Source organism: Kaistia soli DSM 19436 (assembly GCF_900129325.1).
In the GTDB taxonomy this organism is placed as follows: Bacteria; Pseudomonadota; Alphaproteobacteria; order Rhizobiales; family Kaistiaceae; genus Kaistia; species Kaistia soli.
Window position 1 is genome coordinate 586489 of sequence record NZ_FQUP01000002.1, and the last position, 114522, is coordinate 701010.

The 114522-nt window shown below is 63.5% G+C and carries 103 protein-coding genes and 2 tRNA genes (2 of these 105 cut by a window edge); 65 read left to right on the forward strand and 40 right to left on the reverse strand.

Translation table 11 applies throughout. From position 1 onward, the window contains the following. The 5 genes from BUB39_RS12245 to BUB39_RS12265 form a co-directional block, all read right to left on the reverse strand. Positions 1-71: the start of an acyl carrier protein gene (locus BUB39_RS12245; protein WP_073053560.1), read on the reverse strand. Its footprint begins 211 nt before the window's first position; 71 of the gene's 282 nt are visible here — the first part of the coding sequence; its start codon is at positions 69-71; its stop codon lies beyond the left edge, outside the window. Between the two features lie 201 nt (positions 72-272). Beyond that, entirely contained in the window at positions 273-1154 is an 882-nt protein-coding gene (locus BUB39_RS12250; RefSeq protein ID WP_073053562.1) for a transglutaminase family protein, read from the reverse strand. Between the two features lie 2 nt (positions 1155-1156). After that, positions 1157-3664 carry a circularly permuted type 2 ATP-grasp protein gene (locus BUB39_RS12255; RefSeq protein WP_342169003.1) on the reverse strand — a complete coding sequence of 836 codons (2508 nt, stop codon included), beginning with the start codon at positions 3662-3664 and terminating at the stop codon, positions 1157-1159. Between the two features lie 4 nt (positions 3665-3668). After that, positions 3669-6992, reverse strand: a complete 3324-nt coding sequence (locus tag BUB39_RS12260) for a transglutaminase family protein (RefSeq protein ID WP_073053566.1) — start codon at positions 6990-6992, stop codon at positions 3669-3671. A gap of 110 nt (positions 6993-7102) precedes the next feature. Then, positions 7103-8077, reverse strand: a complete 975-nt coding sequence (locus tag BUB39_RS12265) for an isopenicillin N synthase family dioxygenase (protein ID WP_073053569.1) — start codon at positions 8075-8077, stop codon at positions 7103-7105. 86 nt (positions 8078-8163) lie between these two features. Between BUB39_RS12265 and BUB39_RS12270 the strand changes: the two genes are divergently transcribed. Beyond that, the gene (locus tag BUB39_RS12270) at positions 8164-9162 is read left to right on the forward strand and encodes an acetyltransferase domain-containing protein (protein WP_175561840.1); all 999 of its coding nucleotides are present in this window, start codon (positions 8164-8166) and stop codon (positions 9160-9162) included. A gap of 21 nt (positions 9163-9183) precedes the next feature. On the opposite strand, the gene BUB39_RS12275 is transcribed toward BUB39_RS12270, so the two are convergent. Then, complete coding sequence (locus BUB39_RS12275; RefSeq protein ID WP_073053573.1) at positions 9184-9615, reverse strand: RbsD/FucU family protein; 432 nt, start codon at positions 9613-9615, stop codon at positions 9184-9186. Between the two features lie 87 nt (positions 9616-9702). Further along, positions 9703-10677 carry an NAD-dependent epimerase/dehydratase family protein gene (locus tag BUB39_RS12280; protein ID WP_073053575.1) on the reverse strand — a complete coding sequence of 325 codons (975 nt, stop codon included), beginning with the start codon at positions 10675-10677 and terminating at the stop codon, positions 9703-9705. A gap of 133 nt (positions 10678-10810) precedes the next feature. Here BUB39_RS12280 and BUB39_RS12285 point away from each other — a divergent pair, with 133 nt between their 5' ends. From BUB39_RS12285 to BUB39_RS12315, 7 genes are all read left to right on the forward strand, one after another. After that, entirely contained in the window at positions 10811-11281 is a 471-nt protein-coding gene (locus tag BUB39_RS12285) for an RrF2 family transcriptional regulator (RefSeq protein WP_073053578.1), read from the forward strand. Between the two features lie 102 nt (positions 11282-11383). Next, positions 11384-12430: a sulfate ABC transporter substrate-binding protein gene (locus tag BUB39_RS12290; protein ID WP_084527288.1), complete on the forward strand. Its 1047-nt coding sequence runs from the start codon at positions 11384-11386 to the stop codon at positions 12428-12430. A gap of 33 nt (positions 12431-12463) precedes the next feature. Continuing rightward, complete coding sequence (gene cysT / locus BUB39_RS12295; protein WP_073053580.1) at positions 12464-13312, forward strand: sulfate ABC transporter permease subunit CysT; 849 nt, start codon at positions 12464-12466, stop codon at positions 13310-13312. Beyond that, entirely contained in the window at positions 13305-14177 is an 873-nt protein-coding gene (gene cysW, locus BUB39_RS12300; protein WP_073053583.1) for a sulfate ABC transporter permease subunit CysW, read from the forward strand. Before cysT ends, cysW begins: the two co-directional genes overlap by 8 nt. A 19-nt stretch (positions 14178-14196) precedes the next feature. Further along, complete coding sequence (locus BUB39_RS12305) at positions 14197-15279, forward strand: sulfate/molybdate ABC transporter ATP-binding protein (RefSeq protein WP_073054226.1); 1083 nt, start codon at positions 14197-14199, stop codon at positions 15277-15279. 192 nt (positions 15280-15471) lie between these two features. Continuing rightward, positions 15472-16161, forward strand: coding sequence for a D-lyxose/D-mannose family sugar isomerase (locus tag BUB39_RS12310; RefSeq protein ID WP_073053585.1), 690 nt, complete (start codon positions 15472-15474; stop codon positions 16159-16161). Positions 16162-16186: 25 nt separating this feature from the next. Continuing rightward, positions 16187-16504, forward strand: coding sequence for a putative quinol monooxygenase (locus tag BUB39_RS12315; RefSeq protein ID WP_073053587.1), 318 nt, complete (start codon positions 16187-16189; stop codon positions 16502-16504). A 3-nt stretch (positions 16505-16507) separates the two neighbouring features. On the opposite strand, the gene BUB39_RS12320 is transcribed toward BUB39_RS12315, so the two are convergent. The 4 genes from BUB39_RS12320 to BUB39_RS12335 all read right to left on the reverse strand — a co-directional run bounded on the left by BUB39_RS12320 (position 16508) and on the right by BUB39_RS12335 (position 22044). Beyond that, positions 16508-17284 (reverse strand): siderophore-interacting protein, encoded by a 777-nt coding sequence (locus tag BUB39_RS12320; RefSeq protein ID WP_175561843.1) that lies wholly within the window; start codon positions 17282-17284, stop codon positions 16508-16510. Between the two features lie 84 nt (positions 17285-17368). Next, positions 17369-19126: an MFS transporter gene (locus BUB39_RS12325; protein WP_073053589.1), complete on the reverse strand. Its 1758-nt coding sequence runs from the start codon at positions 19124-19126 to the stop codon at positions 17369-17371. Positions 19127-19309: 183 nt separating this feature from the next. Continuing rightward, positions 19310-19618 carry a heme-degrading protein HmuQ gene (gene hmuQ / locus BUB39_RS12330; RefSeq protein ID WP_073053591.1) on the reverse strand — a complete coding sequence of 103 codons (309 nt, stop codon included), beginning with the start codon at positions 19616-19618 and terminating at the stop codon, positions 19310-19312. 152 nt (positions 19619-19770) lie between these two features. Beyond that, positions 19771-22044 carry a TonB-dependent hemoglobin/transferrin/lactoferrin family receptor gene (locus BUB39_RS12335; RefSeq protein ID WP_084527290.1) on the reverse strand — a complete coding sequence of 758 codons (2274 nt, stop codon included), beginning with the start codon at positions 22042-22044 and terminating at the stop codon, positions 19771-19773. 251 nt (positions 22045-22295) lie between these two features. Here BUB39_RS12335 and hemP point away from each other — a divergent pair, with 251 nt between their 5' ends. From hemP to BUB39_RS12380, 9 genes are all read left to right on the forward strand, one after another. Further along, positions 22296-22466 (forward strand): hemin uptake protein HemP, encoded by a 171-nt coding sequence (gene hemP / locus BUB39_RS12340; protein WP_073053594.1) that lies wholly within the window; start codon positions 22296-22298, stop codon positions 22464-22466. Between the two features lie 27 nt (positions 22467-22493). After that, the gene (locus BUB39_RS12345; protein WP_084527292.1) at positions 22494-23471 is read left to right on the forward strand and encodes a heme/hemin ABC transporter substrate-binding protein; all 978 of its coding nucleotides are present in this window, start codon (positions 22494-22496) and stop codon (positions 23469-23471) included. Between the two features lie 8 nt (positions 23472-23479). Beyond that, on the forward strand, positions 23480-24550 hold the full coding sequence (locus tag BUB39_RS12350) for a FecCD family ABC transporter permease (protein ID WP_244540232.1): 1071 nt from the start codon (positions 23480-23482) through the stop codon (positions 24548-24550). Between the two features lie 7 nt (positions 24551-24557). Continuing rightward, positions 24558-25343: a heme ABC transporter ATP-binding protein gene (locus tag BUB39_RS12355; RefSeq protein ID WP_073053598.1), complete on the forward strand. Its 786-nt coding sequence runs from the start codon at positions 24558-24560 to the stop codon at positions 25341-25343. Positions 25344-25420: 77 nt separating this feature from the next. Continuing rightward, complete coding sequence (locus BUB39_RS12360) at positions 25421-26866, forward strand: FGGY family carbohydrate kinase (RefSeq protein WP_073053600.1); 1446 nt, start codon at positions 25421-25423, stop codon at positions 26864-26866. A gap of 83 nt (positions 26867-26949) precedes the next feature. Further along, complete coding sequence (locus tag BUB39_RS12365) at positions 26950-27864, forward strand: sugar ABC transporter substrate-binding protein (RefSeq protein ID WP_073053603.1); 915 nt, start codon at positions 26950-26952, stop codon at positions 27862-27864. Continuing rightward, positions 27861-29423, forward strand: coding sequence for a sugar ABC transporter ATP-binding protein (locus tag BUB39_RS12370; RefSeq protein ID WP_073053606.1), 1563 nt, complete (start codon positions 27861-27863; stop codon positions 29421-29423). The genes BUB39_RS12365 and BUB39_RS12370 overlap by 4 nt, the downstream gene beginning before the upstream one ends. Next, positions 29420-30349 carry an ABC transporter permease gene (locus BUB39_RS12375; RefSeq protein ID WP_073053608.1) on the forward strand — a complete coding sequence of 310 codons (930 nt, stop codon included), beginning with the start codon at positions 29420-29422 and terminating at the stop codon, positions 30347-30349. The genes BUB39_RS12370 and BUB39_RS12375 overlap by 4 nt, the downstream gene beginning before the upstream one ends. Positions 30350-30425: 76 nt before the next feature. Continuing rightward, on the forward strand, positions 30426-31151 hold the full coding sequence (locus BUB39_RS12380; RefSeq protein ID WP_073053610.1) for a dienelactone hydrolase family protein: 726 nt from the start codon (positions 30426-30428) through the stop codon (positions 31149-31151). Here BUB39_RS12380 and BUB39_RS12385 read toward each other — a convergent pair. Beyond that, positions 31148-32059 (reverse strand): DMT family transporter, encoded by a 912-nt coding sequence (locus tag BUB39_RS12385; RefSeq protein ID WP_073053612.1) that lies wholly within the window; start codon positions 32057-32059, stop codon positions 31148-31150. The genes BUB39_RS12380 and BUB39_RS12385 overlap by 4 nt on opposite strands. A 5-nt stretch (positions 32060-32064) precedes the next feature. Then, entirely contained in the window at positions 32065-32778 is a 714-nt protein-coding gene (mtnC, locus tag BUB39_RS12390) for an acireductone synthase (protein ID WP_073053614.1), read from the reverse strand. Positions 32779-32930: 152 nt separating this feature from the next. Here mtnC and mtnA point away from each other — a divergent pair, with 152 nt between their 5' ends. After that, a complete protein-coding gene (gene mtnA, locus BUB39_RS12395; protein WP_073053616.1) occupies positions 32931-34028 on the forward strand; it encodes an S-methyl-5-thioribose-1-phosphate isomerase in 1098 nt (365 codons plus the stop codon). Here mtnA and BUB39_RS12400 read toward each other — a convergent pair whose 3' ends face one another. Beyond that, positions 34029-35249, reverse strand: a complete 1221-nt coding sequence (locus BUB39_RS12400) for an MFS transporter (RefSeq protein ID WP_073053618.1) — start codon at positions 35247-35249, stop codon at positions 34029-34031. 110 nt (positions 35250-35359) lie between these two features. Here BUB39_RS12400 and BUB39_RS12405 point away from each other — a divergent pair, with 110 nt between their 5' ends. After that, positions 35360-35680, forward strand: coding sequence for an ArsR/SmtB family transcription factor (locus tag BUB39_RS12405; protein ID WP_073053620.1), 321 nt, complete (start codon positions 35360-35362; stop codon positions 35678-35680). 13 nt (positions 35681-35693) lie between these two features. On the opposite strand, the gene BUB39_RS12410 is transcribed toward BUB39_RS12405, so the two are convergent. After that, complete coding sequence (locus BUB39_RS12410; RefSeq protein ID WP_073053622.1) at positions 35694-36017, reverse strand: hypothetical protein; 324 nt, start codon at positions 36015-36017, stop codon at positions 35694-35696. 223 nt (positions 36018-36240) lie between these two features. Between BUB39_RS12410 and fabA the strand changes: the two genes are divergently transcribed. Genes fabA through hrpB form a run of 4 tightly spaced genes read left to right on the forward strand, consistent with a single transcriptional unit; the run spans position 36241 to position 41386 of the window. Next, entirely contained in the window at positions 36241-36768 is a 528-nt protein-coding gene (gene fabA, locus BUB39_RS12415) for a 3-hydroxyacyl-[acyl-carrier-protein] dehydratase FabA (protein WP_073053624.1), read from the forward strand. Positions 36769-36821: 53 nt separating this feature from the next. Next, on the forward strand, positions 36822-38045 hold the full coding sequence (gene fabB / locus BUB39_RS12420) for a beta-ketoacyl-ACP synthase I (protein ID WP_073053626.1): 1224 nt from the start codon (positions 36822-36824) through the stop codon (positions 38043-38045). Between the two features lie 18 nt (positions 38046-38063). Further along, positions 38064-38906 (forward strand): enoyl-ACP reductase FabI, encoded by an 843-nt coding sequence (fabI, locus tag BUB39_RS12425; protein ID WP_073053628.1) that lies wholly within the window; start codon positions 38064-38066, stop codon positions 38904-38906. Positions 38907-38923: 17 nt separating this feature from the next. Next, a complete protein-coding gene (gene hrpB, locus BUB39_RS12430; RefSeq protein ID WP_073053630.1) occupies positions 38924-41386 on the forward strand; it encodes an ATP-dependent helicase HrpB in 2463 nt (820 codons plus the stop codon). A gap of 18 nt (positions 41387-41404) precedes the next feature. On the opposite strand, the gene glk is transcribed toward hrpB, so the two are convergent. Next, complete coding sequence (gene glk, locus BUB39_RS12435) at positions 41405-42439, reverse strand: glucokinase (RefSeq protein ID WP_073053632.1); 1035 nt, start codon at positions 42437-42439, stop codon at positions 41405-41407. A gap of 29 nt (positions 42440-42468) precedes the next feature. Next, positions 42469-42873 carry a methylglyoxal synthase gene (locus BUB39_RS12440; protein ID WP_073053634.1) on the reverse strand — a complete coding sequence of 135 codons (405 nt, stop codon included), beginning with the start codon at positions 42871-42873 and terminating at the stop codon, positions 42469-42471. A 225-nt stretch (positions 42874-43098) separates the two neighbouring features. On the opposite strand from BUB39_RS12440, the gene cdd reads away from it, so the two are divergent. Beyond that, positions 43099-43512 (forward strand): cytidine deaminase, encoded by a 414-nt coding sequence (gene cdd, locus BUB39_RS12445; RefSeq protein ID WP_073053636.1) that lies wholly within the window; start codon positions 43099-43101, stop codon positions 43510-43512. A gap of 13 nt (positions 43513-43525) precedes the next feature. Here the strand turns inward: cdd and BUB39_RS12450 are convergent, their stop codons facing one another. Together BUB39_RS12450 and BUB39_RS12455 are read right to left on the reverse strand one after the other, a co-directional pair. Then, a complete protein-coding gene (locus BUB39_RS12450; RefSeq protein ID WP_073053638.1) occupies positions 43526-44287 on the reverse strand; it encodes an SDR family NAD(P)-dependent oxidoreductase in 762 nt (253 codons plus the stop codon). 127 nt (positions 44288-44414) lie between these two features. Then, on the reverse strand, positions 44415-45461 hold the full coding sequence (locus BUB39_RS12455) for a Gfo/Idh/MocA family protein (RefSeq protein WP_073053640.1): 1047 nt from the start codon (positions 45459-45461) through the stop codon (positions 44415-44417). A gap of 216 nt (positions 45462-45677) precedes the next feature. Between BUB39_RS12455 and BUB39_RS12460 the strand changes: the two genes are divergently transcribed. After that, positions 45678-46532, forward strand: coding sequence for an SMP-30/gluconolactonase/LRE family protein (locus BUB39_RS12460; protein ID WP_073053650.1), 855 nt, complete (start codon positions 45678-45680; stop codon positions 46530-46532). A 3-nt stretch (positions 46533-46535) separates the two neighbouring features. Here BUB39_RS12460 and BUB39_RS12465 read toward each other — a convergent pair whose 3' ends face one another. Genes BUB39_RS12465 through ubiE form a run of 7 tightly spaced genes read right to left on the reverse strand, consistent with a single transcriptional unit; the run spans position 46536 to position 53141 of the window. Further along, positions 46536-46928, reverse strand: coding sequence for a VOC family protein (locus BUB39_RS12465; protein WP_073053652.1), 393 nt, complete (start codon positions 46926-46928; stop codon positions 46536-46538). A gap of 4 nt (positions 46929-46932) precedes the next feature. Beyond that, on the reverse strand, positions 46933-47907 hold the full coding sequence (cysK, locus tag BUB39_RS12470) for a cysteine synthase A (RefSeq protein ID WP_073053653.1): 975 nt from the start codon (positions 47905-47907) through the stop codon (positions 46933-46935). Positions 47908-47955: 48 nt separating this feature from the next. Then, positions 47956-48435, reverse strand: a complete 480-nt coding sequence (gene dut / locus BUB39_RS12475) for a dUTP diphosphatase (protein WP_073053655.1) — start codon at positions 48433-48435, stop codon at positions 47956-47958. 13 nt (positions 48436-48448) lie between these two features. After that, the gene (locus BUB39_RS12480; protein WP_073053657.1) at positions 48449-49477 is read right to left on the reverse strand and encodes an Lnb N-terminal periplasmic domain-containing protein; all 1029 of its coding nucleotides are present in this window, start codon (positions 49475-49477) and stop codon (positions 48449-48451) included. Then, the gene (gene coaBC, locus BUB39_RS12485; RefSeq protein WP_073053659.1) at positions 49474-50703 is read right to left on the reverse strand and encodes a bifunctional phosphopantothenoylcysteine decarboxylase/phosphopantothenate--cysteine ligase CoaBC; all 1230 of its coding nucleotides are present in this window, start codon (positions 50701-50703) and stop codon (positions 49474-49476) included. The genes BUB39_RS12480 and coaBC overlap by 4 nt, the downstream gene beginning before the upstream one ends. A gap of 19 nt (positions 50704-50722) precedes the next feature. Continuing rightward, positions 50723-52297, reverse strand: a complete 1575-nt coding sequence (gene ubiB / locus BUB39_RS12490; RefSeq protein WP_073053661.1) for a 2-polyprenylphenol 6-hydroxylase — start codon at positions 52295-52297, stop codon at positions 50723-50725. Positions 52298-52310: 13 nt separating this feature from the next. After that, positions 52311-53141, reverse strand: coding sequence for a bifunctional demethylmenaquinone methyltransferase/2-methoxy-6-polyprenyl-1,4-benzoquinol methylase UbiE (ubiE, locus tag BUB39_RS12495; RefSeq protein ID WP_073053663.1), 831 nt, complete (start codon positions 53139-53141; stop codon positions 52311-52313). A gap of 98 nt (positions 53142-53239) precedes the next feature. Between ubiE and mutM the strand changes: the two genes are divergently transcribed. The 10 genes from mutM to BUB39_RS12545 all read left to right on the forward strand — a co-directional run bounded on the left by mutM (position 53240) and on the right by BUB39_RS12545 (position 63421). Then, a complete protein-coding gene (mutM, locus tag BUB39_RS12500; protein ID WP_073054234.1) occupies positions 53240-54103 on the forward strand; it encodes a bifunctional DNA-formamidopyrimidine glycosylase/DNA-(apurinic or apyrimidinic site) lyase in 864 nt (287 codons plus the stop codon). Between the two features lie 58 nt (positions 54104-54161). Further along, on the forward strand, positions 54162-54935 hold the full coding sequence (locus BUB39_RS12505) for an enoyl-CoA hydratase (protein ID WP_073053665.1): 774 nt from the start codon (positions 54162-54164) through the stop codon (positions 54933-54935). A gap of 152 nt (positions 54936-55087) precedes the next feature. Then, positions 55088-55354 carry a 30S ribosomal protein S20 gene (gene rpsT / locus BUB39_RS12510; RefSeq protein WP_073053666.1) on the forward strand — a complete coding sequence of 89 codons (267 nt, stop codon included), beginning with the start codon at positions 55088-55090 and terminating at the stop codon, positions 55352-55354. Positions 55355-56006: 652 nt separating this feature from the next. Further along, complete coding sequence (locus BUB39_RS12515) at positions 56007-56453, forward strand: rhodanese-like domain-containing protein (protein ID WP_073053668.1); 447 nt, start codon at positions 56007-56009, stop codon at positions 56451-56453. 29 nt (positions 56454-56482) lie between these two features. Next, positions 56483-58006: a chromosomal replication initiator protein DnaA gene (dnaA, locus tag BUB39_RS12520; RefSeq protein ID WP_084527296.1), complete on the forward strand. Its 1524-nt coding sequence runs from the start codon at positions 56483-56485 to the stop codon at positions 58004-58006. A 186-nt stretch (positions 58007-58192) separates the two neighbouring features. Further along, positions 58193-59320, forward strand: a complete 1128-nt coding sequence (gene dnaN, locus BUB39_RS12525) for a DNA polymerase III subunit beta (RefSeq protein ID WP_073054238.1) — start codon at positions 58193-58195, stop codon at positions 59318-59320. Next, on the forward strand, positions 59317-60489 hold the full coding sequence (recF, locus tag BUB39_RS12530) for a DNA replication/repair protein RecF (RefSeq protein WP_073053670.1): 1173 nt from the start codon (positions 59317-59319) through the stop codon (positions 60487-60489). The genes dnaN and recF overlap by 4 nt, the downstream gene beginning before the upstream one ends. Further along, positions 60486-61109, forward strand: coding sequence for a LysE family translocator (locus tag BUB39_RS12535; RefSeq protein WP_210187063.1), 624 nt, complete (start codon positions 60486-60488; stop codon positions 61107-61109). The genes recF and BUB39_RS12535 overlap by 4 nt, the downstream gene beginning before the upstream one ends. A gap of 79 nt (positions 61110-61188) precedes the next feature. Beyond that, entirely contained in the window at positions 61189-62994 is a 1806-nt protein-coding gene (gene recQ / locus BUB39_RS12540; protein ID WP_073053672.1) for a DNA helicase RecQ, read from the forward strand. 1 nt (position 62995) lies between these two features. Beyond that, a complete protein-coding gene (locus tag BUB39_RS12545; protein ID WP_073053674.1) occupies positions 62996-63421 on the forward strand; it encodes a hypothetical protein in 426 nt (141 codons plus the stop codon). Here BUB39_RS12545 and BUB39_RS12550 read toward each other — a convergent pair. Further along, on the reverse strand, positions 63399-64040 hold the full coding sequence (locus tag BUB39_RS12550) for a LysE family translocator (protein ID WP_073054242.1): 642 nt from the start codon (positions 64038-64040) through the stop codon (positions 63399-63401). The genes BUB39_RS12545 and BUB39_RS12550 overlap by 23 nt on opposite strands. 115 nt (positions 64041-64155) lie before the next feature. Here BUB39_RS12550 and BUB39_RS12555 point away from each other — a divergent pair, with 115 nt between their 5' ends. The 5 genes from BUB39_RS12555 to BUB39_RS12575 all read left to right on the forward strand — a co-directional run bounded on the left by BUB39_RS12555 (position 64156) and on the right by BUB39_RS12575 (position 67822). Then, positions 64156-65241, forward strand: coding sequence for an AbrB family transcriptional regulator (locus BUB39_RS12555; RefSeq protein ID WP_073053677.1), 1086 nt, complete (start codon positions 64156-64158; stop codon positions 65239-65241). 131 nt (positions 65242-65372) lie between these two features. Continuing rightward, a complete protein-coding gene (locus tag BUB39_RS12560; RefSeq protein WP_073053679.1) occupies positions 65373-66221 on the forward strand; it encodes a sugar phosphate isomerase/epimerase family protein in 849 nt (282 codons plus the stop codon). A gap of 135 nt (positions 66222-66356) precedes the next feature. Then, positions 66357-66433: transfer RNA gene (locus BUB39_RS12565), tRNA-Arg, on the forward strand. Positions 66434-66661: 228 nt separating this feature from the next. Next, complete coding sequence (locus BUB39_RS12570) at positions 66662-67585, forward strand: site-specific integrase (protein WP_244540233.1); 924 nt, start codon at positions 66662-66664, stop codon at positions 67583-67585. Between the two features lie 3 nt (positions 67586-67588). Further along, the gene (locus tag BUB39_RS12575; protein ID WP_073053683.1) at positions 67589-67822 is read left to right on the forward strand and encodes a hypothetical protein; all 234 of its coding nucleotides are present in this window, start codon (positions 67589-67591) and stop codon (positions 67820-67822) included. Positions 67823-68313: 491 nt separating this feature from the next. Here BUB39_RS12575 and BUB39_RS12580 read toward each other — a convergent pair whose 3' ends face one another. The 3 genes from BUB39_RS12580 to BUB39_RS12590 form a co-directional block, all read right to left on the reverse strand. Beyond that, a complete protein-coding gene (locus BUB39_RS12580; RefSeq protein WP_139251448.1) occupies positions 68314-70743 on the reverse strand; it encodes a DEAD/DEAH box helicase family protein in 2430 nt (809 codons plus the stop codon). Positions 70744-70896: 153 nt separating this feature from the next. Next, positions 70897-71190: a hypothetical protein gene (locus tag BUB39_RS25220; protein WP_139251449.1), complete on the reverse strand. Its 294-nt coding sequence runs from the start codon at positions 71188-71190 to the stop codon at positions 70897-70899. Positions 71191-71841: 651 nt separating this feature from the next. Then, positions 71842-72159, reverse strand: a complete 318-nt coding sequence (locus BUB39_RS12590; RefSeq protein ID WP_073053689.1) for a hypothetical protein — start codon at positions 72157-72159, stop codon at positions 71842-71844. 468 nt (positions 72160-72627) lie between these two features. Between BUB39_RS12590 and BUB39_RS12595 the strand changes: the two genes are divergently transcribed. Continuing rightward, positions 72628-75513 carry an SIR2 family protein gene (locus BUB39_RS12595; protein ID WP_139251450.1) on the forward strand — a complete coding sequence of 962 codons (2886 nt, stop codon included), beginning with the start codon at positions 72628-72630 and terminating at the stop codon, positions 75511-75513. A gap of 69 nt (positions 75514-75582) precedes the next feature. On the opposite strand, the gene BUB39_RS12600 is transcribed toward BUB39_RS12595, so the two are convergent. Continuing rightward, a complete protein-coding gene (locus BUB39_RS12600; RefSeq protein ID WP_073053693.1) occupies positions 75583-76155 on the reverse strand; it encodes a recombinase family protein in 573 nt (190 codons plus the stop codon). A 246-nt stretch (positions 76156-76401) separates the two neighbouring features. On the opposite strand from BUB39_RS12600, the gene BUB39_RS12605 reads away from it, so the two are divergent. From BUB39_RS12605 to BUB39_RS12625, 5 genes are all read left to right on the forward strand, one after another. Further along, the gene (locus BUB39_RS12605) at positions 76402-77367 is read left to right on the forward strand and encodes a DUF2971 domain-containing protein (RefSeq protein ID WP_073053695.1); all 966 of its coding nucleotides are present in this window, start codon (positions 76402-76404) and stop codon (positions 77365-77367) included. A gap of 139 nt (positions 77368-77506) precedes the next feature. Next, positions 77507-79342, forward strand: a complete 1836-nt coding sequence (locus BUB39_RS12610; RefSeq protein WP_073053697.1) for a type I restriction-modification system subunit M — start codon at positions 77507-77509, stop codon at positions 79340-79342. Next, positions 79339-80691, forward strand: a complete 1353-nt coding sequence (locus BUB39_RS12615) for a restriction endonuclease subunit S (protein ID WP_073053699.1) — start codon at positions 79339-79341, stop codon at positions 80689-80691. The genes BUB39_RS12610 and BUB39_RS12615 overlap by 4 nt, the downstream gene beginning before the upstream one ends. Further along, positions 80688-83801 carry a type I restriction endonuclease subunit R gene (locus BUB39_RS12620; protein ID WP_073053701.1) on the forward strand — a complete coding sequence of 1038 codons (3114 nt, stop codon included), beginning with the start codon at positions 80688-80690 and terminating at the stop codon, positions 83799-83801. The genes BUB39_RS12615 and BUB39_RS12620 overlap by 4 nt, the downstream gene beginning before the upstream one ends. 317 nt (positions 83802-84118) lie before the next feature. Then, a tRNA-Arg gene (locus BUB39_RS12625) sits at positions 84119-84195 on the forward strand. A gap of 510 nt (positions 84196-84705) precedes the next feature. Here BUB39_RS12625 and BUB39_RS12630 read toward each other — a convergent pair. Beyond that, positions 84706-85323 (reverse strand): TetR/AcrR family transcriptional regulator, encoded by a 618-nt coding sequence (locus BUB39_RS12630; RefSeq protein WP_073053703.1) that lies wholly within the window; start codon positions 85321-85323, stop codon positions 84706-84708. 90 nt (positions 85324-85413) lie between these two features. Between BUB39_RS12630 and BUB39_RS12635 the strand changes: the two genes are divergently transcribed. Next, a complete protein-coding gene (locus BUB39_RS12635; protein ID WP_210187064.1) occupies positions 85414-86589 on the forward strand; it encodes a 4-hydroxybenzoate 3-monooxygenase in 1176 nt (391 codons plus the stop codon). Between the two features lie 237 nt (positions 86590-86826). Here BUB39_RS12635 and BUB39_RS12640 read toward each other — a convergent pair whose 3' ends face one another. The 3 genes from BUB39_RS12640 to BUB39_RS12650 form a co-directional block, all read right to left on the reverse strand. Then, entirely contained in the window at positions 86827-87834 is a 1008-nt protein-coding gene (locus BUB39_RS12640; RefSeq protein WP_073053708.1) for an AraC family transcriptional regulator, read from the reverse strand. Beyond that, positions 87834-88658, reverse strand: coding sequence for an oxidoreductase (locus BUB39_RS12645; protein ID WP_342169021.1), 825 nt, complete (start codon positions 88656-88658; stop codon positions 87834-87836). The genes BUB39_RS12640 and BUB39_RS12645 overlap by 1 nt, the downstream gene beginning before the upstream one ends. A gap of 488 nt (positions 88659-89146) precedes the next feature. Beyond that, positions 89147-89818 carry a TetR/AcrR family transcriptional regulator C-terminal domain-containing protein gene (locus BUB39_RS12650; protein ID WP_073053713.1) on the reverse strand — a complete coding sequence of 224 codons (672 nt, stop codon included), beginning with the start codon at positions 89816-89818 and terminating at the stop codon, positions 89147-89149. Between the two features lie 78 nt (positions 89819-89896). Between BUB39_RS12650 and BUB39_RS12655 the strand changes: the two genes are divergently transcribed. Both BUB39_RS12655 and pdxR read left to right on the forward strand, forming a co-directional pair. Then, positions 89897-91042: an FAD-dependent oxidoreductase gene (locus tag BUB39_RS12655; RefSeq protein WP_073054244.1), complete on the forward strand. Its 1146-nt coding sequence runs from the start codon at positions 89897-89899 to the stop codon at positions 91040-91042. Positions 91043-91464: 422 nt separating this feature from the next. Next, positions 91465-92934: a MocR-like pyridoxine biosynthesis transcription factor PdxR gene (gene pdxR / locus BUB39_RS12660; RefSeq protein WP_175561845.1), complete on the forward strand. Its 1470-nt coding sequence runs from the start codon at positions 91465-91467 to the stop codon at positions 92932-92934. A gap of 419 nt (positions 92935-93353) precedes the next feature. On the opposite strand, the gene BUB39_RS25225 is transcribed toward pdxR, so the two are convergent. After that, positions 93354-93767 (reverse strand): hypothetical protein, encoded by a 414-nt coding sequence (locus BUB39_RS25225; RefSeq protein WP_139251451.1) that lies wholly within the window; start codon positions 93765-93767, stop codon positions 93354-93356. Between BUB39_RS25225 and BUB39_RS12665 the strand changes: the two genes are divergently transcribed. The 12 genes from BUB39_RS12665 (at position 93766) to BUB39_RS25885 (ending at position 107232) form a co-directional block, all read left to right on the forward strand. Further along, the gene (locus tag BUB39_RS12665) at positions 93766-95193 is read left to right on the forward strand and encodes an FAD-dependent oxidoreductase (protein ID WP_073054246.1); all 1428 of its coding nucleotides are present in this window, start codon (positions 93766-93768) and stop codon (positions 95191-95193) included. The genes BUB39_RS25225 and BUB39_RS12665 overlap by 2 nt on opposite strands. 170 nt (positions 95194-95363) lie before the next feature. Next, positions 95364-96989, forward strand: a complete 1626-nt coding sequence (locus BUB39_RS12670; protein WP_073053718.1) for an ABC transporter substrate-binding protein — start codon at positions 95364-95366, stop codon at positions 96987-96989. 65 nt (positions 96990-97054) lie between these two features. Continuing rightward, entirely contained in the window at positions 97055-97909 is an 855-nt protein-coding gene (locus BUB39_RS12675; RefSeq protein ID WP_073053720.1) for a carbohydrate ABC transporter permease, read from the forward strand. Further along, positions 97906-98856 (forward strand): carbohydrate ABC transporter permease, encoded by a 951-nt coding sequence (locus tag BUB39_RS12680; protein WP_073053722.1) that lies wholly within the window; start codon positions 97906-97908, stop codon positions 98854-98856. The genes BUB39_RS12675 and BUB39_RS12680 overlap by 4 nt, the downstream gene beginning before the upstream one ends. Positions 98857-98859: 3 nt before the next feature. Then, positions 98860-99969 carry an ABC transporter ATP-binding protein gene (locus BUB39_RS12685; RefSeq protein ID WP_073053724.1) on the forward strand — a complete coding sequence of 370 codons (1110 nt, stop codon included), beginning with the start codon at positions 98860-98862 and terminating at the stop codon, positions 99967-99969. Next, complete coding sequence (locus BUB39_RS12690) at positions 99966-101027, forward strand: ABC transporter ATP-binding protein (protein WP_073053726.1); 1062 nt, start codon at positions 99966-99968, stop codon at positions 101025-101027. Before BUB39_RS12685 ends, BUB39_RS12690 begins: the two co-directional genes overlap by 4 nt. A gap of 76 nt (positions 101028-101103) precedes the next feature. After that, positions 101104-101493, forward strand: a complete 390-nt coding sequence (locus BUB39_RS12695) for a nuclear transport factor 2 family protein (RefSeq protein WP_073053728.1) — start codon at positions 101104-101106, stop codon at positions 101491-101493. Between the two features lie 46 nt (positions 101494-101539). Further along, positions 101540-103672: a molybdopterin-containing oxidoreductase family protein gene (locus tag BUB39_RS12700; protein ID WP_073053730.1), complete on the forward strand. Its 2133-nt coding sequence runs from the start codon at positions 101540-101542 to the stop codon at positions 103670-103672. A 54-nt stretch (positions 103673-103726) separates the two neighbouring features. Next, on the forward strand, positions 103727-104035 hold the full coding sequence (locus tag BUB39_RS12705) for a ferredoxin family protein (RefSeq protein WP_073053732.1): 309 nt from the start codon (positions 103727-103729) through the stop codon (positions 104033-104035). A 263-nt stretch (positions 104036-104298) separates the two neighbouring features. Continuing rightward, the gene (locus tag BUB39_RS12710) at positions 104299-105555 is read left to right on the forward strand and encodes a molybdopterin molybdotransferase MoeA (protein WP_073053734.1); all 1257 of its coding nucleotides are present in this window, start codon (positions 104299-104301) and stop codon (positions 105553-105555) included. Positions 105556-105576: 21 nt separating this feature from the next. After that, positions 105577-106623 (forward strand): GTP 3',8-cyclase MoaA, encoded by a 1047-nt coding sequence (gene moaA, locus BUB39_RS12715; RefSeq protein ID WP_073053736.1) that lies wholly within the window; start codon positions 105577-105579, stop codon positions 106621-106623. Between the two features lie 483 nt (positions 106624-107106). Beyond that, positions 107107-107232, forward strand: coding sequence for an SDR family oxidoreductase (locus BUB39_RS25885; RefSeq protein ID WP_425292913.1), 126 nt, complete (start codon positions 107107-107109; stop codon positions 107230-107232). 34 nt (positions 107233-107266) lie between these two features. Here BUB39_RS25885 and BUB39_RS12725 read toward each other — a convergent pair whose 3' ends face one another. After that, positions 107267-108196 carry a LysR family transcriptional regulator gene (locus tag BUB39_RS12725; RefSeq protein ID WP_073053747.1) on the reverse strand — a complete coding sequence of 310 codons (930 nt, stop codon included), beginning with the start codon at positions 108194-108196 and terminating at the stop codon, positions 107267-107269. 156 nt (positions 108197-108352) lie between these two features. Here BUB39_RS12725 and BUB39_RS12730 point away from each other — a divergent pair, with 156 nt between their 5' ends. Together BUB39_RS12730 and BUB39_RS12735 are read left to right on the forward strand one after the other, a co-directional pair. Next, entirely contained in the window at positions 108353-109000 is a 648-nt protein-coding gene (locus tag BUB39_RS12730; protein ID WP_073053748.1) for an NADPH-dependent F420 reductase, read from the forward strand. A 113-nt stretch (positions 109001-109113) separates the two neighbouring features. Beyond that, positions 109114-109503 (forward strand): limonene-1,2-epoxide hydrolase family protein, encoded by a 390-nt coding sequence (locus BUB39_RS12735; protein ID WP_073053750.1) that lies wholly within the window; start codon positions 109114-109116, stop codon positions 109501-109503. A gap of 73 nt (positions 109504-109576) precedes the next feature. Here BUB39_RS12735 and BUB39_RS12740 read toward each other — a convergent pair whose 3' ends face one another. Next, positions 109577-110206, reverse strand: a complete 630-nt coding sequence (locus BUB39_RS12740) for a DsbA family protein (protein WP_073053752.1) — start codon at positions 110204-110206, stop codon at positions 109577-109579. Between the two features lie 39 nt (positions 110207-110245). After that, positions 110246-112042 carry a protein-disulfide reductase DsbD gene (gene dsbD / locus BUB39_RS12745; RefSeq protein ID WP_073053754.1) on the reverse strand — a complete coding sequence of 599 codons (1797 nt, stop codon included), beginning with the start codon at positions 112040-112042 and terminating at the stop codon, positions 110246-110248. Positions 112043-112177: 135 nt separating this feature from the next. Between dsbD and BUB39_RS12750 the strand changes: the two genes are divergently transcribed. Then, positions 112178-112840, forward strand: a complete 663-nt coding sequence (locus BUB39_RS12750; RefSeq protein ID WP_073053756.1) for a response regulator — start codon at positions 112178-112180, stop codon at positions 112838-112840. After that, positions 112837-114213, forward strand: coding sequence for an ATP-binding protein (locus tag BUB39_RS12755; RefSeq protein ID WP_073053759.1), 1377 nt, complete (start codon positions 112837-112839; stop codon positions 114211-114213). Before BUB39_RS12750 ends, BUB39_RS12755 begins: the two co-directional genes overlap by 4 nt. On the opposite strand, the gene BUB39_RS12760 is transcribed toward BUB39_RS12755, so the two are convergent. Then, on the reverse strand, positions 114208-114522 hold the end of the coding sequence (locus BUB39_RS12760) for a sulfite exporter TauE/SafE family protein (protein ID WP_073053761.1). It continues 498 nt past the right edge of the window; the window shows 315 of its 813 coding nt (coding positions 499-813); its start codon lies off the right edge, out of view — the gene reads right to left on this strand; its stop codon occupies positions 114208-114210. The genes BUB39_RS12755 and BUB39_RS12760 overlap by 6 nt on opposite strands.

Sequence of the window (114522 nt, forward strand, 5' to 3'; positions counted from 1 at the left end):
GTGATCTTCTCGCGCGGGATTTCGCTCGTCTCGGAGATCACATCGGCAACGATGTCGAACGTGGATGACATGACGGTCAGTGGTCCTATGTTCTCGCGGGCTTCCGGGTGGCGACGCCGGCAGCGTCGGAGCGGCACGGGGGCCGCGGGCGCTGCCATCGAACCAGTCCGGCAGGCCGGATAGCGAAGCAATTGCTGCCGTCCTGATACCGTGTGCGGGCGCGAAATACCAGCCTGTCGCCGTGCCGCACCCTCAAGCAGGTCGCATGTCGCCTATGCACCCACCGGGATGACGTCCACGGCGACATCGATCGTGTGGTCGCCGGAGATCACGATGACGCCGCCCGAGGGCGCCGCGTCGGAATAATCGCGACCGATCGCGAGCACGACATGGTCCTCCGCCGCAGCGACGCCATTGGTCGGATCGAGGCCGATCCAGCCTGCCTCGCGGCCGCACCAGACGGCGACCCAGGCATGTGTGGCGTCGGCGCCTTCGAGGCGCGGCTTGCCGGGCGGCGGCTCGGTGCGCAAGAAACCGCTGACATAGGCCGCCGGCAGGCCGATCGTCCGAAGCCCCGCGATCATCACATGTGCGAAATCCTGACAGACGCCGGCGCGCTTGGCGAAGGCGTCGGCCGGCAGCGTGCTGACATCCGTCGCCTCCGGATCATATTTGAACTCGGCCTTGATCCGCTTGGTGAGCTCGAACGCGCCTTCGAGGATCGTCTTCCCCGGCGGGAAGCTCTTTTGCGCATAGTCGCCGATCGCCTCGTCGAGGGCGATGAGGCGGCTGGCAAACAGGAAATGCACAGGAGACTTTGGCCCGAGATCCGTCTCGGCGACGGCGCTGCGCCGGATCTGCTCGAAGGGCGGCGTCTTCTGCGTCGTCCGCGCTTCGGTCTTTTCGACAAGCACGCGAGCCCGTGTCTCCAGGCGCAATTCGCTGTGTGGGAACGAGAAGGCCACGGTCGTGATGCGGTTGCCGAAGAAATCGAGGCTGTCCGTGCGCTCGGTCGGCGCAGGGCTGATGGAGAGATCGGTCGCGATGACGCGCTGGCCCGGCCGCTCGACCGGCAACAGCCGCAGCACCTGCCGCGCGAACGGAACCGGGCTCGCATAGCGATACTCGGTCACCAGCTTGATGTCGTAGAGCACGATCAGTCTCCGCCCTCGAGCGGCTGAAGCGGCCGTCGGTGGGTGAAATAGGCCAGCGCGATCTCGTCCGAAATGCGCATCAGCGTCTGCTCGTAGCTGACGATCGTTTCGGCATCGAGCGCCGATGCGTCCGCCGTTTCGAGTTCCGAGGCGAGGCGCGAAGCGAGTCGGTCGGCCGGGGCGAGCAGTCCGGCCGGGGCGTGGGCCGGGAGATTGGCGAGAGACTGGCGGATGCGGTCGGCCTGGAAGGCGAGCGAACGCGGATTGCCGCCGTCGAGCAGCACCAGATCGATCACCGGCACGCGCGCCGCCTGCATGACGTAGCGGATGCGATAGGTGATCTGGCTGTCGGCGATTTCGAGAAGGGCGTCCAGCTCGGCGCTCGTCCCGGCAAGGCCGCAGAAGCGTGTCGCGCGGGCGACGCCGAGGCCGCGATCGATGCGGCGGCCCATTTCAAGGAAACGCCAGCCATTGTGGCGCACCATGTTTTCCTGTGCGAGCCCGGAGAAGGCGGCGACGATGCGCAGCGCCTCGCTGGCCCGCTCGTGCATGTCGCTGCCGGTATAGGCGGCGAGCGGCCGGTTGAGCAGGATTTCAAGATCGGCCACGGCGCGCCAGGCATCGGGCGACAGGCGGTCGCGGATGACGGAGGCGGCGCGCCGGGAGGATTCGGCGAGCCGCGGAATGGTGTTGAAGGCCCGCCGGTCGGTGAGGGCGGCCAGCGCAAGGCGCGCGGGCTGCATCGGCCCACGTTCGGATTCGGCCGCGCCTGCAGCCACCAGAATGCCGACGAGCCGCGCCACCGCGCCGCCATTCGCCTCGGCGTCGACGAGCCGCCCGGAGACGGCGCGCACGAGACGCAGCGCCTGTTCGGTGCGCTCGACATAGCGGCCAAGCCAGAACAGGTTTTCGGCGGCGCGGCTTGGCAGCGTCGAGGTGGCACGGCGGAGCGGCACCTTGTCGGGCGAGCCGAGCAGCGTCGTCTCGGCCACCGGACCGTCGGACAGCACCCAGACATCTGCCGAGGCGCCGCCCTGCTGCAGCGTCACGGCGCGAGCGTCGGCACGCTCGGAGATGCGGCAGAAGCCGCCGGGCATCGCCTTCCAGCCGTCGGCCGTGCGCGCGACATAGAGGCGCAGGATAGAGGGTCGCGGCTCCAGCCGGGCATCGTCGCCTTCGCCGCGCCAGACGGGCGTCGTCGAGAGCTTCACCGCTTCTTGGCCGACATAATCCTGCCCGCGTCGGCCAATCGCATCGACGAGCCGCGCCTTCTCCTCAGGCGAGAGGTCGGCGCCGAACACGGGTCCGCGGGCGAGAACGCCCGGCAGCGTCGCGCCGAGCGCCGGCGCGATCACCATGCTTTCGAACGCCTCGACGACATGATCGCGCTCGAGCGTCTGGCCGCACCACCAGGTCGCGACATTCGGCAGGATCAGCTTCTCGCCGAGGATGCGTTCCGCAAGGCCGGGCAGGAAGCCCATCATGGCGCGCGCCTCGGCGACGCCAGACCCCAGCGCATTGGCGATCGCGACATTGCGGTGACGGACGGCGCCGGCAAGGCCGGGCACGCCAAGCCGCGAGGCGGGATTGAGTTCGAGCGGATCGGCGAAGTCTGCATCGAGGCGGCGCAGCAGCACGTCGGCGCGCTTCAGCCCGGAGATCGTCCGCATATAGACCGTGTCGTCGCGCACCGTGAGGTCCTCGCCCTCGACGAGGACGAAGCCGAGATAGCGGGCGAGATAGGCGTGCTCGAAATAGGTCTCGTTGAGCGGGCCGGGCGTCAGCAGCGCGACGCGCGTTTCCTCATGGCGGTTGAGCGCATTGAGGCCGGCGCGAAACTCCTGGAAGAAGCCGGCGAGCCGCTCGACCTTGAACGAGCGGTAGATATCGGGCAGCGCCTGCGACAGCGCGATACGGTTTTCAAGCGCATATCCGGCGCCGGAGGGGGCTTGGGTGCGGTCCGAGATCACCCACCAATCGCCATCCGGTCCGCGGCCGACATCGACGGCATAGAGGCGCAGGTGATGGCCGCCGACCGGCTGCGAGCCGACAAGCGGGCGCAGGAATTCCGGGCTGCCGGCGAGGATCGCTGCCGGCAGGGCGCCGTCGGCCGCCAGCGTGCCTTCGCCATAGGTGTCGCCGAGGATCGCGTCGAGCAGCTTGGCGCGCTGGATCAGTCCGGCCTCGAGATGCTTCCACTCTTCCGGTTCGATCAGGAACGGCACATGCGCCAGCGGCCATGGCCGCTCGTCCCCGGTCTCGCCGCCATAGACGCGCATCACGACGCCCGATTCGGCGAGATGCCGGTCGGCGAGCGCAAAGCGATGCGCCACCTCGCGGCTGCCGAGTTCGGCCATCGTGTCGACGAAGCGCTGCCAATGCGGGCGGATGCGGCCGTCCTTGCCGATCAGCTCGTCGGCGACGCCCGGCATTGGCTTGTAGTGCCTGACGAGCCGCGCGGCCCTTTCGGCGACAGTGCGGCTCTTGCGCGTGGTTTCCCGGCGAGGCACCAACTCAGATCCCGGCCGGCCGACGGAGGTCGAGCGTCAGCGGGAATTCGGCCGAGATCGGTTCGACCGGCGGCATGAACGAGCCGCCGGTATGCCCGATCGATTCGAAGCGGGCGAGACGCCGCGCCTCCGCCTCATAGGAATTGACCGGGAAGGTCTCATAGTTGCGGCCGCCGGGATGCGCGACGTGGTAGACGCAGCCGCCGAGCGACCGGCCCGACCAGCTGTCGACGATGTCGAACAGCAGCGGCGCATGCACCGGAATGGTCGGATGCAGGCCGGACGCCGGCTGCCAGGCCTTGAAGCGGACGCCGGCAACGAAGCTGCCGGCCGTGCCGGCCGAGGTCATTGGCAGGCGGCGGCCATTGCAGGCGATGACATGGCGACGCGGATCGAGTCCGTCCGCCTTGACCTGCAGCCGCTCGACCGACGAATCGACATAGCGCACGGTGCCGCCGATCGCGCCCTCTTCGCCCAGCACATGCCAGGGCTCCAGCGCCTGCCGGAGTTCCAGCCGCACGCCCTGCTGCTCGACGACGCCGGAGAATGGAAAGCGGAACTCGCGCTGCGCCTCGAACCAGACGGGATCGAACGGATAGCCGGCATTGCGCAGGTCGCCGAGCACGTCGAGGAAATCGGCCCAGACAAAATGCGGCAGCATAAAGCGGTCATGCAACTGCGTGCCCCAGCGCACCAGCGAACCCTGCTGCGGCTGCTTCCAGAACCAGGAGATGAGCGCGCGCACCAGCAATTGCTGCGCAAGGCTCATCCGGTAGTCCGGGGGCATCTCGAAGGAGCGGAACTCGACAAGGCCGAGCCGGCCGGTCGGGCCGTCGGGCGAATAGAGCTTGTCGATGCAGATCTCGGCGCGATGCGTATTGCCGGTGACGTCGACAAGCAGGTTGCGGAACAGGCGGTCGACCAGCCAGGGCGGCGGCGGCGCGCCCCAGCCGGGCGGCGACACCTTCGACATCGCGATTTCGAGCTCATAGAGCGAATCGTTGCGCGCTTCGTCGATGCGCGGCGCCTGGCTCGTCGGCCCGATGAACAGGCCCGAGAACAGGAAGGACAGCGAGGGATGGCGCTGCCAGTAGGTGACGAGGCTCTTCAGGAGGTCCGGACGGCGCAGGAACGGGCTGTCCGCCGGATGCGCACCGCCGACCACGACATGGTTGCCGCCGCCGGTGCCGGTGTGGCGGCCGTCGGTCATGAACTTCTCGGTGCCGAGCCGGGCCTGCCGCGCATCTTCATAGAGATCGCGCGTGGTCGCGACGCATTGCGTCCAGTCGCCCGAGGGATGGATGTTGACCTCGATCACGCCAGGGTCCGGCGTCACCTTGATCACGTTGAGGCGCGGATCGATCGGCGGCGGATAGCCCTCGACATGTACGGGAAGTTCGAGTTCGCGCGCCGTCGCCTCGACCGAGGCCAGCAGTTCGAGATAGTCCTCGAGCCGCTCCGTTGGCGGCATGAACACGCAGAGCCGGCCGTCGCGCGGCTCGATGCTGATCGCCGTGCGCACCGCGCCGGTGCCGGTGAAATACTGAGCGATCTGTTCGGCGCGTTCCGCGTCGCGCTCGGTGCCGGGGCGCGACAGCTGCGCCGCGATTTCTTCCGGATCGGGCAGCGGCGTGTTGATCGAGCCGGGATCGGCCTGGACGATGAACGGATAGGACGAGGCCGGGACATAAGGCAGCGAGGACAGTGGCAGGCGGTAGCCGACCGGGCTGTCGCCAGGCACGAGGAAAATCCGCCCGCGGCGCAGCGGCCAACGCTCGGACGCCCAGCGGCGCTTGGCACGCGCCTGAGACTGCCAGCGCTGCACAGGCAGAACGTAGCCCGACGGATTGGACAGGCCGCGTTCGAAGACGCGGGCGATTCGGGCACGCGCCTCGGCGTCCTCCAGCTTCGAATCCGATGTCGTGACGTTGTCCGGCAGCTCGGCTTCCTTGAGGATCCAGTGGGCGGGATCCTCATAGGCGGGAATGACGAAGGTCGGCGGAATGCCGAGCCGCTCGGAGAGGTTCTCGAGCAGGGCCTTGGCGTCATCGGCCGACGCGCGTTCGGGCCGGCCCTCGGCCGCAATCCAGCGCGGATCCTGCCAGATCGGCTTGCCGTCCTTGCGCCAGTAAAGGGCGAAGGTCCAGCGCGGCAGGCTCTCGCCCGGATACCATTTGCCCTGGCCGTAATGCAGGAAGCCGCCGGGCGCGAAACGGTCGCGCAGGCGGCGGATGAGGTCGTCGGCGCGCGTCCGCTTGGTCGGGCCGACTGCGGCGGTGTTCCATTCGGCCGACTGGTAATCGTCGATCGAAACGAAGGTCGGCTCGCCGCCCATGGTCAGGCGGACATCATTGGCCTTCAAATCCTCGTCGACCTGATGGCCGAGCGCGTCCAGCGCCGCCCAGCTCTCGTCCGAGAAGGGCAGGGTGACGCGCGGCTGCTCCGCGATGCGGTCGATCCGCATCTCGAAGTCGAATTCGGTCCGCGTGTCTGGCTCGGCAACGAAGGAGCCGGTGATCGGCGCGGCCGAACGGTAATGCGGGGTCGCCGAGAGCGGCAAATGGCCTTCGCCGGTGAAAAGGCCGGATGTCGGATCCATGCCGACCCAGCCGGCGCCGGGAATATAGACCTCCGCCCAGGCATGCAGGTCGGTGAAATCGACTTCCGTGCCCGAGGGGCCGTCGAGCGCCGGCACGTCAGGCTTCAGCTGGATCAGATAGCCCGAGACGAAGCGGGCGGCGAGGCCGAGCTGGCGCAGCGCCTGGACCAGCAGCCATCCAGTGTCGCGGCACGAGCCGGACGCATTGCCGAGCGTTTCCTCGGGCGTCTGCACGCCGGGTTCCATGCGGATCAGATATTGGATGTCGCCCTGCAGGCGCTGGTTGATCGCGACCAGAAAGTCGACGATCTGCATCTTCTCGCGCGGAATGCTGGCGACGAAGGCGTCGAGCAGCGGCCCCGACGGCTCCGGCTTCAGATAGGCGGCGAGTTCCTCGGCGAGCGCCGGCTCATAGGTGAAGGGGAAGGTCTCGGCATAGGGTTCGACGAAGAAGTCGAACGGATTGTAGACCTCGAGCTCCGCGACGAGATCGATCGCGATCTCGAATTCCTGGGTCTTTTCGGGAAAGACGAAGCGCGCCTGCCAGTTGCCGTGCGGATCCTGCTGCCAGTTCACAAAGTGATTGGCCGGCTTCACCGAGAGCGAATAGCTCGGCACCTTCGTCCGGCAATGCGGCGCCGGACGCAGGCGGATGACCTGAGGCCCCAGCGCGACCGGCTTGTCGTAGCGGTAGCGGGTGACGTGGCGAAGCGCGGCGAGGATGGACATTGTTCAGCGGAACTCTCTTGGGCGGCGGCGATCGTCGCCGGACGATACACGAAGACGCAACAAACGCGCCAAAGTTGACGCGGCGCATCGGCGCGCCGCCTGAAACGGCCTCACGCCTTCACGACCGTCGAACGGAACTTGGCAGCAAGATACTCACCTGAGCCGATCGGCGGATATTTCGGGCTCTCGCCCGGCGCCAGGCAGGTCTCGATACAGGCAATGGAAGCGTCCCAGTTCGGCTGGTGGAAGAAGGCGATCGACTGACGCCGGGTCGGACGGCCAGGGTGCGGCGGCGGCACGGCAACCCTGTGCAGCGTCGACTTCCAGCGGTCATTCGTCCAGCGCTGCATCAGATCGCCGATATTGATGACGAAACTGTCGGGAATCGCCGGAACCTTGATCCAGGTGCCATCGGTGCCCATCACCTCCAGCCCGCCGGGCGAATCCTCCTGGCGGAGGATCGTCAGCGAGCCGTAGTCCGAATGGGCCCCCGCGCGAAGCTGGCCCTCGGCTGGCGGTTCGTCGACCTCCGGATAGTTGAGAAGCCGCAGCGCGCTCGCCTCCTGATCGATGAAGTGGTCGAAATAGCTTTCGGGCAGGTCGAGCGCGAGGGCAAAGAGCCGCATGATTCGGCCAGCGAGTTCCGACATCGCCTCATAGTAGCCCATCGCCGCGCGGCGGAAGCCATCGCCCTCGAACGGCCAGGGATTGGCGGAAAACACAAAGGCCTCGGCATCGTCGGCTGGCTTGTGGTCAAGCCGGCGGAAGGCTGAGGGTCCGAGCGAGAACGTCTCCTTGAGATCGGCCGGCCGCGCATTGCCGAGGGAAGCGGCCAGCGTCTCGCCCTTGACGGGGCTGTAGCCGTAGGGATAGCCGGGATAGGGCATCGCCGCGGCGAGCTTCTCCGCGAGCGGGCGATCGAAAAAGGCGCGCGCCGCCTGCCATCCGGTTTCGATCGCCTGGGAGTCGGCGCCATGCCCGGTCACGAGGAAGAATCCGGTATCCGTGCAGGTCTGTCCGATCGCGGCAGCGACGGCGTGCTTGCCGCGGGGATCGGCGAGGTCGATGAGGGGTATCGCAGACATGGATGGTTCCGGAGTGATCTTGATCAGCGAGACAAGATTATGGGCGCAGGCGGCGCTTGGGAACTGCCAATCGACGGGGCATGCACATGAATGAGGCAGTGTTGCCGCGGCGCATTGCCCTGATCGATGTCTGGCGTGGCGTCGCGCTGATCGCGATGATGACCTATCACGGCGCCTGGGACGTTGCTTATCTGCGTCTGCTACGCTTCGATCCAGGCGGTTCGCCACCTTGGCGCATCTATGCTCACATCATCGCCGGCAGCTTCCTGTTTCTCGCCGGGGTCAGCCTGGTTCTTGCGACACGGAATGGATTTCGCGCCGGGCCCTATCTCCGCCGCCTCGCCGTCATCATCGCCGCCGCGGCGCTCGTTTCGATCGCGACCTATTTCGTCATGCCGGAGGGCTGGGTCTATTTCGGCATCCTGCACCAGATAGCGCTGGCGAGCCTGATCGCCCTGCCGTTCCTGCGCCTGCCGCCGCTCTTCACCGCGGTGGTGGCGGCGCTGGTGATCGCGCTGCCGCAATTCGTGCGCTCGGATGTCTTCGCGGCGCCCTGGTTCTGGTGGGTCGGGCTGGCGCCGATCGCGAAAACTTCGTTCGACTATGTCCCGGTCTTCCCGTGGACGGGCGTCGTCCTGGCAGGCGTCGCCGCGGCGAAATTCGGCGTTGCCGCCGGCCTCGACATTCGCCTTCAGCGCTGGCAGCCGGCAAACCGACTGACGCGGCTGCTCGCCTTCGGCGGCCGGCACAGCCTCGCCGTCTATCTGATTCACCAGCCGATCATCTATGGCGTGCTGTTTCTCGCCGCGCAGCTTCTCGTGCCCAATGCGGCGATCGATGGCGCGCGGGCCGATTGCGCTGATCGCTGCATCGAGCAGCGCGGCGACACGGTCGGCTGCCATGCCTATTGCCGCTGCGTCTTTGACGATCTTGCCGAGGCCGGACTGACCCAGTCGCTGCTGAAAGGCACCATGAGCGAGGCCGACAACCAGCGCCTGCGCGGCATGGCGATGACCTGCACGGCCATAACCCTGCCAAACCCGGCGCCATCTTCGCCGGAGTCCGTCCCCGCCGATGGCGGCTGACGGAATCTCCGCCGGAAAGGCCTACGGGTCGATGACGCCCATCTTGAGGATCACGTTGCCATAGAGGCGCCGCTCGCCGGTTGCGATGATGGCGAAGCTCTGCTTGGCGCGTTCATAGAAGGCGAAGCGTTCGAGCTTGGCCAGCTTGTAGCCGGGATCGCGATGGTCGATCACGTCCTGGAAAAGGGTGCAGACCGCCGGCACGGCGTCCGGCTCGCCGACCACTTCCATGCGGATAGCGGTCTCATCCGGCGCAAAACGGTCGAGCGGCATCAGCGAGAGGACGGCATCGGTAACGCGCACGGCATCGTGGCCATCCATGCGGATGAGCCGCTTCGCCATGGCGAGCGCTGGGAAATTGGCGTCGACGATGGCGATCTCGTCGCCATGGCCCATCGCACGGAGCGTGAAGAGAAGGTCCGGTCCGATGATCGGATCGATGCCGCGCAGCATGTGTTTCCCCCGGGATTGGTTGCCGGTATCGACCGACTCTGATCGTAGGCTGTGATGATCGGGCGGCGGGCGTCCGGCGTCAACCGCTCAGCGAGGGGTGCCGTTATAACCGCGATACCAGTCGACAAAGCGCGCCATCCCGGTCTCGATATCCGTTGTCGGCCGATAGCCGAACGCCGCGGCGCTGGCGCTGACATCGGCGAAGGTTTCCGCGACATCGGTGAGGCGCTGTGGACCGAGCTGGATCTCGGCGCTGCGCCCCGTCGCCTTTTCGATCGCGGCGATGAAAGCCCGCAGCGGCACCGGGTCGCTGTTGCCGAGATTGAACAGCCGCGTCTCCGCCGGGGCCGGCATGCGGTCGATCGCTCCGAGCGTCCCGGCCACGATATCGTCGATATAGGTGAAGTCGCGCTTCATCGCGCCGCCATTAAAGAGCGTGATTGGCTGTCCCTCGAGGATCGCGCGGGTAAATAGCCACGGCGCCATGTCGGGCCGGCCGAATGGGCCATAGACGGTGAAGAAGCGCAGCCCCGTCGAGGCGATGGCATGCAGATGGGCATAAGTGTGGGCGATGAGCTCGCCGGCTCGCTTGGTCGCCGCATAGAGCGAACTCGGCCGGTCGACCGCGTCAGTCTCGCGGAAGGGCAGCTCCTCGTTGAGCCCATAGACGGACGAGGACGATGCATAGACGACATGGCGCAGCTTCGGCAGCCTGCGCGCCGCCTCGAACATCACCACCTGCCCGGTGACATTGGTCTCGGTATAGGCGAGCGGGTTTTCCAGCGAATAGGCGACGCCCGCCTGCGCGGCGAGATGGACGACGACATCGATATCCGCATGGGTCGTCGCCAGCCGCTCCATCGCCGTCATATCGGCGACGCTGGCCTCGACAAAGTCGAAGCCGTGCCGGGCCTTCAATCTGTCGAGCCGCGCGTGCTTCAACTGCGGGTCGTAATAGGCGTTGAGGTTGTCGACGCCGATCACGCTGTCGCCGCGCGAAAGCAGCGCCTCCGAAACGTGATATCCGATGAATCCGGCGGCGCCGGTGACAAGCAGCTTCATGATGTCCCGCCTTTAGCCGATTTCCGCCGCGGCACAAAGCCATGCCGCGTCCGGCCGGCGCCGTTTGCATCGGCGCCGGCATCCGCTATGACGGAATCCTCAAGACAGAGCCGCTCCCGCAGTTGGACGACGCATGATTTCGCAAAAGGCCAAATACGCGTTCAAGGCGCTGATCCATCTGGCGCGCCAGCCGAAGGGCGAGACAATCCAGATCGACGACATCGCGCGCCAGGCCGGCGTGCCGCGAAAGTTTCTCGAACACATCCTGCTCGATCTGAAGCATCGCGGCATGATCGCCAGCAGGCGCGGCCGGGCTGGCGGCTATGCGCTGATCAAGCTGCCGTCCGAGATCACGATCGGTCAGGTCCTGCGCGCCATCGACGGGCCGATCGCGCCGCTTTCCTGCATTTCCCGCACCGCCTACCAGCCCTGCGCCGATTGTCCGGACGAAGCGAGTTGCGGCGTGCGGCGCATGTTCGCGGCGCCCTATGCTGCGCAACTGGTCCTCTTCGACGCGACGACGCTGGCCGATGCGATGGATGGAGACGAGGAGGCCGGGGCTCTCGCTGATTCCGAGCCGATTTCCACCCGAGAGGGTTTTTAGGAACGATTTTCCAATCGCGGCCTCCCAAACGGCTCAGCCTTGGTTTGAAATTGTCGAGTTCCTATGTCGAGATAGGATCCTCATTGATCGAGGGAGCCACTGATGGTGCCTATCACGACCCATCTCGCGCGGCCGGTGCGCCGTCTTGCCGCCGCCGCCATTTTCGGGCTCGCGGCTGCGCTTTCGGGCGCGCCCGCCTTCGCAGACGTCACGATCCTCAATGTGAGCTACGATCCGACGCGCGAACTCTACAAGGCCTATGACGAGGCTTTCGCGGCCTACTGGAAGGAAAAGACCGGCGAGACGGTGATCGTCGACCAGTCGCATGGCGGCTCCGGCGCGCAAGCGCGGGCTGTGATCGACGGCCTCAATGCCGATGTCGTGACGCTGGCCCTCGCCGCGGATATCGATGCCGTCGTCAGCAAGAGCGGCAAAATCCCGGCCAATTGGGCGACGCTCCTGCCGGCCAATTCGACGCCTTATACCTCCACGATCGTGTTCCTGGTTCGCAAAGGCAACCCGAAGGGCATCAAGGACTGGGACGACCTCGTCAAGGACGGCATCCAGGTGGTGACGCCGAACCCGAAGACCTCGGGCGGCGCACGCTGGAACTATCTGGCAGCCTGGGCCTATGCCAATGCCAAGTTCGGCGGCGACGAGGCCAAGACGCGGGAGTTCGTCGGTAAGCTCTACAAGAACGTGCCGGTGCTCGATTCGGGGGCGCGCGGTTCGACGACGACCTTTGCCCAGCGCGGCATCGGCGACGTGCTGCTCGCCTGGGAGAACGAGGCGTTCCTCGCCATCAACGAGCTTGGTCCGGACCAGTTCGAGATCGTGACGCCGTCGCTCTCCATCAAGGCCGAACCGCCGGTCGCCCTCGTCAAGGGCAACACCGACGCCAAGGGCACCACCAAGGTCGCCGAGGCCTATCTCGAATATCTCTATAGCGACCCCGCGCAGAAGATCATCGCCAAGAACTATTATCGTCCCGAAAAGCCCGAGGCGGCCGATCCCGAGGACCTGAAGCGCTTCGCAGATCTGAAGCTCGTCACGATCGATGATCCGCAGTTCGGTGGCTGGGCCAAGGTGCAGCCGGCTCACTTCGCCGATGGCGGCATCTTCGACCAGATCTATAAACCCGGCCAGTAACGGATCGGGATCGGACCTCCAGATCGGACATTCATGACCGCAACGGCCATCTCCGCCTGGCGCAAGCCGAGCGTCATCCCGGGCTTCGGGTTGGCGCTCGGTTTCACATTGGCATATCTGTCGCTGATCGTGCTGATCCCGCTCGGCGGCCTCGTGCTCCGCACGGTCGGCATGGGCTGGCCGCAGTTCCTGGCGATCGCGCTCGATCCGCGCACGCTCGCAGCCCTCCGGCTTTCCTTCGGCGCCTCCGCGATTGCTGCGGCGGTCAATACGGTCTTCGGGCTGATCGTCGCCTGGGTGCTCGTCCGGTATGATTTTCCCGGCCGCAAGATCGTCGATGCCGTCGTCGACCTGCCATTCGCCTTGCCGACCGCGGTCGCAGGCATTGCTCTGACCGCGATCTACGCGCCGAATGGCTGGGTCGGGCAGTATGCGTCCGCCTTCGGCATCAAGATCGCCTACACCCCGGTCGGCGTCTTCATCGCGCTCGTCTTCATCGGCCTTCCTTTCGTTGTCCGGACGGTTCAGCCGGTGCTGGAAGACATGGATCGCGAAGTCGAGGAAATGGCGGCGACCCTCGGCGCGCAGCGTTGGACCACAGTCCGCCGCGTGGTGCTGCCGACGCTGGTTCCCGCGCTCTTGACCGGTTTCGCGCTCGCCTTCGCCCGGGCGGTCGGCGAATATGGCTCGGTGATCTTCATCGCCGGTAACATCCCCTATGTCTCGGAGATCGCGCCGCTGCTCATCGTCATCCGCCTGACCGAATTCAACTATGCGGCGGCGACCGCGGTGGCGAGCATCATGCTGGCGCTCTCCTTCGTGCTGCTCTTCGCCATCAACCTGCTGCAGGCCTGGAGCCGCCGGAGGCTGTCGCATGGCTGATGTCGCCGTTCCCAGCGGCGCCGTCTTCACCGGCGCCGCGACAGAGAAACGCGCCGTGCGCATCGCGCTGACAACGGTCGCGCTCGTCTTTCTCGCCATCTTCCTGCTGCTGCCGCTCGTCAGCGTCTTCTATGAGGCGTTCCGCTCGGGCTTCGGCGTGTTCCTGAAGGCGATCAGCGATCGCGACACGCTCGCCGCAGTCCGCTTGACGGTGCTGGTCGCCGCGGTGTCGGTCCCGGCCAATCTCATCTTCGGCCTCGCCGCGTCCTGGGCGATCGCCAAATACGAGTTCCGCGGCAAGAGCTTCCTGATCACGTTGATCGACCTGCCCTTCTCCGTCTCGCCGGTGACGTCCGGGCTTATCTATGTGCTGCTGTTCGGAGCGCATGGCTATCTCGGGCCGTTCCTGCAGAGCCACGGCATCCAGGTCATCTTCGCAGTGCCTGGCATCGTGCTGGCGACGATCTTCGTCACGTTCCCGTTCATCGCCCGCGAGCTGATCCCGATCATGCAGGCGCAGGGGACGCAGGACGAGGAAGCGGCGCTGTCGCTGGGTGCCAGCGGCTGGCGGGTGTTCTTCCGCGTGACACTGCCCAACGTCAAATGGGCGCTGCTCTATGGCGTCCTGCTCTGCAATGCCCGCGCCATGGGCGAGTTCGGCGCCGTCTCGGTGGTGTCGGGCCATATTCGCGGCAAGACCAACACCATGCCGCTGCAGGTCGAAATCCTTTACAACGAATATAGCTACCAGGCGGCGTTCGGCGTCGCATCGCTGCTGGCGCTGCTGGCGCTCGTGACGCTCATCATCAAGACGGTCTTGGAGTGGCGCTATGCCGAAGAGATCGCTGCCACGCGCCGCCACTGAGGTGATATCCATGAACGCGATGACAGAGTTCGCGGACGACCAGTCGATTGCGCTCGGCGCACCCGTTGGCGTGACGATCGAGAACGTCGCCAAGGATTTCGGTGATTCGCCGGCCCTGCACGGCGTCTCGCTCGACGTCCATGCCGGCGAGCTCGTGGCGCTGCTCGGCCCATCGGGCTCCGGCAAGACGACGCTGCTGCGTATCCTTGCCGGGCTCGAGGCGCCGTCGTCCGGCCGCGTGTTGTTCGGCGGCGAGGACACGCTCGGCCTGCCGGTCCAGGATCGCAATATCGGCTTCGTGTTCCAGCATTACGCGCTGTTCCGCCATATGACGGTGTTCGACAACATCGCCTTCGGGCTCACCGTGCGCCGGCGTCGCGACCGGCCGGCTTCGGCCGAGATCCGGCGGCGCGTGCTGCATCTGCTCGATCTCGTCCAGCTGTCGGGGTTCGAAAAGCGCTATCCGGCCCAGCTTTCAGGCGGTCAGCGCCAGCGCGTTGCGCTCGCGCGGGCTCTTGCCATCGAGCCGCGTCTTCTGCTGCTCGACGAGCCCTTCGGTGCGCTCGACGCGCAAGTGCGCCGCGATCTGCGCCGCTGGCTGCGCGAAATCCACGATCGCACCGGCCATACGACCTTCTTCGTCACGCACGACCAGGAAGAGGCGCTGGAACTCGCCGACCGCATCGTCGTGATGTCGAAGGGGCGCATCGAGCAGGTCGGCTCCGCCGACGACATCTATGACCGTCCGGCAAGCCCGTTCGTGTTCTCCTTCATCGGCGAATCCTCGCTTCTGCCGGTCGAGATCACCGATGGCACGGTGCTGGTCGATGGGGCGCCGTCGGGCCTTTCCTTCGGTGAAACCGGCACGCGCCCGGCAACGCTCGGCTTCCGTCCGCACGACGTCACGCTCGTCTCGGATGACGGCCCGGCGATCCGCGGCCGCGTCGTCGCGGAGCGCCGCCATGGTGCGCGCCGCCGCTTGGAACTGCAGGTCGGTCCAAAGCAGCTTCGGGCCGAGATCGATGTCGAGGTCGAGGCCAGCCGGGCGATCGGCAGCCTCGTGGCCTTCCAGCCCGAGCGCTGGCGAATCTTCCCGGCCTGACGGATTCTGCCTTCACCTCAAAGAACGTCTGCGCTCTAAAGCATCGGACCGAAAAGTGGGATCCGATTTTCGGAATAATCTGATGCGAAAGCAAACAACTGGATCGCCACTTGTGCGTCCGATAGGACGCTTGGCGATCGAGTTGCGCCGCCGGCGCAGAATGCTGGCAGAGGCTTGGGAGGAGACGTTCAAATGAAGCGTTCGCGGGTCAACGAGATCATGGAGCAGGCGGACGAGTTCATCCGCTCGTTCGGCTTTCTGCTCCCGCCCTTTGCCTATTGGAGCCCCGAGCAATTCAAGGTCAATCAGGCCAAGGCCAGGGGCATCATCGACGCGCGCCTCGGCTGGGACATAACGGATTTCGGTCAGCAGAAGTTCGACGAACTCGGTCTCTTCCTGTTCACCGTGCGCAACGGCAATCAGGCCGATCTCGCGACTGGTCGCGGCATGCTCTATGCCGAGAAGATCATGATCTCGCGCCAGGATCAGGTAACGCCGATGCACCGGCACCATCTGAAGGCCGAGGACATCATCAATCGCGGCGGCGGCACGCTGACGCTCGAACTGTTCATGCCGGACGCCGAAGGCAATATCGACCGCAAGGCCGACGTGCATGTGCCGACCGACGGCGTCGCCCGGACCATGCCGGCCGGCAGCAAGCTTCGTCTCGAACCGGGCGAAAGCGTCACGCTGCTGCCCGGCGTCTGGCATGCCTTCTGGGGTGAGGGCGCCGACGTGCTGATCGGCGAGGTCTCGACGGTCAATGACGACCTGACCGATAATGTCTTCGCCGAGCCGATCGGCCGTTTCGCCGCTATCGAGGAAGACGAGCCGCCGACCCATCTCCTCGTCGCCGACTACGGCATCTGGCTGAAGGATTGAGCCAGACTATCTGGAGGAGTCGGCGATGATCGTGCGAATAGCTGAACTGGAGATCGAGCCGGTCCATCTCGACCGGTACCGGATCCTGCTCGCCGAGGAGATCGAGCTATCCATCGCTCGCGAGGCAGGGGTGCTTGCCCTTCAGGCGGTATCCCTGAAGGGCGAGCCCGCCCAGATCCGCATCCTCGAAGTCTATGCGGACCAGCAGGCTTATGAGGATCATCTGCGGTCGCCGCATTTTCTCAGCTACAAGGCGGAGACCGCCGGCATGGTCCGCGCCCTGCATCTCGTCGAGACGGATCCGATCCGCCTGGCCGTGAAAGGCCAGTTGCCGGACAAATAGCGGTTAATCCTCGATGCGCTCATGGGCGTCGGCCTCGCCGCGCTTCCAATAGCCGGCGGCCTTGATGGAGGCCTTGGGATGGCCGCGCTCGGCGATACGTGCCTTGAGTGCGCGGGCGACGGTCGATTCGGCGGCGATGAAGACGAAGCCGTCGCCCGTCGGCAGCGCCTGCGAGTCGAGCAGCCTAAGCAGCGTCGCCGCGTCGTCGCCACCATCGACATCGCGTTCCGCCCAGAGGCCGGTCCAGAGGGCGCTGGTCGCAAAGGCCTGACGTTCCGCCCGGCTCCCGATGGCAACCGCCGTGAGAACCGGGACACCGGCGCGCAGGCCTTCGACCCAGCGGCCGATGGCTGGCAATGCGGTTTCGTCGCCGATCAGCCAGTACCAATCAAAGTCATCTGGCACGACCGCCGAGCCGCGCGGGCCGCCGATCTCGAGCGTCGCGCCCGGCTCCGCGATGGCTGCCCAACTCGTCGCCGGTCCCGCCTCGTGCAGCGCAAAGTCGATGACGATCGTTCCGGCCGCGACGTTGAAGGCGCGCGGCGTGAAATCGCGCATCGCCGTGCCGCCCGCTGTGTCGGCGAAGAACAGCTTGATGTGATCGTCGGCGCCGAGGCTCGCGAAGCCTTCCATATCTCCGGCAAGATGGACGCGCTTCATGCGCGGCGTCAGCATCTTTGTCGCGGTGACAGTCAGCGCGCGGCGCCGGGTCTCGTGCCGCACGCGACGGATCGTATGCGGCAGAACAGTCTCTTCAGGGCGGGCAGTCGTTTCAGTCATTCCATCATCCGTGTCTTACGATATGTCGTAAGATACATATGACATTGACTGGCTGCAATCCCGTCCGTTTCATGGGCCCGCGTATCAACGTGCCGCGATCGAAGCCTCCGCGTCGCCTGCCGGGCGCGGCACATGGCCGTGCACATGCAGCGGCACCTGATGCTCATGCACATATTTCCCGCCGGCGAGCCATGATGCGGCGGCAGCCAGGAGATTGAGGATCATCGAAAATGAGAAGGCGAACACCAGTCCGTGCATGAAGGGGCCGGCCAGGAGATGCGGGAAGAAGGTCTTTCCAGTGATCTCGGCGGCGTTGGGCAGGCTCGCCAGCATGCCCGGCGGCAGCAACTCGCCCATCGGGTTATAGCCGAGGAAGGCCGCGAAGAGGCTCGCCACCGCCGGCGCCGAAGCGACGTGATGCGCAACCGCCTCCGGGACGTTCTGTGCGATCAGTGCCGCCTCCATCGAGGCGGGAAGCTGCTCGGTCAGCCCGACGATCATCAGGCTGAAGAAGATGCCGATCGAAAGGACCTGCCCGGCATTGAGCGTCGTCGCACGCATGCCCGCTGCCTGGCCGCGTTCGGCGGGCGGCACGGAGTTCATGATCGCCGTCGAATTGGGCGCGACGAAGAGACCCGAGCCGAGGCCGTTCAGGAACAGGAGGAAGGCGAAGACCGGATAGTTGAAGTCCGGCGGGAGTTCCATCAAGGCGGCAAAGCTTGCCGCGCCAATCAGCATGCCGCCGACTGCGAAGGGCCGGGCGCCGTGATGATCGGAGAGCCAGCCCGAGACCGGCGTCGCCACGAGGAATCCGAGGGTCAGAGGCAGCATGAAGATGCCAGCCCAGAGCGGTGTCTCCTCGAAGGAATAGCCATGCAGCGGCAGCCAGATGCCTTGCAGCCAGATGATCAGCATGAATTGCAGGCCGCCGCGGCCGACGGCGGCGAAGAGGCTGGCGAGATTGCCGGCCGTGAAGGGGCGGATGCGGAACAGCGCCAGATCGAACATCGGGAAGGCGGTTCGGCTCTCGATGACGAGGAAGGCGACGATCAGTGCGAGGCCGACGCCGATCAGCGTCATGACCTCCGGACTGGTCCAGGCCATGGCGTGGCTGCCATAGGGCTGAATGCCCTCGGTGATGCCGATCAGGATCAGGATGAGGCCGATGCCGAAGGTGAAATTGCCGGCCCAGTCGATAGGACGATGGCGCGGGGCGGCACGATCCTTGAGTTTCCAGTAGGCCCAGGCCGTTCCGACGACACCGAAGGGGACGTTGATCCAGAAGACGAGCCGCCAGTCGATATCGGCGAGCAGGCCGCCGATCAGCAGACCGATGAATGAGCCGCCGATCGCCGCAATGGTGTTGATGCCGAGCGCGAGGCCGCGCTGCTCGGTCGGGAAGGCATCCGTGAGGATGGCGGTCGAATTGGCCATCAGCATGGCGCCGCCGATGCCCTGCAGGATGCGCACGGTGATCAGATACCATGCGGCGAAGCTGCCATTGTCCGGCATCAGGCTGAGCGCGATCGCTGCGATCGTGAAGATCAGGAAGCCGAGATTGTAGATCCGCGCGCGGCCGAGGCTGTCGCCGAGGCGGCCGAAGGTGACGACCAGCACCGACGTCGCCACCATGTAGCCCATGATCGACCAGAGCAGGATGTTGACGTTGCCAGGCTCCAGCGGCTTCAGCCCGATACCGCGGAAGATCGCCGGCAGGCTGATCAGGAGGATCGAGCCGTTGATCGACGCGGCGAGCATGCCGAGCGTCGTGTTGCTGAGCGCGACCCACTTGTAGTGCGGGTCGCGCGCTGCTGCTTGCGGGCTGGAATTTGTGGTGGCCATGGCGCTGATCCTGCCGGAGCGCAGGCCGCGCCGGGGTGGGGGCGGGCCGCGCGTCCGGAATTTGATATGTAACGCTTATCATAAGTAAAGCGTTGCATCAGGATATAGCCGGGCTAAGCAGCCTGGCAAGCGCGACAAAGCGCGCCGGACGACCGCGCTTCGGCCGCCGGCGCCGGGTGAGGCTCAGGCCCCGATCACCGCCTCGAAGCCCTCGAAGACGGGGTGGCCGAGGAACATCGGCTTGCGGTCGCCGGCGCCCTGATGCGCCTTGCGGAACTGCTCCGATTTCGTCCAAGCGACGAAGTGGTCGCGCGTCTGCCAGATCGTGTGCGAGGCGTAGAGCGTGTGGTCGTCGCCCTCGGGGCCCTTCAGGAGGTGGAAGTCGACAAAGCCTTCGAGTTCATCGAGATGACGGTCGCGATTGCGCCAGACCTCCTCGAATGCGGCCTCGGAGCCCTTGCTGACCTTGAAGCGGTTCATGGCGATGAACATGGACGGTGACCTTCTTTTGCGTGCCGTTCGGGTACGTGGGCGTGATGCGCCGGGATTTGGGAAAAGATGAGGAGGGAGGCTCCGGGGAGCACTCCCTCCTCGCGCCGGGCGGCGTCACCACACCGCCGACCGGCGTTCTCGTGCGGGAAGGATCAGAACTGGTAGGTGAGGTTCACCTGGTAGTTCCGGCCCGGCTCGGAATAGAAATCGAGATTGCTGCTCGACGCCGTGACCGAGGTCGGGATGTCGAGATTGTTGAAGTAGGTCTCGTCGAAGAGATTGAAGACGCCGGCCTGGATGCGCACGCCCGGCAGCTTTGCCGGCTGCCACCACGCGGTCCAGTCGACGACGGCATAGGCCGGGGCCTGGAAGGAGGCCGAGGTCTGGGCGTTGTCGACGGCGGCGGTGACCAGCAGGTCGGTGCCCCACTCGACGTCGGCATAGCCGATACCGATGACGCCCTTCAGCGGCGGAACCGAGTCGAGATAGGTGTTGTCGTCGAGATTCTGGCCGACCATCCAGGCAAGCGAGCCCGACAGCTTCCAGTTCGGCGCGAACTTCCAGGCGCCGCGGGCCTCGATGCCGTAGATGTTGACGCTGTTGATGTTCACATATTCGCTGACGCCGAAGGGATATTCGGAGAGGTCGTAGCCGCGCTCCGCGGCTTCAGCCTTTGTGAGCTGCTGGCTGTCGATGAAGTTCTTGTAGAAGTTCGTGAAGGCCGAGATGCCGCCGCCGAGATGGTCGTCACCGAACTTGGTGCCGATCTCGTAGCCGGAGCCGGACTGGGCCTCGAGGTCCGGATTGCCGATCGAGAGATAGGCGCCCGGCCCGCCATAGGTGAGGTAGAGCTGGCCGGGCGTCGGCGCGGTATAGGCCTGCGCCCACTGCGCATAGAAGGACAGCTTGTCGGTCGCCTTCCAGGTGCCGAGCAGGCTCGGCGAGAACTTGGAGCCCGACGAGGTCTCCGGCAGGCCAATATAGGCCTCGTTGCCATTGCCATAGCCGGCCGTGGCCTGCGGCACCTGCTGGTACCAGTCGAAGCGCATTCCCGGCGTCAGGAAGAGGTTGTTGCCGAGCGCGATTTCGTCGCGGCCATAGATACCGAAGCTGGCGCCCTGAGCGTCAGGCATGTCGGCCTGGTTGGTGTGCAGCATCGAGCAGGGCGAGGTGGTGGCGTTCGGTGGGCAATTGTCCTTGCCGGCCGAATACTGGCTGGTGTCGGTCATGTAGAATTCGCCGCCCCAGGTGAAGCGGTTCTCGAAGCCACCGAGCGTCAGCGCCTTCTCGGCGAAGCCGTTGAGGCCGTATTCCTGCACCTGGTTGCTGTTCTGGCGCTGGTAGGGGCCGATGACGCTGGTCGAGCGATAGGCGTCGGTCGTGTTGTCGAGCTCGACATTCTGCCAGTAGAGGATCACCTGCGCCTTGTCGGCAAAGCCGCCGGGCTCGGGCGCCAGATAGTCATAAGTCAGCGAGAAGCGCTGGCGACGGGCTTCCTCTCCGGCCGTGTTGTTGCCCGGGCGATAATTGCCGGTCAGCGACTGGCTCGACATCATGTCGGTGGTGGAGTTCGCATGGAACATCTCACCCGTCAGCGTGAAGGTGTGACCGCCATCGACCCGCTGCGTCAGCTTGCCGAGCAGGCTGTACTGGTCGAAGTCCTCGGGATTGGCCTCGGTGCGCGTCGTGCCGTAGCCGCCGACATCGCCCATCGTCTCGGTCTCGTGGCCGGTCGTGTAGGAGCCTTGCACCAGCATGGAGGTGTCGCCGAAGCGGGCGGCGACGGCATCGCTGGTGGTGAAGGAGTTGTTGGCGCTGGAATAGAGGTTCTTCGTGATGAAGCCCCAGTTGCGGCCCTCGCGAATGACGTCGTCGGCTGAAAGCGTCGTCAGTGCGACGAGGCCGCCCATGGCGCCCGAACCGCCGATGCTCGAATCCGCGCCGCGCACGATGTCGATCGCGCTGAGCGCGTTGAAATCAAAGGTCGAGAGGCCACCGGTCACGCCGCGGGCATCGCCCGATCCAAGCCAGGGCAGGCGGATGCCGTCGATGGTGGTCAGGACGTTGTTCTCGTCAAGGCCGCGCACATTGATCGAATTGTTGTCTGTCGAGAATCCGACGCCCGGCTCCGCGCGCTGACCGAAGGCCTGCCACGAATCGATCATCCGGTTGGTGAGTTCCTGCTGCGTCGTCGTGGTGACGAGGGCCGTTCCGGCCTTGGCGGTGACGGCCGGCGACTGGTCGCCCGTCGTCGTGCCGGTGCCAGAGCCGCCTTGGACAACCACCGCGTCGAGCTGCACCGCGCCATCCTCGGTAGCTTGCTGAGCCTTGGCCTGCTGGGCCATGGCGCCGCCGGATGTCATGGCCAGGCAGGCGAGGAAGGTCGAACCGGCCAGTAGCCGGACGTTCAGTCGCGCGATGCTCATCAGAGCCCCCAATACGGAAGACGGGAAGCGCCTGGCTGGCTGTCGCGGTCGCGGCTCGGGGCTGCGGACGAACTGGCGGGCTCGGCATGACCGCCCGCCGCGCAGAAGCGGCAGACGGCGGATTCGAAATTTGATCGTTGCGATCCATAGAAAAGGTGATTATGGCAGTCAAGTAATTAGTTGCGAATGGTTCGCAAGTTTAGAAGTCCTCAAGACTGCCGCCTGGCGCGGCCGACCCGGTGGAGTAACCGATGCAGGAGCAGAGCGGAGCAAACGGCGAGGCGGAGGCGGCCCGGCCGCAACCGCGGATCGTTTCCAGCGAGAGCCTCCTGCAGGGGGCCCGCGAGCTAATTATCCGCCATGGCAGCGAAGACTACCGGCTGCGGCTGACCCGGGTCGGCAAGCTCATCCTCAACAAGTGACCGTCAACGCGTGACCGGAGGCTCCTGATGCGCGCCCTGTCCCCTTTGCCCTTTTCCTTCATCCCGCATGCGCCGGGCCGCCATGTCCGCCTCGCCATCGGCTTCGCGGCGGCGCTCGTGATTACCGTCTTCGCGATCCAGCAATCCATCGCGGCTCCCCGTTCGGTGACCGATGCGCGCGGGCGCACGGTCGAGATCGCCAGCGCGGACCGCATCGTCTCGATCGGCGGCGCCGTGACCGAAATCCTCTATGCGCTTGGCGCCGGCGACCGCGTCATCGCCCGCGACCAGACCAGCCTCTATCCCCCCGAGGCGCTGGAAAAGCCGGATGTCGGCTATATGCGGGCGCTCTCGGCCGAGAGCGTGCTGTCGGTGAAGCCGGATCTGATCCTCGCCGTCGAGGGTTCCGGACCGAAGGAGGCGCTCGACCTGCTGCTCGCAGCGTCCGTGCCGATCGTGATTCTGCCCGAGCCCTACAGTGCCAAGGGCATCGCCGAGAAGATCACGATGATTGCCGACGTGATCGGCGAGCCTGAGAAGGGCAAAGTTCTTGCCGACGGTGTCGAGGCGCGCGCCGATGCGCTGGCCGCCGCCATCGCCAGCATTCCCGAGGACAAGCGCCGTCGCGCCATCTTCCTGATGAGCAGCGCGGGCGATCGCCTGATGGCAGCCGGCCACCATACCGCCGCCGATGCGATGCTCACGGCCGCTGGCGCGGTCAATCCGTTCGGCTCGGTCGAGGGCTACAAGCCGGCCTCGGCCGAGGCGATGGTCGCCGCGCAGCCGGCGAGCATTGTGATGATGAAGCGTCCCGGTTCCCCCGACCCCGACCCGGCGACGATCTTCGCGCTGCCGTCTCTCTCGGCGACGCCGGCCGCCGCCGACAAGTCGCTGATCGTCATGGACGGCCTCTATCTGCTCGGCTTCGGCCCGCGCATGCCGGATGCCGCGCGCGATCTCGCCGCCGCCTTCTATCCGCAGCTGGCGCTTCCGGCGGGGAATTGATGACGGCCATGTCCGCCCCCGCCGTGCCCGCGGGCGATCGTCGCGGCCGCGCGCAACTCGCGATCATGCTGCTCGGTCTGCTCCTGGCGGCGGTAATGGCTGCCGCGCTCGCGATCGGGCCGTTCGGCCTGCCCGTCGGGCGGGCTCTGGCGATTCTCGGCGACTGGATCGCCGGCAGGCCGGCTGCGGACGTGACCGAGCGGATCGTGCTGATCGATATCCGCCTGCCGCGCATGCTGCTCGGCGGCCTCGTCGGCGCAGCGCTCGCCATCGCCGGAGCCATGCTGCAGGGGCTGTTTCGCAATCCGCTCGCCGATCCGGGTCTGGTCGGCGTTTCCTCGGGTGCCGCGCTGGGCGCTGTCCTTGTCATCGTCACCGGCGGCGCGCTGCTCGGCCCGCTGGCGGCGTCAGTCTCGATCGGCGCGCTGCCGGTCGCGGCCTTTCTCGGCGGTTTTGCCACGACGCTGGTCCTCTACGCGATTGCGACGCGGCGCGGGCGAACCTCGGTGGCCACGATGCTGCTCGCCGGCATTGCGCTCGGCGCCTTCGCCGGCGCTGTGACCTCTTTCCTCGTCTATCGCGCCAATGACGCGCAATTGCGCGAGCTGACCTTCTGGACCATGGGCAGCCTCGCCGGCTCCACCTGGCTGAAGCTTGCCATCGCTGCTCCGCCGATCCTCGGCGTGCTGGCGCTGACGCCGTTTATCGCCCGCGGCCTCGACGCGCTGGTGCTCGGCGAATCGGAGGCTCGACATCTCGGCATCGATGTCGAGCGGCTGAAATCGGTCATTGTCTTCGCCGTCGCGGTGGTGGTCGGCGTTTCCGTCGCGTTCACCGGCGTCATCGGCTTTGTCGGCATCGTCGTGCCGCATCTGCTGCGCCTCGCCATCGGCCCCGAGCATCGCACGTTGCTGCCGGCTTCGGCGCTGCTCGGCGCGGGCCTCCTGATCGGCGCCGATATCGTCTGCCGCATGGTGGTCGCTCCGGCCGAACTGCCGATCGGCATCGTGACGGCAATCATCGGCGCGCCGTTCTTCGTCTCGATCCTGCTGCGCCGCCGCGGCATCGTCGACTTGTGAGGTCCGCATGATCGCCGCTGAAGACCTCGTGATCCGCGCCGGCCACAAGCGGCTGGTCGATGGCATCAGCCTCACCATCCCGCCGGGTCTTGTCACCGCCATCATCGGTCCGAACGGAGCCGGCAAGTCGACGCTGCTGAAGGCGCTCACCGGCGAGATCAAGCCGGCCTCGGGGCGAGTGACGATCGACGGCACGGATCTGCGGCGTTTGCCGCTCGGCCAGCTCGCTGCGCGCCGCGCCGTGTTGCCGCAGGCCTCCTCGCTCGCCTTTCCCTTCACCGTGCACGAGGTCGTCCGGCTTGGCGCCTTCGATCGGCGCGGTGCCGGCGCGATCAATGCCCGCGTCGTCGCGGCGCTAGCCCGCGTCGATCTCGACGGTTTCGGCGGGCGCCTCTACCAGGAACTCTCAGGCGGCGAGCAGCAACGGGTGCATCTTGCGCGCGTGCTCTGCCAGTTGCCGGACCCACGACCCGATGGAAGGTCGGCTTTCTTGTTCCTCGACGAGCCCACGGCCAGCCTCGATCTTCGCCACCAACTCATGACGCTGTCCGCTGCGCGCGATTTTGCCAGCGGCGGCGGCGGGGTCGTCGCGGTGCTGCACGACATGAATCTCGCGGCCCTGCATGCCGACCGGATCGTCGTCGTCCATCGCGGCCAAATCGCTGCCGAAGGCACGCCGGCGGACGTCCTGACCGACGCGCTGCTCGCCGAGGTGTTCGGCGTCACGCTGCCCGTCGGCAAGACGGCGGCAGGCGTGCCCTTCATACTGCCGCAGGCCGCGACGGCCGCCTGAGAGGACACCGCGGGGTGGCCTCCGCCAGTCGTCGCCGCTAGATTGCGGCCCTTCGACGGCACGAGCGGACGGATGGAATGGCTGCGAAACGGATTCTCATCGTCGATGTCGGCACCTCCTCGGTCAAGGCGGTCCTGTTCGACGGCAGCGGCCACGCGTTGCGCGCCGCCGATCGTCCCGTGGTCACGGATGCGCCGGAACCTGGCTTTGCCGAGCAGGCAACAGGCGACTGGTGGCAGGCGACGATCGAGGCGGTGACAGAGCTTGCCATCGACCATCCCGTCGATGCCATCACCCTGTCCGGTTCGATGCAGAACATCGTCCTGCTTGGCCGGGACGGCCTGTCGCTTCGCCCGGCGATTCTCTACAGCGATGCCCGTGTCGACGCATCGCGTGTCGAGGCCGTCGGGGCAGATCTGCCGGCCGATTTCGAGGCGCGCATCGGCAATAAGGTCGATCCGGCGCTCTGCCTCTACCGGCTCGATTGGCTGCATGAGCACGAGCCCGACGTCATGGCGGCGGCGTCGCGGATTCTCTTCGGCGCCAAGGACTCGGTCATCCACTCAATGACCGGCCGCGCCGTCGTTGATCCTTCCACAGCCTCGACCACTGGGCTCATGAACCTCGCTGCGCGCAACTGGGACGCCGCAATTCTTGCGTCCATCGGCCTGTCGCCGGCCTTGCTGCCCGATATCCTCGACGCCGACGCGCTGGCCGGACCCCTGCTGCCCGAGGCCGCTGCTTCGCTTGGCCTCGTGGCCGGCATTCCGGTGCATGTCGGCGCTGGCGACGGCGGGGCCACCGCCTGGGGCACAGCGAGCGAGGTGCATGACCGACCGCATGCCTATCTGGGCACCACCGGCTGGATCGCTGCCGCCATGCCGCTCGAGACCGCGGCACCGCCGCGGGCCTCCTACACGCTGGCCGCGCCGGTCGGCAGCGATGTGGTGGTCATCTCGCCCTTCCTCGCTGCGGGCCTTGCGCTCGATTGGTTCGCCCATATCGCCGGCCGCACCGTGCCGGAACTCTATGCCGCCGCCGGGACACATGATGCCGAGCCACCTTCGGCGCTGTTTCTGCCCTTTCTGATCGGCGAGCGCGCGCCGTTCGCCGACCGCGCGGTGCGTGGCGCCTTTCTGGGCCTCGGCAGCGCCCAGCACACCGAGGCGCTCGCCTATGCGGTGCTCGAGGGCCTCGCCTTCGCGATCCGCGACAATCTCGACGCGCTGCCCGTTCGCCCGCGCGCCATCGTGCTGGCTGGCGGCGTAGCCGGCGCCGGCGTTGTCGCGCAACTCGTCGCCGATGTGACGGGCGCGGTCGTCGAGGTGCCGCCCGAAAGCCGTCTCGTCACCGCCTATGGCGCCTACCGGATGCTGGCCCCCGTCATCGGCGCGACCTCGGCACCAGAAGCCGGCAGCCGGATCGTCCCGCCACGCGCGGACCGCGCCGCGCGCGCAGAGCGGCGCTTCACGGCCTATCGCCGCGCCACCGAGGCTGCGCGGGCACTCGCCACCGATCTCTGAGCGAGCCTGAGCGCCGCGCTTGCGCTCGCGACCGCCAAGGCGATAACAATCGATCGCCAGTTCACGGGGAATAACAAGAAATCATGCGCGCTTCGCTCTATGCCCTCGCTTTCGCCGGCCTTGTCGCCACGGCTTCCGCCGCAAGCGCCGTCGATATCGCCGTCCTCACGCCCTATCAGAGCTCGGTTGCCACCAACCAGATGATCAAGGTGTTCGAGGACAAGGCAAGGGCTGCAGGCTGGAACGCCACCGTCGTCGACACGCGCGGCGACATGGGTCAGCTCGCGAGCCGCATCGAGGATGTTACTGCGGCCAAGGTCGGTGCGATCGTCCTCGTCAGCGTCGATCCGAAGCAGATCCAGGATCAAGTGAGCGCCGCTGCGGCCGCCGGCATCCCCGTCGTCACCATCGATGGCGCGACGGCGCCCGGCGTGGCGTTGAACGTGACATCGGACAATTTCGAGCTCGGCACCAAGCTGTCGGACTTCCTGTTCGACAAGCTTGGCCACAAGGGCAACATCGTCAAATTCTACTATTCGGCGCATCCGGGTGTGCACCAGCGCGAGCTGGCGCTCGACGCAGCTCTTAAGAAGAATCCCGATATCAAGGTCATCGCCGAGCACTACATGGTCGTGCCCGGGCCGATCGACGACGCGCGCAAGACGACCGAGGACCTGCTGAAGAGCCAGGGCGACCAGATCGACGCGGTCTGGGCCGCATGGGACGAACCGGCGATCGGCGCTGAGCTTGCGATCGAGGCCGACAAGCCCGACTCGAAGATCATCATCGCCGGTATCGACGGCAATCCGCAGGCGGTCGAGCTGATCAAGTCCTGCAGCCACATCAAGGGCACTGTCAGCCAGGATTTCGATGCCATGGCGGGTCTTGCCGCCGACGGCCTCACCAAGATCCTCGCGGGACAGAAGCCCGAAAAGGCCGAACTCTACGCGCCCGCCAAGCTGATCACGCCCGAGACGCTCGGCGTCACCTGCCCGTGACAGGCGGCTCCGAAGGGCACCAGCCCTTCCTGGTACTAGACGGCATCACCCGACATTTCGGGGCGACGCGCGCACTCGACGGCGCCGACTTCGGGGTCGCGCCGGGCGAGGTGCATGCGCTGGTCGGAGAGAACGGGGCCGGCAAATCGACCCTGATCAAGCTCCTGTCCGGGCTTTACCAACCCGGCGCCGGTCGGATTCTGATCGACGGTGAGCCGGCTGTGATCTCGGGCCCGCCGGCGGCGGAGGCGCTCGGCTTCCGCTTCATTCATCAGGAGCTGAACCTCGTTCCGCATTTCGATGCCGTCGGCAATGCCTGGATCGGTCGCCGCCACCCGCGGCGGGGGCCGTTCCTCGACCGCCCCGCGATGCGCGCGCATGTCGCGGCTGTTGCGGCCCGTATTGCGCCGGACCTGCCGCTCGACCGTCCGGCCGTGCGCTTGACGCCGGGTCAGCGCCAGATGGCCGAGATCGTGCGTGCGCTGATGACCGAGGCCCGCCTCGTCGTCATGGACGAACCGACGTCTAGCCTCAGCGAGACCGAGGCCGAACGGCTGCATACGGTCGTCCGTCAGCTCGCCGCCTCCGGCACGGCGGTGCTGTTCATCTCCCACCGCCTCGACGAGGTGATGGCGCTCGCCGACGGCTACACGGTGCTGCGCGGTGGCCGCACGGTCGGCGCCGGCCGCATCCGCGAGATCGACCGCGCCGGGCTCGTGCGCCTGATGTCAGGCGGGTCGGCATCGACCGGGTCTGCAGCGAAAACAGACCGTCCGTTGTCCGCTGGAGCCACGGTGCTTGCCGCCGATATCGCCTTCGGACCCGCTGGCGCCCGTGCGCGGCTCGATATCGCCGCCGGGGAGATCGTCGGTCTCTACGGCCTTGTCGGCGCAGGGCGCTCGGCGCTGCTGAAGGCGCTCTGGGGCGCCGTTCCGGCTCATGGGATCATGCGCCTCGCCGGCCGTCCGCTGGCGGGAGGCCCGGCCGGCCGCATCGCTGAGGGCGTCATCTATGTGCCCGAGGATCGCCGCCGCGAGGGTTTCGCCGGGGCGCTCTCGATCGCCGATAATCTCGCGCTCGCGCATCTTTCCGATTTTCGTCGCGCCCCGCGCCTGCCGATGCCGGCTCGTCGCAAGATCGACGCCTTCGCCCGCCAAGTCGGCGCGCGGCTCCGCCTCGTCGCGGCCAGTCTCGACCGATCGCCGCTGACCCTTTCGGGCGGCAACCAGCAGAAGCTGCTTTTCGGCCGCTGGCTTGGCCGCCCGGTTCGCCTCGCACTGATCGATGAACCGACGCGCGGCGTCGATGTCGGCGCCAAGGCCGAGATTCACGACGAGATCCGCCGCCTTGCCGATGCAGGTGCCGGCGTGATCGCGGCAACCAGCGACATCGAGGAGCTGATGGCGCTGTCCGATCGTGTTCTGGTCATGAATGGCGGGTGCATCGTCGCCGATCTTGCCGGCGCCCTGCTGACGCGGGACGCGGTCGTTGCCGCCGCCTTCGGTCACGCGTCCGCCGATCTTTCTCAACCGCAGAACCAGGCCGCCGCAGTCGCATGACCCTTCTTCGCCGCTACGGCACGCTTCTCGCGCTGGCCTTGATCATCGCCGTCTTCGCGGTGGCATCACCCGGCGCGTTTGGCAGCATGGCCAATCTCGTCAACATCACGCAGCAGATGTCGCTGCTCGCCATCGTCGCGATCGGGGCAACGCTGGTGATGGTGGTCGGCGAGTTCGATCTCTCGGTCTCGGCGGTCGTTTCCTTTGCCGGCATCGCCGCCGTCTCGCTGTTCGGCGCCGGCTTCAGTATCGCCTCGGTGTTCGCGCTTGTGTTGGTGACCGCGCTGGCGATGGGGACGGTTTCGGGGCTCCTCGTCGCACGTTTTGCCGTGCCGAGCTTCATCGCGACGCTCGCCTTCGGCACGATCATCGGCGGGCTTACTTTCTGGATCTCGGACGGCGCCACGCTCTTCTCCGGCATTCCGCCGGCCTTCCGTGACTTGGGCCGCGGCGCGCTTTTCGGCCTGCCGGTGCCGACTTTGTGGCTGATCGGCACAGCGGCGATCGTCTGGCTGCTGCTCGACGCCACCGAATTCGGCCGTCGGCTCTATGCGATTGGCGGCAATCGCGAGGCGGCACGGCTGGTCGGCCTTCCCGTCCGGCGTGACATGGTCATCGCCTTCGCGCTGTCGGCGGGTCTTGCGGCGCTTGCCGGCCTGTTGCTCGCCGCGCGGCTCGGCAGCGCCCACCCGACCGGTGGCGGCGGCTATCTGCTTTCCGCCTATGCCGCCGTCTTCCTCGGCATGACGGCCTTTCGCGAAGGCGAGCCGAGCGTGCCGGGCACCCTGGTCGGAGCTGCCATCATCGCGGTCGTCTCGAACGGCCTCACCATTCTCGGCGTGCCGAGCTTCCTGCAGGATCTGATGACGGGCGCGATCATCCTCGCTGCCGTGCTGGTGCGCCAGTTCGGCCGCGCGGGCGATTGACAGTTGCTAAGCCTGCCATAGCTTTAGCTGCAGCGGCTTCCCTCTGGCCGCGATCCCATCACGAAAGATTCAAGCGATGCCGCAGCAGATCGAGATCGAAACGGCCGATGGCGCGTGCCCGGCCGGCCTTCATGTGCCTGCAATACCGTCGGCGAAAGGCGTCATTCTCTATATGGACGCCTTCGGTCCAAGGCCCGCGCTCTCCGGCATGGCAGACCGGCTGGCCGATGCTGGCTACACTGTGCTCGTCCCCGACCTCTTCTATCGCTTCGGTGCCTATGGTCCCTTCGCGACCGATGCCTTCGGCAACGAGACGTCGCGACAGCAATTGATGACGATGATCCGCGGCACCACTCAGGCGATGACCGAATCCGATAGCGGCGCCTATATCGAAGCGCTGACCGAGGCCGGCGTGACCGGCCCGATTGCGACCCTCGGCTATTGCATGGGCGGTAGCCGGGCGCTGGTGGCCGCGGCGGCCTATCCGGAGCGCGTGGCGGCCGCGCTGTCCTTCCATGGCGGCAATCTCGCCAGCGATGCTGATGATTCGCCGCATCGGCGCGCCGGCACGATTCGCGGCCGCGTCTATGTCGGCTCGGCAGGGGTCGACAACAGCTTCCCGCCTGAACAGTCTGCCCGGCTCGCCGAGGCGCTGCGTAGCGCCGGGATCGACCACATGATCGAAAACTATGTCGGCATGAGTCATGGCTGGGCCGTCCCCGACCACAGCGTCTATGACGTGGCGGGCGCCGAGCGGCACTGGAAGCGTCTGCTGACCGTCCTTGAGGAGGCGCTGGTCTAGCCAGCCGGCTTCGCGCGCAGCCCCGGCTTCCCGGCCGGCATCGCGGCAAGCGCGGCGCCGGCGACCACGAGCAGCGTGGCAATGGCGAGCCGCCAGCTCGGCTCGGCCGCGCCAGCAGCGACGAGCAGGATCATCGAGAGCGGCGGCGTCGCATAGGAGAGCGCGCCGAGCACGGCGATATCGCCCTTCTTCGTCGCATGATCCCAGGCGGCGAAGGCCGCGCCGACGGGGCCGACGCCGAGGACCAGCAGCGCGAGCGCCGTGCTGCTGTCCGGCATCAAGAAACGTTCGCCGATGGCGAAATGCCCGATCGCGCCGAGCACGGCAACGGCCGCGCAGACCCCGATCATCGGCTCGCTTCCCGTGGCGCCGATCCGGTTGTTGAGCACCGAATAGAGGCCCCAGACCAGGGCGCAGGCGAGGGCGCAGGCATAGCCGACGAGCGCATCGCCGCCGAGCGCGATGCCGCCGAAGCCGACGAGCAGCACCGTTGCGCCAAAACCGATGACGCCCCCGACAAGCTGTGGCCAACCGAGGCGGCTTTCACCGCCGGGCAGCACACCCGCGAGGATGACGATCATCAACGGCCAGAGATAATTGATGATCGTGACCGGTCCGACCGGCGCGAGGCGGAACGAGATGAAGTAAAGCGCGTGGTAGACGAAAATGCCGCCGATCGCGAGCATCCACGCGCGCGCCGGCCACTGGCGAAACGCGCGCGCGATGCCGCCGAGGCCCTGTCGCGGCAGGAAGCAGAGGAACAGCGTCACCGCGCCGATAGCAAATGTGATGGCGAGCGCCTCGAAGGTCGGGATGGCCCGCGACAGGCTGGTCACAAGCGCAAGGCAGGACCAGAGCAGGATGGCCAGCGCTCCGGTCGCCGTCGCCATGCGGCGCGCCTTGTCCATGTCGATCAGGCCTTCAGTGTGCCGGCGAGCGCATCGATCTCGCTGAAATCCCTGGCGACGGGGTGGCCGTGACCCTCGGGCAGCACGGCCTCGCCACGATCGAGCGCGATCGTCATCATCCCCGCCTCGCGGGCGGCGTCGAGTTCGGCCGTGTTGTCGGAGAGAAACAGGATGCGGAAGGGCGGCAAATCAGCGACTTCGGCAATGGCAGCGTAGGAGGCATGATCGGTCTTGGCGCCGACCAGCGTGTCGAAGAAGCCGGAGAAGAGAATGGTGAGGTCGCCGAATTCCGTATGGCCGAAGATCAGCTTTTGCGCCAGCACGGAGCCGGAGGAATAGACATAGAGCGACAGTCCCTCATTGCGCCAACGCGCGAGAAATTCGGCCGCGTCGGGATAAAGATCGCCCTTGAGGGTTCCCGAACGGTATCCGTCTTCCCAGATGAGACCCTGCAGCGTCTTGAGCGGTGTCGCTTTTCGGTCGGCATCGATCCAGCTTTGCAGAAGTGCCACCGTCTCGTCCTGTGACAGGTCCGCCCGGCCGGCCAGCACCCGCGCCTCCGTCAGCGCCGCCTTGACCGTCGGATCGTCGGCATGCTCGGCGACATATCCGGCAAGGCGCTGCCGCGCATAGGGGAAGAGCACGTCCTTGACGAAGGATATGGACGAGGTCGTGCCTTCGATATCGGTGAGAACAGCGCGGATCGGATGGTTCGTCATCTCGTCTTCGTCTCCAAGCGGCGCCTCGGCCGATCCCGCTGGTACCGGCTCCGATCGGGGTTGAAGAGCCGAGGCTTCGCCTCTACTCGATTACGTCTGCGGGGTCATCCCCCTTTTCCGCCGGCCGCGCCGGCATGTCTGGAGTGTTCGTGATGAAAGTTGACGGCGTCGCTTATCGTTCGATCTGGCGTGACGGCAATGAGTCCGCTGTGACGGTGGTCGACCAGACGCTGCTGCCGCATCGCTTCGAAACGCTCCGGATCGAAACCGTCACGGAGGCCATCGATGCGATCAAGCGGATGGTGGTGCGCGGCGCACCGCTGATCGGCGTCACCGGCGCTTACGGCTATGCGATGGCGCTCGCCGCCGACGCGTCCGACTCCAATGTCGCCGGTGCCTATGACGCGCTCTATGCGGCGCGGCCGACGGCGGTCAATCTACGCTGGGCGCTCGACATCGTTCGCGCAGCCGTTGCCGGCCTCCCGGAAGCGGAGCGCGCCGTCGTGGCCTTTGCCACCGCCGATCGCCTGCATGCCGAAGACATTCGCACCAATGGCACGATGGCGGCCAACGGCGCGGCGCTCATCCGCGAGATCTGGGAGGCCAAGGGCCGCTCCGGACCGGTCAACATCCTCACCCACTGCAATACCGGATGGATCGCCTGCGTCGACTGGGGCACGGCGCTCGGCGTCGTCTACAGCGCGCATGACGCCGGCATTCCGGTGCATGTCTTCGTCGACGAAACCCGGCCGCGCAACCAGGGCGCCAGCCTCACCACATGGGAACTCGGTTCGCATGGCGTGCCGCATACGCTGATCGCCGACAATGCCGGCGGCCACCTGATGCAGCACGGCGCGGTCGACATCTGCCTCGTCGGCGCTGACCGCGTCACCGCCTCGGGCGATGCCTGCAACAAGATCGGCACTTATCTCAAGGCGTTGGCCGCGCATGACAACCATGTGCCGTTTTATGTCGTAATGCCCGGCTCGACCATCGATTGGCGTGTCGACGACGGCGTCAAGGAAATCGAAATCGAGGAGCGCGCGAGCGACGAGGTCACGCATATCTCGGGCATCTCCGGTGATGGCACGATCGTGAAGGTGCGCCTCGCGCCGAAAGGCACCAAGGCGGCGAACCCTGCCTTCGACGTCACGCCGGCACGGCTCCTGACCGGTCTCGTCACCGAGCGCGGCGTCGCAAAGGCGAGCCGAGAAGGCTTGCTCGGGCTTTATCCCGAGCGCGCCAGCTGATCAGGCTCGTTGTTGCGCGCCGGAGCCAGGGCACGCCGGTATGTCGTCACGTCGGAACCAGGTACGCCGGCCGGCTCGCGTCGTGAGAGCGAAGACGATGAGCGCCGCCACTTCGAACAGAGCGGCGACCCAGCCGATTGCCGTCACCGAGGCGAGGTCTATGGCGGCGGCGCCGGCTGTCGCCCCGGCCGCGGTGCCGAGATAGATTGCCGACGAGTTCAGTGACAGCGAGACAGCGGCGAGCGGCGGATCGACGGCAACGAGGCGCACCTGCTGCACCGCAGGCAGCGCCCAGGCGAACAAGCCCCAGATGCCGAGCGCAACTACGACGACGACGAGCCCCGCGCGATCGGGAGCAAAGGTTGCGGCGAGCGAGATTGCGACGAAGTCGACGGCGAGTGTCACAAGGATCGTCGTGATGAAGCGGCGCTGGTTCCAGCGGTCGGCCGCATAGCCGCCGAAGAAGTTGCCGGCAGCGCTGCCGATGCCGACGACGAACAATGCAAAGGCGATCATGCTGGGCGAGACGTTGAACACATCCTTGAGCAGCGCGCCGGCATAGGTACTGACCGTGAAGGCGCCGGCAATCGCGAGCACGGTCAGCCCGAGGATCGAGAGCACCTCCGGACGACGCGCCACCGCGAGCCGGGTGCCGAGCGAGGCCGCCGGCGGTGCCGCGACCTGCGGCAACTGCGACACGATGCCGATGAGGGCAAGGACAGCGAGCCCGGCGACGCCGATAAACGTCGCCCGCCAGCCGAGATGCTCGGCGAGAATGGTTCCCGCGGGGACGCCGACGACGACCGCGATCGTCATGCCGCTATAGATGATCGCAATGGCGCGGCCCCGCTTCTCCGGCGCGGCGATCATCGCCGCGGTGCCCGTTGCAGCCGGCGTGAAGGCGGCTGCCGAGAGGGCGAGCAAAGCGCGCGAGCCCATCAGCCACCAGTAACCGGGCGCTATCGCGGCGACGAGGTTGGCGAGCGCGAAGGCGGCTATGGATGCGGCCAGCAGTGGCTTTCGAGGCAGGCTCGCCGTGGCCACAGCGGTGAGCGGTGCCGAGATCGCGTAGACGAGGGCGAAGCAGGTCACGAGATGGCCGGCCATCGCCACAGAAACCTGCAGATCGGATGCCATGGCCGGCAGGATTCCTGCGATCATGAAGCCTTCGGTGCCGATGGCGAATGTACCGAAGGACAGCCAGATGAGAGAACGGAGCATGCGATCGTTCCATAAGTTCAATAACTATTGAACAATAGATATCCGTCTCCTGTCCGTCAATCAGTTCAAGGATTGTTGAACTCTTCGCGTCCGATGCCTATGATTCCGGAATGGCCAAGGAGCTTTTTCACCCCGACATCGACCAGATCGATCTGTCTGCCGTTCTCGATGCGCTGAGTGACCCGACGCGACGCGAGATCGTCGCCTATCTCTCGGAGGTCGGCGAAGACAGCTGCGGCTCGATGAGCCCGTTCTCGTCCAAGACAAACCTCACTTATCACCTGGCGCGCCTCCGCGAGTCCGGCGTGACGCGCACGCGAATCGAGGGTCCGCGGCGATTGATCTCTGTGCGGGCGGCCGATATCGAGCAGCGCTTTCCCGGCCTGCTGCCCTCTATCTTGACGGCAGTCAGGGCGGCCGATCCGGGCTGACCAGTAGTCGTCTTTACTCGCCGAGCGGCGGCCTGATGTCCTGAGGCTTTGTCCGCGTTGCGCCTTGGCGCGCCGTGCCGTTCGAGACGCAGTAGCAACGCGTCCCGGAGCGCTGCAGACGGCCGAGCGGGCAGGTTCCAGCTGCAAGCTGGCACTGGTTCGCATTGAGCGAGGGCATCACCGAAGGCGGTACGCTTTTGATGATCTTAGGCGGATCGAGGCCGATCGAGGGCTGCTTGAACAGCTCGCCCGCTGAGGCGGCCGGGGCAAGAGCGAGAAGCGCCAATCCGAGGGCGAACCCGTGGCCGAACCGGCCTGTTCTGCGATCTGACGCCATTCCCGCTTCTCCGCCGGCAAACTGCTTCGCATTCCCGCTGCGCCGGATCGCGGCTTGGAAAGCCGCCGCCGCACGGGCTTTCGATCGGGTGGAGCCTATGTTAGGAAGGCCTCGGTTCGGCGGCGGCGCCTTTCGGGGGGCGCCGGTATGCCGACATATCGCATATGGCATCCGTCGGGCAATTGCGCCAGACCGGGCGCCGAGAAGAGGTAGACTGACGGCAATGGCAGACCGCCCGTCGCATTACGACTATGAATCGCTTCTCGCCTGCGGGCGGGGCGAATTGTTCGGCGAAGGCAATGCGCAGCTGCCGCTGCCGCCGATGCTGATGTTCGACCGCATCACCTCGATCAGCGAGGAAGGCGGCGAATATGGCAAGGGCCACATCCGCGCCGAGCTCGATGTGACGCCGGACCTCTGGTTCTTCGCATGCCATTTCAAGGGCGATCCGGTCATGCCGGGCTGCCTCGGTCTCGATGCGCTCTGGCAGATGCTGGGCTTCTTCCTTGGCTGGTCCGGTTCGCCTGGTCGCGGCCGCGCGCTCTCGACCGGAGAACTCAAGTTCTCCGGCATGGTGCTGCCGAATGTGAAGCTCGTGGAATATGGCGTCGACCTGAAGCGCGTTCTCCGGTCGAAACTGGTGCTCGGCATTGCCGATGGCTGGCTTAAGGCCGATGGAGAGACCATCTACCGTGCGAAGGACCTGCGCGTCGGCCTGTTCAAGGGCGATGCGGTGCCAGCGGTCGGCTGAGCGGCAGGACCGGCCCGGACCGGGCGGATCGACGAATTGAAGGACAGCGGACCATGAAGCGGGTCGTCGTCACGGGGATGGGCATCGTCTCGTCCATCGGCAACAACACGCAGGAAGTGCTGGCGAGCCTGCACGAGGCGAAGAGCGGCATTTCCTTTGCGGGCGCGCAGGCTGAGCATGGCTTCCGCAGCCATGTCTTCGGCGCTCCGACGCTCGATCCGGCCGAGGTGGTCGATCGCCGCGCGATGCGGTTCCATGGCGGCGGTACCGCCTGGAACCATGTCGCCATGGACCAGGCGATCCGCGATGCCGGCCTCGAGGAGAGCGAGATCTCCAACGAGCGCACCGGCATCATCATGGGGTCCGGCGGCCCTTCGACCCGGACGATCGTCGAGTCGGCGCAGAAGGCGCTTGCTTCGGGATCGTCCAAGAAGGTCGGCCCGCTCGCCGTGCCGAAGGCGATGTCGTCTTCGCCCTCCGCGACGCTGTCGACCTGGTTCAAGATCAAGGGCGTCAACTATTCGATCTCTTCCGCCTGTGCGACGTCCAACCATTGCATCGGCAACGCCTATGAGACGATCCAGTGGGGCAAGCAGGATCGCGTCTTCGCCGGAGGCTGCGAGGAACTGGACTGGACGCTGACCGTCCTTTTCGACGCGATGGGCGCCCTGTCCTCGCGCTACAACGCGATCCCGTCGGTCGCTTCGCGCGCCTATGATGCCAATCGCGACGGCTTCGTGATCTCGGGCGGTGCCGGCGTGCTGGTGCTCGAGGAACTCGAGGTCGCCAAGGCGCGCGGCGCCCGTATCTATGGCGAAATCGTCGGTTATGGCTGCACGTCGGATGGCGCCGACATGGTGGCGCCCTCGGGCGAGGGCGCGGCGCGCTGCATGCGCCAGGCGATCTCGAAGGTCGGCAAGGTCGACTACATCAATCCGCACGCTACTTCGACGCCAGTTGGCGATCTGAAGGAGATGGAGGCGATCCGCGAAGTGTTCGGTGCCGGCGATGCCTGCCCGCCGATCTCGGCGACCAAGTCGCTCACCGGCCATTCGCAGGGCGCGACCGGCGTGCACGAGGCGATCTATTCGCTTTTGATGCTGAACAATCGTTTCATCACCAAGTCGGCTCATATCGATGAGCTGGACCCGGCCTTCGCCGACATGCCGATCGTGCGCGAGCGTATCGACGACGCGAAGATCGACACTGTGCTCTCCAACAGCTTCGGCTTCGGCGGCACCAACGCTTCGCTGGTCTTCCAGCGCTATGCCGGCTAGTCGGCGGGGAGACCGAGCATGACCACGACGACAACGCTGATGGCCGGCAAACGCGGTCTGGTCATGGGCGTCGCCAATGACCATTCGATCGCCTGGGGGATCGCCAAGGTTCTTGCGAGCCATGGCGCCGAGCTCGCCTTCACCTATCAGGGCGAAGCCTTCGGCCGACGGGTCAAGCCGCTGGCCGAATCGGTCGGCGCCAAGCTGCTGATCCCGTGCGATGTCGAGGATCTCGCCTCGGTCGACGGCGTGTTCGAGACGCTGAAGCAGGAATGGGGTGGCATCGACTTTCTCGTTCATGCCATCGCCTTCTCGGACAAAAACGAACTCAAGGGCCGCTACGCCGATACGACGCGCGAGAATTTCACGCGCACGATGATGATCTCGTGCTTCTCGTTCACCGAGGTCGCGAAGCGCGCCGCAGCGCTGATGCCGAATGGCGGCTCGATCCTGACGCTGACCTTCGGCGGCTCGACCCGCGTGTCGCCGAACTACAATGTCATGGGCGTCGCCAAGGCTGCGCTCGAATCCTCCGTGCGCTATCTCGCCAGCGATTTCGGCGGCGATGAAATCCGCGTCAACGCGATCTCGGCCGGACCGGTGCGCACTTTGGCCGGCGCCGGCATCGCCGATGCCCGGCTCATGTATAATTTCCAGCGCAAGAACGCTCCGCTCCGCCGCACGGTTTCGACCGAAGAAATCGGCGGCACGGCGCTTTATCTGCTGTCGGACCTCTCGACCGGCGTCACCGGCGAGATTCATTTCGTCGATGCCGGCTACAACATCATCGCCATGCCGCGCCTCGACGATCTGAAGGTGCATGAGGCGCAGGCTGAAAGCACCAACGAGGCGGCCGAGTAGGGCCGTCCGGCCGCTTCTTGTCGCCCGACACTCTTCCCGTCGAAGACGTCCTTCCCGCCCTGAAGGCGGCGCTGGCCGCTGGCCTCAACGCAGTGCTGGTGGCGCCGCCCGGCGCTGGCAAGACGACCCGTGTGCCGCTGGCGCTGCTCGACGCGCCTTGGCGCGGCGACGGCTGCATCATCCTGCTGGAACCACGGCGCCTGGCCGCCCGCGCTGCCGCCGCCCGCATGGCGGCAACGCTTGGCGAAGAGGTCGGGCGGACGGTGGGCTACCGGGTCCGCATGGACCGCCGTGTCTCCGCCGCTACCCGCATCGAGGTAGTCACCGAAGGCGTCTTCACCCGCATGATCGTCGATGATCCCGCGCTTTCAGGCGTCTCGGCCGTCATCTTCGATGAATTTCACGAACGGAGCCTTGATGGCGATCTCGGCCTTGCCTTTGCGCTCGATGCGCAGGCAGGCCTTCGTGAGGATCTCCGTATTCTCGTGATGTCGGCGACGATCGACGGCGCCCGCGTTGCCCGGCTTCTCGGAAAAGCCGAAATCATCGAGAGCCGAGGGCGGATGTTTCCCGTCGAGACACGGCATTCCGGACGCGACGCCGGCCGCCGGATCGATGACGAGACCGCCGCCGTCATCCGTCGCGCGCTCGGCGAGGAAAGCGGCAGCCTCCTCGTCTTCCTGCCGGGGCAGGCCGAGATCCGCCGCACCGCCGAACGGCTCGCCGATACGATTCCGGCGGGGGTCGAAGTCGCGCCGCTCTACGGCGCTCTCGATTTCGCCGCGCAGGACCGTGCCATCCGCTCGCCGCCGCCCGGGAGGCGCAAGGTGGTTCTGGCGACCTCCATCGCCGAGACCTCGCTCACCATCGAGGGTGTCCGCGTCGTCATCGATTCAGGGCTGGCACGCGTGCCGCTCTATGAGCCGGCGACGGGGCTGACGCGCCTTGAGACGCGCCGCGTCTCGCGCGCTGCTGCCGACCAGCGCCGGGGTCGCGCCGGACGCACGGAGCCCGGCGTCTGCTATCGGATGTGGGACGAAGGCCAGACCGCGGCGCTCGCCCCCTTCGATCGCCCCGAGATCCTCGACGCCGATCTCTCGCCCTTCGTGCTCGATCTGCTCGCCTGGGGCGTCGATGATCCGGCGCGGCTCGCCTTTCTCGATGCCCCGCCGCGCGCCGCCTTCGATGAGGCGATGGCGCTGCTGTCGCGCTTGGGTGCGATCGACGGCGACAGGCGCCTGACGGCGGAAGGGCGGGCGCTTGCCGGCCTCGCGATGCCGCCTCGCCTCGGGCATATGCTGCGGACGGCCGCGACCATGGAACTCGGCGGGGTCGCGGGCGCACTTGCCGCTCTTCTCGCGGAGCCCGGACTTGGAGGCAATGGGGTCGATCTCCGCGACCGGCTCGGCCATCTCCGCTCGGCCCGCGATCAGCGCAGCCGAGATGCGCTGGCGCTCGGCGTGCGCTTTGCTCGCATGGTGGGGGCCGATCCCGCCCTCGATGGCGCGGCGATCGAGCAGGCCGGCCTCCTCATCGCCTTCGCGTTTCCCGAACGCATCGCCATGGCGCGCGGCGCGCCTGGCGCCTTCGTGATGGCGAACGGGCGTGGCGGCGTGCTCGATCCAGCCGATGCGCTGGCACGGCAGGACTTCCTCGCCGTCGCGAGCCTGCAGGGCGCGGCCGAAAATGCCCGCATCCTCAGCGCGGCGCCGCTGACACTTGCCGAAATCGAAGCCGAATTCGGCAGCGCGATCCTCGAGGAGGAGACGGTCGCCTTCGACGAGACGACGGGATCGGTGCGCGCGCGGCGCAGCCGGCGGCTCGGCCGCCTCGTGCTCGGCGAATCCGCTGCCGGCCGTCCCTCCGAGACCGCCGTCGTCGCGGCGCTCCTCGCCGCCATCCGCCGCCGCGGGATCGGCGCTCTCGCCTTCGAGGGCGCGGCGGGAGCGCTTCGGGCGCGACTGGCCTTCCTGCGCCGGAAGGCCGGCGAGGACTGGCCGGATGTCTCCGACGAGGCATTGCAGGCGACGCTGGACGATTGGCTCGCGCCTCATCTTCTTGGCAGGCGGCGGCTCGATGCGATCGATGCCACCCTCCTGCATGAGGCGCTCGCCGCGTTGATCCCGTGGGATCGAAAGGCGATGCTCGATCGGATGGCGCCGACGCATTTCGAGGCGCCTTCCGGCTCGAGGCTGCCGATCGACTATTCCGATCCCAGTCGGCCGGTGCTCGAGGTCCGGGTGCAGGAACTGTTCGGGCTCGACCGTCATCCGAGCATTGCGGATAGCGTGCCGCTGACGCTGCATCTGCTTTCGCCGGCCCGGCGGCCGATCCAGATCACCGGCGACCTGCCGTCCTTCTGGCGCGGCTCATGGCGCGATGTCCGCGCCGATTTGCGCGGACGCTATCCAAAGCATCCCTGGCCCGAGGATCCGCTGGCAGCGCCGCCGACGGCCCGCGCCAAGCCGCGCGGCACGTGACAGGACGGGTCCGTCGTCTCAGCGGCGCCAGTGGCGCCCCTCGGTGGCGACGCCGAAGGTCTCGGGGTGGCGGGCATAGGCGGTCAGCCCCGCCAGCGCCGGTTCGGGATGAATGACCACCGAAGTCGGCATCTTGTCCATCAGCGCCTGATGCGGCGCCTTGTCGATGAAGGCGTCGCGGAAGCCGCTCTGCGCCAGGAACGGCGCGATCCGCGCCGCGATGCCGCCTGCGAGGAACACGCCGCCACGCGCCATGAAAGCGAGGGCGAGATTGCCGGCGAGGCGGCCGAGATGGACGCAGAACAGCGACAGCGCTTCCTCGGCGTGGCCGTCGGATCCATCCATCGCCGCCGCCGTCACCTCGGCCGGATCATCGAAGCGGGACCTTGCGCCATCCGCCGCGACGACGGCCTTGTAGAGCCGCACCAGCCCGGCGCCGCAGAGCAGCGTCTCCCCGGCGATGCGGCGATACGGGCCGCTGCCGAAGGGCTCGTCGATATGCGGCCAGATCTGGAAATCTCGCTCCGAGACAGGCGCGAGGTCGATATGCCCGCCTTCGCCGGGGACCGGAAACCATGTGCCGCGCGCATGGATGAGGGCGGCCGCGCCAAGGCCGGTGCCGGGTCCGACCGCAACCTGCGCGGCGTTGGGGACCGATTCTCCGCCGCCGATCGACACGAGATCGTCAGGGCCGAGTCCCGGCAGCGACAGGGCCTGCGCCTCGAAATCGTTGAGCAGAATCACCTCGTCGAGCCCGAGGCGCTCGATCATCCGCCGCGGCTCCACCACCCAGGAGCAGTTGGTCAGCGGCACGCGATCGCCCTGCACGGGCCCGGCGACGGCGAGCACCGCCGAGCGCGGACGCGCCTCCGGCAGCACGGTGGCGGCGATGGCGTCGTCGATCGTGGCGAAATCGGCCGTCTGGGCGTTCGCGAAGCGGCGGGTCGGTCCGTCACCGTCCGAGACGAGCGAGAAGCGGGCATTTGTGCCGCCGATGTCGCCGATCAGCGTTGGAAAGCGGATGAAGTCCCGGTCGGTGGTGGTCTCAGCCATGGTGCCTCGGTCAGCGCTGGAGGGCGCGATCATATCGGTCGCGCGATGGCGCCAGGATGGGTGATGATGAGTTCGGCGGTGGCGCTGTTGAGCGCCATCGGGATGTCGTAGAGCTCTGCAAGACGGGTCAGCGCCTTGACGTCGACATCGTGGGGCATTGGCGTTAGCGGATCGACGAAAAAAATGAGCGCGGTGATGCGGCCTTCGGCGATCATGGCGCCGATCTGCTGGTCTCCGCCAAGCGGCCCGCTCTTCAGCCGTGTGACCGGCAGTTCGGGCGCCGCCTCGATGATCCGCGCCCCGGTCGTGCCCGTCGCAAACAGGTCGAAGGCAGCCAGCCGCCTGGCATGGCTTCGCGCGAAGCGGACCATGTCGTCCTTCTTCTGATCATGCGCGACCAGTGCCAAAGCCGGCTTGCTCGGCGTCTCGGTCATGGATGGCTTGCCCCCGCTGGCGACCTGTCGACCGCCAGTGATAGAAAGATCGGGGTCCGACGAAAAGCGGAAAGTGTGCACGCTGCTCGTAAATTCGGCGGCCGGTGCAATCAATTGGCAGCGCTATGCCGTCCGCCAAGCGGCGCTTGACGTGCCTTGCCGGCCTGCGCTTCAATTCGTTTCGAGGCGTTGCGGCAGGCGGCGTCAGGATACGAGGGACCCGCTTTGGACGCCGAACTCTTCGAACGCGCGCGCACCGTGCGCGACAATGCCCACGCGCCATATTCCCGCTTCGCGGTCGGCGCCGCCATCCGGACCGAGGACGGGCGCGTCTTCGTCGGCGCGAATGTCGAGAACGCATCGTTTCCGGAAGGCTGGTGCGCCGAGACATCGGCGATCGGGGCCATGATCGCCGCCGGGACCGACCCGGCGAGCCGTCGCATCGCCGCGATCACGGTCGTCGCCGATCGCGTCGATGGCGGCATTGTGTGTACGCCTTGCGGCGGTTGCCGGCAGCGGCTCCGTGAGTTCTCGACCGCAGCGACGGTCATCGACTGCCGCGACCCCGACGGCGCCGGCAATGCCTTCGGCATCGCCGACCTTCTGCCCTCAGGCTTCGCCATCGAATCGCAGTTCTGAGGCGCGCGTCGGCTCAGACCCAGCCACCATCGACGATGTAGCTCTGGTTGGTGCAGCCACTCGCCTCGTCGGATGCGAAGAAAAGCACCGGCTTTGCGATGTCGGCTGGCATCAGTCGCCGCTTGAGGCACTGCCGCGCCAGCAGTTCCTGCTCGGCTTCCGGCGTCAGCCAGAGATCGAGCTGGCGCTGCGTGATGATCCAGCCCGGCACGACGGAGCAGACGCGGATGTTGAACGGGCCAAGATCGCGCGAAAGGCTGCGCGTCAGCCCGAGAATGGCCGATTTGGACGCGCTATAGGCCGGCATGCCGCCCTGGCCGATCATCCAGCTGATCGAGCCGAGATTGATGATCACGCCGCTGCCCGAAGCCTTCATGTCGGGGACGACCGCCTGGGCGGCGAAGAACTGGTGGCGGAGATTGACCTGGATCCGCTCGTCCCAATATTCCGGCGTCACGTCCTCGAGCTTGTGACGCTGGTCATGCGCGGCATTGTTGACGAGGATCTCGATCGGACCGAACGCAGTGCGGATATTATCGATCGATGCCCTGAGGGCGGAAATGTCGCGCAGGTCGCAGTGCTCGAACTGTACCGTTCCGGTCGGGGCGAGGTCGGCCACGAGCGCCTCGGAGGCGGCCCGGTCGATGTCAAGGAAGCCGACCTTGCAACCCTGCGCCACGAAATGGCGGACGATCGATTCGCCAATCCCGCTGCCGCCGCCGGTGATGAGCACGGTTTTGCCTTTGAGGCTCGGATAGATGGCGCCGGTCGTCATTTCTGTCGCTGTCTCCTGGGCGGTGCGCGCAAAAGGGCCGGCCGTCGAAGCGGCCGGCCCTCCTTCTAGGGTCATTGCGCGTTGGCGGAAATGGCCTTGGGGTCGGTCTTTCCGTCGCGGCTGGCGATCAGACGATCGCCTCGTCCCTATGGCTCTCGTCCGAGGCAAGTGCCTTGTCGAGCACCTTCTGAATATTGGCGGCACGGCGGAAGGACGGTTCCTGCGTCTTGCCGGCGCGAACGGCGGCGACAAAGCGCTGGTAGTTGGTCTCGACGGGATCGAAGGCGACGTCACGCCAGGTGGCGGTGTGCACATCCTCGCCGATGCAGGCCCTCAATGTCGATTTGCCCGTGTCGTAGATGATCTCGAGCGACCCCTTGTCGCCATAGACGCGGAGGCGCAGCTGGTCGAGCTGGCCCGGTGCGGTGCGCGTCGCCTGGATGGTCCCGATGGCGCCGTTCGAGAAATCGACATTCATCGTGAAGCTGTCATTGGCGTCGAGATCGTACTCGCCGATCTTGTTGCCCGGCGCCTTGTCGAAGGTCTTCAGGCGTCCGAACACATGGGCGATGTCGAGCCCCGAGCCATAGGATGTGAAGTCGACGATATGGATGCCGATATCGCCGAGCGCGCCGTTGGAGCCGTGCTTCTTCGACAGCCGCCAAAGCCACTTGCTCTCACTCGTCCAGTCGCCCCAGGCATTGCCGACCAGCCAGCTCTGCAGATGCGAGGCTTCGACATGGCGCACCGCGCCGACGGCGCCGTCCAGCACCATCTGGCGGCCCTTCTGCAGCGCCGGGGAGTTCCGATAGGTGAAGTTCACCATGCCGACCTTGCCGGCCGCCTCGATCGCCTCGGTCATCTCCATCGCCTTGCCGGCATCGGTCGCCAGCGGCTTCTCGCAGAACACATGCTTGCCGGCGGCGATCGCCTGCATCGTCGTCGGATAGTGGATGCGATCGGGCGTCACATTGGCGATGGCGTCGAATTCGCCCCAAGCGAGGGCGTCCTCCAACGAGGCGAACTGGCGCGGCAGGTTATGTTCGGCCGCGAAGGCGGCCAGGCGCTCCGGCACGACATCGACGCCGCCAACCAGTGTCACGCCATCGATGGCGGCGAAATTGCGGGCATGGGCGGCAGCCATGCCGCCGGTGCCGAGAATGAGCAGTCGCATCAAAATCCTCCCGATGAGATCATCCGCCAACTCATTGCGGTGGCTGGCTGGTGGCCCACTTAACGTCACTCCGCCGCGAGATTCCAGCCGCCTGCGGTGCGTACGTCATCGCGATGGCGTGATCGAGGCGCGCCGCGCTGACCTGCGTGAAAATCGGAGGCGATGTCGGCAAGCCGCAGCGCCGATCGTCCTCGGGGGAAGCGGGAGGGCACGGGAATGAATGAGGCAGGAGCGGATGATCTTCGCATCGTGGCGGAGGGGCTGCTGCTCCCCGAATCGCCGCGCTGGCATGACGGGCGGCTCTGGCTCTCGGACTGGGGGGCGGGTCAGATCAAGCGCATCGAAGCGGACGGCGCCGTGACGATCATCGCGTCCGTCAATGCGCTGCCCTTCTCCTTCGCTTTCATGCCGGACGGAGCGATGGCGCTGATCGCCGGCCCGACGCTGTCGATCCGCCGGCCGGACGGCAGTTTCGCGCCGCATGCCGATCTCTCGCCCCTGTCGGCCAAGCCCTGGAACGAGATCGTCGTCGATGCGACGGGGCGTGCCTATGTCAATACGATCGGCTTCGACTTTCCCGGCGGTGCCTTTCGCCCGGGGCTCGTCGCATCCGTGTCCCTTGAGGGCGAGGTCCGCCTGGAGGCCGAGGATGTCGCTTTCCCAAATGGAATGGCGATCAGTCCCGATGGCCGGATGCTGGTCCTCGGCGAATCCTATGCGAGCTGCCTGACAGCCTTCACGATCGGCGGCGACGGCGCGCTGACGGCGCGGCGCCGTTTTGCCGATCTCCCCGGCTTTCATCCTGACGGCATCACGATGGATGCCGAAGGTGCGGTGTGGTTCGCCGATGTGCCGAACCGCTGCTGCTGTCGGATCGGCCCGGACGGGACGCTGCTCCAGCGCGTCGATGTTGATCGGGGCTGCTTCGCCTGCATGTTGGGCGGCGGCGACGGCCGAACATTGTTCATCCTCGCCGCGGACTGGAAGGGACCGCAGGCGATCGGGCAGGGTGGCCCGAGCGGCCGCGTTCTCACGGTCGAGGTCGATGTGCCGCGCGCCGGCTGGCCGTAGGGCTCAGGCCTGGTGCATGAGCTCGGAAAGCTCGACGAGATTGCCGTCTGGGTCGCGGAGATAGAGCGAGGCGAACGCGCCCGAGGCGCCCTCGCGTGGCACCGGACCGAGCTCGATCGCGACGCCGGCCGCCGCGAGATGCGCGGTGACCTCGGAAAGCGGCGTCTCCACGATGAAGCAGAGATCGGCCGAGCCTGGCGTCGGCTTCATGGCCTTCGGCTCGAATTCGTGTCCCGCTTCATGCAGGTTGATCTGCTGCGCGCCGAAGCGGAGGGCCTTGCGCCCCGCGCCAAATGTGACGACCGCCATGCCCAGCACCTCGCCATAGAAGGCGAGGCTCGCCTCAATGCTGGCGACCGTCAGGACGAGATGATCGAGCCGCTCGACGCGGATCATCCGCTCAGTCGAGACCTTCGAAGAGCGCGGTCGAAAGATAGCGCTCGGCAAAGGAGGGAATGATCAGGACGATGTTCTTGCCGGCCATTTCGGGGCGCTGGCCAATCTGGACAGCGGCGGCGATGGCGGCGCCCGAGGAGATGCCGACCGGAATGCCTTCGAGACGTGCAGCGAGGCGGGCATAATCGAGCGCCTCGGCGCTTTCGACCTGGATCACCTCGTCATAGATCGAAGTATCAAGCACGCCGGGCACGAAGCCGGCGCCGATGCCCTGGATCTTGTGCGGCCCCGGCGCGCCGCCGGAAAGCACCGGGCTTTCCTTCGGCTCGACCGCGACCACTTTCAGCGACGGTTTGCGCGGCTTCAGCACCTGGCCGACGCCCGTGATCGTGCCGCCGGTCCCGACACCCGAGACGAAGACGTCGATGGCGCCCTTGGTGTCGTTCCAGATCTCCTCGGCCGTCGTGCGGCGATGGATCTCGGGATTGGCTGGGTTCTGGAACTGCTGCGGAATGATCGCATCGCCGATCTCGGCCACGAGTTCCTCCGCTCGCGCGATGGCGCCCTTCATGCCCTTTGGGCCTTCGGTCAGCACCAGTTCCGCGCCCAGAAGCTTCAGCATCTTGCGCCGCTCGATCGACATGGTCTCGGGCATGACCAGGATCAGGCGATAGCCGCGCGCGGCTGCGACGAAGGCCAGCGCGATGCCGGTGTTGCCGGAGGTCGGCTCGATCAGCACGGTCTTGCCGGGCGTGATGCGGCCGCTGGCCTCGAGCGCGTCAATCATGGCGACGCCGATGCGGTCCTTGACGCTGGCGATCGGATTGAAGAATTCGAGCTTGGCCAGCAGGTTGGCCTTCACGCCCTTCGCCTCCGCGATCCGCTTCAGGCGGACGATGGGCGTATCGCCGATCGTGTCGGTGATCGATTCATAGATGCGGCCACGGCCGCGCGGGGCGGCGGATGTTTCGTCGGTCATGGCTGTTCCTTGGCTCCCGAAGCGGTTCTGGTTGTGACCGAGCCTAGTTCAAGCGCCGGCTCCGGTCGAGCCGAAGCCGCCTGCGCCGCGCGTGGTCTCGTCGGTGAATTCGGTGACCTCGGTGAAGCGCGGCCGCACCACGGGCAGGAACATCATCTGCGCGATGCGGGCGCCCGGCTCGATCACGACGGGCGGTCCGCCGGGCGGATTACGGTTCACGAGGCTTGCCATGATTGGGCCCTGATAGTCGGCATCGATCAGCCCGGCGCCGTTGCCGAGCACCAGCCCCTGCTTATGTCCGAGGCCCGAGCGCGGCAGAATCACGGCGCAGAGAAAGGGATCGCGAATGAAGATCGCGAAGCCGGCCGGCACCAGCACCGCGGCGGCCCCGGCCGAAAGCGTCAGTGGTTCGTCGATGCAGGCATGGAGATCGATCGCCGCCGCTGAGGCGCTTTGATAGGCGGGCAGCCCCCATGTCGCGAGGCGCGGGTCAAGGATCTTCAGCTCGATGGAAGGTTCGGATCGCATTCGGGTCTCTTGCTCAGGGGGCGGGCGCCGCGGCATCGCCCGGCGGCGGCACTGGTGGCGCCGGCAGGCGGATCCGTGTCGAGAAATCGAGCGCCGCGCCGGTGGCGCGGGCCCGCTCGCTGATCGCGGCCGCGCTGCGGAACTGGTCGAGCGTCATGCCGGGCGGGTGGTCCTGATGGTCGAAGATATATCCGGGCAGATAGCCGGAGATGAGGATGCGCCAGTCGAGCGGCAGGCCGGGATCGAGGGCGCGAATGAGGCGGAAGACGACCGTCGTGCAGTTGGCGGTCAGCGAATTGTAGAAGCGCGGCTTGGCCGCGAGGTCGTTGCCGAGATCGACATAGGAGAGGAAGAGCTGTCGCATCGCGGCCTTCGGCATCGACAGCGGATAAAGATATACATCCTCGCCGCGGACATTCGTCCGGAGCTTCACGACATCGCGCTCGTCGGCGCCGATCAGCACCAGCTCGAACTCGCGGAAGAAGCCGCCAAGCGCCGAAAACGTCTCCTGGGCCTCCGGCCGGATCTCGGCCGAGAACGCGACATGGTCGCCATTGTCGAAGCCGAACGAAACGATGACATGGGCCAGCGCCGGACCATCCCAGTAAGCCAGGAACAGATCGACGGAGGAGAGTTTGTCGAGATCGTAGTGCCGTGTGTCCCAGCGTGGCGTGAATTCGATTTCCGAGCGCCAGTCGAAGTCCCGCACATTCTGCAGCGTCGCGATGTTGCCCTCGACCGTCCCGGTCACGCCATTGGCGACGGCGTCGGCCCAATCGCGATCATTTGAAGGATGAAGGGTCGACCACCAGGCGAGCACGGCGAGGAACGCCAGGCCATAGACGATCCGCGAGCGCCAGGTCGGCTTGACGAGTTCGTTGAGCACGATCGCGACGACGAAGATCGACCAGACGACGATGGCGACGACAACGGCCAGCTGGCCGAAAGGCAGCTGGAACCATAAGGCGAGCCCGACCCAGGCGCCGGTGAGAAGGATCGCCAGCGCCATCAACAGCCGTCCGAGCGCACGGAGAACGATCATGGCGTGATCCGTCCGGCGATCCAGTCGATGAGGCGGCTGGCCACCTCGTCCTTGCCGAGCCGCGGCCAGCGGTCGGCGCCGTCATCGGTCACCAGCACGACCTCGTTCTCCGTGCCGCCCATGATCCCGCTGCCGGGCGACACGTCATTAGCGACGATGAGGTCGGCACCCTTCCGGGCGAGCTTGGCCCGGGCGTGGTCGAGCAGCGCATCTGTCTCGGCCGCGAAGCCGACGACGAAGCCGGGCCGGCCGGAGGTGCGATGGCCGATCGTCGCGAGGATGTCGGGGTTTTCGGTCATGGTGAGCGGAGCAACTTGGCCGCTGCCGTCCTTCTTGATCTTGCCGCTCGCCTCAGTCGCCGGCCGCCAGTCGGCGACCGCCGCAGAGAAGATCGCGATATCGGCCGGCAGCGCCGCCTCGACGGCGGCAAGCATTGCCCGTGCGGTCTCGACCCCGACCGCCGTAACGCCGGCCGGCAGCGGGATCGCCACCGGGCCATGCACCAGCGTCACGCGCGCCCCGGCCTTTGCCGCCGCCGCCGCGATGGCGAAGCCCTGCCGGCCTGAAGAACGGTTGGCGATATAGCGCACCGGGTCGATCGGCTCATGCGTCGGCCCGGCCGTGACCAGCACATGCTTGCCTGCGAGCGGCCTCTCGCCGGGCGCGAGCAGCGCTTCCGCGGCGGCGGCGATCTCGAGCGGTTCGCTCATGCGGCCCGTGCCGGCCTCGCCGCGCTCGGCCATCTCACCGCTTGCCGGGCCGACAAAGGCAATCCCGTCCGCAGCGAGGCGCGCCGCGTTGCGCTGCGTCGCCTTGTGGTTCCACATCGCCGGATTCATCGCTGGCGCGATCAAGATGGGCGCGGCCGTCGCGAGCAGCACCGCGGTGGCAAGGTCATCGACGAGCCCCGCCGCCATCTTCGCCATCAGATCCGCGGTCGCCGGTGCGACGACGACGAGATCGGCGCCGCGCGCCAGGCGGATATGGCCGACATCCTGCTCGGCCTCGCGGTCGAAGAGCTCGGTATAGACGGTGCCGCCGGCTAGTGCCCCAGCGGCCAGCGGCGTCACGAACTGGCAGGCCGCCCGCGTCATGACAACGGCGACCACGGCGCCGCGCTCCTTGAGGCGGCGGATGAGACCGAGCGCTTTGTAGGCTGCGATCCCGCCGCCGATGACGAGAAGCACGGCGCGGCCGGCGAGGGGGCTTGCAGTGGCCTCGGTCATGCGGCGATTCCCCTCCCGTTCATCGCAGCGCAAGATAGGCGAGCAGCGCCGCCACCACCCAGACGCCGATCGCCAGCCAGCGATTGCCGCGCCCTTCCGCACGGCCGATCGCCGCAACGGTCTCGGGCGCCAATGTGATGCCGTCCCGCGTCGCCGCGTCAAGCTGGATGGCGACACGCGTGCCGTGCTCCAGGAGCGCCGGGAGCCGCGTCGCGGCCCGGCCGAATTCGCCAAGCCCACTCGCCGCCTGCTCGATGCGGCCGAGGGGCCCCAGATTCTGCTCGATCCACTCGCGCACCACCGGCTCGGAGGCGCTCCACATGTCGAAATCGCGATCGAGCGAACGCGCGACGCCCTCGACGACGACCATGGTCTTCTGCAGCATCAGCAGTTCGGGCCGCGTCTGCATGTCGAAGAGCTCGGTCACCTCGAAGAGCAACGTCAACAGCTTGGCCATCGAAATGTCGCGCGCCGGCTGGCCATGGATCGGCTCGCCGATGGCGCGCAGCGCCTGCGCGAAGTCTTCGGCGGCGTGACGCGGCGGCACATAGCCCGCCTCGATATGCACCTCGGCGATGCGGAGATAATCGCGGCGGATGAAGCCGTAGAGGATCTCGGCGAGAAAGCGCCGTTCGGCGAGGCCGAGCCGCCCCATGATGCCGAAATCGACCGCCACGACATCGCCCGCCGCGTCGACGAACAGATTGCCCTGGTGCATGTCGGCATGGAAGAATCCGTCGCGCATCGCGTGGCGCAGGAAGGCTTGCATCAGGCGTCGCGCCACGAGCTTCGGGTCATGGCCGGCGGCGGCGATGCCGGCCGGGTCCGACAGCTTGACGCCGTTGATCCATTCGAGCGTCAGCACGTCGCGCGCCGTCTGCGCCCAATAGACCTTCGGTACGCGAAAGCCGGGATCGCCGCTGGTCCGCTCTGCCATCTCTGACAGCGCCGCCGCCTCGAGACGCAGGTCCATCTCCATCGACACCGAGCGGGCGAGAATGTCGACGACCGCGACGGGCTTCAGCCGCTTCATCTGCGGGTCGAACCGGGTGGCGAGTTCGGCGCCGGCATAGAAGGTCGAGAGATCGCGGCGGAAGCGTCCGCGCACGCCGGGCCGGAGCACCTTGACCGCCACGGCACGCCGGGTTCCATCGGCCTCGATCAGTTCGGCCTTGTGCACCTGCGCGATCGAGGCCGCGGCGACGGGCGGCGAGAAGGCGGCGAAGATCTCGTCGGTCGGGCGCCCGAGATTGTGCTCGATCGATATCCGCGCCGCGGCCTCGCCGAACGGCGCGATCTCGTCGCGCAACTTGCCGAGCGCATCGGCGACGTCCTCGCCGACGACATCGGCTCGCGTCGCCATGAACTGGCCGAGCTTGATATAGGAGGGGCCGAGCCGGTTGAGCGCCGCCGAAATGCGCTCGCCGCGATCCTCCTTGCGGGCACGGCGGCGCTCGAACAACCGGGCAAGCCGCACGCCAAGCGCCGCACCTGGCGGCAGATCCTCGATCTCGACAATGCTGAAGGCGCCCTCGCGGGCGAGGACGAAGCCCGCCTGCGCGAGGCGGAAGAGCTGGACAGGGCCGATCGCCATTCCCGTTGCGGCCCTAGATCTTCCAGGCGGAATGGATCGCCGCTATGCCGCCGGTCAGATTGCGGTAGCTGACGCGCGAGAAGCCGGCACGGCGGATCATCTCCGCGAAGCGCTCCTGGTGCGGGAAACGGCGGATGGATTCTACGAGATAACGGTAGCTCTCGGCATCTCCCGCCACGAGCTTGCCCATGCCGGGGATGAGGTTGAACGAATAGACATCGTAGATCTTGTCGAGCACCGGCACGTCGACAGCCGAGAATTCGAGGCAGAGGAACCGTCCGCCCGGCTTCAGGACGCGATAGGCCTCGGAAAGGGCTTTCTCGATCCGCGGTACGTTCCTTATGCCGAAGGCGATCGTGTAGGCGTCGAAACGGCCGTTCTCGAAGGGCAGTTCCTCGGCATTGCCAAGCGTGAAGTCGACATTGTCGGTGAGGTGGCGCTTCGCGGCGCGCTCGCGCCCGACCTCAAGCATCGAGGCATTGATGTCGGCAACCGTGACATGCGCCGATCCGCCGGAGCGGTTGACGATGCGAAACGCAATATCGCCGGTCCCGCCGGCTACGTCGATCACGTCGAAAGGGCGGCCGCGCGGCGGCGCCAGCCAGGAGACGGCGGCATCCTTCCAGACGCGGTGCATGCCGGCCGACATGACGTCGTTCATCAGGTCGTAGCGGGCGGCGACCTTGTGGAACACCTCGTCCACCATGCCCTGCTTGGCCTCGACCGCGACGTCGCGAAAACCAAACGAGGCCTGGCGCTCGGCGCGATCGGCAACGGTTTCGCCCGTCCGATCGCTCGTGGGGGCCAATGCTGTCGGGGCAGCCGATCCAGTCTGGGTAGCCATGGCACGCGGCTCCTTATATGACGCTTGAGGGTCCTTGATAACCGAAGCGCCGCGACCGCGCCACGGTAGCAGGCGCCCAAGTCATGACGAGCGACACCATGCCCGAGCTTCCCGAAGTCGAAACTGTCCGCCTCGGCCTGCAGCCTGTGCTGGAGGGCGCGCGGATCGATGCCGTCGAATTACGGCGGCCCGACCTCCGCTTCCGCTTTCCCGCGCGTTTCGCCGAGCGGATCGCCGGCCGGACGGTCGCGAGCCTCGGGCGGCGTGCGAAATATCTCCTCGCCGATCTCGACGACCGGACGCGGCTCATCATGCATCTCGGCATGTCTGGCTCGTTCCGCATCGAGGAGGGCGGCGCGAGCACGACACCCGGCATCTTCTATCATCCGCGCGACAAGCAGGCCGTGCACGACCATGTCGTGTTTCATCTCTCGAACGGCCATGCCGTCATCTACAATGACCCGCGCCGCTTCGGCTTCATGGACCTTGCCGACGGACCCGGCGACGCCGCCTCTCCGCATCTGGCCTCGCTCGGGCTGGAACCGGTCGGCAACGCGTTCGACGGCCCGGCGCTTTTCGCCCTCTTTCAGGGCAAGCGCACGCCGCTGAAGGCCGCGCTGCTCGACCAGCGGATGATCGCCGGGCTCGGCAATATCTATGTCGCGGAGGCGCTGCACCGGGCGGGCCTGTCGCCGATGCGCTCCGCCGGGACGGTAACAATCGAGGAAGCCGATCACCTGGCGGCGGCGATCCGCACGGTGCTCGGCGAAGCGATCGCGGCCGGCGGCTCATCGCTGCGCGATCACCGCCAGGCCAATGGCGAGCTCGGCTATTTCCAGCATGCGTTCCGCGTCTATGACCGCGAAGGCGAGGCCTGCCCAACGCCAGGATGCGACGGCGTGATCCTGCGCGCCGTCCAGTCGGGCCGCTCGACGTTCCATTGCGTCATCTGCCAACGGTGAGCTTGCCGCTGCCATCGGCGTCCGCTACGCCTTTGCCATTCGACCAAGGAGGCCGCGCGTGAGCTTCGAGACCGTCATCGTCGAGCGGCAGGCCGCCGTGGGCATCATCCGCCTCAACCGGCCGAAAGCGCTGAATGCCCTGTCGCTCCAGCTTGTGGCCGAGCTGAACCAGGCGCTTGACGCGTTCGAGACGGATCCGGAGATCGGCGCCGTGGTGCTGACCGGATCCGACAAGGCGTTCGCCGCCGGGGCCGATATCCGCGAGATGCAGCCGCTCTCTTATGTCGATCTGCTCGCCGATGATTTCGTCGCCGCCTGGGAGCGCCTCGCGCGCATGACGAAACCTGTCGTCGCGGCCGTGGCAGGCTTTGCGCTCGGCGGCGGCTGCGAGCTGGCGCTGATGTGCGACATCGTCATCGCCGCGGATACGGCGAAGTTCGGCCAGCCCGAGATCACGCTTGGCCTGATGCCGGGAGCGGGCGGCACGCAGCGTCTCGCGCGCGCCGTCGGCAAGGCCAAGACCATGGACATGGTGCTGACGGGCCGCATGATCGATGCCGCCGAGGCCGAGCGGATCGGGATCGTTTCGCGCGTCGTTCCGTCCGCCGAATTAATGGAGACGGCGCTTGCCGTCGCGACACGCATCGCCGCGCTGTCGCAGCCGTCGGTCCGGCTTGCCAAGGAGGCGGTTAACCGCGCCTTCGAAGGCGGCCTTGCCGATGGAATCCGCACGGAGCGGCGGCTGTTCCAGTCGCTTTTCGCCACCGAAGATGCGCGCGAGGGCATGGCGGCGTTCACAGAGAAGCGCGTGCCGCACTTTCGCAATCGCTGAATCGGCCCGCGGCGATTGACGGCGTCATCCAGCGCGACTATAAGGCGCCCTCGAACCGAGGCGGGGTCAAGACCGCCATTCCGTGCTGTTGTGGCCAAGACGCCGCCGGTGCGGAACCCGACGAACAAGTTGATGGATCAGGAAGGCCCTGAATGGCCAATACGCCCTCTGCCAAGAAGGCCGCGCGCAAGATCGCTCGCCGCGCCTCTGTGAACCGTAACCGTCGCAGCCGCATGCGCACCGAGGTCCGCAAGGTCGAGGAAGCGATTGCCTCCGGCAATGCGGCGACCGCTGCCGAGGCGCTCAAGAAGGCGCAGCCGGAGCTGATGCGAGCCGCCCAGAAGGGCGTGCTGCACAAGAACACGGCATCGCGCAAGGTCAGCCGCCTGGCTGCCCGCGTGAAGGCCCTTTCTGCCTGAATCAATCCTTTCTGGGGATGATGGAAAAGCCCGGCCTTGGCCGGGCTTTTTGTTATGCGGGTAAGTGGCTGTTCCCGCTGCAAAATGCCCTGACAGCCAGATTCCGTGTCCTTTTGAAGATGCCGGCTTCTCATGAAAATACCATTAATATCAATGGCTTGAGCCTTGGTCTTCTGTCGCGGAGAGATTCCCTGCGAGTCAAGGGGAACGGCGCTAAATTTTTTCGCCCGCTATGCTTCGAAAAGGCGCCCGGCGTCCCCGTCAACCGAATCCGTTGACTCGCAATGGCTTACCGAACGAGTCGCCGCGCGGCCCGGCCGCTACGAGGTGCGAGAGGCCTGCCGGGAGCGTTGTCTTGGCCGTTTCAGCCGTTGCGGCCCTACCCCTCCCTGTGTATTTTCCACTCATGGAGACGGCGGCCCAAGTTATGGCCGCAGACGGGCCGATGGTTCGCATATGTCTCGCAGCAGTGCTGTTGCTTCCGTAGATTTAGAAGAGTGTGCGTGTTTGAGAGTTGAGAAGTCGTGTCTGATTAATCTGTAGCTTGTCTCATATTTGATTGCCTTCCTTTTGGAAGGATCCTGTGTCCTGCATTCATGATCGACGATCGATAGTGTAGCTGCCGTGAGGGTGGCCGCATGAGGGGTAATTTATGTCTCAATCGCCTGCCGGAACCTTTGCCGGCGATGTCTCTGCCGCCGAGGCCTGGGACGGCCTTGCCAGCGAGCCGCAGTCGATGCTGATCGATGTGCGGACCAAGGCTGAATGGGGCTATGTCGGCATCGTCGACCTTTCGGCGCTTGGCAAGGAGACCCTGCTCGTCGAATGGCAGAGCTTTCCGGCGATGACGGTGAATGCCGATTTCGCCGAAGTGCTCGCCGCCGAGCTTGACCGTCGCGGCGTCGGCCGCGAGACGGCGCTCTATTTTCTCTGCCGCTCCGGCGTTCGCAGCCTCGCTGCGGCACGGGCCATGGCGGCGGAAGGTTTCGACCGCTGCTTCAATATTGCGGGCGGTTTCGAGGGGCCGCTCGATGAAGCGCGCCACCGGGGTTCGGTCGACGGCTGGAAGGCCGCTGGACTGCCCTGGGTTCAATCTTGATGACACTTTCGATGAACAGAGGGGCTGTGATGCGCGATGACAGGACGGGAGACTTCGGCTCCGGGACGGCGGCGCTCAAGGCGATCGCCGATACGGGGGGCATTGTCGTGAGTGGGTCCGCCACCACCGGCCCGGCCGATGCCGCCCTCTGGGATCGCGTCAAGCGTCGCTTGCGCAGCGAGCTCGGCGAGGATGTCTTCCAGAGCTGGTTCGCGCGCGTCGAATTCGCCGAGGCCGATGGCCTGTCGGTCAATCTTTCGGTGCCGACCCGCTTCCTGAAATCCTGGATCCAGGCGCATTACATCGAGAAGCTGCTCGGCCTTTGGCAGGCCGAGATCGAGAGCATCCGCCGCATCGAGCTCGTGGTGCGCGGCACGATCCGCGCCCGTCCGCTGGCCCGCGTCGAGCCCGCCATCGCAGTTGCGGAGCCGGCAGCGCCTGCGCCGACGCTCATTCCCGCGGCGCCAGTGGTCATCGCTGCGCCGCAGCGCGTCGAGAGTGAGGGCCCTGGCTCGCCGGTCGATCCGCGCTTCAGCTTCGATACCTTCTGCGAGGGGGCGGCCAACCGCGTCGCCTATGCGGCCGCGCGCGCCATCGCCGAGACCCCATCGGGCCGCCCGACCGCCTATAATCCGCTCTATCTCAATGCGGGTGTCGGCCGCGGCAAGACACATCTCCTGCATGCGATCGCACAGGCCGCCCGCGCCGCCGATCCCCAGCGCAAGGTCGTCTATCTCACGGCGGAGCATTTCATGTTCCGCTTCGTCGCCTCGCTCAAGAACCAGTCGGCGATCGCCTTCAAGGAAGGCCTGCGCGAAATCGACCTTCTGCTGATCGACGATCTGCAGTTCCTGCAGGGCAAATCGGTGCAGCAGGAATTCTGCCACATGCTGAATGCGCTGATCGACGGTGCCCGGCAGGTGGTGGTTGCTGCCGACCGACCGGCCGCCGATCTGGAGACGCTCGACGAGCGCGTGCGTTCGCGCCTCAGGGGCGGTGTCGCCTTCGAGATCGATGCGCCGGACCTCGATCTTCGCCGCCAGATCCTGAAGAGCCGCTACCGGCTGGCGCAGAACCAGAATGCCGGCGTTGCGATCCCCGACACGGTGATCGAATATGTTGCACAGTCGGTGGTCTCCAACGGCCGCGATCTCGAAGGGGCGCTCAATCGCCTCGTCGCGCAGTGGCAGTTCACCAACCAGCCGGTGACCATGGCCTCGGCCGAAATCACGCTGCGTGATCTCGTCGGGGCGCGTGAGCCGCGCCGCGTCAAGATCGAGGACATCCAGAAGGTCGTCGCCGTCCATTTCAACGTGTCGAAGGCCGACCTCCTGTCGAGCCGCCGCACGCGGACGATCGTCAGGCCGCGCCAGATCGCAATGTATCTCTCGAAGACGCTGACGCCTCGCTCGCTACCCGAGATCGGCCGCCGCTTTGGCGGGCGCGACCACACCACGGTGTTGCATGCCGTACGCAAGGTCGAGGAACTGATGCGCGATGACCGCAGCCTCGCCGAAGAGGTCGAGCTCCTGAAGCGGATGATCGACGAGTAGCGCTGCAGCGCATATCGCGGAGAGCGTCTTTAGGCTGCGCGGCGGGTTTTCCCTGCCGTGCCCGGCGTCGGCGCTCTTGCCTTCCGCGGCGGAAACCGCCACCTTCCTTCGTCCGTGGAGGCGGCAGCGCCCGCCTCATCCGACCCCGCGCCGCGCGCGGCTCACTGCCAGGGTTCCCGCGTTTCCATGAGAGCGATCCTCGAGCGTTCCAGTCTCCTCAAGTCCCTCAACCACGTTCATCGCGTCGTCGAGCGGCGGAACACGATCCCGATCCTCTCCAATGTCCTGATCCGGGCGAGCGGGTCCGAATTGACGCTGAAGGCGACGGATCTCGACCTCGAGATTCTCGAGACGGTGCCGGCCGAGGTCGGACGAGCGGGGGCGACCACCGTCCCCGCGCATATGCTTTACGACATCGTCCGCAAGCTGCCCGACGGCGCTGAGGTCGCGCTTGAGACCGCGCCCGACGGGCAGACGGTCTTGGTGCGCTCTGGCCGGTCGAGCTTCTCGCTGCAGATGCTGCCCGAGACCGATTTCCCCGACCTTACCACCGGCCTGTTCCCGGTGCGTTTCGAACTGCCGGCAACGGCGTTCAAGACGCTGATCGACCGCACCCAGTTCGCGATCTCCACCGAGGAGACGCGCTATTATCTGAACGGCATCTATCTGCACACGCCGACGGTCGAGGGCCGCACGCTGCTCCGCGCCGTCGCGACCGATGGCCACCGTCTCGCCCGCGCCCAGACCAATGTCCCGGAAGGCGCCGATGGCATGCCCGGCATCATCATTCCGCGCAAGACGGTCGGCGAGATCCAGAAGCTTCTCGACACGTCCGATCCAGCGGCGCTCGCAGCGATCGAGATTTCCGACACCAAGATCCGCGTCACGTTCGGGCCCGTCGTGCTGACGTCGAAGCTGATCGACGGCACCTTCCCGGATTATGCCCGGGTCATCCCGCAGGGCAACGACAAGGCTCTTAAGGTCGACCGCGCCACCTTCTCGGACGCCGTCGACCGCGTCTCGACGATCGCCAGCGAGCGTGGCCGAGCCGTGAAGCTCTCGCTTGGCGATGACGGCCGGCTGTCGCTGACCGTCAACAATCCCGATTCCGGCTCGGCAACCGAAGAGCTCGACGTCGATTACAGCGCGAGCCCGCTCGATATCGGCTTCAACTCCCGCTACCTGCTCGATATCGCGGCGCAGCTGAAGACGCCGACCGCGCTGTTCCGTTTTGCCGACCCGGGCTCGCCGACCCTGATCCAGGACGAGGGCGACGAAGACGCGCTCTATGTCCTGATGCCGATGCGCGTGTGAGCGTCGGCGAAGCATCCGCCGCGCCGCGCGTCGCGCGGATCATCCTCTCCGATTTCCGCTCCTATACGAGCCTGGACCTGCCAGTCGCGGGCCGGCTCGTCGCACTCACCGGCGAGAACGGCGCCGGCAAGACCAATCTGATTGAGGCGCTGTCGCTGTTCACGGCCGGGCGTGGCCTCCGCCGTGCCGACCTCGCTGAGATGGCGCGAGCTGGAGGCGACGGCGGCTTCGCCGTCTCGCTGGCGCTTGACGGACCCTCGGGCGACGTCCGGCTCGGCACGGGCGTCGAACGCCTTCCGGACGGTGCCCTGTCGTCCCGCCGCTGCCGCATCGATGGTGCCACGGTCGGATCGCCGGCTGCCTTCGCTGAGTATATCCGCGTCGTTTGGCTGACGCCGGCGCTGGACGCCATTTTCACCGGTTCTGCCGGCGATCGGCGGCGGTTCCTTGATCGTCTGGTGCTCGCCATCGATGCGCGTCATGGCGCGCGCGTTTCGGCCTATGAGCGGGCGCTCCGCGGCCGCAACCGTCTGCTCGAGGACCCGCGGCCCGATCGGGCCTGGCTCGACGGGATCGAGGCGGAAATCGCAAGCCTCGGCGTCGATATCGCCCGGGTCCGCAGCGACGCAGTCGCTAAGCTCGCCGTCCTGGCCGCCGGCGAGCGCGATGATGCCGCACCGTTCCCCTTCGCCGATCTCGCGATCGAAGGCGCCGTCGAGGCGATGCTGGGCGACGGCGATGAGGCGGCGACTGAGCGCTTCCGCGCCGCGCTTCGCGAAGCCCGTCCCCGGGATGCCGCGGCAGGCCGCGCGCTCATCGGCCCACATACCAGCGACTTGAAGGTCCGCCACGGACCGAAGGACGTCGCTGCGGAACGGGCATCGACCGGCGAGCAGAAGGCGCTTCTTGTCGGGATCGTGCTCGCCCATGCGCGCCTCGTTGCGGCTGCGAGTGGTCTCGCCCCTCTGGTTCTGCTCGACGAGGTCGCCGCCCATCTCGACCGCCGCCGCCGCGCCGCGCTGTATGACGCGCTCAGTGCCTTGGGAAGTCAGGTCTTCATGACTGGTGCCGACCCGCAGCTCTTCGGCGAGCTGCCATCATCGGCGGAGATTTTCATGGTCCGCGCTGGTAAGATCGAGCTCTACGCTCGGGAGGAGCATCGATCATGACCGGATTGTCGCTGTCAGGGCTGCTGATCTTCGCCCTTGCGCTGGCTGTCGCCGCCTTCGCGCCCGGCCCTGGCATCGCCGCGATCGTCGGACGTGTGCTCGGGCGGGGCCGTGATGGGGCCGTCGCTTTCGTCTCGGGCATGGCCATCGGCGATATCGCCTGGCTGACGCTCGCGGTGCTCGGCCTCGCGGTCCTCGCCGAGACGTTCCGCGAGGTCTTTATGCTGGTCAAATATGCCGGCGCGGCCTACCTGCTCTATCTCGCTGTCCGGATGTGGACCGCGCCTGCCGAGGCCAGCCAGATCGCGCCGGCGCGCGGCCGCGAGAGCCATGCGCGTCTCTTTCTCGCCGGGATTGCCGTGACGATGGGCAACCCGAAGACGATGATCTTCTATCTCGCCCTGTTGCCCAGCCTCGTCGATCTCGCTCGGATCGACGCGCTCGCCTTTGTTGAACTTGCTCTCGTCACGCTGGCGGTGCTTGCTCTCGTCTTCGGCTTCTACATCGTGCTCGCCCTTCGGGCCCGCAGCCTCATCACCAGTCCGCGCGCACTGAAGCTCGTTCATCGTGGCAGCGGCGCCGTGATGGCCGGTGCCGCCGTCGCCATCGCCACCCGCTGACGCAGGACGCGAAAGGCGTGAATTGCACCGGGCGAGGCGATAGCATCCCGGTAACGAATCACCTCGCCCCAGGATCTCCATGACGCTGTCGCGCGCCCGTGCCGCGCTCAATTCCATTTTCGGCTATCGCGATTTCCGTCCGGGACAGGAAGAGGTCATCGGCGCGGTGCTGGCCGGCGAGGATGTGCTCGCCGTCATGCCGACCGGTTCTGGCAAATCGATGTGCTATCAGCTCCCCGCTGTTGTCGAAGGCGGGCTGACGGTGGTTGTCTCGCCGCTGATCGCGCTGATGCGGGACCAGGTGCAGCAGATGGCGCATGTCGGCGTCGCCGCGGCAACGCTGAATTCCAGCAATGGCGACGAGGCCAACCGCGAGGCGCTGGCCCGCGTCCGCGCCGGCGATCTGTCGCTGCTGTTCGTCTCGCCGGAACGTCTCGCCTCGGACGGGCTCGTCTCCTTGCTGGCGGCGTGCAATGTGCGCCGCCTCGCCATCGACGAGGCGCACTGCGTGTCCCAGTGGGGCCATGACTTCCGCCCCGAATACCGCCAGCTTGCCGCGGTTCGCACCGCGCTCGGCAACGCGCAGGTCGTCGCGCTGACGGCAACGGCCGATGCGGCGACGCGGGGCGACATCGCCAGTCAGCTCTTCCAGAAGCCGCCGCGCATCGTCGTCCACTCCTTCGATCGCCCGAACATCCATCTTCGCTTCGAGGCCAAGGACCGCCCCCGAAGCCAGATCGCCGATTTCCTGAAGCGCCATGAGCGGGCGAGCGGCATCATCTACGCCTCCTCGCGCGACCGGACCGAGAAGCTCGCCGATTGGCTGAACGGCACCGGCCGCCGCGCCGTCGCTTATCACGCCGGCATGGACGCGGCGCTCAGGGCGAAGAATCAGGACATCTTTCTTCAGGAGGACAACGTCGTGGTCGCCGCGACGATCGCCTTCGGCATGGGCATCAACAAGCCGGATGTCCGCTTCGTCATCCATGCCGACCTGCCAGGCGGTGTCGAGTCCTACTACCAGGAGATCGGCCGCGCCGGCCGCGACGGGCTGCCGGCCGATACCCTGACGCTCTACGGCATCGAGGACATGGCCTTTCGCCGTCGTCAGATCGACGACAAGGCCGTTTCCGAGGCGCAGCGCCGGCTGGAGCATCGTCGCCTCTCGGCGATGATTGATCTTGCTGAAAGTGCCACCTGCCGCCGCCAGGCGCTGCTGGCCTATTTCGGCGAGGAGAGCGGTCCCTGCGGGGCGTGCGATCTCTGTCAGGGCGGGGCGGCATTGGCGGACGCGACGCGTGAGGCGCAGATGGTGCTCTCGGCCGTGGCGCGCACCGGCCAACGCTACGGTGCCGGACATCTTATCGACGTCCTGCGCGGCGAGGCGACCGAAGCGGTGCAGCGCCAGGGCCACGACAAGATCAAGACCTTCGGCGTCGGCACGGCGCGCAGCGCCAACGGCTGGCGCACGCTGATACGGCAGATCTTCGCCGCCGGGGCCCTTGCCGAGGCCAGCGAGGAGCATGGCGGCTTCTGCCTCACCGAAAAGGGCGAGGCGATCCTGTTTGGCCGGGAGACCATCGAGCTGCGCATGGTTGAAGACGCACCGCCCCGTGCCCGCCGCTCATCAGCGCGCGAGAGCCGGGCTGATGGTCTCGAAGGCGAGGCGGCCAATCTTTTCGAGGCGTTGCGGGCCCTGCGCCGCGAGATCGCCCGCGACGAGGGCGTCGCGGCCTATATGGTGTTCCCGGACCGGACGCTGATCGAGATGGCCGAACAGCGGCCGGCGACACGCGAAGAGATGCGGGCCGTGCAGGGCGTCGGCGAGAAGAAGCTGTCGCTCTATGGCGATGCCTTCCTCGAGGCCATCAGCGAGGCGTCATGACATGCGGGCCTTCCTGCGCATCATCCTGCTCATCCCGCTCGGCCTGATTGCGGCGATCCTCACCGCCGTCGCGGTCTATCTGTTGGCATTCGGCTTCAAGCCCGACGATTTTCAGTTCGCCCCGGACGGATTGCCGCCTGGCGCGCTGGCGCCTGCCTTCGTGCTCACCGGCGTCCTGGCGCAGGGCGCGCTGCTGCCCTTCCTCGTCGCGATCGCCGTCGCGGAGGTCTTCACAATACGTTCGCTGATCGCCTGGGTGCTGTTCGGCGGCGCGCTCGGATTCGCACTGCAACTCGTCGGCCTGCCGGGAAACATGGCGTTCCTGCCCCCGGTGGCGGCTGGCTTTGCGGCGGGCTTCGCCTACTGGCTTGTTGCCGGACGCGGCGCGGGGCTTCGCGAGCGCGTCACTTTCCGTGCGCCAGAATGAGGCGAACGGCAAACGCGCCCATCACGCCTGCAAACAGCCAGTCGACCGCCCGCGTCGCCTTGGGCGAGCGCTTCAGGAAGGTGGCGATCGAGCCGGCAAACCAGATCAACGCGAGGCTGATTGGCGTTGCGACCACGACGAACAGGATGCCGAGAAACATCAGCTTGCCTGCCGCATGCGGATCGCCCGGTGAGACGAATTGCGGCAGGAAGGTCACGAAGAACACGATGATCTTTGGATTGAGCAGGTTGATGGCAAGGCCCTTCAGATAGACCTTGCCGATCGGGTCGGACGAGCCCTTGCCGCCGACCGAAAGCGCCGAGCCATGGCGGATCGCCTGCACCGCGAGATAGACGAGATAGAGCGAGCCGACCACCTTCAGGATCGTGAAGGCAGTGACCGAAGCGGCGAGAAGGGCCGAAAGGCCGACGGCGACCAGCACGGTATGGATGATCAGCCCCGTCGAGGCGCCGAGAAACGCGGCGCAGCCAGCGAGCCGCGACTGGCCGATCGCCTTGCCGAGAAAGAGCGTCATGTCCGGCCCCGGCGTCAGCGTCAGCGCGACGACGGCGACGAGATAGGCGAGGAGGACGGGGGTCTGCGGGATGAAGGCGAGCATGGGACAGGTCTCGTTATGATCGAAGCTATAGCATGGCCTCTCGAAAAGCGGCATTGGCGGATGGCGAGGCTGGCGTGATCGGCTATCATAAGGCTCCCTCATTGATCCGGGCCTGATGTCCACCACCACCGCAACGCTCTTCGGCAGCGCCCCCAGGCCGCTGCAATGGACCGGGCTTGTCGCCGTCTCCGGACTGCTCTGCGCCGGACTCTTCATGATCGGACTGCCGGCTGCGCTGCTGATCGGCCCGATGCTGGCCGGAATCGCAGCTGGCCTGGCCGGAGCGACGATCCGCGTGCCCGGCGGCTTGGCGCTCGGCGCCCAGGCCATCGTCTCGATGCTGATCGCCTCGGCCATCACGCCCGCCATCCTCGTCGCCTTCCTTGCCGACTGGCCGCTCTTTCTCGCCGTCGTGCTCGCGACCATCGCCGCCTCGTCCTCGCTCGGCTATCTGATGAGCCGTCGCCGCATCCTGCCGGGCACGACGGCCGTCTGGGGCTCCTCGCCCGGCGCTGCCTCCGCCATGGTGCTGATGGCCGAAACCTTCGGCGCCGATGCGCGGCTCGTCGCGCTGATGCAGTATCTGCGCCTTGTGATGGTCGCTGGCGCCGCTTCGCTGGTGGCGCGCTACTTCGTCGATGTGAGCGGCGCGGCACCGCCGCCGATCGTCTGGTTTCCACCCATGGATCCGCTGGCCTTCAGTCAGACGGTGGCCATTGCAGTGATCGGCACCCTCGTCGGTCGGTTCCTGCCCATCCCCTCCGGCGCGATGATCGTGCCGATGCTGGCAGGCGCTCTTCTGCAGGCCTTCGGCCTCGTCCAGATCGTGCTGCCGGAATGGCTGCTCTCGATCGGCTATGCGCTGATCGGCTGGCGCATCGGCCTCGGCTTCACGCGCGCCGTCGTCCGCCATGCCGCCCGCGTCCTGCCGCAGATCGCGCTGTCGATCCTCGTCCTCATCACCTTCAGCGGCTGCCTCGCGGCGCTGCTTGTGCACATTCTGGGCATCGATCCGCTCACCGCCTATCTCGCGACGAGCCCTGGCGGCATGGATTCGATCGCGGTCATCGCAGCGTCGACCCCGGTCGACCTTTCCTTCGTCATGGCGCTGCAGGCAGTACGATTCTTCATCATCGTGCTGACCGGACCCTCGATCGCACATTTCATCGCGCGCCGCATGCAGCCGCATCACCCTGTCTGATCAGGCGAGCCTTGGCGGGTCGGGGCCAGAAAATGCGTAACACGCGCATGTTGATGCAGTGTCGCCACCGCCGAAACTGCTCTAGCTTCGCGTCATGCCGAAAATGGCAACGAGATCGGGAGGAACGGGCAATGCACGGCTTTGGAATTCACACCAGTCTTTGGGCGCATAGCTGGACGCGAGAGGCGGCGGAACTCGCCATTCCCGAGGCAGCCGAACGTGGCCTCGCCTTTGTCGAAATCGCGCTGCTGGAGCCCGGCAAGGTCGATACCGCCCATACACGCGCGCTGCTCGAGAAACACGAGCTCGGTGCTGTCTGCTCGCTCGGCCTGCCCGACGATGCGCGGCCGACCAGCAACCCCGACAAGGCCTATGACTTCCTGAAGCTCGCGCTCGACAAGAGCGCGGAAATCGGCGCCAAGGCGCTGTCCGGCGTCATCTATGGCTCGATCGGCGAGCGCACCGGCAAGCCGCCGACGGAAGCCGAATATGACGTGGTCGCCCGCGTGATGCAGAAGGTGGCCGCCCACGCCCGCACGCTGGGCCTGGAACTCGGCATCGAGGCCGTCAACCGCTACGAAAACCACATGATCAACACCACCGAGCAGGCGGTCGGCCTGATCGAGCGGATCGGCGCGCCGAACGTCTTCCTGCATCTCGACACCTATCACATGAATATCGAGGCGAAGGGGCAGGCGAACGGCATCCTCGCCGCCGGCGAGCACCTGAAATATATCCACCTTTCCGAGAGCGATCGCGGCGTGCCGGGCACCGGCACCATCGGCTGGGACGAGGTCTTCGCCGGACTGAAGGGCATCGGCTTCAAGGGCGGCATGGCGATGGAGAGCTTCGTCCATATGCCGCCCCAGCTTGCGGCGGCGCTCTCCGTCTGGCGCCCGGTCGCGGACAGCCGCGAGCAGATCCTCGCCGAGGGCCTGCCCTTCCTGCGCAACAAGGCGCGCCAGTACAAGCTGATCTAGCCGCGCAGCGGCGCCCACCCGCGCGTCCGGGCTGGGGCGGGCCAATGATGCGGCGCCGAAGCGAGGCGCCGCGTCGGTCGGTGTCTTTCGCCATTGAAGCGCCGGTCGCCTTCGTCTAAGAGAGGCGACGGCTCAGCACCCGTAGCTCAGCTGGATAGAGCGCTGCCCTCCGAAGGCAGAGGCCAGGGGTTCGAATCCCTTCGGGTGCACCACTTAAACCATTGGTGTCTCTGCACTTTTGGTTTTGACTGCCGCCTCGCAAACCTCAGAAAAGTCGATCTGTCACACTGGTGTCACACCAAGGCGGACGACAAATCGTGGCAACGATCCGAAAACGAGGTTCATCGTGGCAGGCGCAAGTTCGCCGTGTCGGCTTCCCACTCCTGACCAAGTCGTTCTCGATGAAGTGCGATGCGCAAGCGTGGGCACGAGAACGGGAAATGGCGATTGACCGGGCCGGGCTCCCACAGACAGTTCGAGAACTGAAGGGCCGGACCGTTGGTGACCTTCTGAAGCGGTATGAAGAAACGATCACATCGACCAAGCGGGGCGCTGAGGTCGAGCGGTATCGTCTCAAGACAATGCAGAGGCACAATCTGTCGAAAGCCCGTCTTGCCCAACCACTCGCTTCTGCCGTTGCGGCATATCGGGATGACAGGTTGAAGGTAGTCAAGGGCGAGACGGTCCGAAGAGAACTGACGGTTCTCAGGCATTGTTTTGAAATCGCCATGAAGGAGTGGGGCGTCCCGCTTCCGAACAATCCGGTCAAGCAGATCACTTTGCCCAAGCCATCGCAGGCCCGAGAGATTCGGTTATTCGAGGGTGACGAGGCCGTTCTTATCCACGAGTCAACGTCGCCCTCGGCACGATATCTGCTACCCCTGATGAAGCTCGCCATCGAGATGGGAATGCGTCGGGGCGAACTGCTTTCGCTACGATGGGATCATTTGGACCTTGAGCAAGGGCTCGCCTATCTGCCTATCACGAAGATTGGAAGCGCTCGGGCTGTGCCGCTTACACCGGTTGCAATTGCGCTCTTGGCGGGCGTGATGAGGGTGGAGGAAAGGGTCTTCCCCGTTTCTGCTGATGCTGTTCGGCACGCATGGGCGAGGCTCCGGAAACGTGCCGGCCTAGACGGGCTTCGGTTTCACGATCTGAGACATGAGGCTGTATCTCGGTTCTTTGAGATTGGGTTGAGCGCTCAAGAAGTTGCCTTGATAAGTGGGCACCGAGATATGCGTATGTTGGCACGCTATACCCATCTTCGGCCGGCGAGTATTTCTGATAAGCTGGCTAATCTCTATTCGGCGGAGCCCAGCCATCCACGGTCAGAAAACGATGCGGAGTCCGAGGAGCCGAATTAGAGAATGTCCAGCAAATCCACCAAAGCTAAGCGCAAGGCCATCCATGGCAATTCGGTACAAGAACTGATCGACGCCGGCTTGATCGACCAATTCTATAACCTGAAGGATTCCGTCGATACGCCGCCCCTTCGCATGACCCGTCATCTCTACCTTCCTAAGCTTCCAAAGAGAGCCAAGGAAGCCATTGGGCCGCCTGATAATGACCTTCTAGGAGAGAAGCGAGATGACCGCCCTTGAGCCCGCCAGCTGCCTCAATTGTCGATTCATGTTCAATGGAATCGGCGTCGGACAAGGGTTACGGTGTTCGCACCAAGCCAACAGGGGCGCCGCCCTGACGCCGAACGGCCGAACGCCTTTGCAGAAGACGCCATTGCCGGTGATCCCGTCACGAGATTTCGTCTGCCAGCATCATGAATCGGTCAAACCGTCGCCGGCATGAGCGGGCCACTTGGCAATATTCCAGCGCCGGTGATGCTGTCAACGAGTTCAGGTCGGTTCGCATTCATCAAACTGTCGAACCGACAGGGAGCCGAGCATGGTCAAAGAGATGACCGACGACGCCGGATGCTGGATTTCAACGCCGAGTCCGGTGCTCGTGAAGCGATCGAACCGATCCGTACTAGGACGGAATAGGGAATTTCACCGAACACTAGAGAGAGCATCGGGCGGAGCAGAAGAACTTCGAGTGGGAATGGGCCCATCGCCTGTCGGACCATCGAACCTCACGCTCACACCGTCCATTGTTTCGAGAATCGTCGAACACTCTTGACCGTGCCTTCAATGGAGGCTCTGCGATCGTCTGGCGAATTTGCGGTTCCCGCCGCTGTCCGAAGCAGGGACTGCAGTTCGTCGTCATCGACGCCAGCCCTGACCAGCTTCAGCGCCAGCTTCAAGAATTGCTCGTTACCGCTGCCCGGCTTCCAGCCCTGTTGAGCCCATTGGGTCAACGCCTTTTCAATCATGACGTCGTTTCGAGGAAATGTTGGGTCGATGGTCGGAGATTCGACGAACGGGATGTCGTCGCCCGGCGTCGATCCGGCAAGGTGATCATCAAGGGCGGCCTGCAGCCATACCTGCACATCAATCGAGGTGCGTCCGGCATCGTTGAAATAACGGAAGTAATTTCCTGAAGAATCTGTCGCCAGACAGGGAAGCAGGAATAGATCCGTCGGCGCAAGTTTGTCTTCAACGTGCGCATCCTGAACGCTTTCGTGGATTCGTGTCGCCAATCTTTCAGCAATAAATTTATAAGATTCGGGAGGCATAATCGTCTTGGTGGGAAAATACAGATGCAGTCGCCACTTCCCATCAATATTACTCACACTGTTGAATATAGCGAATTTACAATCACGAAATATATCGGATAAATTGTCCGGCCCGCAGCTGATCCTATCAACGTCAATCCAGACCCCACTGACGAATTCGATATTTTGTCGACCACGTCTTTTCTGACCCGCCTTGAACGCATCATATATCGCTGGGGATATTGCCTCCATTTTCTTCTTATTATCACTACGTGCTTGCACCAGCCCGTACTGCCTAAGTCTCTCAATAAATTGATCTTCGCTGCGCTCGATTAGCACAGCCTTCGGCGTGCTACATTTAACGTTATCGAATCGCATTCCGTAACTCAAAATTGCGACGTTATTATCATCTATATAGATAGTTTCGTCTCCAATTAGTTCCGACTGGGGCAGCAGTCTCTCTATCCGTTCTAAGAGCGCAGATCGATTATTGATCAGCGCTTCCGTTGCACTGATAGCATTACACAATTCAATTTTTCGTCTGCTATGTGATCTACGATCGTTGTCATTCTCGTGAATTCTCGGGCGGCCCGCTTTCTTCTTATGTCTGAGTCGTTCAGGAATCCAATCCAAGAAATCCAACGTCGATTCGGGAAACTTGGTCTGGAGCCATTCAGCCGTCGCTAAGTCCGGAAGATAGACGTGAACATGTTCAACGCTATTTTCCGAGCGAAGCGAGGATCGGGCGATAGCCTGATAGGCCGCTTCCATATGGATCGCTGCGTCTATCTCGATCGCCGAAATGCCCATAGCCTCGAACCAAGACCGAACCGGATTCGACAACCGAAGGGCCGATAGGAAGACGACGCAATTATAGTCCTGAAACTCGTTCAACCCATGCGGAACGTTCGGCAAACGGAGACCATTCATCCCGTTAAATAGATTGTCCGGGTCACCTTTGTTAGCGACCCAGAGAAAATGCTGATCGCCAAGGCGGTTCCGGAGCTTCCCGACCATCAGGTCCATCAGCGTCTCGAACTCCGATCTTTTCAGAGCTGTGCCCTTTCCGGTCTTTGACCACCTGCCGTCATAGGCGTAGTGGATTGTCAAAAGACGACCGTTCTCATGGCTCCGATAATTTAGTTTGGCGGTATCCGCCGAATTTTCGACGAAGGCGACGCCTTGCCGGGACCAGAGCCGGAAGAGCATCGATTCCCTGAAGTTTGCTGCGGCAATGGTGACGCCGTCGAAGGGGTCGCAGATCGACGGTTGCAGTAGCGAGAAGATCAACAGCTTTTTCATAGTGCCGTTCCTGACGCCATCAAAATTCTCACCATGGAGGTAGGTCAGCCATCGGGTGGACTCGAGAACACTGGCGACGGCTTGGAACTGCGCCCAGACTTCGTCCTTTTCGCCGTTCCTAGCCATTTTCCTGAGCTCGGTTCCATCACGGACAACAGCGAACGGGTATCCGGCAATGTCGCTCTGACCCGGCGTGATTAAGTCAGTCAGGATGCGGTGCGTCTCCGGCACTGTATGTTCAAAGCACTGAAAGGCGGTCGGCACTTCGTCGATCATCAGATGCCAGCCCATGAGCCGCCCGTGCCATTTCAGACGAAGGAAGGCCACGTGCGTGATGAAAAGAACGCCGCCGCCGTCAAAGCCGGACTTCAGACGTTCGATTATCTGTTTGGAGACTGATACTCCACGACGTTCGTCATCAGAATAAATCGCCTCGTATCTTGTATGTCGTTGGTTGGAGGCCAATTGCCTTTCAATAGTGCGATCGATTAGCTCTTTCGTTGGCTGAACAAATAGGACATTATCACCTGTATGGGCCAGCCATCGTGCCTTTTCCGTAAGCGCCCTCGTCTTGCCACTGCCGGCGGGTGCGTCAATATATATAAGTCTCATGGATACGATTTTATGGATTTTCTGTTTGAGTGAAATTCGTGGATTTGTTTGATTTATTGACAACAATATTGTCTATTCGGCCGCACAGATTTGATCTCGTGCGGCCGCTTATCAGGAAATCGGTATGCCCAGTTCTATGGTCTGGTGCTCCCGTCAGCTCATAATCTTTGCCAATTCAACTTCTTCAGCCTCTTGAAGCGCCTTTGTAAATATTCTTATGCATCGGTTGTCGCTCATGCGTTGGAAACTCAGCAACTGGGCAACGAGTTCATTGCGACGAGCCTCCGATATGTACGAATTATGCAGCTTTCTCAACGAATTCTGTACGTTCGAGATGCAGTGTCGTTTTTCTTCTTCTGGATATTCCGCCTCACTTTCTTCGAGTATTGCCTCGACAATTCCTAAATTCAGAGTCGACGCTTCTACTATCGTTGAATTTGATTCCATGGGTAGTTCCTTCGATTTCGCCTTTGTATGTCGTCGTCCCTAATTTCATAGGTCCAGCATGGACCGGGCAGAGCGGAACCGAACGGTAGACCATCTTCAATATGGCTTTTGGACGTGAGATAACCTATCCAAAGCCGTTCAACTTCTTGAAGATGGGCAACATGCTACGGATGGCCCTCGGACTATACGAGCGCCATTCCGAGCCCGACGAACATTTTCATGCTCGCCCTGTCCAACTCAGCTACGACCGAGACTTGGATGCCGCTTACATAGATCGATGTACGAGAATGTCAAGCATAAAATTCGACAATGCGGCATCTAGTCGATTGAGGCCATTCATATTATTTGAATGATCTGACCGATACGTCGGCTTCATGCTCTCTATGCCATTTTTGCCAAAGTATCAAAGACGTTCATTTCTATATCACCTCAGTTGCGATACGACTTTGCCGCCACATTAGTAGCGCTAGCCCTATGCTTAGCGTGCCGAGTTGGCGACAATTCTATCTGCGATTGTCGCAATAGAGTCTAATTGCTTTGCGTGCGATGAAGGACACCGGCAACCCAGTGTCTTCTGATATCCGGCAGATTCGAGCGAAATCGCCGGGGAACAGCCGAACCGTGATTTTGGGATCGAGCAAGGTGCGGGGATCACTCTGACGGCTCATCGGGCGACTCCCCATTTTCATTGACCAAAGGGGCGTCGAGCAGTTCGTCGAGCAGGGCCTGCACATATGGGCGATCGGCAACATCACATAGGATTTGCATGAATCTGACCAAGAAATTATAGTCAATTGGCGCTAGAAGGCGGGCTCCACCAATATGCTTAGCTCTGCCCATATGCAAAAGAAGCTGATACAGGTCGGAGTCATTGTTCCGCTCGTATTCTCGTTCAACGGTGCGCAAAGCCGAATCGAATATCTCGTCTGCGATCGCATGATATAGGGCGTCGTTATTTTCGGTTGTCATTTGTTGGTCCTTTCGGGCAGCAGAACCATTCTGATGCACTGATACTTCTATTTAGCATCTGGGGTTTCTTACCGGCTAACGACGGCCGTCGACCGACAACCATCCACAGACATGGACGCCGGTAGGAAAGGCAGGAATTTGCACTGGGCCGGGGGAGCGCTAAGCTGCGCCGGTTGAGGATATCAGCGGAGAACATACATGCGGGGATTCGGGCGATTGGCGTCGTCTAGGCTGGAGTAAACAATCGGTTCACGGTCAGAAGTGAGGCCTAACACTTTGACGACAAGTGATTTTTTCTCGGAGGACGCCCTGTTTGACAGGCTAACCTCCGGGGTACGCCGTAACCAGCGCCCGGTTACGTTTTTGGTTGGATCGGCCGTTAGCAGTCCGATTTCAGAGGGCACGCCGGGCGTGCCGAATACGGACGGCATAGTGGAACTAATTCGGCGGGAGTTCGATAGCGACGTCTTGGACGAGTTGAACCGGGAGATTGAGGCGTCTGAGCATCGATATCAAACGGCATTTCGATTTCTACAGGGCCGTAGAGGTCAGGCACATGTCAATGATATCGTTAAGAAGGCCGTATGGTCAGCACGAGCCGCTCCGATTGATAGCTCACAGGCCATTCAGTATGTCCCCACTTCCTCGACGGATGATGAGGTCTGCCTCGCCTACGAAGATGACATCTCATCGTGGTGGCTCTCTCCTTCGCATAAAGCCCTTGGGCAACTGCTATCGAAGGAGCCAAACCTATTCGGCGGCTCAATCTTAACCACGAATTTTGACCCCCTAATCGAAGTCGCAATTCGCTCTTTTGGCGGCGCATATTATAGAACGACGCTACATAGAGATGGAGACCTCAATCAGACGCACAGTGATGGTTGCCACGTGATCCATCTCCACGGTCACTGGTTCGGTACCGACACCCTCCACACGCCCCGTCAGCTCAGCCAGTCGAGACCCCGCCTTGAGTCATCGCTCTACCACCTCATTAAGGGCCGCACGGTTGTGGTAGTTGGATATGGCGGATGGGATGACGTTTTCACACAGGCACTGATGAACGTTGTTGTGGATGATCGGGCTTCGCCCGACGTGCTGTGGACGTTTCGAAGTGATGCCCCCGCCATGAACCCGAAATTGCAGGGCTTTCTTTTGCCGGGGCTCGATCGGGGGAACGTGACACTATATTCTGGTGTTGATTGCAATGCGTTCTTGCCGAGACTCGCCAGCGGGTGGGGCTGCGAAGGACTGACTGCAAAACTCGATGAAAATGCTCATAGAGATTTGACGGAGAGGACCACTTCTTCAAGGCTCGCCCGAACATCGACTGAAACGAAATTTGTTGAGCCGATTGATTTCACACGTGGCGAACAGGATCATCCCCCTAAGGTTGATTTTTACGTCGGTCGTAAATCAGATATCGAAAAGATAATTGCCAGCGACTCCAAGATCGTTTACCTAACTGGCATCGGAGGACAGGGAAAGTCCGCCCTTGCAGCCGAGTACTTTAGCTTCGCAATTAATTCATCTCGTTACGACCACTACGTCTGGCGAGACTGCAAAGAGGAAAGTGAACGATTTGAGCGTCAGCTCATATCGATTGTGACCGCATTAAGTCACGACAGGGTCCACGCTCACGAACTAGCCACGCAGCCCATAGATACAATCTCTGATCTATTCATAGAGTTGATTGGATCGAAGCGCATACTTATTATATTTGACAATATCGATCATTACATTGACTTGCAGGCCCGACGCCCAACTGGAAATATTATTCGATTCATTGATCGTTTGATTGGTTCCAATACAAATACGAGAATAATATTTACCTGCCGGCCTGAGATTCTCCATAATCATATCCGTGTCCTTTCGCATCGGATGGGCGGTATCAGCCTGCAGGAGGCGGCGGAGCTGTTCCACCTAAGGGGCGCCTCGACCGACTCCGCCTCGCTCTTCCGGGCTCATGAATTGACCCAAGGCCATGCTCTCTGGCTTGACCTGTTAGCCGCTCAGCTAGCTCGGCGAGGTCCAGAAATCGAATTAAACGATCTGCTCGATGAACTCCATGGAGATACACCACAGCTCCCTATTGCAACTCTTCGTTCAATCTGGGCCACACTTCGTGAACCAGAGCAGCTCGTTTTGCGCACCCTCGCTGAGACCGTGCGCCCGACAACGATACTGCAATTGTCGAATTATCTGAGCGAGAAGATACGGTACAATAAGCTCGATAAGGCCCGCCGATCGCTGCGCAACGCCAACTTGCTGGTCGTCAAACCTCAAGGCGATGGGCAAGACGTCATGGAACTGCATCCGCTCGTTCGGACCTTTATCAGGACAAACTTTCCACCAGTCGAGCGGGAATGGTTTATTAAAATCATCCTTTCCGTATATGAAGCGTTTTTCGGATCTCACCGCTCTCATTTGAAGACAACGCCCAGACTTGAGACTTTGGATCATTGGACCGAGGGCGCCGAGCTTCATATAGCCGCCGGTCAGTTCGCAGACGCTATGGACTGTTTGCACGAAATTAGCCAACCGATCCAGAACAGTTCGTCACCGAATGAGTTCATTCGTGTAGCTCGACTACTTTTTGACCAGAAAGATTGGACACTGGTCGAAAGAGCAAAGCACTTTGATAGCGTGTTTTCACTATATGTCCGCCTTCAGGCTCTCGCTGGACATGTCGATGAGTGCTCGAATGCACTAGAACGCTATCGTGCAACTATTGAAGGCAAGGAGGTTCGCTATATAAATTTTTGCGATCTAAAGTGCTATACTCATTGGACAAATGGGGATGCGCTCGCTGCGGTCAAGTGGGGTGCGGAAGGAGTCTCATTAAAAGCTCAGTCCGACGCAGATACTGTTTTTGATGCTAGCCACAACCTTGCACTGGCTCAACGGGACTCGGGCGCCATCGATTCGGCATTGGCCTATTTCCTTAAGGGTGCGTCTATTCGGGACGTGATCAGTGCCGGCGAGCCAGACAGTAACCAAAATGCACCATTTTATGGCAATATCGGCAGGTGCCTCCAGCTGATGGGTCAGATTGAGTCGGCTCTTATCTGTTATCGCAAGTCAGCGAAAATGTTGAACGATCGGAGCCTTGGAGAGATCGCAGTCAATCAAGCATACATTCGCCAGTGGGTGGGTGAATTGCTTCTCGCAAACGGTGAAACGCAGCAGGGCTGCTTAATGCTCGAAGCCGCAAAGTCGAGATGGGAATTCCTTTCTCCTCGGCACGTCCGAGCTATCCAAAGCCAGTTGTCGGCCGTCTCTAGAGGTCAGCATGCGAAGACGCCGACGTCAGAAGAGGCGGAATCAGCCTTTCTTGCTTGGATTGTTGATTCCTAGGCGGCAGGCACGACGAGGTGCTGGACGGCCAGGGCCTCCTCCGTTTAAGCAGAGAGGTTACCTGGCGGGTCACCTCGATGCCGCTTGATCCCTCGCTGCAGGCAAGTAGCGATAGAGTGTTGGCTGAGACACGCCGAGCCGCTCGGCAACCTCTTTCACCGTGATGGAGGGATCAGCCAGCAGAGCCTTTGCTGCCGCCAGATCGCCGTCTGACAGAGCACGGGGCCGCCCGCCGACCTTGCCGGCTTCCTTGGCCGCCTTGAGGCCCGCCATGGTGCGCTCTCGGATAAGCGACCTCTCCCATTCGGCAAGCGCTCCGAAGACGTGAAAGATGAGCCTTCCGCCCGGCGTGCTGGTATCGATGTTTTCCGTTATCGATCGAAACTCGATCCCCCGCTCGCCGAGCGCCTCGACAGTATCGATGAGTTGACGCAGCGAGCGTCCAAGCCGATCGAGCTTCCAGACGACCAGCACGTCGCCCTTGCGTAGGAATTCAAGCGCCTTGCCGAGCTGCGGACGATCTCGCTGTGCGCCGGACGCTGTCTCGACAAACACCCTCTCAACGCCATCCCGCTGCAGAGCCTGCTCCTGCAGACCAAGAGACTGGTCCGTCGTCGAGACACGTGCATATCCCACCTTCATGCCGTCTCCCTCTCAAAACTCGTCGACATGGACATTATGAGAATGGCTATTTCGAGAGACTGTTTCAAGAACTGGCTTTGATTAATGCATGCAGTTTTGACCGGTCACGGCGGGCCCTCTCAATTACCTTCGTTTTCGAGATGGCGAGTAACTGGACAACTCGGGGCAATACGGCAAGGTCGTCAGCATGCATGCTCACCTCTAGGGCGGCCGGCACGCCAAAACAAACGTAACGAGGCCACTATTTTGGACAAGACGGATCATCCAGACGAGATATTCCACTACACGAGCATCGGCGGGCTACTCGGCATAATTCAGTCTAAATGCCTTCATGCTTCTCATATTGAGTTCATGAATGATCGAATGGAAATGCGTTATGCGGATGATCTTATACGTCCGCTTCTGGTTCCGGCATTTAGGGAGTGCTTTTCGCATCTGCAACGTCAGGTAGTTATGACCGGCGGTTTTGACATGGACTGGCTATGTGAACATGAGGCAAGCAATTTACTTGCTGCTATCAGGCGAACGTCGAATAGGTTGGCACCTCTCTTCGTCGTGTCTTTCTGTCGAGCTACATCAGCCGAGATAGCAAGCGACGGCCTGCTGAGTCAGTGGAGAGGATACGGAGTAGATGGAGGAGTTGCGATCGTATTCGATCAACGGGGGATAAGTACGTTGATTGAGTCAGAGAGAGCCAAATTCCAACTGGCTACGATCTCTTTCGGTGATGTCATCTACGGGCCTAACGATCCAGAATTTGAAAGCATAATCCCGAACCTCGAATTATATAAAAGCGCAGCGGCAACAATAATAGAAATGACTATGAACACAACGGCTGCCAAGAATCTTCTAGAGCATTTCCCAAAAGTTCCGCTTGAAGAATTGTTTCAACCATACTCATCGGTTCAGCCTATGCTCAAGCACCCGTCATTCAGAGAAGAGAATGAATACAGATTGACATTATCTGTGGGAAAGAACGGCTTTGTCGAGTCCGATTCTCTCGCTGAGAAAGGCGTGAAATTCAAACAGAGAGGCAACTACCTGATTCCCTACATCGAATTGCATTCGAATGATGGGCCCGCTCTCCCGATACTGAGGGTTATCGTCGGGCCGTCCGTGGAGGGGGAGCGGCGGAGAGACAGTGTTGAAATGCTGCTTCGAGAGCATGGGCATTCAATTCCTGTGTCGCTATCAAAAATCCCACTCACTTAGTGTGAGCAAGAGCGGCAACAGTGGCGGTATGTGGTCACAAGTCCACACTGCTCGACGACGCCACTTCCCCCGCCTTGCCATCACCGGTTGCCTTCTGGCCATATGGCCTGAATCAAGAGCGATCGGGAGCCTCGCCACCGTGTATCATCAGACGCTTTCGTCCTTCATCTGGTCCGTCGCCGACCTGCTTCGGGGCGACTACAAGCAGTCGGAATATGGCAAGGTCATTCTGCCGTTTACGGTTCTCCGTCGCCTCGACTGCGTGCTGGAATCGACCAAGGCGGCCGTGCTCGCCGAGTTCGAGGCGAAGACCAAGGCCGGGCTCAATCCGGAGCCGTTCATGCTCCGGGTCGCCGGGCAGAGCTTCTACAACACGTCGCCGATGGATATGCGCCGCCTCATGGGCGATCAGGACCATATTAGGGAAAACCTGTTCGCCTACATCCAAGCCTTCTCGCCAGCTGTCCGGGACATCTTCGAGCGTTTCGAGTTCTATGCCCAGATCGAGCGGCTGGCGAAGGCCAAGCTCCTCTATCAGGTGACGGAGAAGTTCGCCGGCATCGATCTGCACCCGGAGAAGGTCGACAACAGCCAGATGGGACTGGCCTTCGAGGAGCTGATCCGGAAGTTCGCCGAAATCTCGAACGAGACAGCGGGCGAGCACTTCACCCCCCGTGAGGTCATCCGGCTGATGGTCAACCTGCTGTTTGTCGAGGATGACGACATCCTGACCAAGCCGGGCATCGTTCGAACGATCTATGATCCGACGGCAGGAACCGGCGGCATGCTGTCGGTCGCTGGCGAGCATCTGGAGGCGCTCAATCCGAATGCCCGCCTGACCATGTTCGGGCAGGAGTTGAACGACGAATCCTATGCGATCTGCAAGGCTGACATGCTTATCAAGGGGCAGGACGTCGGCAACATCATTGTGGGCAACACGCTCTCCGATGATGGCCATGCCCATCGCAAGTTCGATTACATGCTTTCCAATCCGCCCTTCGGCGTCGAATGGAAGAAGGTCGAGAAGGAAGTCCGGAAAGAGCACGTGAGCCAAGGCTTCAATGGGCGCTTTGGGCCGGGCCTCCCACGTGTCTCGGACGGCTCGCTCCTTTTCCTGATGCATCTCATATCGAAGATGCGCCCGGCGTCCGAAGGCGGCTGCCGTTTCGGCATCGTCCTCAACGGATCACCCCTGTTCACGGGCGGCGCCGGCAGCGGCGAAAGCGAAATCCGCCGCTATGTGCTGGAGAACGACCTTGTCGAGGCGATCATCGGCCTGCCAACCGACATGTTCTACAATACCGGCATCGCCACCTATGTCTGGATCGTGTCGAACCGGAAGCCGCAGCACCGCAAAAGCCACGTCCAGTTGATCGACGCCTCTTCGATGTGTCGGAAGATGCGCAAGAGCCTTGGGTCCAAGCGCCGGGAACTGGCCGAGGATCATATAGCGACGATCACGAAGCTGTTCGGTCAGTTCGCCGAGGCGAGGCTTGCCACGGTGATGGATGGCGAAGGCAAGGAGATCGGCCAGTCCGTCTTGCTCGATGACGGGACACCGCCCGTAGCCCCGGATGGGGGCAAGGTAAAGCTGGCGCCACTGTCTCGCATCTTCCCGAACGAGTTCTTCGGCTATCGAACGATCACCGTGGAACGTCCGCTCCGGGACGACAAGGGCAGGCTCGTTCTCGGGGGGAGGGGCAAGCATAAAGGCAAGCCGCAGGCGGATTCATCGCTGCGAGATACGGAAAACGTGCCGCTGTCGGAGGCGATCGAGACCTACTTCAACCGGGAAGTTCTGCCGCATGCGCCGGATGCGTGGATCGACCCTGACAAGACCAAGGTCGGCTATGAAATTCCGTTCAATCGGCACTTCTATGTGTTCGAGCCGCCCCGCTCCCTCGACGAAATCGATGCCGATCTGAAGCTCGTCACCGACCGCATAAAGGCCATGATCGAAGGGCTGGCGGCATGAGCTTACCGAAATACGAGAGCTACAAGGACTCGGGCGTCGAATGGCTGGGCGAAGTGCCGTCACATTGGTCCACCGCCGGTCTCCGCTGGCTCGCAGTGAGATATAGCGGAGGCACTCCGGACAAGGGCAACCCTTCCTACTGGTCGGACGGGGACATCCCTTGGCTCAATTCCGGATCAGTGAACCAGCCTCTTATATCAAAGCCATCCGCCTACATAACGGAGGAGGCGTTTTCCAACAGCAGCGCCAAATGGATTCCTGAGGGAGCCCTGTTGATGGCTCTGGCCGGCCAAGGCAAGACCAAAGCAACGGTTGCTCAGCTTGGATTTCGTTCGACATGTAATCAGTCAATGGCAGCAATCGTTCCGGGAAACAAGATAACGGCGAGATTTCTATATTGGTGGCTTACGTCAAATTACGAGAATATCCGCAACCTCTCCGGCGGCGATTTACGTGATGGCCTCAATTTAGAGCTTCTCGGATCAATCCCTTGTCCAATTACGGAGATTCGTGAGCAAACCGCCATCGTCGCCTTCCTCGACCGGGAAACGGCCAAAATAGATGCGCTGGTAGAGGAACAGAAGCGGCTGATCGAACTGCTGAAAGAAAAGCGGCAAGCCGTGATTTCCCATGCCGTTACCAAGGGCCTCGATCCGAATGCGATGATGAAAGAATCGGGCGTCGAATGGCTGGGTGAGGTGCCGGCGCATTGGAATGTTAGAAGCTTCCTGAGCGCCTTCGATGTTGTCTATCGTTATCCTACCTACTTCGACATACAGTATGAAGATGCTGGTATCATTGAAATACGAGGAGAGGCCATCGGATCAAATGGTGAAATAATTACACTTAATGATCAAAGATACATCTCCAAAGAGACTAGCGATCGATTTCCAATGACTCAAATGGAAGAGGGAGATCTCGTTATGTCCGTCCGTGGAACACTTGGAAAAGTCGCAAAGATCACAAAGAGTTATATTGGATCTAATATAACTGCAAATTTATTACGACTATCTCCAAATAGGATTCTTTTTGACAGTGATTTTGTCCGATACACTGTCAATAGCTTGGAATTTACAGAACAGCTTTCGATGTTTAGCTCTCAAACAACTATAAGAACTGTCACAATACCGCAACTGAATCAGATTCGAATTGCTTGTCCTCCGCTAGAGGAACAAGCCGCTATAGCAGAAAAACTAGGCCGAAGAATCGCTAAGCTCGACGCACTCTCGGTAGAAGCCCAGACGCTCGTACAATTCCTCCGTCAACGCCGCTCAGCCCTGATTTCGTCGGCAGTGACGGGCAAAATCGACGTGCGAGGCATGTCTACGATCGAAGTGGAAGCGGTATGACTCTGCATAAGGAAATCAGCTTCGAAGACGAGATTTGCAGTTATCTCGCCGATCGTGGCTGGCTCCATACGCCCGGTGACGCCGTGCTCTATCACCGTGCCCATGCGCTCTTCCCGCCCGACCTAAAGGCGTGGATCGAAGCAACCCAGCCCAAGGCATGGGAGACGCTAACCAAGAACCACGGCGCTGCTGCTGAGGCCGTCTTGCTCGACCGTATCCGCAAGCAGTTGGACGATCGAGGCACGCTCGACGTCCTTAGGCACGGGGTCGAGATGATCGGTCTTCGTCATCCTCTTGCGCTGGCCCAGTTCAAACCGGCCATGGCGATGAATCCCGAGATCGTCGCTCGCTATCAGGCCAACCGGCTGCGGATCATCCGGCAGATTCGCTATTCGGGCGCCAACGAGAATTGCATCGATCTGGTGCTTTTCCTGAACGGCCTTCCCGTGGCGACCGCCGAACTCAAGACGGACTTCACCCAGAGCGTCACGGACGCCATAGATCAGTATCGCTTTGATCGGCACCCGAAGCCCAAGGGACAGGCTCCAGAGCCGCTGTTAAGCTTCCCAAGCGGCGCATTGGTGCATTTCGCCGTCAGCAATACCGAAGTGAACATGGCGACCGAGTTGCTGGGTCCGGCGACCCGGTTTCTGCCTTTCAACAAGGGCGACGACGGCGGCAGGGGCAATCCCCTGAACCCGGATGGGCACCGCACCGCCTATCTTTGGGAAGAGGTCTGGGAGCGGGAAAGCTGGCTCGAAATTCTCGGCCGTTATCTCGTCACGCAGCGCAACGAAAAGAAGCAAATCAAGAGCGTCGTTTTCCCCCGCTATCATCAGCTCGACGCTACAAGGAAGTTGCAGGCTGCCATTCTGGAGGAAGGCGCTGGCGGCAAATTTCTCATTCAGCATTCGGCAGGATCGGGCAAGACGAACTCGATCGCATGGTCGGCCCATTTCCTCGCCGACCTGCACGACGCCGACCATCGGAAGCTGTTTTCGACCGTGATCGTCGTCTCCGATCGGAACGTCATCGATTCCCAGCTTCAGGAAGCGCTGTTCGATTTTCAGCGCACGACCGGCGTCGTCGCCACGATCAAGAGCGAAGGCGAGAGCAAGAGCGGCAAGCTTGCCGAGGCCCTGTCGCAGGGCAAGAAAATCATCGTCTGCACGATCCAGACGTTTCCCTTCGCCTTGGCAGCCGTTCGGGAATTGGCAGCGACGAAGGGCAAGACCTTCGCCGTGATCGCTGATGAGGCGCATTCTTCGCAGACTGGCGAGGCGGCATCGAAACTGAAGCAGGTTCTTTCCCCCGAGGAACTGGCCGACCTCAGCGACGGCGGGGAAATCAGCGCCGAAGACATTCTGGCCGCTCAGATGTCCGCTCGGGCGAGCGACACGGGCATCACCTTCGTTGCCTTTACGGCCACCCCGAAGGCGAAAACATTGCAGCTTTTTGGGCGCCGGCCGAACCCAGCTGAACCGGCGGGGCCGAACAACCTCCCCGCCCCGTTTCACGTCTATTCGATGCGACAGGCGATCGAGGAGGGCTTCATCCTCGACGCCTTGAAGAATTACACGCCCTATCAGCTCGCCTTCCGCCTCGCCCATGGCGGCAAAGAGATCGACGACCGGGAGGTCGAGCGGGACGCCGCCCTCAAGAGCATCATGAAATGGGTCCGGCTGCACCCCTACAACATCAGCCAGAAGGTCGAGATCGTCGTCGAACATTTCCGGGCCAATGTCGCAGGCCTGCTGGATGGCAAAGCCAAGGCCATGGTCGTCTTGGGAAGCCGGGTCGAGGCCGTCCGCTGGCAGCTCGCCATCGACAAGTACATCAAGTCCAAGGGCTACCAGATCGGCACCATGGTCGCCTTTTCGGGCGAGGTCGAAGACAAGGACAGCGGACCCGACCCGTTCAAGGAAACCGGCCGGGAACTCAATCCGGGCTTACGGGGCCGGGATATTCGGGAGGCCTTCAAGGGGGATGAGTATCAGCTTCTTCTCGTCGCCAATAAATTCCAAACCGGTTTCGATCAGCCGTTGCTCTGCGGCATGTATGTCGATCGCCGCCTTGCCGGCATTCAGGCTGTGCAGACTTTCTCCCGCCTGAACCGAGCCCATCCGGGCAAAGACACGACCTACGTCCTCGACTTCGTCAACAGCTCTGACGAGATTCTTGCAGCGTTCCGAACCTACTACGACACGGCCGAACTCGAGTCCGTCTCCGATCCGAACATCATCTTTAACCTCAGGGCCAAGCTCGACGCCTCAGGCCATTATGACGAGTTCGAGGTCGATCGAGCGGCGAAGGTCGAGTTGGACCCGAAGTCGAAGCAGAGCGACTTGATTGCGGCTATCGAGCCGGTCGCCGATCGACTGCTGAAGAGGTTCAAGCAGGCACAGGATCGCCTGAAAGCGGCGATATCCATTGGCGACAGCAGGGGGCAGTCAGCCTCTCAAGACGAGATTAACGCCCTGATCTTGTTCAAGGGCGATATCGGCGCATTCGTGCGGCTCTACACGTTCCTGTCGCAGATTTTCGACTACGGCAACACGGCAATCGAGAAGCGCTTCATCTTCTACAAGCGACTGATTCCGCTGCTGGAATTTGGCCGGGAGCGGGAAGGCGTTGATGTCTCGCAACTGACCCTGACCCATCATGTTCTCCGATCCAAAGGCACCCTGCCCTTGCCGCTGGGAGAAGGTGACACGCCGAAGCTCGCCCCTGTCAACGAAGCAGGTTCCGGCGCCGTTCAGGAGAAGGAAAAGGCGCTCCTGAACGAGATCATCGCCAAGGTCAACGACCTGTTCGGAAGCGACACGACGGATGGCGATCAGCTCGTCTATGTGAACAACGTCCTGAAGGGGAAGCTGCTGGAATCCGAGGAACTCGTGCTGCAGGCCTCGAACAACAGCAAGGCCCAGTTCGCCAATTCGCCGACGCTGGCCAGCGAGATCATGAACGCCATCATCGACGCCCTCGCCGCCAATCAGAGCCTCAGCAAACAGGCTTTGGATTCAGCGAAGGTGCGAGAGGGACTGAAGGATATTCTGCTCGGACCGGGGCGCCTGTATGAAGCGCTGCGAGCGCAAAGTGGCGCTGACTAAATCAAGACGACCTCCGTCTAGCAGAGCTCTGGATCGGCGATCCGCTGCGACTTCAAAGTGTTTCAGCAATTGAAATGATGGGTAAGGGCGTAGGGGAGGGCGGTGCCTCAGCTCCGGATCGAAATCCAGAAAATTGATAAGTAAGGCATATCAATCCTGTCACGCATCTGTCACAGCGGAGGACGTTTCAACATCGGTTTTGGTGGACAGGCGCCATTGGCAAAGTCGTCTTGTGCGTGCTATAAGGTGAACCAACAGATTGATTTGTATTAGGTTTCCGGCGCCGGTCGCCTTCGTCTAAGAGAGGCGACGGCTCAGCACCCGTAGCTCAGCTGGATAGAGCGCTGCCCTCCGAAGGCAGAGGCCAGGGGTTCGAATCCCTTCGGGTGCACCAACACCTCAAGTCGCAATGCATGCCGCGTCGCCTGGGCGGCGAGCCGAAACGGCATTCGGATTCAGCAAGCAAATCATGCAATCGCCTTCGCCGATGCATCCGCCGCGCAAGGCGACCTGATTGTCTGGGCCGGCGGTGCGTGGTCAGTCGAGGGCGCGGACGGGCATTGTGAGATGCAGAACCGCTCGCACCTCAACCGTCGTGTCTTTGATTGGCTCGACGAACAGTTGGCCGAAGACGCTCAGTCCGCGGTGGCTCTCCGATATGTCAGTTGGGGCGGAGGTGGCCAGCCCCGTCTCGAGGACGCTTCGGGGAACCTCTCGGGCTCACCTCAGTTTTGGGACTTGGAGGGTGTCTTACCTACTACATCCGCCAGGCGATCTACTGAGCGCGAAACCCGGCCGCAGCAATATCTAGCCGAACGACCGGTTCGAGTGGGAGCGGCGATCGCCCCTGTCGACGGCGCAACTCGTCCGTATGTGGTTACACGCCGCTCGGCCAGGTACTCTGCTATGCGATGTTGAACCTCGCGACGAGCATGTCGGTAAGCGGGTCAGCTTGTCGGATGAGTTCGGCTCCTCCGGTTCCCTCATCCGTCGTCCGTTCCGCGAAGCTGGTGGTCAGCAGCACAACGAACCGAACGTCGAAGTCGAGGTTGCCGGAATGGCCGTTCCCTACAGCCTCGGCGATAAAGCGTTTCGTCAGGTCGGCACCCGCCGCCAGAAGCGCCCGGAACTCTTCCGTCTCCTTTAGGTCCACCGATGCAGCCCTCAGCGCGCGGCGAAGATCGACTTCGGCGGCCTCGATCAGAAAAAACTCGCGGACGAAGTCGCGTAGCTTCACGGCGTGATCTTCGCCGGGGCGGGTGAGGATTGGCGACAACCTCGCCAGCTGTCTTTCCCACGTCTGCCTCACGATGTGGAAGAGCAGCGCCTCCTTGTTGGGAAAGTACTGGTAGAAGGAGGCGATGTTCACGCCCGCTTTCTCAGCCACCTTGTTGGCGGTGAAGCCGCCGAGTCCTTCGCGGGCCAGAATGTAAGTAGCGGCCTCCGCGAGTGCCTCGACCGTGGCAACGGCGCGCCGCTGCCGCGGTAGCTTTTTCGGGGCGAGATCGATCTTGCGGGGCATGATGGCGCGTCCGATCGAATGTGATTAGCGGATATCATCAAATACTTATATTTTTATCGCCGATACATCGACGAGATGGAAGGCGAACCCGTGGCAAAGACAGAAGAAGCCCCCGTCGTCATCATTGGCGCGGGCGTGGCGGGGCTCACATTGGCGACGTTCCTTCACACGGCCGGCGTCGGGTGCATAGTGTTGGAGCGGCGCGACCGCAGCTATGTGGAAACCCGGCAGCGTGCCGGTGTTGTGGACGCGCGGAATGTGCGGATGTTCGAGCGTTGGGACGTGGCGGACAAGCTCCTCGCCGGGCCGGTCGCGCAGACGATCGACTATCGGACCAACGGCGTCAGCCGCGTGTTCGAGATCGTCGGCGACGACGCCAGCGAAGGCCGATTCTGCACGCAGCAGCTGCTCGTCAACAATCTGTTGCGCGTGCTGATCGACGAGATGGGCGGTGATGTCCGCTTCGAGGTTAGCGACGTCACCGTCCGTAACGAAGACGGCGTTCGGCCTCAGGTCGCCTATACGGACGCCAGCGGCGCGAATGAGGTCGCCTGTGATTATATCGCCGGGTGCGACGCAGACCGTGGTGTTAGCCGCGCGTCGATACCTGACGGCGTGCTGACCACGATCACGCACGAGTTCGGCTATGCTTGGCTTGCCGCGTTGGTTGAGGCGCCAGTGAAGGGGCATCCGATCATGGGCGTGAGCGAGCATGGCTTCGTCGCCCAACTTCCACGCGGGCCACAGCGCAGCCGCTACTACCTGCAATGCGCGTTGACCGATGGGCCAGAGGACTGGTCCGACGAGCGCATCTGGAACGAGATTCGGCTGCGCACGGGCGACGCCTCAATCGAGAACGCAGTCGTGCACGACAGGGAATTCGTACCGCTGCGCTCTGTCGTTCATTCCCCTATGCAGTACGGCCGTCTTTTCCTGGCAGGTGATGCTGCGCATCTCGTGCCGCCCACTGGCGCCAAGGGCATGAATCTCGCCTTGTTCGACATTGACATGCTGGCTCAGGCACTGGTGGGCGCGGTGCGCGACGGTGACGCAGCCGCATTGGCAAACTACTCGCGCACGGTGCTGCCGCGCGTATGGCGCTATCAGGAGTTCAGCGCCTGGATGACCGACACCATGCATGATGCAGGGGATCCGACACTAAACGGACCATTCCGTCAGATGACGGCACGTGCCCGGCTGGACGAGGTCTTCAACTCTTCCACAGCGGGTCGTCTGCACAGCGACTACCAGCGCGGCGTTGCCTGATCGTCGAGCGGCTCACGAGCGAGAGGGACGGTCCACCTCTATCGATCAAGTCGTGGAAGCGGACCGTCGCAAGAGCGCCAGGAGCGGACATCGAGCTCGCCGCGCGCAGCGGCCATTCAAAGGTGGATGGCTACTTTTATAAGCCGAAGGGACGTTGTGGCGAGCCGAGAAGTTGGAGACTCGCACGGTCCGTCACGACGACTGTCATCGGATTTTTCCCGGACTTGCCAATTCTGCTCAGGCGAAGGTCGCCGTTGGAGAATGCCGCGCCTCCTCTGGCGTGAGGCCAGTCCAGTCGCGGAACGACCGGTAGAATGAGTTCTGCTCAGAATAGCCCAACAGAAAGGCGATTTCGGGTGTGCTGAGGTGAGTCTGGGTCAGATAGTGTCGGGACAGCTTGAGGCGCGTTTCAGCCAGCAGCATCTGAAAGCTGGTGCCCTCGTCCGTCAGTCGCCGCTGCAATGTGCGGGTGCTGACACTCAGTCCGCGCGCGGCGTCATCGATGCTGGTGCGGCCCGAGGCGATGGTTTCGGTCAACCAGCCGCTGACGCGCGCGCTGGTGGAGGTTACGGTCGTGGCGTCCGACAGCCGCTGGCGCAGCGAGGGCTCAAAAGCAGCCCACATGGCGGGATGGGCCGTCAGGAAAGGGCGCTCGGAATCCCGACGATGAAAGGCGATGCGAGTGGTTTCGCCCGGGCGCGGACGGCAGCCGAACCATTGAGCATAGGCGCCCGGATCCGGAAATATCGCGGGTCCCTCGACCCAGGTGGGCGCGATCCGGTCCCTGAGCCCAAGCCGCGCGAGTTGAGTGAGGAAGGCAAGTTCGCCTGCGAGCATGATGGCAGGAGGCTGCGCGTCGGCGGGCAGACCGGCGATTTCGGCCACCGTTTCTGTTGGTCCCTTGGTAATCTGCAGCCGCATTGGCCCGACCAGGGGTTTGAAATGCGAAAGCCGCATCAGCGCCGCGTCCAGCGTTTCGCTGCATAGGCAGGCAAATAGGGCGGGACTGAACGTCTCGGCCGTCATCTCGCCCACCAGCCGGATCGGCACCAGCGGATCACCCGAGACGGTTTCGATCGCCGACCAAAGGCGGAAATACTCGGCGCTGGTCACTTGGGCGGTCTTGCGCTGGAACAGGTCCAGCGGTAACCGCGCCTGACGCAGGAGATCGGCGGGCTTGATGCCAAGGTTCCCCAGCATCAGGCCCCAGCCCATATCGACGGTGTAGCGCGTGGCGCCGTCCATCAGCGCACCGTAGCCATGATGACGCGGTCATACATGCGATCGCCGAGCCATTTGCGAATACCCATCAGCATGCGTGCATATCTGCCTACGGCATAGCGAGTCCTGGGACGGCGCGCCTTCAGCGCCTGAGACACGGCGTCGGCCACGACCTGCGGCGAAGAGCCGTTGCCCTTGGCGTAGGTATCCGCCGTGCCGCGTGCGACTTTCGCCGCAAGGTCGGCATAGGCGCCCTTGCCGGAAAACTTCTGCAGGGGCCCATCGAGGACCGCGCCGAAATCGGTCAGGATGATCCCGGGCTCGATCACGATCACGTCGATGCCGAAGGGGCTGAGTTCCAGCCGCAGGCTGTCCGACAGGCCCTCGACGGCGTGTTTGGTAGCGTGATACCAGGCCCCCAGCGGCGTGTAGATCTTTCCGCCCATCGAGGCGATATTGACGATCTTGCCGGCCTTCTGCCGCCGCATGTAGGGAGTGAAGAGCTGGATCAGGCGGCCCATCCCGAAAAGATTGACCTCGAACTGATAGCGAACCTCGGACAGGGGCACGTCTTCGACCGCGCCGTAGAGGCCGAAGCCTGCATTGTTCACCAGCACATCGACGCCACCGAATTGCGCCTCGATCTGGGCGTAGGCGGCGGTGATGCTTGCCTCGTCCGAGACGTCGAGCGCAACGGGATGCGCGCCGAGCGCCTTCAGATCCTGCATGTTCTCGACCCGTCGCGCCGCGACGATGACGTCGTAGCCATCCTGCAGCAGCTGCTTGGCGATGATCTTTCCCATCCCGGAAGACGCTCCGGTGACGAGTGCGCTCTGTTTGCGTTCCATGTCCATTCTCCATGTTTGCCGGCCGATTGCCGGTGCGATGGAGATACGGGGCTTGTGCGCCGCATCTAAACCCGATCGCGCCAAACTACAATCAGATCGCGCCAAGCTCCAAGTCGGCGTCGGCGGGGCTGTCGATAGTCGTCAGTGGCCCGACCGGCATCTCGGAGCGGCTGTCGGATGCGAAGAACGCGGAGATGAAGCGCCGATTGCGAACGCGACTGCCAGATAGCGCCAGCGGCGCAACTACGGTTCATGCCTGGGGCACCGCGATCAAGGGCCAAAAGCCAGCTCTTGGATTTGATGATCGTAAGCCTCCCACGAGTCCGCGTCACTATCGGAGAGTATCCGAGGTCCGCTTCGGGTCAGTGCCAGAATTGGCGCGCTATCCGACACGGAGGTTCGGCTTTTCGCCCTCATTTCGGTCGTTCCAACGCCCCGTTGGGCATCCTAAAAGCCGCCGTCTGTCTGCAGCGGTTGGTTCGGACGCTCTACAAAGTGGCTTTTGCCCCCGCCAGGATCATGTCGAGACCATCAAGGAACACCTCTCGCTCGTCATGATTCCTCACTTGGTCCGCCAGCAAGTGAACGAACGGGTATTGCGCGGGATCACGCTGCGTCCACTGTTCGACGATCGTGCCGAGGACGGCCGATCGGTCAGACGCGCTGAACTTGTGGCGTGCAGCCGCTGCGGTCTGGGCGGCGGTCCCGATGAGATATTGAGCAAGTGCCGACACGCAGGGGAAGATCGCGTCGCGAGAAACGCCCAGAGCGGCGAACTGCGCGCTGCTGCGCTCGAAGATCTCGACCATCGCCGGCTGCCAAGGTTCTCGTGCGAGTTGGGTCCCCACCCACGGATGCGCTTCGATTGTGTCGAAGACGCTCAGCGCGATGGCACGTAAGGCGGCAGCTGGATCGGCCGCGCTGGCCACCTCAGCAATCGATCGAGACAGGACCGTCTCGGTGGCCGCTGCCAGCAGCGCGTCCTTATCCGCGACATGCCAATAGATAGCCCCGCTTCCCGTCGAGAGACGGCTCGCAAGCGCACGAAACGTCAGGGCGCTCTCGCCATTGGAATTGAGGATGTCGATGGCAGACGCGATGATTCGCTCTTTGGACAGCGCGCCAACGCGTATCTCGGAAGGCTTGGACTTGGGGCTCATATCCTGTTCTTGACATACCTGGAACGATGTTCCAAGAGGGGGGAGATGGAACGTCGTTCCACGATTGAGGTAAGTATCATGGATGAAGCTGTCATTATCGTTGGTGCGGGGCTGGGAGGGCTGACGCTCGCCCGCGTCCTCCATGTACGGGGTATCCCGTCGATCATCTACGAGGCAGAGCCCTCGGTCGACAGTCGAACCCAGGGCGGCCAGCTCGACATCCATGACTATAATGGCCAGCTTGCGCTCGAAGCCGCCGGTCTCATGGACGCGTTCCGGTTGATCATCCACGAGGGTGCGGAAGCTACGCGCGTGCTGGACCGGGACGGCTCCGTCCTCCTCGACGTGCCCGACGACGGCCAAAATAAGCGTCCCGAGGTCCTCCGCGGGGATTTGCGGAGGCTCCTCCTCAACGCCTTGCCGGAAGGCACGGTCAGATGGGGCAAGAAAGTCACGAACGTCTCGAACCTCGGAGGGGGGCGACACGGAATCGCCTTCGCCGATGGATCCGCCGCAGAGGCCGATCTGCTTGTCGGGGCCGACGGCGCGTGGTCAAGGGTGCGCCCGCTCCTGTCCGCTGCTGCGCCCGAATATGCCGGTGCGACATTCATCGAGACATACCTGTACGACGTCGACAATCGGCATCCACGCGCGGCAGCCATGGTCGGCCCGGGAGCGATGTATGTGCCAGCGCCGGGGAAAGCGATCTTCACCCACCGCGAAGCCGGGGGCGTGCTGCATAGCTATGTGGAGCTGAAGCGGCCTGCCGCTTGGTTTGCGGCGATCGACTTCAACGACCCGGCTGCGAAAGACCGTATCGTGGCCGAGTTTAGCGATTGGGCGCCAGCGTTCAGACCTTTCATAACCGACAGCGACACGGCGCTGGTGCCGCGGATGATCTACACGCTTCCCAACGGACACCGATGGCAGCGTGCGCCCGGCGTGACGCTCCTGGGAGACGCCGCGCACCTTATGCCGCCATCGGGAGAAGGCGCGAACCTGGCGATGCTGGAGGGCGCCGAACTGGCTGACGCCATCAGTCGCCATCCCGGGAACATCGAGGCGGCGCTTGCCGCTTATGAGGAGCCGATGTTCTCCCGCGCAGCTTTGGAAGCTGAAGAGGCGCATCTGATGTTGGACCTCTGCCTCGGGGACACGGCTCCGTCTGCATTCATCGAGATGATGACGAGCGTGACGAGCAAGGGCGAAGGCAGGCCCGCATGAGTGAGCGTTTGACGGAGGACGGCATGCGCAGGCAGGCAACGTGGATCCGGGCCATGACGGACTTCGCAGCGACGGCGAGGAGCAGCCCTTTGCGGATGTCACTGTCCGCACGACGGTGCCGCGAAGTTCACCGAAGATCCTGCTCGATGAAGGTCGCGAACGTGCGCGTCTTCATCCGCGCATCACAACGCTCCGTTGCAGGATCGTAGGCGAGGGCTGCATTGGCCGGCTGAATGGGCCGCGTCGTGTCGCCCCTAGACGAGCCAATTGTCGCCACATGCCCTAAAGCAAGTGGCTCAAGACGTGCATACATGGCTCTCGTTAGCAATTGAAGCATGCGAAAAAATCAACATCATCATACCAGGCGGGAGTGGTGATGCGTCAGCCAACGACGACAAATGGCCCGCAAGCGAGGTTCAGACGTGGAACTGGCTCTCACGCTAGATACAAGTTCGAAGAAGTCGCTTCAGGCCCAGGTCTTTGATCAGGTACGAGCACTTATTCTTGACGGACGGCTCCAAGCCGATATGGCGCTTCCTCCCACACGGGCTCTGGCAGAACGTTTCAACGTCTCTCGAAACACCGTGATGATCGCCTATGAGAGGCTGGCGGCCGAGGGTTATGTAGAAGCGCGCGGAACGGCCGGCATATTCGTCACTTCGATCCCGCCTGATGATTTGCTTCTGATCAATGGCGGCTTCGACGGATTTCGGTCGAGCGAACCTGTCGCCCAGCAGTCCAGTGAACCGATTCTATGCTTCGCGGGCTCGCCTGGAGGGGAAACCGATCGCCCTGCGCTGGATTTCTGGCCTGGCCGATCGGCGGCAGGCGCGTTCCCGCTGCAGACATGGCGCCGTATCATAACCAACCTTCTGTCCACCGAGCCCCAGAATCTCACGGACTATTGCGACCCCGCCGGGCTGCCGGAACTTCGCAAGGCCATTGCCGATCATCTGGGACGCAGTCGCGGCATGCATGTCGCGATGGATCAGATCATCATTACAGCGGGCAGCCAGGATGCACTCAATCTGATCCTGAATTTGTTGCGTCAGCACACGCAGCGGCTTTGTATCGAGAATCCCTGCTATATCGGCGCCTCGATGCTGTTTCAGAGTCAGGGACTGCCCATCGATCCAGTCCCCGTTGATAAGGACGGAATTCGGACGGACTGCCTGCCGAGCGTGCACCGCAGCCTGCTCTATGTGACGCCCTCGCGCCAGTTTCCGACAGGCGTCATGATGAGTCGCGGCCGTCGCCTCGCCTTGCTTCGATGGGCCGAAGAGACTGAAAGCTATATCGTCGAAGACGATTACGACAGCGACCTGCGCTATGATGGGCCGCCCCTGACTTCGCTGGCCGGCCTCGACCAGGGGCGTCGCGTCTTCCATGTCGGGACGTTTTCCAAATCGGTCGGTGCGGGACTGCGGCTTGGCTTTGCGGTGGTTCCCCGCATCCATTGGGACGACGCCCGCGTTTTGAAGGCGCAGATGAGCAATGGCCAGTCCTGGCTCGAGCAACGCGCGCTGGCGGAGTTCATCACCGAGGGTCACTTCGACCGGCATGTGCGCAAAGTCCGCCGCATCTACAAATCGCGGCGCGACTGTCTCCGCGCGGCACTCCAGAAGAACTTCGGAGATCCAGTCCTCTCGGGGTCGGAGAGTGGGCTGCACCTGATTTGGCAATTGCCACCGGGAATGCCGAGCGCCCGATTCATTCAGGCCAAGGCACGTGAACTCGGCATCGGTGTCTATGCGTTGTCGAGCGGCGGGGCCTTCGACTTCGGCGGCGCGGAGCCCGATGACAAGCTCATGTTTGGCTATTCGTCCCTGACGGAAAAAGAGATCGTTCAGGCGGTCGAAACTTTGCGAGACCTTCTGCGCGCCAGACATTGACGCGGCCGTCGCAGGCCTGCGTGCGGCAACATTCGGTTGTTCCGCAGCTTGTCGCTGCGAGAGGCGCGCGGCCGGGGACCGTTTCGCGGGCTTAAGGTCGCGCGGTACGGCCGTGCATCATCAATGGACAGCCCACGGTCTCCCGGCAAGGGCGCGAAGATCGTCTGCCTCAAATGAATATCTGATGCCGGAGTGTCGATTTTCGGTCTCGCTCATCGTCGATGAGGGCCGGCTCGGACACTGAAATGCTCAGCAAATGGTCAAATCGTGAGTCGTTGTCGGAGATATCCGGTATGAGCGGACGATAGACGTAATATATGCGTAAAAAATGAAAATATTAATACATTGATTGAGCGATAGTCATTTTAAGAAATACGTATAACTGATCGACACAAGGGATTTTATCGGATTTTCTAGCTTCAATACATGAAATGTTCCCGAAGCAAATTTATTGGCCATTTCTTGGCTCCAGCCTTCGCCGCGTTGCACAAAAGATCACCATATTGGCACCATGGATTCACGCGAATTTGGCTCTTTTGCAAACCAAGGCGGGGTGCTTTGTTAGCGACATGGAGCGAAGGGCAATCGGGTAACCCGAGATCGTCTCTTCGATATCCGGTCCTCATCGGAGCAATCGATGGTCGACGGCCAGGACAGATAGAAAAGCGCTGCATAGCAGCGGCGACGACTTCGAAGATCGTTGTCGCCTGCTCGTGGTGCCGAATGACAGACCGATTGCTGGGTCTGGCATCGAAAAAACCGGTTGGTCCTGTTTTTCGATCGTTGCCGATGCGCCCCATGCGCTGGGGTGAGTTTGATACGGAGATGTTCATGGCCTTTCATGTTGCAGTTGTCGGAAGCGGGCCAGCTGGCTTCTACGCCGCCGAGGCGCTGCTGCAATCCGATATGCCCATTCGCGTCGATATGTTCGAGCGGCTGCCTGTGCCGTTTGGTCTTGTTCGGCACGGCGTCGCGCCAGATCATCAGAAGCTCAAGGCTGTCACGGCCTTGTTCGAGAATATCGCAGGCCATGAGAACTTTCAGTTCCTGGGCAATGTCGCCGTTGGCCGCGATATCGAACTTGCCGATCTGCAAGAAGCTTATGATGGCGTCGTGCTTGCTACCGGCGCTGCTTCCGACCGCAAGCTGGGCGTCGACGGCGAACACCTGACGGGAAGCGTGTCGGCGTCCGAATTCGTCGGATGGTATAATGGCCATCCGGACCATCGGGATCGGACGTTCGATCTGTCTCATCCGACCGCCGTCATCGTTGGTAACGGTAATGTCGCATTGGACGTCTGCCGGATCCTGTCCAAGAGTGTCGACGAGTTGAAGAGCAGCGACATCTGCGATCACGCCCTGGACGTCCTCGCCGGAAGCCGCATCACCGATATCTTCCTCGTCGGCCGGCGTGGTCCGGCACAGATGAAGTTCACCACGAAGGAGTTGCGTGAGTTCGGCGAACTCGATCTCGCCGAGCCGGTCGTCGACCCGGCTGAACTGCAGCTCAATGCGGCATCGTCCCGCGAAGTCGAGGGACCGGCCGGAGCCGGTGTCGACCGAAGCCTGAAGATCCTTCAGACATTCGCGACACGGACAGGCGGTCTACGCCGACCAAAGCGCGTCCATTTCCGCTTTCTGCTTTCGCCGCTTCGCGTGGAAGGCGATCGGCAGGTCGAGCACGTGGTCTTCGACAAGATGCGCCTGACCGGCCCGGCTTTCGACCAGCGCGCGGAGCCGGTCGGCGAAGAGGTGAGCATTCCGGCCGGCTTGCTGGTCCGCAGCGTCGGTTATCGCGGCACGCCCATCCCCGGCGTGCCGTTTGACGCCAATCGGGCCACCATCCCTCATAAGGATGGCCGCGTCCTCGACGGCAACGATGTTGCCGTTCCGGGTCTCTACGTCGCCGGATGGATCAAGCGTGGGCCGAGCGGCGTCATCGGCACAAACCGCGCCTGCAGCGTCGAGACGTCGGAGGTCATCCTGTCCGACCTGCAAGCCCTGCGCGAGACATCGCATTCCAACAAGGGCGCACGGCGTGACCGCCTCCTGCACGCGCTTCGCAGCCGGTCACCAATGCCTGTCGATTTCGACGGCTGGCGCAGGATCGACGTCTTGGAGCGGGCTGTCGGGGCAGCGCGCGGGAAACCGCGCGAGAAGCTGACGACCATTCGCGAGATGATAGGCGCAGCGAAGGACAAGCCAGAACCGCCTCATCGCACGCTGCGGCCGCTTGAATCGTGCGAGGTGGGAAGCTGATCATGAATAGACGAAGTTTCAGCTGAGCGGCTGACAGGTCGAAATCAAAAGATGCGTTCGTTTTAACTGCGATCATTTCGCAGGTCGGATATCTGCGCCCTGATTTCTACCAGGACGTTCATTCATCGCGCAGCGCTTTGCTGTCGCTGACCAATTTGGAGCCAAGAGACATGACGATCAGCAGACCGCCGATGGCACCGTCCCGCAGAGAGCTTCTGAAAGGCTCGGCGGCCGCCTTGGCCGCAACGGGGCTGGGAGGGCTCGGTAGCTTCGTGACCACGCCCGTGTTTGCCAGCGAATTTGCGCCTGGGATGACAGGCGGTCCGACTGGCTTCGAGGGCGCCGAGCGCTTCCAATACAATAGCGGGATGTCCGAAGGACGCGCCATTGAGGGCATCAAGGCGCTTCAGGCCGCGGGCAAGGCCCCCAAGAAGCTGACGATCCTCTTGCCCGATGGCACGATCGACCAGATCAGCAAGCCCTTCCGCGAAGGGGCATCGGCACCGCTGGACGTCTGGAAGCGCGAGACCGGCATCGAGATCGAGATGATCGGCGCGCCCGTCGGCGACGTCTTCAAGAAGGTGATGCAGGACGTCACGACCGGCAGCGGGTCCTATGACATCTATACCGGCCCCTGGAACTCCACGGGGGATCTGGTCGCGTCCGGGGGTGCGGTCGATTGCTCGGAATTCGTTCAGAAGTACCAGCCGGATTGGGGCGATCCCGAGCGCGGCATGTCCACCGAAGCGCTGGTGAAGCTGCTCTATACCTACAACAACAAGTATTACCCCGTCGCGCTCGATGGTGATTTTCTGACCTGGTACTACCTGCGCGGCATTTATGAAAAGCCTGCCGTCCAGGACGCTTTCATGAAGGAGATGGGCCGCGAACTGGCCGTTCCCAATACGTGGCAGGAGGTCGACGATATTTCGAAATTCTTCACCGGGAAGGATTTCGGCAATGGGACGATGTATGGAAACGGCTGCCTGATGAGCCGGTTCTGGGGGCTGCCGACCTTCTATATGCGGCTCGCATCCATGGCTTTCCCGAATTTCTATTTCTTCAACGAAGACGGCCATCCGAACCTCAATTCCGATCTCGGAGTCCAGTGCGCGGAAGAGCATGTCCGTTCGCTCGCATGGTCGCCGCCCGACGCGCTGAACTTCACCTTCGCCGAAGGCTGGGCCTCGATGTGGAACCTGCAGGTTCCCAATATCGCGACCTACACCGCGATCGCGAAGTTCGGCGACGGCTACAAGGAAGACGGCACGCCGAAATCGCGGGCGACCGGCATGATGGATTCGCATGCTCCCGTCGGTCGCCGGTTCGGCGACAAGATCAACCGCCGGTCGATCCTGCATTACAGCATCAGCGGCTGGATCTCGTCCAAGTCGCCGAACGCCGAAGCCGCATTCCTCTTCCTGCAGTGGCTGAGCTCGACCCGCACCTTCACTTTGATGATGGCGAGCCCCACCGGCTATTTCGATCCGATGCAGCAGGCCAATTTCCGCGAGCCGCTGGTTGCCTCGAACTACAAGCCCTATGCGATGGAGACGATCCCCTACACGATCGCCCGCTCGGTCCCGGGACTGAATTTCGGCGGCCAGACCGCTATGGACAATGCCCTGGATGAGGAACTCCAGGCGGCGCTCACCGGGCAGAAGACGGCGCGCGAAGCCATGGACGCCGCTCAGGGCAAGTGGGAACAGATCATCCGCCGCCAGAAATCGAAGGGCATCCTGGAGGCCATCAAAGCCAGCCGCGACACCTGGACGACCATTGTCGATCCCGCCTGATTTCATCAGCAGGGCCGCCGCCGGGCGGTCCTGCATCGGTGCTCGAACCTAAGGGAGTTGCGGCAGTGACGTCATCGTTCCGAACCGTCGTGTTGAAATATGCCCTGGTGCTGCTGGCATGTTCCATCGTGATCTATCCGCTCCTCTGGATGGTCACGATGGCGTTCAAGCCGGTCGCGGAATGGACGACCGGTAACGGACTGACCTGGTTCCCGAAAAACCCGACCCTTCAGAACTTCGAGTACATCTTCTTCGGGCATACCGCCGGACTGGCGGTCAGTCTTGACCGGACGGTTATCGGCCCGCTGACCGCGAGCCTCGTCACGTCGATCTGCGGTACGGTCCTGGCGGTGGTGGCCGGCACGTTGTCGTCCTATGCCGTCGTGCGCCACCGCACCCTGCCATCGCTGGCTATTTCGGTGCTGCAGCTGCGTCTGTTCCCGCCATTGGCGGTGATGATCCCGGTCATGGTGATGTGGGCCTTCATTGGCGCCATCGACACCTGGTGGGGATTGTCGCTGATCTACGGAATCGTCACGCTTCCTTTCGCCTTCTGGCTGATGAAGACGTTCTTTGAAGAAATCCCGGTCGAGATTGAGGAGGCCGCGCGCGTCTCTGGTAGTTCGCACTGGAGAGTATTCTACAGGATCACGCTGCCCATCGTGAAGCCTGGCCTGGCAACCTGTGTTCTGTTCGTCTTCATCATCAACTGGTCGGATTATCTTCTGGCGCTGCTGCTCACCCAGAAGAACTGGGTGACCTTGCCGGTGTTCATGTCGACGCTGAACTCCGCGATGGGCGAGATGTACGGCATGAAGGCCGCCCTCGGATTGATCGCGGCGATCCCGCCGGTGGTTCTCGGGCTGCTCATACAGAAGCATCTCGTGAGGGGCCTCACATTCGGAGCACTGAAGCAATGACCGACGTGACAGCAAACATCGTGAGCGCGGCGCCTGCCGGATCCACCACCCGGCGCGGCTACTGGTCCGGTGTCGCACGCGACGGCAGGAAGCTCGGCCTCTGGTTTGTCGCGCCTACCCTGGTCCTGTTGCTGTTCATCGTGATCTTCCCGATGGGCATGCAGCTCTATCTCAGCGCCACCTGGTGGACACCGCTGGATGGCACGCCCTGGTATCTCGCCTTCGAAAGCTTCAATGGCGGCGAGAACTATCTACGCCTCGTCACCGATCCCGGTCTCTGGAGTGCGCTCTGGCGGACTGTGCTCATTATGGCGGTGGCCGTCCCTGTGCAGTTCATGCTCGGCCTGGGCCTTGCCTTCCTGTTCATCGACCAGTTTCCCGGCCGCAAGATCTTCTATTCGATCCTGCTGACGCCGATGATGATCGTGCCTGCGGTCGTCGGCATGATGTTCTACCTGTTGTTCCAGGGCACGGGACCGATCAACAACACCTTTGGCCTGCCGGCGAGCTTCTCTTGGCTCGCCGACGTCAACAGGGCGATGATTTCGGTGATCATTGCGGATGTCTGGCAATGGACACCGCTGATGTTCCTGATCCTGCTGGCCGGTATGCTGGGCGTTCCTCAGGATCAGCTACTGGCGGCGCGGCTCCTGGGCGGATCCAACTGGCAGAATTTCCGAAAGATCATCCTGCCGCGGATGAAGCCGGTGATCGCCATTGCCCTCGTGCTGCGGTCGGTCGAGTGCTTCAAGATCTTCGACCTGATCTACATCATGACGAAGGGCGGGCCGGGCGTTCAGACGGAGACGATCTCGCTTTATCTCTACAAGCAGACCTTCGCCGACCTCGATTGGTCCTATGTCGCCGCCATCGGTTTGACCATCCTGCTGGTTCTGAGCCTCGCCGCGGCCAGGGGTCTGGCCTACAACGCGAAGAAGAGGGCGTGATCGATGTCCTCCATCCAGATCAGCAAAGTCACGAAGCGTTTCAACGATTTTACCGCAGTCAGCGATCTGTCGCTCGATATCGCAGAAGGCGAGTTCGTCGCGCTCCTCGGGCCTTCGGGCTGTGGCAAGACGACGACGATGAACATGATCGCCGGGTTGGAAGAGCCGAGCGAGGGCTCGATCCTGTTCAACGGCCAGGACCTGTCAGCCACGCGGATACAGGACCGCAATATCGGCTTCGTCTTCCAGAACTACGCCATCTTCACCCATCTCAGCGTCTACAGAAACCTCGCTTACGGGCTCGAGGTGCGAAATGTCCCGAAATCGGAGATCGAGCGCCGGGTGCGGGCGATGGCCGATCGGATGAGCCTTGTGCACCGGCTCGACCAGCCGGCCTCGAGCCTCTCGGTCAACGAGATGCAGAAGCTGGCGATCGGCCGCTCGGCCGTTGTGGAGCCACGCATCTTCCTGCTCGATGAACCGCTGTCGAACCTCGACGCAGGCTTCCGCGCCTATATGCGCGCCGAGCTGAAGGTGCTCCAGCGGGAGTTTGGCCAGACGATGATCTACGTCACTCACGACCAGATCGAGGCCATGAGTCTCGCTGACAAGATCGCCATCATCGATAAGGGGAGGCTCATGCAGTACGGCTCTCCTCTGGAGGTCTACAACAACCCCGCCAATCGCTTTGTCGCCAATTTCGTCGGCAGTCCGCGGATCAACCTGATCGACGGCGCGCTTCGCGAGGAGGCCGGTCGCATGACGATGATGCTCCCGGACGGAGGGGAGATCAACCTGTCAGGCCAGGTGGGGGCCGCCTTCGCGCAAATCGGATCGGCGCGGAGCGGCTCATTCGCTATCCGCCCGCAGGACATCTATTTCGGCGAATCCCGGGCGGCTGATGACATCGCGATGCAGGGGGTCGTCGACAGCCTGGAGAGGGTCGGTCCCAAGCGGCTGGCCTATCTGCAGGTCGGGCAGACCCTGTTTCTCGCCATCGACGATCAGGATCGTCTGACGGCCGGCGACCAGGTCGAGTTCCACCTGAGCGCCGACAAGAGCATGGCCTTCGATCTCAAGACGGGCGCGCGCCTGGCGGGACGGCTTCAATGAACGCGATCGAAATCAGGGGTGTGGTGAAGGCCTATCCGAAGTTCACGCTCGGGCCGATCGACCTGACGATCGGGCAGGGCGAGTTCTTCGGGATCTTCGGACCGCCATCGGCGGGCAAGACGTCTGTCCTGAAGCTGATCCTCGGCCTGCTGAACCATGACAAGGGAAGCGTGTCGCTCGGCGGGGCGGATGCCAGCGGCATGGAAGTCGCCGACCGCAATATCGCGATGGTGTTCCAGAATCTGGCCCTGTTTCCCCATATGAGCGGCCGCGAGAACATTACCTTTCCACTCACCGAACGCGGCGCGTCGCAGGCCGAAATCGCGGCGCGGCTGAAGGCCGTGTCCGAGGTGCTCCACGTTGATCATATCCTGCGGAAGAACCCGGCGCAGATGTCGGGCGGCGAGCGCCAACGCGTTGCACTGGGCCGGGCGTTGGCGGCCGACAGCCGCGCCATCCTGCTCGATGAACCCATCGCAGCGCTTGATACCCGCCTCCGCGAGGAAATGCGGATCGAGCTGAAGCGGCTTCAGCGCTCGAACAACCAGACCTTCGTCTACGTGTCGCATGACGAAGAGGAGGTCATGGCGATTTCCGACCGTGTCGCCGTGATGATCGGCGGGCGTATCGTGCAGGTCGGCGTTCCCGACGACGTCTACAACCGGCCGAATTGCATGGCTGTGGCCCAGCTGATCGGCTCGCCACCGATGAATCTCTTCAGCGGACGCTTCTCGGACGATGGCTGGCACTTCGAATGCGACGCCTTCGCCGCGCCCTTTCCGCTTCCGGAACGGACGCGCCCGGGTGAGGTCGGAACGCTGGGGATCCGGCCGGAGGACATCCATCAAACCGAGGATCGGGGGGCTCTGAGCCACGAAATCGGCATCAGCTCCATCGAGCCCCTCGGCGGCTATACGATCGTCAATGCCATGCTTGGTGGACAGCTCACCAAGATCAGGGCCGCCGGGCAGATCGTTCGGGCGGACGATCACGCGAAGCGGGTCACATTCGACACGCGGCGGCTGCATCTGTTCGACGCTGAAGCCAATCGCATCTAGCCAGGCGCGTCCGGCCGATCCGGCGCCTTGGATTTCTCACATAACGCAATTTCTTACATGCAGAAGGAAAATCAAAATGTCGCAACTGAGTGCAGCCACCCAGGAAGATTTGGTTCTGGACGTCATTGGCGGATACTTGAAGGGGTTGCGCGAGGGCGACAAGAGCATTCTGAGCGATGTTTTCCTCGAAGATGCGAAAGTAATGCATCTGTCGTTCTCGGATGAGAAGTTCGCAATCTCAGGAGTGCCTGAATTGCTCGAACTTATCGATGACCTGCACAAGCAGTACGACTATGTCGAAGAAATCCATTCGGAGCCGATTGTTGCCGTTTCCGGCCCTGTGGCGAGCGTCCATGTGCCTTTCGTCGTGAAATTGGGTTCCGCGGAAGTAAAAGGAACCGATGTCTTCGCTCTGATCAAGGTTGCCGACAAGTGGAAGATTGCCAATAAACTGTACGGTATGTAGGCCGATATATCCGCGGTAATCTTAGGAATTATACGGAGATTCTCACGTGACATCCGAATCGACCACCGTCAAAGGGGCTTGCCCTCAAGATTGTCCGGACACATGTGCGTTCATCTACACTGTGGAAGGTGACCGTCTGACAAACGTCAAAGGGGATCCCGATCATCCGGTTACGCGCGGACATCTGTGCACGAAGTTGAATGACTTCGCCGCGCACCACTACAATCCGAACCGCCTGCTCTACCCGATGAGGCGGATCGGACCTAAGGGAGCGGGGGAGTTCGAGCGGATCACCTGGGCCGAGGCGCTAGCGGAAATCAAGTCCCGTTGGACCGGCATCATCGACGAATTCGGGCCGCAAGCCATCATGCCATGCAGCTATCTCGGCCACGAAGGCATGCTGAACGGCCTCACTTCAGGCGATCCGTTCTTCAACCGGCTGGGCTCGAGCATCGCTGAAAAGACGTTCTGCGGACCCGGAAGGGAGGTTGGCACTCACCTGACCTACGGGCCGACCACGGGCGTCGATCCAGAGAGCCTGATCCATTCGAAATACATCATACTTTGGGCCGTGAATCCGCTCAGCACGGGCAATCATCATTGGCCGTTCATGGAGGAGGCGCGGCAGAACGGCGCTAAGATCGTCGCGATCGATCCGCTCCGCAGCCGGACGGCCGCCCAGGCCGATTGGCACATCCCCATCCGGCCGGGAACGGACGCCGCGCTCGCTCTCGGAATGATGAATGTCATCATCTCGGAGGGCCTGCTCGATCGGGACTATGTCGACCGATACACGGTTGGATTTGAGGAACTGGCTGAGAGTGCCGCCGAATATCCCGTCGAACGGGTCTCCGCCATCACGGGGATTCCCGTCGAAGACATTCTGACCCTCTCGCGCGAATACGCCGCGCAGCAACCCTCCGTTATTCGGGTCGGCGTTGCGATCGAGCGCAACCGCAATGGCGGCCAGGCTTCGCGGGCGATCAGCTGTCTGCCTGCGTTGACCGGGGCATGGCGGAACGTCGGCGGCGGCTACCTGACGCTGACGATGGGGGCATTTCCCATCAACTGGGATGCGATGAGCCGGCCCGACTGGATCGAGGGAACGCCGCGCGTCGTCAATCTCAATTCGCTCGGAACGGCGCTGCTCGAAGCCTCGTATCCGCCGATCAAGTCGATGATGGTGTACAATATCAACCCGGTCGTGCAGGCGCCGGAGCAGAACAAGATAAGGCAGGGTTTCGCTCGAGAAGATCTCTTTCTCGTCGTGAGCGAACTCTTCGTGACCGACACCGCGCGCTATGCCGACATTCTCCTGCCGGCGGCGATGCAGGCTGAACAGACCGATCTGATGTTCTCCTGGGGCCATTTTTACTGGACCTATAACAACAAGGCGATCGAACCTCCCGGCGAGGCGGTGTCGAACACGCAACTCTTCCGGCTGCTGGCCGAGACGATGGGTTTCGATGAACCCGAGTGGCAGCGAACGGACGAGGAGATGATCCGCGACTTCGTCGACTGGGACTCGCCGTTCATGGAAGGCATCACCTTCGAAGCGCTCCGGCAGAACGGCTACATGAAGCTGGCTGTGGGCGACAAGGATGAGCGAGCGCCTCATGCCGAAGGCAACTTCCCGACCCCATCGGGGAAAGCCGAGTTCAAGACCAGCCTGGCTGCCGGGGGCAACTTCGTTCCGTCACCGTTCAGGGCCGGCTATCAAGGTCTTCAGGATGGCGGCCACATTGATGCCGTGCCAAGCTATATCCCACCGTTTGAATCGCTGGAAGGCTCCCCCGAACTCGCGGCGAGATATCCGCTCAATATCATCAGCCCGAAAGCTCACGGCTTCCTCAATTCGCAATATGCGAACGAGAAGAAGCAGCAACGGCGACAGGGCGGCCCGATCATCATCATGCATCCGGACGATGCTGGCTCGCGTGGAATCAGCGATGGCGACGCCGTCAGGGTCTTCAATGATCGAGGCACGTTTGCCGGGTCGGCCCATGTGTCGACGGACACGCTGAAGGGCGTAGTCGCGACCTATCTCGGTCATTGGGTGGCTGATTCCCAATCGAGGAGCGCCGTGAACTCGATCAGCTCCAGTCGGACAGCCAATCTCGGTCGTGCACCAACCTTCAATGACAATCTGGTCGAGGTGGCGAAGACCGCCGGTGACTGATCTGCCTGTAAAAAGCAGGTGCACTCAGCAACACGAGTTAAATAGAGTATCACCATGCCACACGTTGTAACGGAAAACTGCACAGACTGCCAATTTACAGACTGTGTGGAGGTATGTCCGGTTTCTTGCTTTCATGGCGATGGTCGCCGTGTCTATATAGATCCGGTCGCCTGTATTGATTGTGGCGCCTGTGTTCCGCTCTGTCCGGTTCATGCGATCTACGAAGACCTGGACCTGACGGAGGAACGCGAGTCCTGGCAGGAATTGAACGCAGTCAGGGCACCGGCCCTGCCTGTGGTCAGAAAGAAGCAGGCTCCGTTGGCCGGGGCCGAGGCGCGTAAAGCGTCTCTCGGGTACTCTTGATCGACACAGAGTCCGAAGCATGCACACCGACGCTCCGACGGCGTGACGGACTTGATCGTGCTCGCGCGATCAGGTCCGTCCGGACCTCCTTTTGGTGGATCGAAGAGAAGCACCAGAGGTTTCGGAAGGGCGACCGAATCCTCACGTCCATCTTCGCCACCGGAGCTGCGCGACATGCCTGATATGCCTGGAAACGAGCACCGCAGTCCGCATTCCACGATGGAATGCGGATGCCGGCTTGGTGGCCATTCGGAACGCTGCCGATGAGATGGATCGAGGATCAGTGTGCTGCGCAGGCGTCGTCGCCGATCTCTTCGGCGCTCGACCTGATGGCAGATTGTGCCAGGATCGTTGAATCTGAAGTCATTCCCATTCAAGCCGCGTCAGGGCGTATTTCGGCCGCTGCCGTCGAGAGCCATATGGCCCTGCCTCGGTTTTCGCAGTCCGCAATGGATGGCTACGGCTTCCACCGGGCGGATGTCGCCGCGAAGGTCACGGGGAGCTTTCCGATTGTCGGCAGGGTGCACGCCGGCGGTGTTCCTCCGGGGGCGATGGATCGCGGGACGGCAATTCGACTCCTCACCGGCGCGGCCGTGCCTCCGGAGGTCGGAGCGGTTGTCATGGAGGAGAGAGTTCAGAGGAGCGGTGAGACCGTCGAGTTGCAGCATCCTGTCAGGCTTGGCGACAACGTCCGTTGCAGAGGCGAAGACGTGGGCCTCCACGATGTTGTGCTGCCTCCGCGGAAGCGAATTGATCCGCGCCATGTCGCCCTGCTGGCAGCGACCGGCTATCGCACGGTCGAGGTGGTTCGCCGGATCAAGGTCGGGCTCTTGTCCACGGGCAACGAATTGACTGAAGCGGGACAACCTTTGTCGGCGACGAGCGTCTTTGACTCGAACCGTCCGATGCTCATGTCGCTCCTGTCTCAACCCCATGTCGAGCTGACGGACCTCGATCTCATCGGCGATGATCTCGACAGTTATGCGGCCTACTTGCACGATCGGCACCAGTCCCTTGATGTGATCGTTACGACGGGCGGCGTTTCCGGAAGCGATGCGGACTACACGGTCAGAGCCGTGGAAATGGCCGGAGGACAAAGCCAGCGCATCGCGCTCGCCGTAAAGCCTGGAAAACCGTTCGCCTTTGGCCGGCTGGGCGCTTGCAGCGTTGTTTCTCTTCCCGGCAATCCAATGGCAGCTCTTATCGGCGCCCTTCTTTTCGTGCGTCCGCTTCTTCTGACCATGAGTGGTGTGCCGCAGGCGCCTCGTCCCGGCATTGCCGCACAGGCGTCCGCCCCCTTCGTTCACCGCCCCCGACGCACGGAATTCGTTCCAGCCATCGAAGTGGGGAGTTCTACTTCTGGCATTCCATTGATTCGTCCCGTTAGTGGGGCGGGATCGGCTCGTCTCATGTCGTTGAGCCTCGCCGACGGTCTGGCAGTCATTCCGGCCGGCGAGACAGATATCGTGCCAGGCGCAAGTCTGCTGTTTCACCGATTTGGTTCCGATTTTTCGCTTTAGCAGCAGGTCAGAGGTATCCCGATGAACGTCCAGTCTCTTGCGGAATTCACTGGCGCCACACAACAAATCTCGGGGGAACTGGTCGATGGGTTTGCTCGACGCATATCTTATCTTCGCGTCTCAGTAACCGACCGATGCGACTTCCGGTGCATCTACTGCATGAGTGACAAGATGATTTTCCTTCCGAAGAAGGATCTCTTGACGCTCGATGAGCTTCAGCGGCTTTGCGATATCTTCATTGCGAAAGGCGTCCGGAAGATCCGGCTCACCGGTGGAGAGCCTTTGGTTCGGCCCAATGTGATGAGCCTCATTCGTGCGCTTGGCGGCAGGGTCTCTTCGGGCCGACTGGAGGAGTTGACGCTGACGACCAACGGGTCGCAATTGGGTCGCTTCGCAAGCGAACTGGCCGAGTGCGGCATTCGACGGATCAACGTTTCGCTCGACACGCTCGATCCGGAGAAATTCCGCCAGATCACGCGCCGTGGCGATCTCGCCAAGGTTCTGGCAGGGATCGAGCTTGCCCTCAAAGCGCAGATCGAGGTCAAGGTCAACGTGGTGGCGCTGAAGGGGCTCAATGAATTCGAGTTGCCGGAGATCATGCGTTGGGCGCACGGCTTGGGCATGGCCATGACGGTGATTGAGACGATGCCTATGGGTGACGTCGAGGAGGATCGTACCGATCGCTATCTGCCGCTGACGATTGTTCGACGACGGCTGGAAGAGCTTTTTACTCTGAACGACAACCAACGTCGCACCGGAGGGCCCGCCCGTTATGTTTCGGTCGCGGAAACCGGAGGCACATTGGGTTTCATCACGCCGATGACCCATAATTTCTGTGAAAGTTGCAACCGCGTGCGGGTCACCTGTAACGGGACGCTCTATTCATGCCTCGGACAGGACGACGCCGTCGACCTCCGGACAATTCTTCGGCAAACGATGGATGATGCCATCGTGGCACGCCGCATCGATGAGGGTGTGCGCCGCAAGCCGAGGGGCCACAATTTCATCATTAGCGCTGACAACCGGCGGCCAGCAGTGGCGCGGCACATGAGTGTCACTGGGGGCTGATGGCGGGGGCTGCGGGCCATGGCTCTGTTCCGCGCCGTATTCTTCGTCAAATGTGATGGCACTATTCAAAGCTAGAACAAGAGCCGTTCAAAATCGTACGCGACTATGGCACGAGAGGCGTACGGGTGAACGCCGTGTGCGCCGGCTTCGTCGAAGCGGCGATGGTGGTTGAGGTCCGGATTGCGATCGGCAAGTGGACCGAGGTTCCGCTCGGAACCTTGATGAGCAGGGTCGGGCTTAGGCCGGCGTCTAGCCTGAGAAACGACGGTCATTTCCGCCGATATCGTCAATCACGTCGAACTTCCCGTCGCCGAGGCGGAGCGGTCCCAGTGATTTTACGACGTTCTGCTGGGGCCATTCAGGCTCTCGCGCGTCGTCAGCGTCAATCCGGCCCGTAGGTTCGATGGCGGAGCGCGCACCCGGGATGAGGGGGCCGGACCCATTGGTGGCCACGATTTCCGGTCAGAGCCGCATCAAGCCGCCATCGACCACAAGCGTCTGCCCTGGCACGAAACGCCCGCCGATATCGCCGGTTCGGTCGCGTTCCTAACCAGCGACGACGCCCGCTTCGTCACCGGCCAAACGTTGGTGGTCGACGGGGGTTGGTAAGCAATCCGTTGGGTGCGGTCAGCCGGGGCCGTGCCTATCGTAAGCTGCCGGCGAAGCGCTCCGCGAGGCGCTGCGTCTTGAAGGCTTCCGCGACCCAGTCGACGAAGACGCGGGTCTTCGTCGGCAAAAGACTGCGCGACGCATAATGGATCGCGATCGCTCCTGCGTCCGCATACCAGTCGGGAACGAGGCGGATCAGCGCTCCAGACTCCAATGCCGGCAGGACATCGGCCGTCACGGTCATGGCGACGCCGAGACCGAGCAGCGCCGCCTCCCGCATCGCGACGGGGTCGTTGACGACGAGCGTTGCCGTCAGCGCCGCCGCCATCTCGCGGCCCGCCACATTGCGCATCGTCCATTGCCTGATGCGGCCCGTATCCAGCGAACGCATGACGATGCCGTCCAGTTGGTGAAGGCCGCCGGGATCGCCCGGCAACTTGCGGCCCCTCAGAAAGGCGGGCGAGGCGACGGCGATGATATGCGCGGGGGCGAGCGCGCGGGCCACGATGCCGGCAGAACGCTCGAACCCGCCACCGATCGCCGCATCATAGCCCTCGGCGATCAGATCGACTTGGCGGGTCTCGAAATGCCACTCTGGCAGGACTCGTGGATAGCGCGCCCGGAAGCTCGGCAGCTGCGGCAGGACATACATGACCCCCAGCGTCAGCGGCATGCTGACCTTGAGCGTCCCGACCGGCTCGCCGCCCTCGGTCGCGATCCCTGCGATGGCAGCCTGGATGCCGTGGAGATTATCGGCAATCGCCAGGCGGAAGGCCTCGCCGGCCTCTGTGAGCGTCAGACGTCGCGTCGAGCGGTGGAACAGGCGAACGCCGAGATTGCGCTCGAGCATCGCGATATTGCGGCTCACCGCCGCGGGCGTCAGCGACAGCCGCCGTGCGGCCTCGGAGAAGCTTCCGTGCTCGGCGCTACGGATGAAAGATTCAAGGTTCGCCAGAGTCTCCATGGCACCGATTAAAGCGATCATTGAAAATGAAGCAAGTTATTCCCTGCTAATAGCGCATGGGTAAATGGGGCACGATAACCCGATCAAAGCGGTGGTCTAGCCTGGCGGGCGCGGGTGCCTCGACCGACCGGCGAACCTTCGAAAAGCGGGGCGATCATGACGATACGCGACAGAGTCGAGACCTCAAAGGCGGGTGCAGGTCAGCCCGGCATCGGCATCATCGGCGCCGGCGCCATCGGCAGCGCCATTGCCGGCATGCTTGGGCGTCACGGCCTCGCCGCAACCCTTGCCAACAGCCGTGGGCCAGCGAGCCTCGCCGAGATCGTCGCGGCAATGGGGCCGAGCATCACAGCGGGGACGCGCGAAGAAGCTGCGGCGAAGGACATCGTTTTCGTCGCGGTCAACTGGTCCAAGCTGCCGGCGGCATTGTCCGGCCTGCCGGATTTCTCCGGACGTATCGTCATAGACGCCAACAATCCCATCGAAGCGCCGCTCTTCAAGCCCGCCGAGCTCAATGGTCGCACATCCTCGGAGATCGTCGCGGGGATGGTTCCGGGCGCCCGTGTGGTCAAGGCCTTCAATCATCTCTTCGCGTCACTGTTGGCGTCTGATCCCCGAACTGAAGGCGGCCGGCGCGTGCTCCTCTATTCGGGCGACGACGCTGAGGCGAAGGCCGAGGTCGGGGCGCTGATCGACCGGCTTGGCTTCTGCGGCATCGATCTCGGTCCGCTTGCGGTCGGCGCGCCGCTCACCCAGTTCCCCGGCGGTCCCCTCGTCGGCGTGAACCTTGTCAAATTCGACTGAGCACGAGCCTTCACGGCAAACCGTCCGCCCGCGGCCATGCGGCTGCGCCGGCTGCGAGGGACGGCACTGTCCGGAATGCCGGACCCCAACCCCCGATCGTCAGGAAACGAGCAATGACCGCCGATCCGATCGAGATCGCCACAACCTTCTTCGCCCACTGGAGCGCCAACCGCATCGACGATGCAATCGCCATGCTGGCCGAGGACGTCCTCTACGACAATGTTCCGTTTCCCGACATCCTTGGGCGGGAGCAGGTTCGGAAATTCCACGCCGATTTTGGCCTCGGGACCAGCTTTACCGTCAACTGGAAGGTGACGGCCATCGCTTCGGCCGGCAGCGTCGTGCTCAACGAGCGCGTCGACGTCTTCACGCATGTCAATGGCGCCACGATCACGCTTCCTGTCATGGGGACTGTCACCGTCGAGGATGGCATGATTACGGTCTGGCGGGACTATTTTGATCCGACCGATTTCGATCGTCAGCTCGCGACGATCAAACGCTGATCACGCTGCACGAAATCGAAAGGGTCGTGATCCGAAGTGCGTTGCTGCTCTATCCCGGCCGGCGCCAAGCGGCCTATGGCTTTGCCGCATGGGCCCGCGCGTCGGCGACGACCTGACGGAAGCCGGCATAGTCGAGCGTCGACGTCATGAAGGGGCCCACCAGATAGGTCGGTGTTCCCTGCAGTCCGAGCGTATCCGCCTGAGCCAGGTTGCGGCGCAGGAGAGCGTCGATCTCTGCGGCATGCGCCGTGAGATCCTGGTTCAGTCTCTCCATATCGATACCGGCCGCGCGGATGGCAGTGAGCATCTTGTCCTCGGCGATTCCGTGTCCTGGAATGCCCATGAGGGCATGATGCGCCGCCTCGTAGCGGTCCTGATACTTGACGGCGAGCGCCGCACGAGCACCAAAGACGGAGCTTGGAGCCAGGATCGGCCAATCCTTGTAGACGAGCCGAATCTTGCCATCCTCACGGACGATCCGATCGAGGTCTGGTGCCGATTTCTTGCAGAACGGGCAGTTGTAGTCGAGGAACGCGACGATCGTGACGTCACCCCGGGGATTGCCGCCGACGGGCGCATCAGGATCGTGGAGAATGGCATTCGTGTCCCCCCTCTCGGAGTGCGCAAGCCCCGCGCCGGCGAGCGAGAACAGGCTCGACGCGGCGAACAGGGTCGAAAGGCTCAGGAAGTTGCGACGATGCATGGGGTCTCCGTAAGGTGATGGTGAACTGGAAATGTGGGCTCACGCGCCGGCCCGGCTGAGCGTCTGGCTGAACTCCTCCGTCGAGACGGCACCGATCGTCCGCGCTCCGTCGATTTCGCGCCCTGTCGCCGGGTCGATGAACAGCAGCGTGGGCGGTCCGACGACGTCGAAGCGACGCATCAGGGTCTGGCCGCCGGCGGAGTAGTCCGAGAGATCGACGCGGATGGTGGAGAGGGTCTCGAGCCTCGCGCGTGTCGCCGGATCCTGCATCACGGTGCGGTCCATCTCGACGCAGGCGGTACACCATTGCGCCGTGAAATCGATCAGGATCGGCCGCCCCTCGGCTCGAGCCGCCGCGAGCGCCTTGTCGAATTCGGCTGGGTCGACGACCGTGCGGACGGCGCTGGAAGCGCCGCGCGCCGAAGCGCCTGGTGGCGGCCGATGATCTGGCGATCCTCCCGCCGCCGCGCCGGCGATGAGGACGATTCCATACAGCGCCGCCGCCACGCCGAGGACTTCCGGCCCGAGGCGGCCACCGAGGCGCGCCTTGCCCCGGATCAGATCACAGCCTCCGAGCCAGACGCCGCCGGCGATAGCAAGGATCCCCCAGAGCAGCTGCGTCACGACACCAGGCAGGAACCTCGCCAGCATCCAGATCGCCAGACCGAGGAAGACAAAGCCGAAGGCCTGCTTGACCTTGCCCAGCCATCGTCCGGATTTCGGCAGGACCTTGCTCCCGAAGGTGCCGAAGGCGATGAGCGGCAATCCCATCCCGAGGCCGAGCGCGAACAGCGCCATGCCCCCGCGAACCTGATCGCCGGTCTGCGCCACATAGAGCAGCGCGGCCGCGAGCGGCGGCGTGACGCAAGGCCCGACGATCAGAGCCGAGACAAAGCCGAGCAAGGCTGCGCCACCCAGCGTTCCGCCTCCGGTCGCGGGCAGGCGCGTGAGGCGCGTCGACCAGGCCGCCGGCAGTTGGAGATCCACGAAGCCGAACATCGACAAGGCCAGGATGACGAAGACAAGGCTCATCAGCCCGAGCGTTGCCGGCATCTGCAATGCGATCTGCAGATTCTGTCCCGACCAGGCTGCGGCGACTCCGAGCATCGCGTATGCGAGCGCCATCGCGACGGCATAGGCGCTGGACAGCACGAACCCACGCCGTGGCGTGAGGCCGTCTCCCGATCGCGTCAGGATACCCGATAGGATCGGGATCATCGGGAAGACGCAGGGCGTGAATGCCAGCAACAGGCCGAAGCCGAGAAAGCTGATCGCCATGACCCCAATGTTGCCGGCAAGAAGCGCGGGGGAGGGCTGGTCGGTGCCGGCAGGTTTGGCGCCCGATACCTCCAGCGCAGTCGGCGCCTCCGACCCTGCGAGGGACACGCCGCCGCGTCCGGCAGGTGACACGGCCAGTGACGCGAGATCGACCGTCTTCGTGACCGGCGGATAGCAGACGCCCTGCTCGGCGCAGCCCTGATAGGTGATGTGAAGCGAGGCGTTTCCCTGGAGGTCCGATGCCGCGACCATCGCCGCTGCCTCGCCATGATAGATCTCGGTGAGACCGAAAGTCGGATCGTCCTTGACGGTCCCGGGCGCCGTCGCCATGCGAAGTGCCCCGCCTGCATCCCCTGCGGCCGCGAGCTTGTCGCGGTAAAGATAAGTGCCGGGCGCGATCGTCCAGTGGAGACGCAGATCGCCGTTCGATGGACGGGTCACCGTCAGCCGAAATACCTCGTCTGCCGGACGCGGAAGCTGCGCCATGGCAGCGCCCGGCAAGGCGCAGCTGAGCAACACAAGAACGGTGGCGAGGATCGGCTGAAGGGTCTTTGGCATGCCGGACTTTCGTTTGGGGTCCGGCGTCGTCCAAAATCTACCTTAAGCGGGCCTTAAGCTCAGCGCGGCCTGTTGCGGCGACAGGATGGTCACATCGCGTCGGCACGAGATCGCCCGGAATCTGGGAAGCACTACATGCGCATTCTCGTCGTTGAAGACGATCCGATCCTGGCCGACGGCCTCGAAGTCGGGCTTGGCCTGGCCGGAGCCACCGTCGATCGCCTCGGAAATTGTGCCGATGCGCGCGCGGCCCTGGCGACGACGCTCTTTGATGCGGTCGTGCTGGATCTCATGCTTCCCGATGGATCGGGCCTCGATCTGTTGCGAGACATCCGGGCGGCCGGCGACCGCACGCCCGTTCTACTGTTGACGGCGCTGGACGAGACGCCGGACAGGATTCGCGGGCTCGACATGGGGGCCGACGACTATCTCGGCAAGCCGTTCGATCTCGACGAGTTGGCCGCCCGGATCCGCGCGATCGCGCGGCGTGGCGGCGGTCGCGCGGCGCCCTGCCTCGCGGCTGGAGGTGTGGTCCTCGATCCGTCCCGATTGTCCGTAACGCGTGACGGGGAGCCGGTCGTCCTTTCCCGGCGCGAGTTCGCAGTTCTGTCCGCCCTGATGGAACGGCCCGGCACGATCCGCTCGAAGGGCGAAATCGAGGAACGACTCTATGGCTGGCAGGAGGAAGTCGAGAGCAACACGGTCGAGGTCCATATCCACTATCTGCGCTCCAAGATTGGCCGCGAGGCCATCGAGACCGTACGGGGCCTCGGCTATCGGATGAGGGCAGCCAATTGACGTCGCTGCGCAGGCGGCTCTTCGTCATCCTGCTGGCGGCGACGGGCCTGATCTGGCTTTCCGCGATCGCCTGGATTTTCGTCGGAACCCGAAGCGAACTGGAACACGTCCTCGATACGAGGCTTCAGGAAGCCGCGCGCATGGTGAGTTCGCTCGTCGCCGACCGTGGCATGGCAGCCTCCACCGCGATCGCCGCCGCACCCGGCCTGGCGCCGGAGCCTGGAAGCTATGAGCGCCAGCTCTCATGCCAGATCTGGTCGTTCGACGGCCATCTGGTCGCGCGGTCAAGCGGTGCTCCCGACGAGAACCTCTCCAGCAGTCCGTCGGGCTTATCGGAGCGAACCGTCGACGGAGAGCCCTGGCGCGTCTACACGATCGAGAACGCTGCGGCTGGCGTCCGGGTCATGGTCGGCGACCGGCTTGGCCTCCGCGATCGCCTCGTTGCCGACCTGATCAAGGGCTTGCTATGGCCGGCAGTGCTGATCGCGCCACTGCTCGGACTGTTGATCTGGGCGAGCCTCGGGCATGGCCTCCGACCTCTGAATGCCATGGCCGGCGATCTAAGGGCTCGTGACGGCAACGACATGAGTCCGATCGATCCGGGTCGAGCCCCTTCCGAGGTCAAGCCGATCGCCGAGGCGCTGAACGGTCTGTTCGTGAAGGTGGAGACGGCAAGGCGGCATGAACGGGATGTGACCGCCTTCGCGGCCCATGAACTCCGGACCCCGCTCGCTGGCCTGAAGACGCAGGCCCAGATCGCCATCGCCGCCCAGGATTCGGACGTCAGGCGGGGCGCGCTCAACCAGATTCTCCGCTCGGTCGATCGCACCACGCGCCTCGTTCGGCAACTCCTGACGCTCGCAAAGCTCGACGCCAGCATGGAGGTGAGCGAGGTCGAAAGCGTGAATATCGGCGACATTCTGGACGAGATCGCCGAGCCAGCCGGCGTCACCGGAGACGCCGTCCGTATCGTCATCGGAACGGAGCTGCGCGGCCTCACGCTGCGGTCCAATCGCGAGCTTCTGACGCTCGCGTTTCGCAACCTCCACGAGAATGCGGTCCAGCACATGCAGAATGGCGGAACCGTGATGTGGCGTTCGGGGCCTGATGCGAACGCCATCTCCGTGGAAGACGAGGGGCCGGGGATTCCAGCTGAAGACCTCGCCCTGGTCACGCAGCGCTTCTTCCGCGGCCGCCACCAGAGCACTGTTGGCACCGGCCTTGGGCTTGCCATCACCGAGGTGGCGATACAAAAGCTCGGTGGATCCCTCCTGCTGGAAAACCGGCAGGACGGGCCTGGCCTCCGCGCCACGATCCGCCTCCCGAAACCAGACTGGACATATCCGGCAGGCCGTTCCCGTATCCCACTATGAGCCGGATGGCGCCATCCAGGCGCTGAACCCCTTGAGGCTGACATAGAAGCCGGCGGCGATGACGATCGTCGCGAACACCAGCGTCAGGACGCGGCCACGCCCGGCAAGCCGTCGCGCCAGATAGGTTCCACTGACACTGCCGGCGAGGCCGCCAAGGATGAACAGGCCGGCGATCCACCAGTTGACCAGACCCGACACCGCGTAGCTGGCCGCTGTCGTCATGCCGAAGAAGGTGACCGACACCAGCGAGGAGCCGATCGCGTTGACGATAGGCATCGCCGTCGCGCCGATCAGGCCCGGAACGATCAG

What these genes read in the sequence shown, in the direction of transcription:
- BUB39_RS12260 (WP_073053566.1), bottom strand. Translation starts at nt 6,992, where the DNA reads ATGTCCATCCTCGCCGCGCTTCGCCACGTCACCCGCTACCGCTACGAC.
- BUB39_RS12265 (WP_073053569.1), bottom strand. Translation starts at nt 8,077, where the DNA reads ATGTCTGCGATACCCCTCATCGACCTCGCCGATCCCCGCGGCAAGCAC.
- BUB39_RS12270 (WP_175561840.1), top strand. Translation starts at nt 8,164, where the DNA reads ATGAATGAGGCAGTGTTGCCGCGGCGCATTGCCCTGATCGATGTCTGG.
- BUB39_RS12275 (WP_073053573.1), bottom strand. Translation starts at nt 9,615, where the DNA reads ATGCTGCGCGGCATCGATCCGATCATCGGACCGGACCTTCTCTTCACG.
- BUB39_RS12280 (WP_073053575.1), bottom strand. Translation starts at nt 10,677, where the DNA reads ATGAAGCTGCTTGTCACCGGCGCCGCCGGATTCATCGGATATCACGTT.
- BUB39_RS12285 (WP_073053578.1), top strand. Translation starts at nt 10,811, where the DNA reads ATGATTTCGCAAAAGGCCAAATACGCGTTCAAGGCGCTGATCCATCTG.
- BUB39_RS12290 (WP_084527288.1), top strand. Translation starts at nt 11,384, where the DNA reads ATGGTGCCTATCACGACCCATCTCGCGCGGCCGGTGCGCCGTCTTGCC.
- cysT (WP_073053580.1), top strand. Translation starts at nt 12,464, where the DNA reads ATGACCGCAACGGCCATCTCCGCCTGGCGCAAGCCGAGCGTCATCCCG.
- cysW (WP_073053583.1), top strand. Translation starts at nt 13,305, where the DNA reads ATGGCTGATGTCGCCGTTCCCAGCGGCGCCGTCTTCACCGGCGCCGCG.
- BUB39_RS12305 (WP_073054226.1), top strand. Translation starts at nt 14,197, where the DNA reads ATGACAGAGTTCGCGGACGACCAGTCGATTGCGCTCGGCGCACCCGTT.
- BUB39_RS12310 (WP_073053585.1), top strand. Translation starts at nt 15,472, where the DNA reads ATGAAGCGTTCGCGGGTCAACGAGATCATGGAGCAGGCGGACGAGTTC.
- BUB39_RS12315 (WP_073053587.1), top strand. Translation starts at nt 16,187, where the DNA reads ATGATCGTGCGAATAGCTGAACTGGAGATCGAGCCGGTCCATCTCGAC.
- BUB39_RS12320 (WP_175561843.1), bottom strand. Translation starts at nt 17,284, where the DNA reads ATGACTGAAACGACTGCCCGCCCTGAAGAGACTGTTCTGCCGCATACG.
- BUB39_RS12325 (WP_073053589.1), bottom strand. Translation starts at nt 19,126, where the DNA reads ATGGCCACCACAAATTCCAGCCCGCAAGCAGCAGCGCGCGACCCGCAC.
- hmuQ (WP_073053591.1), bottom strand. Translation starts at nt 19,618, where the DNA reads ATGTTCATCGCCATGAACCGCTTCAAGGTCAGCAAGGGCTCCGAGGCC.
- BUB39_RS12335 (WP_084527290.1), bottom strand. Translation starts at nt 22,044, where the DNA reads ATGAGCATCGCGCGACTGAACGTCCGGCTACTGGCCGGTTCGACCTTC.
- hemP (WP_073053594.1), top strand. Translation starts at nt 22,296, where the DNA reads ATGCAGGAGCAGAGCGGAGCAAACGGCGAGGCGGAGGCGGCCCGGCCG.
- BUB39_RS12345 (WP_084527292.1), top strand. Translation starts at nt 22,494, where the DNA reads ATGCGCGCCCTGTCCCCTTTGCCCTTTTCCTTCATCCCGCATGCGCCG.
- BUB39_RS12350 (WP_244540232.1), top strand. Translation starts at nt 23,480, where the DNA reads ATGTCCGCCCCCGCCGTGCCCGCGGGCGATCGTCGCGGCCGCGCGCAA.
- BUB39_RS12355 (WP_073053598.1), top strand. Translation starts at nt 24,558, where the DNA reads ATGATCGCCGCTGAAGACCTCGTGATCCGCGCCGGCCACAAGCGGCTG.
- BUB39_RS12360 (WP_073053600.1), top strand. Translation starts at nt 25,421, where the DNA reads ATGGCTGCGAAACGGATTCTCATCGTCGATGTCGGCACCTCCTCGGTC.
- BUB39_RS12365 (WP_073053603.1), top strand. Translation starts at nt 26,950, where the DNA reads ATGCGCGCTTCGCTCTATGCCCTCGCTTTCGCCGGCCTTGTCGCCACG.
- BUB39_RS12375 (WP_073053608.1), top strand. Translation starts at nt 29,420, where the DNA reads ATGACCCTTCTTCGCCGCTACGGCACGCTTCTCGCGCTGGCCTTGATC.
- BUB39_RS12380 (WP_073053610.1), top strand. Translation starts at nt 30,426, where the DNA reads ATGCCGCAGCAGATCGAGATCGAAACGGCCGATGGCGCGTGCCCGGCC.
- BUB39_RS12385 (WP_073053612.1), bottom strand. Translation starts at nt 32,059, where the DNA reads ATGGACAAGGCGCGCCGCATGGCGACGGCGACCGGAGCGCTGGCCATC.
- mtnC (WP_073053614.1), bottom strand. Translation starts at nt 32,778, where the DNA reads ATGACGAACCATCCGATCCGCGCTGTTCTCACCGATATCGAAGGCACG.
- mtnA (WP_073053616.1), top strand. Translation starts at nt 32,931, where the DNA reads ATGAAAGTTGACGGCGTCGCTTATCGTTCGATCTGGCGTGACGGCAAT.
- BUB39_RS12400 (WP_073053618.1), bottom strand. Translation starts at nt 35,249, where the DNA reads ATGCTCCGTTCTCTCATCTGGCTGTCCTTCGGTACATTCGCCATCGGC.
- BUB39_RS12405 (WP_073053620.1), top strand. Translation starts at nt 35,360, where the DNA reads ATGGCCAAGGAGCTTTTTCACCCCGACATCGACCAGATCGATCTGTCT.
- BUB39_RS12410 (WP_073053622.1), bottom strand. Translation starts at nt 36,017, where the DNA reads ATGGCGTCAGATCGCAGAACAGGCCGGTTCGGCCACGGGTTCGCCCTC.
- fabA (WP_073053624.1), top strand. Translation starts at nt 36,241, where the DNA reads ATGGCAGACCGCCCGTCGCATTACGACTATGAATCGCTTCTCGCCTGC.
- fabB (WP_073053626.1), top strand. Translation starts at nt 36,822, where the DNA reads ATGAAGCGGGTCGTCGTCACGGGGATGGGCATCGTCTCGTCCATCGGC.
- fabI (WP_073053628.1), top strand. Translation starts at nt 38,064, where the DNA reads ATGACCACGACGACAACGCTGATGGCCGGCAAACGCGGTCTGGTCATG.
- glk (WP_073053632.1), bottom strand. Translation starts at nt 42,439, where the DNA reads ATGGCTGAGACCACCACCGACCGGGACTTCATCCGCTTTCCAACGCTG.
- BUB39_RS12440 (WP_073053634.1), bottom strand. Translation starts at nt 42,873, where the DNA reads ATGACCGAGACGCCGAGCAAGCCGGCTTTGGCACTGGTCGCGCATGAT.
- BUB39_RS12450 (WP_073053638.1), bottom strand. Translation starts at nt 44,287, where the DNA reads ATGACGACCGGCGCCATCTATCCGAGCCTCAAAGGCAAAACCGTGCTC.
- BUB39_RS12455 (WP_073053640.1), bottom strand. Translation starts at nt 45,461, where the DNA reads ATGCGACTGCTCATTCTCGGCACCGGCGGCATGGCTGCCGCCCATGCC.
- BUB39_RS12460 (WP_073053650.1), top strand. Translation starts at nt 45,678, where the DNA reads ATGAATGAGGCAGGAGCGGATGATCTTCGCATCGTGGCGGAGGGGCTG.
- BUB39_RS12465 (WP_073053652.1), bottom strand. Translation starts at nt 46,928, where the DNA reads ATGATCCGCGTCGAGCGGCTCGATCATCTCGTCCTGACGGTCGCCAGC.
- cysK (WP_073053653.1), bottom strand. Translation starts at nt 47,907, where the DNA reads ATGACCGACGAAACATCCGCCGCCCCGCGCGGCCGTGGCCGCATCTAT.
- dut (WP_073053655.1), bottom strand. Translation starts at nt 48,435, where the DNA reads ATGCGATCCGAACCTTCCATCGAGCTGAAGATCCTTGACCCGCGCCTC.
- BUB39_RS12480 (WP_073053657.1), bottom strand. Translation starts at nt 49,477, where the DNA reads ATGATCGTTCTCCGTGCGCTCGGACGGCTGTTGATGGCGCTGGCGATC.
- coaBC (WP_073053659.1), bottom strand. Translation starts at nt 50,703, where the DNA reads ATGACCGAGGCCACTGCAAGCCCCCTCGCCGGCCGCGCCGTGCTTCTC.
- ubiB (WP_073053661.1), bottom strand. Translation starts at nt 52,297, where the DNA reads ATGGCGATCGGCCCTGTCCAGCTCTTCCGCCTCGCGCAGGCGGGCTTC.
- ubiE (WP_073053663.1), bottom strand. Translation starts at nt 53,141, where the DNA reads ATGGCTACCCAGACTGGATCGGCTGCCCCGACAGCATTGGCCCCCACG.
- mutM (WP_073054234.1), top strand. Translation starts at nt 53,240, where the DNA reads ATGCCCGAGCTTCCCGAAGTCGAAACTGTCCGCCTCGGCCTGCAGCCT.
- rpsT (WP_073053666.1), top strand. Translation starts at nt 55,088, where the DNA reads ATGGCCAATACGCCCTCTGCCAAGAAGGCCGCGCGCAAGATCGCTCGC.
- BUB39_RS12515 (WP_073053668.1), top strand. Translation starts at nt 56,007, where the DNA reads ATGTCTCAATCGCCTGCCGGAACCTTTGCCGGCGATGTCTCTGCCGCC.
- dnaA (WP_084527296.1), top strand. Translation starts at nt 56,483, where the DNA reads ATGCGCGATGACAGGACGGGAGACTTCGGCTCCGGGACGGCGGCGCTC.
- dnaN (WP_073054238.1), top strand. Translation starts at nt 58,193, where the DNA reads ATGAGAGCGATCCTCGAGCGTTCCAGTCTCCTCAAGTCCCTCAACCAC.
- BUB39_RS12535 (WP_210187063.1), top strand. Translation starts at nt 60,486, where the DNA reads ATGACCGGATTGTCGCTGTCAGGGCTGCTGATCTTCGCCCTTGCGCTG.
- recQ (WP_073053672.1), top strand. Translation starts at nt 61,189, where the DNA reads ATGACGCTGTCGCGCGCCCGTGCCGCGCTCAATTCCATTTTCGGCTAT.
- BUB39_RS12545 (WP_073053674.1), top strand. Translation starts at nt 62,996, where the DNA reads ATGCGGGCCTTCCTGCGCATCATCCTGCTCATCCCGCTCGGCCTGATT.
- BUB39_RS12550 (WP_073054242.1), bottom strand. Translation starts at nt 64,040, where the DNA reads ATGCTCGCCTTCATCCCGCAGACCCCCGTCCTCCTCGCCTATCTCGTC.
- BUB39_RS12555 (WP_073053677.1), top strand. Translation starts at nt 64,156, where the DNA reads ATGTCCACCACCACCGCAACGCTCTTCGGCAGCGCCCCCAGGCCGCTG.
- BUB39_RS12560 (WP_073053679.1), top strand. Translation starts at nt 65,373, where the DNA reads ATGCACGGCTTTGGAATTCACACCAGTCTTTGGGCGCATAGCTGGACG.
- BUB39_RS12570 (WP_244540233.1), top strand. Translation starts at nt 66,662, where the DNA reads ATGGCGATTGACCGGGCCGGGCTCCCACAGACAGTTCGAGAACTGAAG.
- BUB39_RS12575 (WP_073053683.1), top strand. Translation starts at nt 67,589, where the DNA reads ATGTCCAGCAAATCCACCAAAGCTAAGCGCAAGGCCATCCATGGCAAT.
- BUB39_RS12580 (WP_139251448.1), bottom strand. Translation starts at nt 70,743, where the DNA reads ATGAGACTTATATATATTGACGCACCCGCCGGCAGTGGCAAGACGAGG.
- BUB39_RS25220 (WP_139251449.1), bottom strand. Translation starts at nt 71,190, where the DNA reads ATGGAATCAAATTCAACGATAGTAGAAGCGTCGACTCTGAATTTAGGA.
- BUB39_RS12590 (WP_073053689.1), bottom strand. Translation starts at nt 72,159, where the DNA reads ATGACAACCGAAAATAACGACGCCCTATATCATGCGATCGCAGACGAG.
- BUB39_RS12600 (WP_073053693.1), bottom strand. Translation starts at nt 76,155, where the DNA reads ATGAAGGTGGGATATGCACGTGTCTCGACGACGGACCAGTCTCTTGGT.
- BUB39_RS12615 (WP_073053699.1), top strand. Translation starts at nt 79,339, where the DNA reads ATGAGCTTACCGAAATACGAGAGCTACAAGGACTCGGGCGTCGAATGG.
- BUB39_RS12620 (WP_073053701.1), top strand. Translation starts at nt 80,688, where the DNA reads ATGACTCTGCATAAGGAAATCAGCTTCGAAGACGAGATTTGCAGTTAT.
- BUB39_RS12630 (WP_073053703.1), bottom strand. Translation starts at nt 85,323, where the DNA reads ATGCCCCGCAAGATCGATCTCGCCCCGAAAAAGCTACCGCGGCAGCGG.
- BUB39_RS12640 (WP_073053708.1), bottom strand. Translation starts at nt 87,834, where the DNA reads ATGGACGGCGCCACGCGCTACACCGTCGATATGGGCTGGGGCCTGATG.
- BUB39_RS12645 (WP_342169021.1), bottom strand. Translation starts at nt 88,658, where the DNA reads ATGGAACGCAAACAGAGCGCACTCGTCACCGGAGCGTCTTCCGGGATG.
- BUB39_RS12650 (WP_073053713.1), bottom strand. Translation starts at nt 89,818, where the DNA reads ATGAGCCCCAAGTCCAAGCCTTCCGAGATACGCGTTGGCGCGCTGTCC.
- BUB39_RS12655 (WP_073054244.1), top strand. Translation starts at nt 89,897, where the DNA reads ATGGATGAAGCTGTCATTATCGTTGGTGCGGGGCTGGGAGGGCTGACG.
- BUB39_RS12665 (WP_073054246.1), top strand. Translation starts at nt 93,766, where the DNA reads ATGGCCTTTCATGTTGCAGTTGTCGGAAGCGGGCCAGCTGGCTTCTAC.
- BUB39_RS25225 (WP_139251451.1), bottom strand. Translation starts at nt 93,767, where the DNA reads ATGAACATCTCCGTATCAAACTCACCCCAGCGCATGGGGCGCATCGGC.
- BUB39_RS12670 (WP_073053718.1), top strand. Translation starts at nt 95,364, where the DNA reads ATGACGATCAGCAGACCGCCGATGGCACCGTCCCGCAGAGAGCTTCTG.
- BUB39_RS12680 (WP_073053722.1), top strand. Translation starts at nt 97,906, where the DNA reads ATGACCGACGTGACAGCAAACATCGTGAGCGCGGCGCCTGCCGGATCC.
- BUB39_RS12685 (WP_073053724.1), top strand. Translation starts at nt 98,860, where the DNA reads ATGTCCTCCATCCAGATCAGCAAAGTCACGAAGCGTTTCAACGATTTT.
- BUB39_RS12690 (WP_073053726.1), top strand. Translation starts at nt 99,966, where the DNA reads ATGAACGCGATCGAAATCAGGGGTGTGGTGAAGGCCTATCCGAAGTTC.
- BUB39_RS12695 (WP_073053728.1), top strand. Translation starts at nt 101,104, where the DNA reads ATGTCGCAACTGAGTGCAGCCACCCAGGAAGATTTGGTTCTGGACGTC.
- BUB39_RS12705 (WP_073053732.1), top strand. Translation starts at nt 103,727, where the DNA reads ATGCCACACGTTGTAACGGAAAACTGCACAGACTGCCAATTTACAGAC.
- BUB39_RS12710 (WP_073053734.1), top strand. Translation starts at nt 104,299, where the DNA reads ATGAGATGGATCGAGGATCAGTGTGCTGCGCAGGCGTCGTCGCCGATC.
- moaA (WP_073053736.1), top strand. Translation starts at nt 105,577, where the DNA reads ATGAACGTCCAGTCTCTTGCGGAATTCACTGGCGCCACACAACAAATC.
- BUB39_RS12725 (WP_073053747.1), bottom strand. Translation starts at nt 108,196, where the DNA reads ATGGAGACTCTGGCGAACCTTGAATCTTTCATCCGTAGCGCCGAGCAC.
- BUB39_RS12730 (WP_073053748.1), top strand. Translation starts at nt 108,353, where the DNA reads ATGACGATACGCGACAGAGTCGAGACCTCAAAGGCGGGTGCAGGTCAG.
- BUB39_RS12735 (WP_073053750.1), top strand. Translation starts at nt 109,114, where the DNA reads ATGACCGCCGATCCGATCGAGATCGCCACAACCTTCTTCGCCCACTGG.
- BUB39_RS12740 (WP_073053752.1), bottom strand. Translation starts at nt 110,206, where the DNA reads ATGCATCGTCGCAACTTCCTGAGCCTTTCGACCCTGTTCGCCGCGTCG.
- dsbD (WP_073053754.1), bottom strand. Translation starts at nt 112,042, where the DNA reads ATGCCAAAGACCCTTCAGCCGATCCTCGCCACCGTTCTTGTGTTGCTC.
- BUB39_RS12750 (WP_073053756.1), top strand. Translation starts at nt 112,178, where the DNA reads ATGCGCATTCTCGTCGTTGAAGACGATCCGATCCTGGCCGACGGCCTC.